Genomic DNA, 115,343 nt, shown 5'->3' with positions numbered 1-115,343 from the left:
CCTGCTTGAACGGCTGCCTCGTCCGATCCCTGATGATCTGCGACCGCCAAGAACGCACTTCTTCGGCGTCACGTTCCCATGGTTTCCAGAGAACCACGACGTCGCCGTCGCCTATTGAATGGGCCTCTCCTCCGATTCCCACAAGATCCCAGCTATCGGCCTCATCATTCTGCCGGGGGTAACCGGAGAATTCTTGTCCGTGGGACCTGATGGTCCATAGCAAGGCGCACGCGGTGGTTCGCACTATGGGATGTTCAAGATATCGAGTACGGAAATCGGATCCGGACCACATCCGGTCGGAGGCCATAAGCCGTTCAATTCGGCCGCGTTGGCTTATCAGCGCTTTCCGCGTTTCGCTGACTGCCCGTTTGACTACTGCAAGTTGCGGCGTTTTCTTCAGCTCGGACGGGATGTCAACTGCCGTTCCTGTGACTTTGAACCATAGGTCTTCCACGGCAAACCCTGTGGGTCCGTGGCTAAGGACCAACTGTACTGTGTACCCACCGACGGCGATGGTCTTCTTGCCGTCCCGGTCAAATCCCAGATCTGGAATGGCCGTTTCTAGCAGTTCCGAGGGGGAAACCCCCCGCTCAACGGAAAGTTGATCGACGACGTTGACCAGGCGCTTATGCAAGTTCTTGTTTTTCACCACATCGCGGAGCCTAGTCAGGGCACCAACGACTTCTGTCGTGGCGGCTGGGTGACTCTTTGCGATCTCCAACAGCACCTCCACACCGGCATTGGCTCCGGCTGAGGACCGACAGACTCCGTTGCGGCCGTTGTGGCCGGCTCCCAGATACGTGGCCGCATCGCGAAGGAGGGTGATATCTCCGGTCGCGTCGGGCTGGAGGGCGAGCAACCAGAAGGAAGCACGAAGGAGACTCCCTGTGTGCGGGGTCAGACATGAGACTTCGCCACGGTCGGTGGTGGCTGTCCTCTCCGCGGCAATACCAAGCAAAGCCTTGGCCACCATCAGTGCGGCAGGATCCTCGGCAACACGGATGGCCGCCTCACGTTTCCACTTCGCTGTGGGTTTTGGTCCGGTCAATTCGCTCATGAAGAGAAACAGGCGAGCGGATCGGTGGTCGGGCATGAGAGGCCGGACCGCCTCCCCTACCTGAGGTCCGATGTCATCAGCATCCATCACATACTGCAGCGGGATGCGGCCTTGTTCTCCGTCGTCGTCGAGCAACAGTTCTCCGAATTCTCGAACTTCAGGATGCAGTCCCGCGCCACCACGGAAATCGACAAGTAATTGCTCTTCCATTCGCCTGGTTGCCGATGGAAGTCTCCTGCGCTCCACAGGTTTCAAGGCCATCAGGGGACCGTGAAAAGCACGGCGCCAAGAAGGGTAGATGAACCTGGAGTAGGGCACATGTGTGAGCATCCAACCGAGTTCCTCGGCATCCCAGTCCAAAGGAGCCAATTCCGAGAGCGCGTGCAGGGCTTGCTCAACAGGCGGATACATGTGGACGCGACCTTCAGGAATGCCGTCTGGTTCGTAGTACCTGTCAGCAATGCCGTATCGATGCTCGTCGACGTGCCTGAAAGCGAAACCGAAGGCGCCCTTTCGGCCGGCCGGATCGAGCCGCTCAAGGTAGGCAGTGAACCTCTCCCGGTACTCCTCTGCGTCCTGGGGTGCAAGCTTCGTCTTGAAGAACTTCAGTAACGGTCGCCGCTGCTTATCGGCAAGTCGTCGCAGGCTTTCGGGCATTTCAACGAACTCGATGGTTTCCATAGCACTCACCCTCCGACCAACGGTACGAGCCTAATGAAGGTGGCATCGGTCGCTTTCAGGACGTCTACCTCATCAGTCAGTTCGCAAACCTGTTGATTGTCTACCATCACGAAAAAGGCATTCCTTTGAAATCCTTTTACCGCAATGTCCGCCTGCTGTTTCCAATTCAAAGGCACACGAACCTTATTACCGCGCCCCTGTACATTCAATTCACGTTCCCGGGCGGATGGTTCCACCAGCCCCGCAATCTTGGCATCACCGTGAGCGTTATAACGAGCGACCTCTTCGCGCACGCGCCACCGGATCAGATCCTCCACGGTAATGACGTCTGGCAGCCCTGCCAGCTCAAATTGATCCACCGCCCCAGTTCCTGGCAACCTCTCGTCACTGATCCGCAATGTAGCCACAGTCACCCCTCTGTTTTGACATGTCCGCATCTTATGGGCCGGGGCCGACAATACCGCGCCTACTTCCCCAGCCCTGCCCGGCGCAGGGCCTCGGCCATTGCCGTATTCGCGGGGGCGGTTTGTGACTGTGTGGGTTTGCCATGGCGCTGACCGCCTTGCTGCGGACGCCCCTGGTTTCCCCGACGATCTCCCCGACCAGGTTGACCGCTCCGGCCGCCGGAGCCACGTCCACCCGCGGCACCAGGCTCGTCGTCGAGCCGCAGCGTGAGTGAGATGCGCTTCCGCTCGGGATCGGCTTCGAGGACCTTGACCCGGACCACTTGCCCTGACTTCACGATCTCCCGCGGATCCGAGACAAACTTGTTGGACAGGGCGGACACGTGGACCAGCCCGTCCTGGTGCACTCCAACGTCCACAAAGGCACCGAACGCGGCCACATTGGTGACTGTGCCCTCCAGGATCATGCCGGGCTTGAGGTCGGAGATCTTCTCGATGCCTTCGGAGAACGAGGCAGCCTTGAAGGCCGGACGGGGGTCGCGGCCGGGCTTCTCCAACTCGGACATGATGTCCTTGACCGTGGGCAAACCGAACGTGCCGTCAACGAAGGCCTGCGGGTCCAGGGCCGTGGCCGGTCCACCGCCGGCGGCTACCAGGATCTTGCGGGCCACGGAGTAGGCCTCGGGGTGCACGCTGGAAGCATCCAGGGGCTCGGCTCCGCCCGTGATCCGGAGGAAGCCCGCACACTGTTCGAACGCCTTGGCGCCCAGGCGCGGCACCTTCTTCAAGTCGCTGCGCTTGCCGAACGGGCCATTCTCGTTCCGGTAGGCCACAATATTCTCGCTCAGCAGCGGGCCAACACCGGCCACGCGGCTCAGCAACGCGGGTGAGGCCGTGTTCACGTCAACGCCCACGGCGTTCACGCAGTCTTCCACCACGGCATCCAGCGATCGGTCCAGCTTCGCGGCGGTGACATCGTGCTGGTACTGCCCGACACCGATCGACTTTGGCTCGATCTTCACCAACTCGGCAAGGGGATCCTGCAATCGTCTGGCAATCGAGACAGCACCGCGAAGTGAGACGTCCATGCCGGGCAGCTCGGACGCGGCCAAGGCGGAGGCGGAATACACAGAAGCTCCCGCCTCGGAGACCACCAGCTTCTGGACTCCCGTCACACCAATGGCTTCCAGCGATTTGATGAGTTCAGTGGCCAGCTTGTCCGTTTCCCGCGACGCCGTGCCGTTGCCGATGGCCACCAGTTCAATACTGTGCTGCTTGGCAAGGCGACCGAGCGTGGCCAACGCTTCGTCCCACTTCCTGGCAGGAGCGTGCGGGTAGATAGTGTCAGTCGCCACCACCTTGCCGGTGCCATCCACCACAGCAACCTTCACGCCCGTCCGGAGTCCCGGATCCAGGCCAAGGGTGGCGCGGTTTCCGGCCGGGGCCGCGAGCAGGACGTCACGCAAGTTGGCTGCAAAGACCCGAACGGCTTCGTCCTCGGCGTCAGCGAACATGCGGCCGCGAAGGTCCGTGGTGAGCCGGTCCAGGATGCGTCCCCGCCAGGCGAGCTGGGCAGTCTGGGTAAGCCAAAGGTCGGCGGGCCGGCCCTGGTTGGCGACCCCGAGTGACTTGGCCACAGCGTTCTCGTAGCGACCGCGGGCGGCGGCCAGGGCGTCGTCGTCGGCTGGATCTGCTTCGGCGAGGTCCAGCTCCAGGACGCCGTCCTTCTCACCACGCAGCAGCGCGAGCACACGGTGTGAGGGCATACCGGAAGGGACTTGGGTGAACTCGAAATAGTCCTTGAACTTCTGCCCTTCGGCCTCCATGCCCTTCTTCACGCGGGAGACCATGCTGCCTTGCTTCCAGAGGCGTTCGCGAAGATCCTCGGCAAGATCCGGATCCTGGGCCACCCGCTCCACCAAGATGGCGCGGGCTCCGGCGAGCGCGGCGGCAGCATCCCCGATGGAGTGCTCGGCGTTCAAGTACTTGGCAGCTTCCGTCTCCGGGTTGAGCTGCGGGTTCGCCAGCAGGACGTCGGCCAGCGGTTCAAGGCCGGCCTCGCGGGCGATCTGGGCCTTGGTGCGGCGCTTGGATTTGAAGGGGAGGTAGATGTCTTCCAGCCGCGCCTTGGTATCGGCACCGACGACGGCGGCCTCCAGTTCCGGGGTCAGCTTGCCTTGCGCTGCGATCGCCTCGAGGACGGTCTTGCGGCGTTCCTCCAGTTCTCGCAGGTACCTCAGCCGTTCCTCGAGGTCGCGCAGCTGGGTGTCATCGAGCGTCCCGGTGGCTTCCTTACGGTACCGGGCGATGAAGGGAACGGTGGATCCGCCGTCGAGCAGTTCCACCGCGGCTTTGACCTGCCAGGCCTGGACGCCAAGTTCCTTGGCGATGAGTTGGTGGATGGCAGAGTCGGCTGACTGGTGTTGGAGATTTTGGGTCACCCTGACAGTTTGCCCCAGATGGCTGACAGTTTTCAGGTCCGGCCCTATGCCGAGGGCGCTGTTAGTGCTGTAGTTGGACCATGCAGGAACTGCTGATCATCCTCCAGGACGGATTCGCTTCCGATGACGTGACGGTGACCGTCAACGGCAAGGAAGCTGTGTCCGAGAGGGACGTGTCCACCAAGATGTTGCTGGGCATGGCGGACGAGGTCACTGTGGAACTTCCCGCCAAGGGTGCCACGGTGGGGGTTGAAGTCAGCAGCCGGAAACTCAGCGCAACCAGGAAGCTGGCTGGAAAACCGAAGAGCCTGATCGTCTCGATCGAGGACGGCGAACTGGTGTTGCGCGAAGGGACGGGCCGCGAGGCGTTCCTCTAGGGAGCGCTTCGCGGCGGCTGGATTACGTGCGGTTCGTGGCCCGGGCTAGTGGGCCATGTGTTCCCTGGCGGAAATGTGCTCCACCATCTCGCCTACACGTTCCTCGGCATAATTCCGGGCAATATCACCCTGGCTGATGATGCCGACGAATTTGTGGTCGCTGATGACGGGCAAGCGGCGTACCTGGTGTTCCTCCATCATCCGGATACATTCATCGATGCTGGCATCCGCATCAATCCAGTAGGGCTTGCCTTGGGCGAGTTCGCTGGCGCGCACTTCGCGGGCGTCCCTTCCTTCGGCCAGGCACTTGACCACGATGTCGCGGTCGGTGATGAAGCCGGAGAGCTTGCCATCATTTCCGCAAATAGGAAGCGAACCACAGTCCAATTCCTTCATCTTGCGGGCAGCTTCCTCAAGAGTCTGGTCTTCAGGAATGCACCAGGCATTGGTTGTCATGAATTCACGTACGACACTCACGGGATCCTCCTTCATCGATTGGGGTCATCGACGCAGGGTCCTGAGGGGCGGGGTCCTTGTGGGGCTGGGTCCTTCGGCTCCGACGCCGATGGAGCCAGCCTACGCCCGGCGGTGTGCAGTGACCAGCCGACAGCGCTTCTCGACGAGCGAAAATTCCCCAACAATCCTCTGGATATAATCCATTCGTTGGAGTATCCTCGTTTTGGGTTATTCACGGCTTCTGGGCATTGGCCAAACACCCCTTCGGGACTCCCCAACTCGCACCGCCCCGCCCTGAACCGTCATGCCGCCGATCCGCCCGGAGCAGGCCGACTCACAAGGTCCTGCTGCCCTCGGCACGGCATCGGCGAACGCATTGTTGTTTGCTTGCAGCGCGAGAAAGATCCTCCCATGGACATCCCCAACGTCCCCAGCACCCTCCTTGACCCCGTCCCCCATCACCCAACAGCCATCCCCTCTCCCCCTCTGCCCGCTCCATCGCCCGCTTCGTGGTCCTGGCCTACCGAAGATTGGTGGCGGTGCTGGCGATCGGCCGCCGTGAGCGGCCGCTACGAAGGAAACCAAGCCGTCACCGGTCCCGTCGGCAGCGCGCTTGAGTTGAGGCTCGACGTCGATCCCCGCCAAGGCGTCGAATCTCCCGTCCTTAACAAGGTCAGCGGTGATTTCTTCAGCACCCGCCAAGTGAAAGTCGGCGGCCTGACACAGACCGTGAAAACCTATGTGGAGTCGTGGATCGTTGACGCTCCCGTGGTGACCATGACCCGCTCTGATGCACACATCACCGGAACGGTCCGGTATTGGAAAGGCACCCACCCCACCACCACGGTGGACATTGTGGTCACGTGGCAGCACGGCGCCATCTCGGGAGCCGTGGCAACGTTCACCGGCGGCGGCGTGGCCGGGCAACCCTTCGCCTGCAAGTACCGCTCCGACAGCTTCAGGGACGTCAACCTCGAGCTGGATTATTGCCAGTCCGTGGACATTGAACCCAAAGTCCCCGTCTACAACAACCACGCCCACAACAACCGTCCGGCGGATCTCGCCGAGCGGACCCTGAGCATCGAGTCCTCCTATAAAGACGCCGGAGTTTCGGTCACCATCGACCCCGCGCACACCGTGATCGATGACAGCGCTGCGGGCTTCGCTTCGTGGAGTGTCGGTGAACTCCACGACGCCATGGAAACCTCGTTCGGCAAGTACAACTCGGGCTGGCCCGCGTGGAATCTTTGGGGTGTCCAAGCGGGCCTCTTCGATTCTGCCGGCGTGGGTGGCATCATGTTCGACGCCGCTGCGGGCTTTGGCGGTGCCGGTCGCGGACCCGACCGCCAGGGTTTTGCGGTCTTCCGCAACCACACGTGGTTCACCAACCTCGTCAGCAACCCCTCCACGCAGGACCAGGCCTGGGCCATGCGGCACTTCCTGTACACCTGGGTCCACGAGGCCGGGCACGCCTTCAACTTCCTGCATGCCTGGGACAAGGCCCGTCCGGATTCGTTGTCCTGGATGAACTACGACTGGAAGTACGATCAGCGCAACGGCGCCGATACTTTTTGGGCCAACTTCCGCTTCCGTTTCGACGACGACGAGTTGCTCCATATGCGCCACGGCGACCGTGCTTCCGTGATCATGGGTGGCGATCCCTGGGCCTCGGGCGGCCACCTCGAATCTCCTCCCGGTGCCATGACGGTCTCCGGGCCGGGCAGCGACGTGGAACTGGCGCTTTCCGCCAAGAGCTACTTCGACTACATGGAGCCGGTGGCCATCGAGTTCAGGTTGCGGAACACCAGCGATGCACCCGTCCTGGTGGATGGCCGCTTGGATCCGCGGTACGGGAACACCACCGTGTATGTCCAGAAACCCGATGGAACCGTGGTGTTGCACGAATCCGTGGTGTGCTTCTACGGCCTTCCTGAGCTGGTGACGCTGGCGCCCGCGGGAACCACGGACGGCAGTGACCGCTACAGCGAATTGGTCCAGCTGGCGTATGGGACCGTGGGCTTCGCCTTCGACCAACCAGGCCAGTACCTGGTCAGGGCTGTCTACAGCACGGACGGCGTCGTCCAAGCGTCCAATACCTTGCCTTTGCGGGTTGGTTTCCCGGTCACCAAGGAAGAGGACCGCTTCGCTCCGGAGTTCTTCACCCGCGAAGTAGGTCTGACCCTGGCCTTCGAAGGCTCCATGTCCCCGCACTTGAGCAAAGGCCTGGACACCCTGACCGAAGCTGCCGAGCGGTTCAGCGGTGAGCCTTTGGGCGTCAAGGCGGCCACCGCCGTCGCGCAATCCGTGGGAGATGACTTCTACCGGCGCAAAGACGACAAGATGGTCAAGCACCACAGTGCCGATCCGCAGCGGGCACTCGCGCTGACCGACGCAGGACTGACCACGTTCCAGCAATCAGGGGCGCCCACGAGCAACCTGGCCTACCGGAACCTGGTGGAGCTGCGGACGGCTCTGCATGTGAAGGCCGACGATTCGGCGGCCGCGAAGTCCGAGGTGGAAACGCTCGCCAAGGACCTTGGAACCCGGGGCGCCAATCCCTCCGTGGTAGCACAGGTCAAGGAACTCAGTCCCTCAGCTCCGGCGGCCCGTTCCCGCCGGTCGGCTCCGAGGAAGCCCGCCAAATAGTCGTCGGTTGACTGTTTGACACGTGGCTCCCCAGCAGCCGGTGACGGCGGCACCCGCCCTTGGTGCCGCCGTCGCTCCTTGTTTGCGCCCTACTCGGCAATGTCCTCGGCCCACAACTCCGGATGCTCGGCTTGGAACGTGCGCATCATGTCCACGCAACGCGGATCATTGAGGACCTCCACTTCCACGCCGCGTGAACGGAGGAGGTCGAATTCGCCCGGGAAGGTCTCGGCTTCGCCCACCACCACGCGCGGGATCTTGAACTGGATGATGGTCCCCGTGCACATCGCACAGGGAGCCAGCGTGGTGTAGAGCGTTGTGTCCCGGTAGCTTTTCTGCCGGCCTGCCGCCCTCAGCGCTGACATCTCTCCGTGGGCGATCGGATCGCCGTGCTGCACACGTTCGTTGTGGCCGCTGGCGACGACTTCTCCTCCACGGGCCAGCGCGGCGCCGATCGGAATGCCACCTTCGCTGAGGCTCTTCTGTGCTGCCTGGTAGGCGGCTTCGAAACCTGGGTCCGCGGTGCGGGCTGATTCAGTCATGGGGGCAGTCTAAAGTGCAAGGCCTCCTAAAATGTCGGGGCCCGCTGATAGCTTGGCAGCAAGGGTTCAGCTTTGCTTGGCGATTGTTTGGCGATAGGAGTAGGTCACCGTGTTCTTTCTCGATCCGGAGGCAGCACGCGCGCCGAAAGACCTGGTTTTCTCCGCGAGCGACCTCGTCATTGCGGCAACCTGCGAGTACCAGGTGCTGCGCAAACTGGACGAGAAACTTGGCCGCTCCCCGGTTCCCGATTTCGCCGCCGACGCCATGCTGGAACGCACGGCCAAGCTGGGCGACGTCCACGAGCACAAGGTCCTGGACGAGTTCCTGGCGGAATTCGGGCCTTGGGATGCGGCTACTGGAAGAGGCGTGTACGACGTCGTTCCCGCCACCGCGATGGACCGCGCCAGCCTTTCGGCCAAGCACGCGGAATCCATCGACGCTTTGCGGTCCGGGGCGGACATCGTGTTCCAGGCTGCCTTCTTTGACGGTGTTTTCCATGGGCGGTCAGACTTCCTGGTCAAGAAACCGGGCGGCAGTTACGCCGTGTTCGACACCAAGCTGGCACGGCATGCCAAGGTGACTGCGCTTCTGCAATTGGCGGCCTATGGGGATCAGCTACTGAAGGCCGGGATCACCCCGGATCCGGTGGTCACGCTGGTCCTGGGCAACCGCGTCCACTCAGACCATCCCTTGGTCGAAATCCTCCCGGTCTTCAAGGAACGCCGTGATCGGTTCCTGGCGATGACGGCCACCCACATCGCAGAGCCTGACCCCGTTGGGTGGGGCGACTCCCGGTATTCCGCGTGCGGACGTTGTGATTACTGCGCCGAGCAGGTGGTACTGCACCGCGACCTCCTGATGGTTGCCGGCATGCGCATCAGCCGGCGCAAGAAGTTGATCGAGGCCGGGGTCTCCACCATTGATCAGCTCGCCTCACTGCCGGCCGAGGGCGACCACACTCTGCTGCGGCTACGCGAGCAGGCACGGCTTCAGACTGGCACTGGAACTCCGGACGGAACGGTCAACTACACGGACAAGACCGGCGTGGCCAAGAGCGTCTCATATACCGTCCTCCCGGACAACACGCTCGGCAGGCTGCCTGCACCTGATCCCGGGGATATCTTCTTCGACTTCGAGGGCGATCCGTTGTGGCAGGATCCCGCCACGGGCAAGTGGGGCATCGAATACCTTTTCGGCGTCATCGAGGACCCCGCAGAATCTGGTGGGAAGCCGGTGTTCCGCCCTTTCTGGGCGCACTCGCGCGAGCAGGAACGGCAGGCTCTTGTCGACTTCCTGGAGTACGTGGCCCAGCGGCGCAACCAGTATCCCGGCATGCACATCTACCACTACGCCGCGTACGAGAAAACGGCACTCCGCAACTTGTCGTTGACGCACGTGGTGGGCGAAACCGCCGTCGACGATTTGTTGCGGCAAGGCGTGCTGGTGGACCTCTACGATACGGTCCGCCACAGCATCCGCGTTTCCGAGAATTCCTACAGCATCAAGAAACTGGAGCCCCTCTACATGGGCCAGCACTTGCGCTCTGGGGAAGTGACCGACGCCGGGGCCTCCGTGGTTGCCTACGCGGACTACTGCACGGCCCGGGACACCGGGGAGGTTGAACAGGCCGCCACGATCCTGGAGAGCATCCGGGACTACAACGAGTACGACTGCCTGTCCACGCTGGAACTGCGGAACTGGTTGCTGGCCCGGGCTGCGGAGCGGTCCATTTCGCCCGGTCTCATTGTGGCGGACGAGGTCCAGGCGGAACCAGAGAAGTACGAGGCTCCTCCGGAAGAGAGGGCACTGTTCGGCTACCTTGAAGGACTGCCTGATGCCGAGCGTGCCACCGTGGATTCCCGTGCGATCGGCATTGTCGCTGCCGGTGTTGGCTACCACCGCCGGGAGGACAAACAGCATTGGTGGGGGCATTTCGACCGGCTCGAAAAACCCACCTCGCAGTGGGATGACGGCCGCGACATCTTCGTGGCGGACCACGCGGAGTTGCTCCGGGACTGGGCCAAGCCCGGGCCGCGCAAGAACCCTGTCCGGATAGTGAAGTTGCTGGGCCGCTCGGGTGATGGGGCGGGCTTGGAGCCCGGCAAGAAGTACTTCCGCATGTACGATCCCCCGTTGCCGGATGCTTTGGCGGCCAAGGAGTCGTCAGTCCTGGGCCGTGCCGGTTGGAGCGGAACTGAAGTTATTGAAGCCGGCGAGGGCGGGGACCTTGAATCCGTGACCATCGTTGAAGGGCTCCGCAAGGACTCCACGGAATTCAGCCAGCTGCCCATGGCCCTGACCCCGGACAGCCCGATAGCCACCACTGGCCAGAGGGCGGCGTTGGCGGCGTTGGCTACGAAACTCCGGGCGTCATTGCCGTCCTGGCCGAAGGATCCGGCACTGGACTTGGTCCGCCGGAAGCCACCGAGGCTGGCAACGCTCACCTCATTGCCGGAGGTAACGGCGGGATCCGAAGGATACATCGACGCCATCGCCGAAGCGGTGAAGGACCTGGACAACTCTTACTTGGCCGTCCAGGGTCCTCCCGGCAGCGGCAAGACCTACGTCGGAGCCCACGTTTTGGCCCAGTTGGTGGCTGAGGGGTGGAAGGTAGGAGTCGTGGCCCAGTCCCACGCCGTGGTGGAACACATGTTGTGCGCCGCCGTAGAGAAGGCCGGGGTGGATCCTCTTCGCGTGGCCAAGGAAGTCAAGCACAACGATCCTGTGCCCTGGGACGGTTGCGGAAAGGCCGACGTGCAGGACATCCTGTCCAAGCCGGGCGGTGCCCTGGTTGGCGGGACGGCCTGGACCATGGTGGGAAGCACTGTGCCGCCGGGTTCGCTTGACCTCCTGGTCATAGACGAAGCCGGCCAGTTCTCGCTGGCCAACACCATGGCCGTCAGCCGGGCCACCAAACGGCTACTGCTTCTTGGGGATCCGCAGCAATTGCCGCAGGTCACCCAGGGAACCCACCCCGAACCCGTGGACGAGTCTGCGCTGGGCTGGCTTTCAGATGGCTACAACACCCTCCCATCGGAGCTGGGTTACTTCCTTGCCCACTCCTGGCGTATGCATCCGGCCCTGTGCGAGGCTGTGTCCGATCTGTCCTACGACGGGCGCCTCGAAGCAGCACCCGTCTCCTCAAAGCGGCACCTCGAGGGAGTGGAGCCCGGGGTTGCGTGCGTCTACGTTGACCACACGGGCAATTCCACGTCCTCCGCCGAGGAAGCCGCAATGGTGGTGCAGCAGGTCCAGGCGCATCTGGGCTTGTCCTGGCTGGATCCATCCGAGGAGGGCGACGGTCCCCGTCAACTCTCCGAGTCGGACATCCTGGTGGTCGCGGCCTATAACGCCCAGGTCCAACTGATCAAGCACCAGCTCCGCTCAGCAGGGCTCGGCAAGGTCCGGGTGGGCACAGTAGACAAGTTCCAAGGCCAGGAAGCACCCGTAGTCATTGTCTCCATGGCGGCATCGGCGGCTGGCGAAGTCCCCCGGGGCATGGAATTCCTCCTCTCACGCAACCGGATCAACGTGGCGGTGTCGCGCGGGAAGTGGCGTGCCGTCGTCGTACGTTCGCCCGAACTGACCAACTACCTCCCGACGCATCCGGAGGGACTGGAGAACCTGGGTGGATTCATCGCCCTCTGCCAGCGCGCCCAAGCACCCATCTGACTAGCATTTGTTGTTGTTCTGAGCCCTGAGAACAACCACAAATGCTAGTCAGTTGGGCAGGGCGAGGGCTTCGTCCAGCACCCGGCCGAAGTTCACGGGATCGTGCGCGAACCGGCCCAGGAACAGCCCGGACACTCCGGCAAGCTGCGGCAACAGTCCTGGCTTGGCCGAACCGCCGTAGATGACGGGCAGGCGCGCCAAACCGTACGGAGCCAGCTGGGCGTGGACAGCAGCTACAACGTCCGAAACGTAGGCAGCAGAGGCAGGCTCAGCAGCCCCGATGGCCCAAATCGGCTCGTACGCGAGCACGATGCGGCCGGCAAGCGACCAGTCCCCGGCAACGGCTGCCTCGACGCTCGCGAACACCAGCGCTGCAGCCTCGGCGGGCTCGCAGCGAAGGTCCTCCCCGACGCACAGCAGCGGCGTCAGGCCATGCTCGACGGCGGCACGTACCTTGAGTGCCACGATCGCGTCGGTCTCGGCAAAGTGTTCGCGCCGCTCGGCATGCCCGATTTCCACGAGCTCCACGCCGAGCTCCGCCAGTATTGACGGCGAGACTTCACCAGTCCACGGCCCGTCTGCCCACCCGCAGTTCTGTGCACCAAGCACCAACGGAGAGTCGGCCAGGAGATCGGCAGCAGCAGGCAGCACCGGGAAGGACGGAATGACAAACGGGACCACCCGCCCGGCCGCGAGGGCCGGACGGGCGTCCACTTCTTTCACCAGCTGTTCCAGCCACGCCAGGGATTGCGCGTAGCCGAGGTACATCTTGGTACTGACCCCGATGTAGAGGGCCTCAGGCAACTTCACTTGCCCAACAACTCGTCAGCCTTATTGGTGAAGGCCCGGGTTCCGAACATCATGATCGCGGCCAGGAACGGTAACACCCCGAGGGCGTAGACGCCCATGGTTCCGGTGTCCGATGCCGTGACCTCATTGACTGTGGTGCGGAGGATCGGAGCGACGAAGCCACCCAGGTTGCCCAGGGAGTTGATGAGGCCAATACCTGCGGCCGCGGCCGTGCCCGTGAGGAACGCGGTCGGGTAGGACCACGCGATCGGTCCGATGGCGAGGAAGCTGCACACTGCCAGGGTGATGAAGATGATGCCGAGCGTCGGCTGGTGGTTGGCGCCGGCCCACGCGGATCCGAAGATGCACAAACCGGTGGAGACGAAGAGGGCCGTGCCCCAGCGACGGCGGCGGAGGACCGTGTTGGCTGCCTTGCCGATGAAGAAGCAGGCGAAGATGCCGAAGAACCACGGGATGGCGGTCAGGAGTCCGACGGCGAGGCCCACCTTCTGGCCGGTCAGCTGCGCCACCTGCTGCGGCAGGTAGAACGTCACGCCATAGACGGCGATCTGCAGGCAGAAGTAGATGATGGTGAAGTACCAGACCTTGCCGTTCCGCATGGAAGCGAGCACGCCACGGGGACCGGATTCTTCCTTGACGGTATCCTCGAGCGCCATGACATCAGTCAGTGCGGTCTTCTCATCCTTGCTCAGGAATTTGGCTTCCTGCGGGCTGTTGATCAGGAAGAAGAACGCTGCGATGCCTGCCAGCACGGCCAGCATGCCCTCCACGAAGAACATGACCTGCCAGCCGGCCACGCCGGGAACCTGGTCGCCGATGTTGATGAGCCACCCGGAGAGCGGAGCGCCGATCATCTGCGAGAACGGCTGGGCCAGGTAGAAGATGGCAAACATCTTCACACGGACCTTGTTGGGGAACCAGGCGGCCAGGAACATGATGACGCCCGGGAACAGGCCTGCTTCGGTGACACCCAGCAGGAAGCGCAGGATCACGAAGGACGTTTCGCCCTGCACAAACGCGAAGCACGCGGACACGATGCCCCACGTCACGGCGATGCGTGCCAGCCACACCTTCGCGCCGAACTTGGTGAGCAGCAGGTTGCTGGGGATCTCGAACAGTGCGTAGCCAATGAAGAAGATACCGGCACCCAGTGCATAGGCACCGGCCGTGATGCCCTTGTCCACACCGAGGGCGGCTTCTGCAAAGCCAACGTTGGTGCGGTCCAGGAAGGCAACAACATACAGGATGACCAACATGGGCATCAGTCGGAAGGAAGCCTTGGATATAGCCGACTTCAAGACCGGCGAATCCAGCAACTCCTTGGTGGAAGTTGAGGCAACGGACATTGAAACTCCTCTTTGAGTAGTCAGTTGGGGGAGATGGCTTGTGAGGGCGCGCGCCATCCACGCGGCAACCCTGCGCGGAGACGATCCGTCAGCGCGGGATGAAGATGAGCACCAGGCCCACTGCGCAGGCGAGGATGCCTATGGCGAGGTAGATCTTGCGTTCTCGGGTCCAGGTCCGCATGGACGTTCCTAGTGCATGTACAGCCCGCCATCCACATTCAGCGTCTGGCCGGAGATGTATCCGGCGTCCTCGCTGATGAGGAAGGCGATGGCTGCTGCGATGTCGCGGGTGGATCCGACGCGGTTGACCACGAGGTCCTTGACCAACTCGTCCTTGCGCTCGTCACTGAGTGTTCCGCCCATGATGTCGGTATCGATCGGGCCCGGCGAGATCGCGTTGACAGTGATGTCGTACTCACCCAGCTCGCGGGCCGTGGCGCGGGTCAGGCCAATGACGCCTGCCTTGGCCACGGAGTACGGGGTCTTGGAGAACGTGCCGCCGCCACGCTGGGCGGAGACGGACGAGATGTTCACGATGCGGCCAATCCGGTTCTTCACCATGGACTCGGCCACGCGGCGGGTTGCGAAGTGCACGCCGTTGAGGTTGATGCTGAGCACGCGGTCCCATTCGGCGGGCTCGAGTTCCAGGTAGCCGATGGGCGAGCTGACGCCTGCCACGTTGGCCAGAGCCACGATCTGCGGCAGTTCGGCCTCGAGTTCATTGACGGCGGCACGGACTTCGGCTTCGCTGGAGACGTTGGCTCCGACGCCGTGGGCTTGGACACCGTATTCAGCGGCGATTTCCTTGGCGGCGGCCTTGCAGGCGGCGTCGTCAAGGTCGATGATGCCGATGTTCCACCCCTGTGCTGCGAGGTAGTTGACGGTGGCGCGGCCAATGCCACGCTCGGAGACTGCACCGGTAACCACTGCGGTGCGTGATGCGGGGAAAGTCATGTCTTTTCTCCTAAAAGTGTCAGTTGATGGGTGCCGGGCCAAGCTCTTCAATGAGCTTCTGCATGGCCACATAGGCCTTGTTGCGGTAGGCGATGAGTTCCGGGGTCCGTTCGGCGGGAACGTTGAGGAAACCAGCTCCGGTCTTGGTGCCGAGCTTGCCTGCTTCCACCAGGTCGGAGAGGATCTTCGGCGTCGCGAAGCGCTCCGGGAATCCTGTCTGCAGGGACTTGTAGCAGAAGTTGTAGACGTCCAGGCCGGCCATGTCCGCGATGGCAAATGGCCCAAAGAACGGCAGGCGGAAGCCGAAGGTCGTACGGACCAGGGTGTCGACGTCGTCCGCCGTTGCGATCCCCTGCTCCACCAGCTGTGCCGCCTCGTGGAACAGCGCGTACTGCAGCCGATTGAGCACGAAGCCGGTAACGTCCTTCACGACGGCGGTCTGCTTGCCTGCCGCGTGGACGAGGTCACGCGATGCGGACACAGTTTCCACGGACGTTCCTGCGTGCGGGATGACCTCGACGCCCGGGATGAACGGCGACGGGTTGGAGAAGTGCACGCCAAGGAAGCGTTCAGGGTTGGTGACGGCCTCGGCCAGAGCCGCAATGGAGATGGTGGACGTGTTGGAGCCGATGAGTGCGTCCGGCTTGGCTGCGGCGCTGATGCGGGCCAAGGTCTGGTGCTTGATCTCCAGGACCTCGGGCACGGCTTCCTCAATGAAATCGGCACCAGCAACGGCTTCTTCGATGTCCTTGGCTGCCCACAGGTTCTGCTTGAGGATCTCCGTGGAGCCTTCCGGGAACAGGCCGTCTGCGATGAACTGATCCGACTCTTCGAGCAGGCGGTCGTAGTTCTTTTGGGCAACTTCGGCGGACACGTCCGCCAAGGCCACACGGGCACCGCCTAGGGCCAGCACCTGGGCGATGCCGCCGCCCATATAACCGGAACCTACGACGGCGATCTTGCGGGCTTGGGTTTGCGTTGAGGTCATGATCAGACCGCCTTCGTGTAGTCGGGTTCGTAGGAGCAGATAGCGTCCACCTTGGCAGCGGAGGCGGAGTTCTCGTCGAAGCGGTGGCCGAGCCATTCGGCCACAAGCTTCTTGGCCAGTTCCAAGCCAATCACCCGCTGGCCGAGAGTGAGGACTTGGGCGTTATTGCTCAGCACGGAACGTTCCACGGAGTATGCGTCATGTGCCGTCACAGCGCGGATTCCGGGGACCTTGTTGGCCGCGATGGCTACTCCGAGGCCTGTTCCGCAGATCAACAAGGCGCGGTCCGCTTCGCCTTCAGCAACCTTGCGGGCTGCGTCCACGGCGACGTGCGGGTAGGCGGTGGAATCGTTGGCGCCAACGCCGACGTCGGTCACGGCAGCCACGCGTGGGTCGGCTTCGAGCAGGGCTTTGAGAGCGTTCTTATACTCAACGCCTGCTTCATCGTTGCCGACGACGATTCGCCAGCCTTGGGTGTTGGTCATGCTCATGCTCCGTCTCCGGCCGGCACAGAGGCAGCGGCCAGTTGTGAATCGAGGAATTGCGAGATGCGTGCTGCGATCAGTCCGAACGAGACCGCTCCGGGGTCCGGATGGCCGAGGCTCTTTTCCGCCAAGGGACGTGCCCGGCCCTTCAACGGGCGCAGTTCAGCGGTTGCCGCGGCAGCGGACTCGGCTGCCGCAGCGGCCAGTGCCAGTGCCCGGTCCACGGGTGCTCCGCCGTCGAGCTCTGCCAGGAACGCATCCCGGAACGGCAGGAGGGCGTCCACCATGGTCTTGTCCCCGGCGTCTGCCTTGCCGAGTTCGGTGATGGCGTTGGCGAAAGCGGCCACGACGCCACGTGCGTCAACCGACCTGTACGAATCCCGGTTGCCGAGTGCCTGCCCTGCGGCAATGACAGCCGAGCCCCAGAGGGCGCCCGAGGTACCGCCGGCCTTTTCGCTCCAGGCCTCGCCGGCCGCGAGGAGGACGCAGGCTACCGAGGAACCGGAGGCAGCCTCGCTGGCTGCAGCGGCCGCCTCCACGCCACGGCGCATGCCGATCCCGTGGTCGCCGTCGCCGGCGATCGCGTCCAGCTTGCCGAGTGCCTCTTCATGCTCGACGACGACGTCCCTCACCTGGGCTATGACGGCGGTGGCCTGCCGCCCGAGTTCAGCCGCCGCAGGGGTGGGCTGCTCACTTTCGGCGGTTTCGGCGTCGTCCGTCAGCGCTGAGGTGCGGAGGGCGCGCGGCGCCATACTTCCCTTGCGGAAGGCGGGAGTGTCGGCAGGGGCCGACCAATACTGTTCCAGTTCCTCGTCCAGCCACAGGAGCGTCAGGGACAGGCCGGACATGTCCAGGCTGGTTACGAGCTCGCCGCATTCGGGCTCAACGATGGTGAGACCCGCGGCAGTCAGGAGCTTCTCGATCTTGCCGAAGAGCAGGAAAAGTTCGTCGTATTTCACCGTGCCCAGGCCGTTGACGATCGCAACCACCCGGTCCCCTGAGTCCTCGGGCTTGTCCGCGAGGAGCCTGGTCACCAGGAGTTCGGCAAGCTCGGAGGCCGTGGGCATGGGGTGCTCGGAGATCCCGGGTTCGCCGTGGATTCCTAGCCCGAGGGACATCTGCCCTGCGGGGACGTGGAACAACGGATCCTTGGCACCGGGCAGGGTGCAACCGTTGAAGGCCACGCCGAGCGAACGCGTGCGGTAGTTGGTCTTGATGGCCAAACGCTCGACGTTGTCAAGGTCCAGTCCCGCCTCGGCAGCGGCTCCTGCGATCTTGAAAACGGTGAGGTCACCGGCGATGCCCCGGCGCTTCCCGATTTCATCGATGGGTGCGCTGGCGATGTCATCCGTGACGAGGACGGTGCGGGTCTCGATGCCTTCGGCGTTGAGCCGCAGCTGGGCCTGTCCAAAGTGGAGGACGTCTCCGGCGTAGTTGCCGTAGCTGAGCAGCACACCGCCACCGGCATTTGCGGCCTTGGCCACCCGGTACACCTGGCCGGCAGCCGGGGAAGCAAACATGTTGCCGCAGGCCGAGCCTGCCGCGAGCCCCGGCCCAACCAGGCCGGCAAAGGCCGGGTAGTGTCCTGAACCGCCACCGATCACGAGCGATACCTGTCCTGCGGGAACCTCGGTGGAGCGGACCACGCCGCCGTCAACGCGGGCCACGTAATTCCGGTTTGCGGCGACGAAGCCGTCCAACGCCTCGTCGGCGAAATCCGCGGGGTTGTCAAAGATCTGCGTCATGGTTTCCTAGACCCCGGCGAACTGGGTGGACGCGGGCTGGCGACCTTGGGCAACCTTGCTCTGGCCCAGTGCGTAGCCGTCCTTCTTGGGCAGGACGTGGCGGCGCAGGTAGTCCTGGTTGCTCGCGGTGACGCTGAGACCGTCTCCCCCGTAGTGCTCTACACAGAGGATGCCTTGGAACCCAACGGAAAGGGCGTATTTGAAGGCCTCGCGGTAGTTGATCAGGCCGCTCTCCATCGGCGCGGGCATGGCGATGTAGCTGTCGCGGGCTACATCCTCGTCGCGCATGTAGTTCTTCATGTGCCAGTAGTTGGAGTACGGCAGGGTCTTGTGGACCAGTTCGCGCCAGTCCTCGATGGGGCGGTGCAAGCGGATCAGGTTGCCAAGGTCCGGGTTGAGGCCAACGTTGTCCAGTCCGATGTCCTGCACCAGCTGGACGGAGGAATCGCCGGTGCCGAGGAAGGTGTCCTCGTACATCTCCAGGGAGACCAGGATGCCTGCCTCAGCGGCATGCTGTCCGAGTTCGCGGATGCGGGACACTGCATTGTTCCAGGCTTCCTTGTCACCGAACGGGTCCTTGTAACCCTCCACGGTCCAGAACCACAGCTGCTTCTGCTGTTCGGGGGTGATGGCCTGGTGCAGGCCGAAGGAGACAACTTCGCAGCCGAGTTCCGCCGCGGCGTCAATGGTGCGGTGGCTGTAGGCCAGGTTCTCGGCCCAGTCCTGCTGGTGGATGACGCTGCGGCGAATGGCGGAGATGACGGGAACGCCGATGCCAACCTCATCGGCCGTCTGCTTGAACTCGGCGAGTCGCTCCTTGCTGAGGTCGCCGGGACGGATCCAGCTATCGGTGAGGTCTGCGTTGGCGAAACCTGCATCCTTCACTTCCTTGAATACCTCGGCCCACACGGAAGCATCGGCGTCATTGACCTGCAAGCCCGAGGCGTCAGTGCCCGGGAACTGCAGGAGAGCCGCGGTGATGGGCCAGTTTTCGGCGGTATACGCCATGTGTGATCACTCCTTCGTGGAATCCTGTTTCCTATAGGATTTACGAATCAGGCAAAGCTGTCAACCCCTTGCTGGAAACTTCCTAGATCCTATATGTCTTACATATAGTTGTGAAGGGGATCACGGGAGGGCTAACAGGCGGGGCGCACCACTTGCCGCCAGTCGCACCCGTAATCACAGGCGCACCAGGCGCGAACGGGTGCGCCGGCTCCGCACAATGGGTGCGTAAAGCGCAAACGGGTGCGCCGCAAGGGCTAAGGGGCCGGGCGCACCACTTGCCGCCAATCGCACCCGTAATCACAGGCGCGCTAGGCGCGAACGGGTGCGCTACCCATGCAAAACTGGTGCGGACGGCGCGAACGGCCGCGCCACACGTGTTCTTCCGGCGCGGGTCAGCCCTTGGGAGCGTCGGCGATGGCCCGACCGCGGACCTGCTCAACGTGGTGAACCATTGCCTGGGCAGCTTGCTCTGGATCGCCGCCCAGCATGGCATCGAGGACGGCCTGATGTTCTGCGATGGCCTGCTCGGCGTCCGTGATGCCCACTCCCCCGAACAGACGGAAGCGTTGAATCTGCCCACCCAGGGTGTTGTAGGCGGCGAGAAGGAACTGGTTGTTGGCCTGAGCCGCGATGAGTTGGTGGAAGCGCTCGTCGGCTTCGAGGTAGCTCCGGTACTCCGCGAACGTGCCACCCCGAGGCGCCGTCTTCAAATCCTCCACGGCCTGCTTCAGCGCATCCAGCCCTTCCGGCGTCATCCTTGTACACGCCAACCGCGCATTGACGGGCTCGATCGACAGCCGGGCCTCCATCAGCTCAGCAAAATCCTCGCGGGTAAAAACCGGCGCCACGCGGTAACCCTTGAGCGCCACGCGCCTGACCATGCCGGTGTGCTCCAACCTGGCCAGCGCCTCGCGCACCGGAGTGGGCGAGACCTCAAGTTCCCGGGCCATTCCGTCGATGCTCACGGCCGCGCCGGGCTCCAGCCGACCGTCCATGAGCCACTCAAGTAGGGCTTCATAAACATGGTCGGCAAGGACTTGGCGGCTTACGGGAAAGCCGGTACGGACGGAGCTCGGGGAAGCTTCAGGCATGCCCAAATCCTATAGGAACGCCCTGCCTAACCCTCCAACTTCCCAACAAGCGCCCTCCTTTTCGGCGTCACATTCCGCCCCCGCTCCCCCAACTGCGTCGCAGATCAAGTCGTTCCCAGGGCTGGGAACGGCCTGATCTGCGATCCAGTTGGGTTCGCACCGGTTAACGTGCGACGCCGGCACTCGGGTAAGTGCCGGCGTCGAGGTCCTGCTGGGGTGCTTCGCGCTTAGTTGGCGTAGAACGGGTAGTCCGTGTAGCCCTCTGCGCCGTCCGCGTAGAACGTGGCTGCGTTCGGTTGGTTGACCGGAAGGCCTTCGCGCCAGCGGCGGGCGAGGTCAGGATTGGCGATGGCGGGACGGCCAACAACCACGCCATCGGCAAGACCGTCCGCAACCAAGGCGATCGCCTCATCGCGCGTGGTGATTTCAGTGAAGCCGGTGTTCACCAGGAACGTGCCGTTGAATCGCTCGCGGAGGTCCTGCACCAAGGACCCCTTGGGATCATGGTGAAGGATGCTGAGGTACGCGAGGTTCAGCGGAGCGATGGTGTCCACCAGGACCTCGTACGTGGCGCGCACGTCTGCTGCGTCCACCTCCGCGATGCCCTGCACGTTGTGTTCCGGAGAAATCCGGATGCCGACGCGGTTGGCTCCCAGGGCTTCCACCACTGCGTTGACGGTTTCGATGACGAACCTTGCACGGTTTTCCGGCGAGCCACCGTAGCTGTCAGTGCGGACGTTCGAGTTGGGAGCAAGGAACTCGTGGAGCAGGTAGCCGTTGGCGGAGTGCAGTTCCACGCCGTCGAACCCTGCCTCGATGGCGTTGCGGGAAGCTGTGACGATTTCCTGGATCACGGCAGGGAGCTCGTCGGTACGGAGTTCGCGCGGAACCGGGTACGGCTGCTTGCCCTTCGGAGTGCGGAGTTCACCTTCGATGGCAACGGCGCTGGGTCCGACGATCTCGTGTCCACCGGTGATGTCAGCGTGCGAAACGCGGCCACCGTGCATCACCTGGGCGAAGATCCTGCCACCGTCGGCGTGGACGGCGTCCGTGACCTTCTTCCAGCCGGCGATCTGCTCAGCGGTGACCAACCCGGGCTGCCCCGTGTACGACTGGCCGGCCGGGGTCGGGTAGGTTCCTTCGCTGACAATCAGCCCAAGGGACGCACGCTGGCGGTAGTGCTCCACAATGAGGTCGTTGGGCACGCCTTCGAGCCCGGCGCGGAGACGGGTCAGGGGCGCCATGACCAAGCGGTTGGGAAGTTCAAGCTCACCGAGTGCCAGGGGAGAAAACAGCATGCGCAGTTCCTTTCAGAATGAATCAGGTTCACTCTGGGCAACTGTGCGGCGTCTGCAACTATTCCAGATGAGGCGCAGATCACAACCCACGCTCGGCCATGGCCGGACGTTCCAAGAGTGCACTGATCTCACCGAAATATTTGTCCCAATACCGACGACAGATGTCTTCCTTATTTTGTTAGCTCCCGCATCGATTCGTCGAAGCACTCGCAGAGGGTCAGCACCGCGACAAGGTGTGCTTCTTCGGCGTGGGGTGGGTCGGTGTTGATCCAGATAGCCTCGCTCACGGACTGGGACAGCTCCCTGGACTCCTTTCCGGTCAAGGCCCAGACCTTGGCACCGGCAGACTTGGCGGCAGCAGCGGCTTCGCGGAGATCATCGGCAATTCCACGGGAGGCAAACAGGACCACGATGTCTCCACGACGAACCTGCTTGGCAATCTGCCCGGCGATGCTGCCTCCTTCTTGGTCAGATTGGGCCGAAATGGTGGTGAAAGACTTTCCGTCGCCGCCATTGCGGGCGTCGTGGTACGCGAGTTCAGCGGTGAAGCGGTCGGCTTCATGTGACGAACCTTCGCTGCCCGCCGCGATGATCCTGCCGCCGCGAAGCTTCACTCGGGCCAGCTCTTCGCCCCACTCAGCGAGCCTCGACGATTCACGCCGCAGCGCTGCCACCGCCGGACCGATTTCCCCCAAGTGGCCAAGAACCACGTCCACTGAGTGCCTTTTGGGCTTGATCTCCGTTGCGCGCATGTCCTGACCTGTTCGCCGTACCACGATGCTCACTTCCTGCCTCCGTCTCTTTCTGGAAACTATGCGTTCCAGTCGCCGTCGCGTAAAGCCCTTTCGGGCGGCGAATCATCCTGGGTAGCAGCGGTCCTGGCCGTACGGTCCCGCGTCAGGCGCTTGCCGTCGTCTTCGGTGTTGCGAACGCCGTCCCCATTGTCGGTACGATCGCGATTCGAGTCGCCGGAACGCGTGTTGACGTCAGGGTCGATCTTGTCTGCATGGCGCAAGTGTTCCTCTACGCGCCCGCTGGCTTCCTTTGCCTGGGCTGAGCGGCGTTCGGCTTCGCGACGCAGCCGGTTGGCTTCCGCTTCGGCCTGGACGGCGGCTGCCTCGGCCTGTGCAGACTTTGCTTTAGCTTGGTGTGCGCCAACGGCTTCCTGGTCGGCCTTTTCGCGCAAGTCTGCTGCCCGATGTCGGTTGGCTTCGGTCTTTCGCCGCCGTCCAACCACCACTGCGATGATCACGGCGGCTATGACGACGACGGCCACCACGATGATCAGAACCAAAAGCCCGGTATCCATGCGGATTGCCTCCTTGGTAAGCGGCTTTCTGGGGCGCCGCTCCTGGCCCACGTACCTTCCACCAATCTTATCATCAGGCTACTTACTAATACCTGGGCGCAGGCCGACGCCGACATCCCGCCCAAGGTGGGTGCCGCCGTCGTGAATCAGCTGCCGTAAATCAGCTGCCGGTCGCCTCGGGATGCTCCCGCGCACGCTTCTCTTCCGGCGTTTCGCCGGAGTCATCGGGGATAAAGGTGGGATCGACTTCGGTCGTAAAGCCGCCCTTGCCTGGTGTACTTTCCTGGGGTTCGACGTCGGCAGGAACCGCCGGTTCCGAAACCTCGCCGGGCTCTTTTTGCTGTTCGTTCGGTTCGTCGCTCATGGGCCCAATGTAGGGCCGGCACTGGAAGCTGTCGAGGAGTCCGGGTCCTTGTGCCGGGCAACGGACTCTGATTCGCTGGGAGGGTCTCCTGCAGCGCGGGACGCCTCCAGGCAAGAGCAGGGAGATCGACAATGAAAGCAGTGACATGGCAGGGACGACGCTCTGTGGGCGTCGTTGACGTACCGGATCCGATCATCCAGGAACCCACGGATGTGATCGTTCGGATTACCTCAACAGCGATTTGCGGCTCGGACCTGCACCTCTACGAGGTCCTCGGGCCTTTCATGCACAAGGGCGACGTCATAGGGCACGAGCCCATGGGCATTGTGGAAGAAGTGGGATCCGAAGTCCACAGGCTGAAGAAGGGCGACCGCGTGGTCGTCCCGTTCAATATCTCCTGCGGCCGCTGCTACATGTGCAACCAGGGCCTGCAGTCGCAGTGTGAAACCACCCAGGTCAAGGAAAAGCATTCCGGTGCGGCACTCTTTGGCTACTCCGAGCTGTATGGTTCCGTTCCCGGCGGACAGGCACAGTACCTCCGGGTTCCGTTCGGCGACTACGGCCCCGTCAAAGTGGACTCCGACCTGCCCGACGAGCGGTACCTGTTCCTTTCAGACATCCTGCCCACCGCTTGGCAGGCGGTCGAGTACGCCAACGTCCCCGACGGCGGTACGCTGGCCGTGCTGGGGTTGGGACCTGTTGGACAGTTCGCTGCCAGGATAGGCAAACACAAAGGCTTCCGGGTCATTGGCGTGGACCCGGTCCCTGAACGTCGGGCGATGGCCGAAGAACATGGCGTGGAGACGATGGACTACAGCCCTGACATCTCGGAAATGATCCGGGACACGACGCTCGGCCGAGGACCTGATTCCGTCGTGGACGCAGTGGGCATGGAAGCGCACGGCTCCCCTGTGGCGTCGTTCCTCCATAAAGCCGTTTCGCTGCTTCCGGACAAGCCGGCGCAAGTTGCCATGGAGACCATCAGCGTGGACCGGCTGGCCGCCTTGCATACCGCCGTCGATCTGGTCCGCCGCGGCGGGACCATCTCCCTCAGCGGCGTGTACGGCGGGCAGGCGGACCCCATGCCGATGATGACGATGTTCGACAAGCAAATACAACTCCGCATGGGGCAGTGCAATGTGCGCCGCTGGACTGACCAGCTGCTCCCCTTGGTTGAGGACGACGCCGATCCGCTGGGAGTCATGCACTTGGTCACCCACACCGGTGGTCTGGAGGAGGCCCCGGAGCTCTACGAGAAGTTCCAGAGGAAAGAGGACGGCTGCATCAAGGTGGTCCTCAAGCCCTGATGCCAACGCTCGGGAAGACCGCAGCGGGTACTCAGCAAACTTACAGAATTGCTAGGTAATCTAGCGATTGTCAGCGTTCGACTATCCGGAAGGGGGCCCGCATGGGACTCGGAGACAAGATCAGCAACAAGGCCCAGGAAGTCACCGGCAAGGCAAAGGAAGCCCTGGGTGACGCTACCAACAACGAGGAACTGCAGGCTGAGGGTGTTGCCGACCAGGCCGCCGCGAAGGCCAAGCAGGCCGGCGAAAACGTCAAGGACGCCGCGAAGGACGCCTTCGACAAGTAACCTGCATCAGCGAAAAGGACGCTTTGGCTCACCGGCCAAGGCGTCCTTTTTCGTGCGCGCAACCAGGAAGTCCACCACCTAGATGATTTTTTCTTCCACCTAATTTTTGGATATCAGCACCTAATTTCCCCCGTTTCGGTCTAGGGAGGCCATATTTTGCCACCTAGACCGATTTTCGTGTGCTCACAATGACCCCGGCCGTGTGACCAATTCCGGTCTGCGCCACCCATCTGGTTCTTGGTGGGTGAACTTCGAGGCTGTTGGGGGCCCTTGATGGGTGTTTGGGATATCGACTTGGCTGCTGCAACCACTACGCTCACTGCCACTGCGTCACAGATTGAGACGACGCAGCCGTCAGTTGCCGGGATGGGTAAGGCACTGCAGAAAGCATCAGAGGCAATCCCACCGGAGGCGGCGGCGGTCCTGAATGCACTCAATGACGTGGTGGAACTCAAGCTCACGCCTGCTGCCACCGAGGTGGCCAGCCGGTCAGAGACCATCATCACCTCCACGGCGAAGGCCCTGGCCTTCTACCGGCAAGGTGACCTGGACATGGCCGCCATTGCCCAGCGCAGCGCCGCCCAGGTGGAGGCTCCCGACCCGTCACCAGTCCATGGCGGCCCCGCCCTGCCCCTGCGGGGTTAGAGATGAGTGCCTTCCCTGAGACATCGTCCGGATTGAATCCTTCGGGTGGTTTTGCCTTGCCCGACGTTGACGACCTGGATGCCGGAGCACGTTCGTTGCGGCAGCACGCTGATGATTTCCTGACGGATTTCTGCACCACCACCGCACTGTGGCGGCAGCTCTCCACCTCGTACAAGACCGACGAGTCGGCGAGCGTACTGGTGGCCTTTGATCATCTGACCCCCACCGCGCAGCGCGTCCAAAGCACAGCGACGGCCTCGGCAACGGCGCTTGAGACGTTCTCCACCACCTGCCGGGACTTGAAGCTTCGTTTGGCGGCGTACAGCCGGGCTGTACACACCTTGGATGCGGACATCTCGGTCTATCCCACCAGCGTTGAGGTCACCCACCGGCTCAAGGATGACGAGATCACCATCACCGAGCACCGGACATGGAACGGCGACGCCGACCTCAGCGACAGGCGCGCCCGGCTCGCCGCTGATATCAAGGCAATCCATGAGGAATACCTGTCAGCGCAAAATACCTGCGCCGCGTCCCTGGCGGAGGTCTCCGGCGGCACGGTCTACACCGCCAGGGAACTGCCACGGGTCGATCTGCGGTCGGGCAGCGTGGTGGATGAGATTCTGTACGACGCCGGTACCACACTTGGCGTGGACCACCCTGAGCCGGAACCGCCGTGGGGCCGGGCGACGGTGCCTTACCGGCCACACGACGCCCTGGGGTTCATTCAGGGCTTTGGCGCAGGCGCGATTGAGCTGGTGGACGGCGTGTGGTCATTCGTGGGGACCGGAAACGACACCAAATTCGAGCTGGCTTGGGGCGGGGTCGGCGCCCTGGCCAGTGCTGCTCTAACTGTTAATTGGGCCAAAGTAAACGAGGGCTTCCGGAAGGAGCACGCCGAGGAGGTGGCCCAGGCCGAGGAACTGCTCGGATCCCTCGGACCCGCCCTGATCCACACCAACGAGCACGCCACCAATCCGAACTGGGCCGCAGGCCAAAACATGTTCACGGTGGCCAGTGCTTTCGTGGGCTACGGCGCCGGGGCAGCCATCAAATCAGGGACGGTCTTCAGCAAAGCGGGGGCAGTCGCCGGACGGATGTCCATAGCCGCCATGGAGAGTGCCAAGTACGAGGCGTTCGCCGCCAGGCTCGCCGCGAGCTCCCATATCCTTCTCACCGCCGGGGACTTCCTTGCCAAGCCGGGCTCCCTGGCGTTGAAAGTTTCGGACATCCTCGCCCCCGCCACCACCGCGAAGGTCCAAGCCGCGTTGACCAAAGCCAGCGTCGGTGCCTGGAAGTTTGCTGGAGCTGTTCCGACAGCGGCAGGCGAACTTGTCACCGGCGCCAAGCATGCCACAGCCGAGGCCCTCACCAAGCTCGCCGACGGAGTACGGGCCGCAGACGCAGTCCTGCCCAAGGCCGCTTTTCCCGACGCCCACGGTACCCTCACCCACACCCACACCGGTCTCGCCGACGGGCTCGAGGCCAAAGCCGCAAAGATCCGGGAGGACAACCCGACCGCTTTCACGCCGTCCCACCGCGCAGAACCGGACACCCCGCGGTCGTCATTTGCCTCGACGATGGAGACCAGGTTCCCCAAACCCGGGCACGTGACCGACACTGTGACGCTGCGGCACGGCGATCCCAGCTTCCCGATCCACCGCAAGGAAAACTTCGCCGCCCGAACCAACCTCAAGCCCAACACCGAGTACATCGTCGAGAACCGGCGCGTCATGAAAGGCAGCGACGGAAACGTCGATGTGCCCTCCCTTGAGAAGTACTACACCGACGAAACCGGGCACGTCACTCGCGTGGACACTTACGCAGGTGTAAGGGGTGCGTGGTCGCCGGAGCTGAACAAACCCACGCCCAACGTGACCTACAACGTCATAGCCGAAGTGGACGGCGGCCTGCGGAACACGTTCACCCTCGTCATGGACCAGTACGCCCACCTCGCCTCCGCCAAGGGCCACGTAGTCTCCACCCTCGTAGGGAATTCGAACCGGAACGGCTACCAACAATGGAAGGCCGGCAGACTCGGCGGACCCGGCTACGACGGCGGCCACGCCAGCCCATCCGCCCTGGGTTTCATCGGGGAGAAAGCCGGTCTCTTCCCGCAGCATCAGTGGCAGAACCGCGGAGCGGGCTTACCCAATGATGAACAAAATTTCCACGACGTCGAGATGAAAGTGATCAATAATGTTAAAACTAAATTGACTGCCGGAGATCCAGTGGATCTCACATGGGAAATGGAACTAGTGGGCGGAGACACGGCAGGCGTCCCGGCCTCAACCCGGCTAACCTATGCCTTTGGGGCAGATGAACGGATCTCCCGCGTCTTCAACAATTTGCCAGCAGATGATCAGGACTTCCAGTGACTACTTTTTCCGATGCCACAGATCAGCTTGTTAGTGACGGGCTCGAGGCACTGAGAGTCGAGGCGTTCGGCCCCAAGGGTTTCGCGGCAGGAGACCTTGCGGTGTTCCGGCGGCTCTTGTTCCGAGGACGTGACACATTCGGATGGGGAAGGATCACAACTACCGAGGGTTCACGATCATACGGGTTCGAGGGCAACCGGTTTTCTCACGAGGCCCTGGAAGTATGGCTCACCGAAGTTAGAAATCGGTCTTACGTTCGTGGAGCGGGTGTCTGGACCACAGCCGAGGTTCAGGTGTTTCCCACTGCCCCGGGACGTTTGGAAGTCTTTGACGAAGAGCACCTTCAAAAAATGAGTGATGGGCACTGGTATCCAGGCGGCGAACCGGCCGTCGCCAAGCACTGGGCCCAACACCTGCTTTACTATCCCCGAACCGTCGACAACATCCCGCCCTGGATGTGGGACATCTTCCGCGCCGAAGGCATCACCCCGCCCGTCTACAACCCCCAGTTCCACTCGGTCGACTGGAAGAACCGACGCCGCCCGGTCACGGAGCGCGGAACCGACCTGACAGCGGAACCCACCATCATCGACCCCTCGAAAGAACCCGGCCGCTTCGCGAAGTTCACCAAAAAGCTCTTCAGCCGCTAACTCAAAAACAGCAGGGCGCGCTGTGATGCCCCAACGCGCTCCGCCGCATCTTGGCCGGGTGCGGACAGTTACCGCTCCGAAGCCGGCAGCACCAATGCCCCTGACTTGTCCGTGGACAAGGTGAGGGAGGAGATGTACTGGGGTTCGCCGTCGGGCCCGTCCTGGGCCGACCGCAGCATGTCCGGGCGGCGCTCGAACTCAAGGCCGGTGACGTGGCACAGGAGTTTGGCGTCGCTGGGGTTGCCGTCAGCGTTGAACATGGGAAACCAGCCACAGGCATGCTTCACGGCTGTAACTTCTGCACCAGCCGTACCATCCACGCAGGAGCCTCAACGTTCCAAAATCGCAGCAACCGCTTTGTACGCACCCCACAAAATCGCTGCTCCGTGGCGTGGGTACCGTCTTGTTCATGACCACGGAAGCGCCCCACGAAACCACCGGATACGCCATTCTTGACCTCGCAAGGGAGCAGGTCATGGAACGCGGCGAAGGCCTCACCGAAGCCCAGCTTGTAGAGATCCTCCAACTCCCGGACAAAGCGATTCCTGCCGCGCTGCAACTGGCACACGAGGTCCGGCTCAGGCATTGCGGCGAGGACGTAGAGGTGGAGGGCATCATCTCCATCAAGACCGGCGGCTGCCCCGAAGACTGCCACTTCTGCAGCCAGTCCGGCCTGTTCGACTCCCCCGTCCGCGGCGTCTGGCTGGATATCCCGGAATTGGTCAAGGCTGCGAAAGAGACCGCTGCGACTGGAGCCACCGAGTTCTGCATCGTGGCCGCCGTCCGCGGTCCGGACATCAAGCTCATGAACCAGATCAAGTTCGCCATCGACCGCATCAACGAGGAAGTGGACATCAACATCGCCTGCTCGCTGGGCATGCTCACCCAGCGCCAGGTGGACCAGCTCAAGGAGTGGGGCGTGCATCGCTACAACCACAACCTCGAAACGGCCCGGAGCTACTTCCCGCAGGTGGTGACCACGCACAGCTATGAAGAACGCCTGGAAACCTGCGCCATGGTCAAGGCTGCCGGGATGGAGCTGTGCTGCGGTGCCCTGATCGGTATGGGCGAGACGCTCCACCAAAGAGCCGAACTCGCAGCCCAGCTCGCCGCACTCGAGCCGCATGAGGTCCCTCTGAACTTCCTCAATCCCCGCCCCGGAACCCCACTGGAAAACCAGGGAATCATGGACGGCAAGGACGCCCTGCGCGCCATCGCGGCATTCCGGCTCGCGATGCCCCGGACCGTGCTGCGCTACGCCGGCGGGCGGGAACTGACCCTCGGCGACCTTGGCACCAAGGAGGGCCTGCTGGGTGGGATCAATGCCGTGATCGTCGGGAACTACCTCACCACCCTGGGCCGCCCCGCCACCGCGGACCTCAACCTTCTGGTGGAGCTCAACATGCCCATCAAGGAACTCCAGAAGTCGCTGTGACCACGGAAGCCCGCTACTGCGGACACTGCCGCGGCGACGCCCCACGCGAGACGGGCACCCAAGGCGGGAGTCCGACGTCGGGCGCCCACCACAGCTGCCAACAGCAGTTGGCGATGGAACCGCCCAGGTACTGCGCCCGGTGCAGGCGCCGCATGAAGGTCCAGGTCACTCCGCTGGGTTGGACTGCCGAATGTTCCCGTCACGGAAGCCTCCAGGCGTAGGCGCGTAGGCTGGCCCCATGGGCCCAAGCCGTGACCTGCTGACGCCCGAACAGCGCAGCCGCAACATGTCCAGGATCCGGGGCAAGGACACCCAACCGGAACTGCTGGTCCGCAGCCTCCTGCATGCCAAGGGGTACCGTTACCGGCTCCACGGACGGGCCGGCGCGGGCAAGCTGCCGGGCCGTCCGGACCTGGTATTCGCAGGGCGCCGCAAGGTTATTTTCGTGAATGGGTGCTTTTGGCACTTCCACGACTGCAAAGTGGGCCTCCATGCGCCTGCGGCCAACGCCGAGTTCTGGGAAGCCAAGCGCAGCCGAACACGGGAACGCGACTCCGCACAACGGGAGCAGTTGCATGCCGCCGGCTGGGCAGTCCTGACGGTGTGGGAATGCGAACTCAAGGACCGCTCAGTGCTCGAAGAGAGGCTGACGGAATTCCTTGAGAAGGGCTAGGGGGCCGAGGACGCGGAGCCGCTCTGATCCGTTTGGGCGTGGGATGACTGTTCCCACAATGCGTAGGCCGAGGTTCCACCAATCCCCAGCAACACGGCCATGCAAAAGACGATGATGACCATGAGGCCCGCTGGGGGCCGAACACCGCCGTCCATGCTGTTTGCGTTCCAAAATTTCATGCCCGGATTCCCCCTGCTCCGCGATCACTCAACTGGTCAGTATTACTTTCAGGCAGTCCTCTCAAGACTTCCTCTGGGTCCGCTCAAGATTGGATCAAGCTTTGATTTTGCGGCACTTGCGCCGTTCGGGCGGTCCTACTGTTGAATCGTAAATCCATTGTCTGGAGGCGGGAGGAGTTTGGTGTCCGAGTTCGACGAATGTACAGACTCGCTGGTGGACCACACCGTCCTCACCGAACTCCAGGCAGAGTTGGGCGGGGACCACGCCATTGTGAGTTCTTTTGTCCGGAACTACGTGGCGATGTTGCCCTGGAGGGTGGCCCGACTCCACCACGCCCTGGACAATCTGGACTTGGAAGACGCCATGGATGCGGTGCTGAGCCTGAAGACGTCCAGCGAGATGGTGGGAGCCATCTGCCTGCGAAGGCTGGCCACGGAACTCGAAATCAACTTGAAGCTGCTGCCCAACGGCGAGCATCTGGTACAACTGAACCCCTTGGTGGACGAGATCGATGCCTTCGTCTTCGGCACGATCTGCCAGCTGGAATCACCACTTTCCTAAAAAAATTCACGTTAGTGAAGAGAAAATCGTTGACTGGCTAAAAATCTTCACTATAGTTGTGTGAGTTAGCTCACCAACGAAGGATGCGGCAATGACCACCGAGACTCCTGCTCCACCGGCCACCAGCGAATTGCTGGCGACTGTAGGGAACAAGGTGCGCACCATGCGCAAGGCAAAGGGCATGACCCTCGCCCAACTCTCGGACATCACCGGCCTCAGCCAAGCAATCGTCAGCCAGATCGAACGCGGCATGGCGAACCCGTCCTTCACCACCCTGGCCCAACTGGCACATGGACTGGACATCCCCGTAGGGAGGTTCTTCATTGGCCAGGACGAATCCCGGTCCCCCGTGGTCCGCAGGTCCGAACGGCGTAACTTGAAAAACGTCACCCGGGAATCGGTGGGCGAGGCAGTCCATGAACTGCTCACCCCCAACCGGGACGGAAGCATCGAAGCGCAATGGATCAGCACGCCCCCAGGGCATGACACCAGCGCAACCCCTTTTACCCATAGCGGTGAAGAGTTCTGCTACATCATCTCCGGCCGTAAGGACGTCTATTTGGACGGCGTCTGCTACAGCCTTGAAGAGGGCGACTCGATCACCTACTCCTCCGAAATCCCCCACTGGTACAAGAACAGCTACGAAGAGGTATGCGTAGCCATCTGGGTCAACGCACCACACGCGTGGTAAAGCCGTCGCTCCCGAGCGGCCCGAGCGTTTTCCCTTAACTGTCCGGACACGATCCCGTGGCCGCTGACACTCCTTGCCACTTTCGCATCAGGCGCCTCCTTCAACGGGCGTTCCTGCGTCATACCCTTTTACGCCCTCCCGGGCGTGAGCGTAAGGAAACCTCCATGCTCGACATCCAAACGGACAACGCCGTCCCCTCACCAAAACCCAGTACAACTGCCCCCGTCAAGAAGGCCAAGTTCTCCCCCGAAGTCCGCAAAGGCCTCCTGGGCCTGGGCCTCGGCAACGCCTTGGAATGGTACGACTGGATGGTCTTCGGCCTCCTGTCCGCCTTCATCGGACCCAACTTCTTCCCGAACACCGATCCCCTGTCCGCAACATTGAACGCTTTGGCCGTGTTCGCGGTCGGATTCGCGTTCCGGCCGCTCGGCGGCATCCTGCTGGGAACCCTGGCGGACCGCATTGGCCGGCGCCGGGTGATGCTCCTGTCCATCATGCTCATGGCCGGAACAACGCTGGTCATCGCCATCACCCCGAGCTACGCCACCATCGGCGCCTGGGCCGGCATCATCCTGTTGGCCTGCCGCGTCCTGCAGGGCATCTCCACCGGCATCGAGGCTCCACTCTCCACCTCCCACGCCGTGGAACTGGCACCCGAAGGCCGCGAAGGCTACGTGGCCGGCATCATGTCCTTCTACGTCAACATCGGCATCCTCATGGCCTCCCTGGTCAGCTTCCTTTGCAGCCTCGTGATCGGCGGCGCTGCCATGGGCGAATGGGGGATGGCGCGTCCCGTTCATCATCGGCGCACTCTTCGGCTTCGTGGTCCTCTACCTGCGGCGCTCCCTCCCGGAGACCCTCAAGGCCGAGGAAATGGCCACCAACACTCCCCGTGCCGTCTGGAAGGGCGTGGGCAAGCACTGGCTCTCCGTCCTGGCCATCATCTTCGTGGTGGGCGCCGCACAGGCCTACAACTACGCCTGGAACGTCGGCCTTCCCAGCGCAGCACGCAGCGGATTCAAGGAAGACCCCACCGCGGTGTTCGCCCTCACCACCATCCTGGGCGCCATCCTCGTCGTCGGATCCTGGGTGATCGGCAAGCTCGCCGACGGCAAGGCCATGTCCAAGTGGTTCCTGGTGACCCGCGTCCTGGCCATTCCCTCAGTGTTCCTCATGCTGCTCTACGTCCAACCGGGCATCGGCGGGTTCGCAGCAGTCCTCCTGGGCGGCTCGATTGTCCTGGTGCTCAACATGACCCTCTACAACGTGGTCAGCTCCTCCCTGATGCCCAAGAACATCCGCGGCACAGGCGTCGCCCTTGGTTACGGCATCGGCGTGGCAGTCTTCGGCGGCACCGCTTCCTACCTTCTGGTTTGGTTCCAGTCCCTGAACCTCACCTGGATCTTCCCGGTCTACGTGGCCGTCCTGTCCATCCTCAGCATCGTTTTCTACCTCGTCGCACGCCGCACCAACGGCATTTTCGTCGGCAAGTAAGGACCTCACCATGAACTCCCTCGAACTCAGCACCACGACGGCGGATCTCACCGCCCCGGTCATCTCCCGTTCCGATGTACTCGTCGTCGGCGGCGGCCCCGCAGGTGTGGCAGCAGCAGTCACCGCGGCCCGCTCCGGCGCCAAGGTCACCCTCTTGGAGCGCTACTCCTCCCTTGGCGGGCTCGCTTCCGGCGGCATGGTACTGGTGCTGGACGACATGATCAACGGTCAGGAAATCACCGTCACCGGCATCGTTTCCGAATACGTTGAGCGCCTCCAGAAGCTCGGCCTGGCGATCGTCCCGCCTGCGGATGACCGCAAGACCTCCGAGGAACTCTGGAACAAGTGGGGCCGCTACGGCACTTTCGACTTCCACTCCCACACCAACCCGAAGCCCATCTGCTACGCGGCAGCCTTCGATCCCGACGGCTGGAAGCGCGTCTCCAACGACCTCGTCCGCGAAGCCGGCGTGGACCTTCGCCTGCACTCCTGGTTCTCCCGCCCGATCGTGGACAACGGCGTGATCAAGGGCGTCATCTGCGAAACGAAGTCCGGACCGCAGGCCTTTACGGCCGACGTCGTCATCGACACCACCGGCGACATCGACGTCGCTTCCCGTGCCGGCGCCAGCTACGCCAAGGACAACTACCTCACCACGCTGGTCTTCCGGCTGGGCAATGTGGACACCAACGCGGCAGAAGCCTTCGAACAGGCCAACCCCAAGGAAGCCCGCGCCATCAACCGCAAGATCAAGCGGATCCTCGGCGGCGCTTGGGAACTGTGGTGGCTCAAGACCCCCATCGAAGGCGTGGTGTGGTGCAACGCCCCGCACATGACCGGCTTCGACGGCGTGGACCCGGCCGACATGACCGCCGCCGAATTCGCCGCCCGGGACAGGATCTCCGAGGCCGTGGACTACGTCCGCGCCAACCTGCCCGGCTTCGAGAACTGCTACATGCTTGACGTCGCCTCCCAGATGGGCGTCCGCCAGACCCGGCTCCTGCAGGGCGAATACGTCATGACCAAGGACGACGTTACCCAGCGCCGCCACTTCGAAGACACCGTGGCCCGCGGCCGCGACTACTACTACCCGTACCGCTCCCTCCTGCCCAAGGAAGTGGACCAGCTCTTGGTCGCCGGGCGCCACTACTCCGCCTCCCCTGAAGCACAGAAGATGTCCCGCGAGATCCCGCCCTGCATGGCCATGGGCCAGGCCGTGGGCGTCGCAGCAGCCCTCGCCGTCGAAAACAACATCCTGGTCCGCGATGTCGCGGCAGCGGACATCCAGCTGGGTATGCGCCGGCACGGTGCCGACCCTGGTGACGTCCCGTCGTCGAACGCCACCATCGACTCCGACGCAGTGGTGCCGGCATGAGCCTCATGACTGCAGAAAAGACTGAAAGCACGACGGCGGCCCGCACCGCAGCGGCCCCGGCACCCGTGCCGCTCCCGTTGGACGGCATCAAGATCGTGGACTTCACGCAGGTGTTCATGGGACCGTCGGCCACCCAGCTCCTGGGCGACTACGGCGCCGACATCATCAAGGTGGAACGCCCCGTCGCCGGTGACATCTCGCGCAACTCCTTCCCGGACCAGGACGGCCAGGACAACCCCATCTTCCTGTCCATCAACCGGAACAAGCGCAGCGTCTCCGTGGACACCCGCACCGTCGAAGGCCGCGAAGTGCTGCACCGGCTCATGGCCGACGCGGACGTGGTGGTCAGCAACTTCCGTTCAGGTGTCATGGAGCGGATGGGCTTCGGCTACGAGGACCTAAAAGCCAAGAACCCGGGCATCATCTGGGCTTCGGGCACCGGCTTCGGCCCCGAAGGTCCCTACTCGCACAAGGGCGGACAGGACGCGATTGCCCAGGCCTACTCGGGCGTGATGTGGCGGCGCGAGTCCGAGGACACCAAGCCCGCCATCTACCCCACCACCCTGTGCGACTACATCACGGGCATGCACCTCATGCAGGGCATCCTGCTGGCCCTGCGCACGCGCGAAGCCACCGGTGTGGGACAAAAGGTGGAAGTGACCATGTACGACTCCATGCTGCACCTGCAAATGCAGGAAGCGTGCATGCAGCTCAACCGCGGCTATGAGGTCAACTGGGGAGCCATGCCGCTGAGCGGCGTCTTTGAAACCACCGATGGTGCCGTGTGCATGGTGGGCGGGTTCACCCCCGATCCACTGGCCCGCATCTCCGAGGCCCTGGAACTCGACGAAGACCTCACCGAGCGGCCAGGCTTCGCCACGCTGGAGCAGCAGTTCAAGAACAAGCCCGCGCTGCAGGCAATCTTCCGCGAGCAGTTCGCCACCAACAGCACCGAATACTGGACTGCAAAGCTTGAGGACCAGGGACTGCTCAACGCTCCGGTCCACACTTTGGAGCAGGCTCTTGCCGATGCCCAGACCGAGGCCAACGGCATGATCGTCGAGGCCGAACACCCCTCGGTGGGAACCGTACGGATGCTCAACGCACCCATCCGGCTCTCGGCAACTCCCCCGTCCATCCGCCGCGCTGCACCCCGCTTGGGCGAGCACAACGTGGAGGTCCTGTTGGAGAACGGCTTCGACGCAGCGACAATCGAGCGGCTCCGGCAGTTGGGGGTCCTGCGATGAGCGTGGCTGTTGACGCACCCGTGGACACCGTCACCCTGGCCATCAACGACGGCGTCGCGACAGTAACCATCGACCGGCAGCACGTCCTCAACGCCGTGGACGGGACCACCCACGCCAGGCTCAACGAGATCTGGGACCGGCTGGAGGCAGATCCCTCCGTGCGGGCCGTGGTGGTGACCGGCGCCGGTACGCGGGCCTTCTGTGTTGGTGCTGACATGTCGGCCGACGCCGTGGATAAAACCGGCCTTGAATACTGGGCCGGCCTGGACCCCAACGGCTTCGGCGGAATGAGCCTCCGCACCACCCTGGACGTCCCCGTCATTGCCCGCGTCAACGGCTACGCCCTGGGCGGCGGCATGGAAATCGTCCTCGGCGCGGACATCGTGGTGGCTGCCTCCAGCGCGAAGTTCGGCTTGACGGAGCCGCGCGTCGGGCGGTTGGCGCTCGACGGCGGTATCCACCAATTGGTCAGGCGGGTCCCGTACACGCAGGCCATGGGGATGTTGTTGACCGGCCGCAAAGCCGACGCCGCCGAGATGCAGTCCATGGGCCTGGTCAACGAGGTAGTCCCCGCTGAAGAACTCGACCAGGCCGTGCAGCGCTGGGTGGAACAGATCGTCGCCTGTGCACCCACGTCGGTCCGTGCAGTGAAGCAGATGGTGACCCGGACCTCCCATCTCACCGCCCCGGAGGCCCGCGGACTCCGGTTGCCGGCCCTCATGGCAGCCCTGGACAGCGAAGATTCCGCTGAAGGGGTCAGGGCGTTCCAGGAGAAGCGTCCGCCGGTGTGGCCTGGACGCTAGACCGTCCCTCCACCTCCCCCACCCCCGTCCCGCACTGAAAGGAACCAACCATGCCGCAGTCCCCTGCGCCCAAAAACAGCCTCCGGACCAGTCTTCCCGGCGGGGTTTGGGGCGTCGTCGCCACGCCCTTCCAGGGCAGCACCCTCGACGTGGACCTGGACAGCCTGGCCGAACTCGTGGAGCACTACCAGGCTATCGGGGCCACCGGGCTAACCGTGCTCGGGGTCTTCGGCGAAGCAGCAGCGCTGACCCCGGAGGAACGCCGCCACGTCCTGGAAACCGTCGTCGAAAGCACCACTCTTCCTTTGGTGGTCGGCGTGACCGCGCTCGCCACCAGGCCCGCCATCGAGGAAGTCCTCGCCGCCCAGGACGCCGCCAGCAACCGCCTCGCGGCCGTCATGGTCCAGGCCAACTCGGCACGCCCCGAAACCGTCATTGCCCACCTGGACGCCATCCACCGGGCCACAGGCGCCCAGGTTGTCCTGCAGGATTATCCGCTGGCCAGCGGGGTCAGCATCTCCGCCACGGCGTTGGCCGCGGTGGTCAACGCCTGCAGCTACGTCATCGCCGTCAAAGCCGAGGCCCCGCCTACGAGTGTTGCGATCGCTGAGCTAAGTGCCGCCGTCGAGGTTTCCATCTTTGGTGGGCTCGGCGGGCAAGGACTCCTGGACGAACTCGTGTCCGGTGCCGCAGGTGCCATGACCGGGTTCTCCTACCCCGAGGCACTCGTCGCGTGCGTCCGGGCGTGGCAAACGGACGGCTACGAGGCAGCACAGCGCGAATTGCTGCCCTATCTGCCGTTGATCAACTTTGAACAGCAAGCCAAGGTGGCGCTGGCCATGCGCAAGGAATGCTTCCGCGAGCGCGGACTCATCAAGGACTCCGGCGTCCGCGCACCATCGGCCGCCTTCCCGGAAGTGCTTCGCTCCTCCATGCGTATGCATCTGGAGGAAGCCGCTGCCGCGCTGGACTCCCGGGCAACTGTGGGGAGCATCTGATGGACCTCGGAATCGCAGGAAAGACCGCGCTGGTTGCAGCGTCCACGGGAGGCCTCGGCCTGGCCGTGGCCCGCGCACTCGCCTCCGAGGGGGTCCGGGTGGCAGTGGTTGGACGCAGGCGGGACCGGGCCAAGGAGATCGTTGCCGAACTCCAGGCCGCCTACGGCACGGGGGTCCTGGGCAGTGCAGGCTTCGACGCCGTTGCCGTCGAGGCGGATCTGGCCACGGATGAGGGCATCGAGTCAGCGGTGGACCAGACCGTAGCGAACCTTGGGCCGATCGACATCCTGGTGCTCAACGGCCCCGGTCCCAAGCCCGGCGCGGCTGCCACCCTCAGTTCCGAGGAGATGGCCGCGGCCTTCGATCTTCTGGTCAAACCGCACCACGCCCTGGTCTCGCGGGTCCTGCCCGGGATGCGGGAGCGCCGCTGGGGCCGCATCCTCGCGATTGGTTCCAGTGGAGTGACCGCTCCCCTTCCTAACCTCGCGGTCTCCAACACGGGACGGGCCGCCTTGGCCGGCTACCTCAAAACCCTTGCAGCAGAAGTGGCTTTGGACGAGGTCACGGTCAATCTGCTCCTGCCAGGCCGGATCGCAACGGACCGCGTCACCCAACTGGACCAGGCCGCCGCGAAGCGTCGCGCCACCACGCTGGAGGACATCCAACTCGAGTCCCGGAAAACCATCCCGGCCCGCCGTTATGGAGAACCCGCCGAGTTCGGTGCCGCAGCCGCCTTCCTGTGCAGCGCACCGGCGTCGTACATCACCGGCGTGGCACTCCGGTGCGACGGCGGCCTGATCCGCAGCCTCTGAACCCACACACTTTAAGGACTTGCCATGACTTCAACAGCGTTCGAAACCACCCTGACGGCTGAGGCAACCACCACTGCCCAGCACCTCATCAACGGCCAATGGCTCGGCGAAGCCACCACGGAACGGATGAACCCGGCACGGCCGGGCGAACTCGCGGCCCTCTCCCCGAGCGGCACGGCCGAGGACGTGGACGCCGCCATCACCGCCGCAACCGCCGCACAGCCCGCGTGGGCGGCACTGCCCGCGCCCTCCCGCGGCGCCATCCTCATCGCCGCCGGCAACCTGCTCATCGAGCGGCAGGCCGCCATCGCCGAGGACCTGGTCCGGGAAGAGGGCAAGACCCTCGCCGAGGCCAAAGGCGAGGTGAAGCGCGCTTCGGACGTGTTGCGCTTCTTCGGCTCCCTGGGCTGGGCCGCCACCGGCGAAGTGCTTCCGAGCGGACTTCCGGACACCACCATCACCACCCGCCGCGAAGCATTGGGAGTAGTTGGCCTGATTACTCCATGGAACTTCCCCATCGCCATCCCGGCATGGAAGACCGCCCCTGCCATGATCAGCGGCAACACCGTGGTGATCAAGCCCGCTGAGCTCACCCCGTTGTCCGCAACGCACCTGGCCCGGGCGCTCCAGGACGCCGGGCTCCCGGATGGTGTGTTCAACGTGGTCCACGGCAAGGGCCGCGTGGTGGGCGATGCCCTGGCCCGTGATCCCCGCATCGCCGGACTCTCCTTCACTGGCTCCACCAACGTGGGCCTCGCGCTGCAGGAAATCCTCAACGCCCGTCGAGCCCGCGTGCAGCTGGAGATGGGTGGCAAGAACGGCGTCCTGGTGCTGGACGACGCCGATCCCCGCAAGGCGGCCCAGGTGGTCGCCGCCGGTGCGTTCGGACTCACGGGCCAGGCCTGCACGGCAACCTCGCGGGTGTACGTGACCCCCGGGATCCGGGAGGCGTTCCTTGAAGAGCTCGTCAGGGAGGCCGCGGCGTACACCGCCGGCGACGGGCTCGGCAAAGCTGATTCGGGCGGTGCCCGGATGGGTGCCGTGGTGAGCCGGCAGCAGTTCGAGCAGGACCAGGCAGCGGTGCGTACCGCCGTCGAACGCGGCGCGACGCTCCTGCACGGACAGTACGACGGCGACGCCTCCGGCGCGTTGTTCTTCCCGGCGGCGATCCTCACCGACCTTCCGTTCGACGATGCCGCGGTGACCGAGGAAATCTTTGGCCCTGTAGTCGCCGTGCTGGAAGTCCCCGATTACGAGGCCGGGTTGGCAGCCATCAACGACTCCCGCTACGGACTGACCGCAGGTATCTGCACCGATTCCCTGGCGTTGGCCACGGACTTCGCTGCCCGCGCACAAGCCGGTGTGGTCAAGGTCAACCGTCCCACGGCCGGCCTGGACCTCAACGTGCCGTTCGGCGGCGTCAAGGACTCCTCCACCAACACGTTCCGCGAACAAGGCCGGTCCGCCCTGGAGTTCTTCACGTGGGGCAAGACCGTCTACACGGGCGTGTAGCAAAACATGAGCTATGTGATCGCGCAGCCCTGCGTGGATGTGAAAGACAAGGCCTGCATCAACGAGTGCCCTGTGGATTGCATCTACGAGGGCGCGCGTTCCCTCTACATCCATCCGTCCGAATGCGTGGATTGCGGTGCGTGCGACCCCGTCTGCCCGGTCGAAGCCATTTACTTCTCCGAGGATGTCCCGGACGAGTGGGCCGACTACGTGAGGGCCAACGCGGAGTTCTTCGACGACGGTCCGGGTTTAAGCCGGCCGGACGCGGACCACCCCGTGATCTCCGCGGAACCCCTCCCGCTACCCTAGTTCGTCGAGGCAGGCGCCAGACGGTAGCCCACGCCGCGGACTGTTTCCAGCCAGCGGGGGCTCTGAATGCTGTCGCCCAACTTCTTGCGCAGGTTGCCCATGTGTACTTCCACGGCGCGCTCGTCCGCGTCACTGACGTAGGAGCCGACGTCGTAAGGCTCGTTCCGCAGGCGCCGGGCGAGGTCCGCCTTGGTCCGCACGATCCGCCCGGTTTCCAGCAGGGCAACCAGGAGGTCGAATTCCGTACGGGTCAGCTTCAACTCCGTGCCGTTCAAGACGGCGGTACGGGAACCCGCGGAAACGGCCAGTCCGTTGTGGGTCACCTCGGGATCCGCCTCTTCCGCAGCGGCCTTGGAGTCCGACGACGACCGTGGCCTGCGCATCATGGCCTCCACCCGGGCGCGCAGCTCGCGGGGCCGGAACGGCTTGGTGAGGTAATCGTCGCCACCGGCCTCGAGCCCCATGAGGGTATCAAGCTCCTCGGCGCGGGCCGTCAGCATGATGATGTACGCATCGGAGGTTTTCCGGATCTGCCGGGCAACCTCGAACCCATCGATGTCCGGGAGGCCCAGGTCAAGGGTAATAACGTCGGGGTTTAGTTCCCGGGCAGAGGAGACACCGGCCGATCCCGTGGAGGCAACGTGGACATCAAACCCGGCCTGCGAAAGAACCACACGTACCAATTCGCGTATATCCTGGTCGTCCTCAATAACCAGCCCCACACGTACTTCACTCATCGTTGCCCCTCAGCCCCCTTAGATAACCCTTCGAAGTATAACCATTATGGTTAGGCTGATCTCATGAACAGACTTTCTTCCGCCTCCCCGCGGGTTGCGCCATGACCAACCCGACCATCTGGGATTTGGGCGAAAAGAAGAATCTGCTGGTCTTTCGGCGGTCGTTTCACGAGCACACCCTGCGCATGCGCGTCATCCTGAGCCAACTGCCTCTCTCGGTATGCGTCTGTCTCTCCGCGATCCTTGTGTGGCTGTTCTTCCCCGCCACCCTGGACAACCCGCTCTTTTTGGTGTTCCTGCTCAGCCAGGCACTGCTGTTGGGTCTCTGCATCGCCGTTCCGTGGCACAAACTGCCCTTCCCGAGTTTCCTGGCCATCCCTATCCTTGACATAGTTTCCATTGGTTTCGGACGCGAAGGTGGCCAGGATGCGCTCACCGGCCTCAGCGTCCTGGTGGTCCTGCCGGTCATCTGGCTGTGTGCCTCCGGTCTGTACCCGAGGCTGGCCATCGCCTTGTCCTTCCTGGGCCCCTTGGCCATCGTGTGGGTGCCGCTTTTCCTGCGGGACGCCGTTACAGAGCAGAGCCTCACCAAGCCGCTCCTCTTCCCCATCCTGATCGTGGGCATCGGGGTGTCTGTCAGCGTTCTCACGCTGAGCATGATGCGGCAGCAGCGGGCCATGGAGGAGAAGGACCAGGCGCTGAAGGAAGCGCTGGACGCCAGTACCAAGCAGGAGCGGCTCCTGAACACCGTCATGGAAGCCCTCCCCTTGGGAGTCGTTGCCGTCGACGGTGAGGGCCACGACATCCTCATGAACCGCCGCCAGCGCCAAAGCCACAGCCTCGCAACGCCGCCGGACAACCCGGATCCCAACGAGGCCGAACTGCTGGTCTTCGACACGGACCGGACCACTCCCCTGCCGGCAGACCAGCGTCCCGTACGCCGTGCCGTCTTGGGCGAACGGTTCACGGACCAGCTGGTGTGGCTCGGCAGCGGGCAGGAGCAGCGCGCCTTCACCGCGAGCGCCAGGCCCATGGTGGATCACGACGGAAAGTTCGCCGGCTCCGTGGTGGTGTTCAACGACGTCACCGAACTGGTCAACGCCCTGGCAGCCAAGGACGACTTCGTAGCCAACGTCTCCCACGAGTTCCGGACGCCTTTGACGTCCATCCTTGGCTACGTGGAATTGATCCTGGACGATCCCCACGGCCTTGATCCGAAGTACCGGATGCAATTGGACATCGTCCGCCGCAACGCCGAGCGGCTTCTCACCCTGGTCTCGGACCTGCTGTCCGTGCGGTCCGGCCAGATTGCCATCCAACCCCACACCGTGGACGTGGTTGAACTGGTCCGCAGCAGCGTCACTTCCGCCGAGCCCCGCGCCGCAAAGGCGGGCATCCGGCTGTCCGTGGACGTGCCTCCTGTTCTGGAAGCCCGCGTGGATTCCTCCCGGATGTCCCAGGTGCTGGACAACCTGGTCTCCAACGCCATCAAATATTCCCCCGACGGCGGCGACGTGGTGGTGGCCGCCTGGGAGGACCAGGAGTACGTCTTCTGCCGGGTTTCGGACACGGGCATGGGCATGACAGAAGAAGAAGCGTCCGAGGTCTTCACCAAGTTCTTCCGGGCAGGCGGAGTCCGCAACAGTGCCATTCCGGGCGTGGGGTTGGGCCTTCCCATCAGCAAGGCAATCGTGGAAGCCCACGGGGGCAGCATAGAACTGGAAAGCGAACCGGGACGCGGAACCACCTTTACGGTCAGGGTTCCCGCGTAGCCGCGGCGTCCGGCCTTAGCGCTTGGCCGTCACCGCACCGGAATCACGACGGCGGCCAAAGAGGAAGTAGCTCACGGGACCAAAGAAGTTGATGAAGGACGCCGCACGCCACAACACCTTCTTGCCCCTGATCTGCGCATCCGGGGTCTTGGCCAAACTGCGCTGCGCGGCGATCAACAATGTCAGGTTCACCGCACCGCTGATCATCAACATCACGCGTTGGCCTGTGCTCATGTCTCGCCAAGATTTCTTGCGGGCCATCATGCCTCCATCCGGGAACGTGTACTTCTCAGGCTAGTCTTCGCTTCCGCGACCCGCCACAGCCTGCCGCACTACTTCACCCCACGACTGTTCGGCGAGGTCCGTGATGGCGGCCAGGATGTCCTGCGGTGGCAGGGAGAGGTCCAGCGGGTACTCCACGATATCGATGTCCGTATTGAGGATCCGCCGCAATTTCATCTCCCCCTGCCCGGCATACACGAGCCACGCCGTGGGAACCCGCAGGGCCGTGCAGTAGGCCAGCAGTTGGTAGTGATCGGCGTTGAGCGAGGCGCCTGCGTCACCGGCCGCCGTGTATTTGGAGTCGTAAACCACCACGGGACGTCCGCCCAGGAAATGTGCAGCATCCGGCCTGACGGTCAACCGATCGGTGTCCCGGACGGCTTCATTGAGCAAGGCACCGTATTGCAGGCGCATCTCTCCCGGGTGGTAACTCATGGCCTGGCGCAGGGCCGTGCCCACGAAGTTCTCGAACACCTCGGCCATGTCCACCACGAAGGACGCTGTTTGCTGCTTGCCCTCTCCTGCCTCGGCGGAAGCGTTGCGCAGGATTACTTCGGCCAGGCGGAGCACCGCGTGGTACCGCAGGTTCATCCTGCTGGCCTTCCACGGCGGCAGGGGCGCGCCGCTCTGGAGGCGGGTGACGGCGTCGAGCTTTCCCTTGAGCTGCCGCAGGCGGCTCTGGACGTCCGCGCGGACGCCGGGCACCTGCGTCATGCGTTCCAGCGCGGCGCGGAGGATCCGGTTCTCGGCGATGTCCTCGGTGAATTCGTCGTAGGAGACTTCCAACGGGACCAGCATGCCGGGCCGGCGCGAGATCTGGTCCGAAATCCGGATCCGCCCCTTCACGGTCCGCAATGATTCGTCCACGGTGAGGTATCCCTGCAGGACCCCGCGGCTCAGGGCTCGATCGGCCAACTGTGCCAGGGACTCGGCGAGCGCGCTCCAGAGGTCCGGGTGCTCCACCGCTTCGACGGAATGATCGCCAAAGCCTTGGTCGCCGGCGTAGCTCAGCAGGAACAGGAGCCGGTTCAGGCCCAGTCGGTCTTTGGGGCGCACCTCCAGCTGGACGGTGGCGGTGCGCACGGAGCCCACCTTGCCGGCCGGTTCGATCCGGTAAAGCCCCATGCCCATGGGCGACGTCTTGGCCAGGCCGCTGGCGTTGATGAACGCCGCCGACTCGGGGTCCAGTTTGTCCACCACGCCGCGGGACAGTTCGTCCATGACGATGTGCCGTGGTCCGGTCGGCTTGCCCTGACCCCGTTTCGCCACGGCATTCGCGGCGCTGGAGGGCGGCCGCCCCGGGCGGGGCGGGATGGCCTTAGCGGGCTGCAAGTCGTCCCAGCAACTGGTCCAGGCCGAAGCGTTCTTCCAGCTGCGCGCGGTTCAGTTGGCCGTGGTAGTGCTCCTCAAGGAGGGGCATGAGCTCGTACTTCCAGATCCTGCGCAGGCCCGTGGGGTTCTGGGCAGCGTTCTTCATGAAGTACGACGGCCCGATCATGAGGTCCCGGTCCCAGTCGTCGATAGCCTCGTTGAGAGCGTCCAGGAGGTCCGCGTTGAGGGTGTCCAGCCCGCGGGCTTCGAGGAAACGGCGCAGGGAGCCCTTCACCGGCTCCACGTTGGGGTGGAGCTCAATGAACGCAAAACGGCGTCGGATGGCCGCATCCATCATGGCGATGGAGCGGTCCGCGGTGTTCATGGTGCCGATGATGTACAGGTTGTCCGGCAAGCTGAAGGGCTCGTTGGGGCTGTACTGCAGGTAGATGCGGTCGTCCCGGTACTCGAGCAGGAAGTACAGCTCACCGAACACTTTGGCCAGGTTGGCCCGGTTCATTTCATCGATGATGAGGAAGTACGGTTTGTGGGAGTTCTCCGGCTTGGCGGCTTCCTCTGCTAGCCGGCGCAAGGGACCGGCCACGAGTTTGAAGGAAACCTGGCCGTCGTCGGTCTTGTCCGGGCGGTAGCCCTCAAAGAAATCCTCATATGCGTACGACGGGTGGAACTGCACCAGCTTCACGCGTTCGTCCGTGCTGTCTCCGGCGAGTTCGGCCGCAAGGTGCTTGGCCAGGTACGTCTTGCCGGTGCCGGGCGGGCCGTAGAGGACCAACTGGCGGTTCTCCTCGAGGAGTTCGGCAATTTCCTCGAGCGGCTCGAGATCCATGTGCAGCGAAGCAGCGAACTCTTCGGTCAGTGGACGGAAGCCCTGCTGGACAACGTCGACGGCGACAGTCGGGGGCGCTTCATCCTCGCCATCGGTTTCGGCTTCCACAGGGAGCAGTTCCTGGAGTGCCTGGATGACCCGGGTGACGTCCACAATGATGCCTGGGGTGGACAGCTGCCGCTGGGCGTGGCGCGGCAGTTCGGTGATGGCGTAGCTGTCGTCGAACCAGCGGACCTTGCGGCGGATCCGGCGGTTGTCCTCATCCGGTTCGCCAAGGACGACGCCGACGCGCACGCGGCCACCGTTCTGGTAGAGGGTAAGGTCGCCGGGCTTCATGACGGTGAGGAAGGCGAAGACGGCAGTCTTGGTGTCCTCGCGCTCCACGTAGCCAAGGTGCTTGCAATCCTCGTCAACGGCATGCTGGACCACGCCGGCGGTGACTCCGGCGTCCAAGGAACGGAGGTGCTCCACATCCAGCGTGGCTTTTTCTTCTCCAAGCCATCCTGCGAGCAGGTCGGCATTGTCGTGGTGCGTGCGCAGCAGCCACGACCGGCGGCCCGGGTCGCCCACCTTGCGCCACTGGCTCACGAGCTGGCGGGAGTACCAGTCGATCCGCTGCCCCGCCTGCTCATCCAGGTGGAGCCGGATCCGGTGGATGTCCGCGGTGATGTCTTCCTCAGTGTCGCCGCCGGCCCCGCCCACCAAGGAAGCGAAGGCGTCACGGATTTCGCGGCGCTCCACGTCAGCCACCACTGGTTCGAAGTAGCTGGGCCACACGAGGTACTCGATGCTGCGCCGGAGGGCGGGCTGGTCCTCGGGCGTACCGACGGCCAGCTCGTGGAACTTCAGGGGATCGGACAGGGCCCCGCTGATGGTCTCCGTGCTCTGGCTGTCCACGTGCTCCACGAAGCGGCACAGCCACACCAGGTGGTCCCAAATGGTCCAGTTGAACTCAGCCGTGCGGTCCCGGATCACGCCGTGGTCCGTCATGCCCTCATAGAGCTCTTCGGGCAGCTCGATGGCTGGCTCCACCCATGAGGCGGCCTCGGCAACACGCGCGCGCTTGACCCGGAGCGACTTGACCTCGTGGGCCAACGGCAACGACTGCAGGAACAGCAGCTCAACCGCCAGCAGCTTGGCCTCGCGGGAAGCGCCCTCAAGGTTCTGCCGCAGGTTGGTCATCATCGGAGCCTTGGAATCCGCCACTCCCCGTTCGAGCCGCTCCAGCAGTTCCCGGGATGCGTCCGCCGTCCACGTCAGCGTCCTTCCATCCAGGGCTGACGGTTTGCCTTGGAGGGCCGGACTGAGCACATACCACGCCGCGTCCTCGATCTCCTTGGAGATTCCGGGGGCACGGTCAATGGCAGGCATCACGGAGGGGGTCACCATGCCAACTTACCTTGTTTGCTTTAAGTCGGCATCTGGATTTCCACAGGGTTCATTCAGCTTTTAATGCATCCCAAACCGGTAGGCCGCCGGTACCGGTTCGCCAGGACATACCTCCTCCCACAGGTCCGCAATGGCGTCCTCGCCCTCACGCAAATCAGGGATCTCGACGCCGGCACGGAGGATCGCTGCGGCTTCGGCTCCGTGCCCTCCGCGGGCGAGCGCCAGCGCCCTGAGGAACGTCAAACGTCCGACGGCGGCACCCTCCTTGGGTGCCGAGTCCGCCAGGTCCAGCGCCATGACCGGGTCGCCGTGCCGGATGCTCAGGGTGACGGCTTCCACGAGCAAGGCGATGGCGGTTGAGTCGGCCTCGATGCCGTTCCGCAACTCAGCGAGGCCTTCTTCGTCTTCTCCCGCAGCGAGCAAGGCCAAGCCCAATCCACGGTGTGCCAGGGCCTTCGTCCGCCGGTGGGCATGCTTGGCGGCAACTGTCCGTTTGTACCATTCCTTGGCGCCCTTGAGGTCCTGCCGGGCATGCCGCATGGTAGCCACGTGGAAGTCCGCTTCCGGGTTCCCCTGCGCTTCAAGAAGCTCCTCCCAGTCCGCGCCGGCAACGAAGGAGAGGGCGCCGTCGAACGGTTCCCCTTTCAGCAGCCCAAGCCACGGTTCCTGCTCCGCAGTGACGCTTTCCGTGACGAACGGCGTGCCGCTTTCATCGATCCACCGTTTACCGGCGCGCCGGCGCCGGGCGCGTTCGGCCACTCCCCAGCCGCTGCCGGTCAGCAGCATTTTCGACGGCGGCACATCGGCGTTGCTGATCGCGCCGGGAAGCATGGCCTCCAGTTCCTCGTGCGGCAGCAGTGTCTCCAGCTTCCGACCCGCGTGTTCCACGGCCGAGTCCCAGTCCTGGCCGTGTGAAATGTCCGGGTCAAGGTGCCCGTTGCCATAAGCCTCCACCCAGGACCACCCCGCTCCGGCGGGCATTACCAGGTGTTCGAACTGGGTCTGTGCCAGTCCCGCCTGGATTTCGGCGTAGGGTCCGGCCCCGGGGCTCAGCCACTCCTGCCATCGCTTGCCACCCTGCCCCTGGCCCCAGACGAAAAGCTTCTTCCCCCGCAACAGGCTTGTGGAAAGCATCGCCAGCCCATCGCCGTCGTCGTCCGCTGCCACCACCCAACGGCGCTCGGCCGGATCGATGTCGAAGAAGAAGTCAGCCGCGTGCGGGCTGTTGACCAGCCAGGTGCCGTCGTAGCCTTCGTGGGCCGTGGGCCGGACACGGGTGATGTCCGTGGCGTAGTCGCTGCCGAACGCCTCGTCCGCGGGCGCGATCACGCGGGTCCGTGCCGTCTCCGGAATCGCCGCGTTGCTCCACCAGTACATGGGAACGTCGTGGTCATTGGGGTTGCGGATCCGCACGGCGGCGAGCAACACGGCCGAATCCTCCGGCAACCAGATGTCCACTTGGAACACCACTTCGCGGAGCCGTTCGAACTCCCACATCCGCAGGACGTGTTTGCCATCCGGGGTGTGGACGATCGCCGTGTGCAGCGGATCGCAACTGGTGGGCGAATGTCCGCGCGTTCCGATGTTCCACTCCAAACCACCGGCGAACCACGCTTTGCGGAGCGCGATGTTGGCCAATTGCGGCGCCCCGTGGGTATGGAGGAGCTGCTTGCCCGTGGCCTTGTCGAACAACTCCCAGATCCTGCCGCCCAGCGACGGCAGCACCGTGGCGCGCAGCCTGCTGTTTTCCAGCACGACGGCGGGAAACTCCCTCGGTACCGCTGCCCGGCTGTAGCCGTCCTGCATGAGATAGGGATAAACGTTGGGCACCAGGCCGTACCGCGCGGACGCTTGGAGCTCCTCGGGGATGCCCTCGCCCACGGTGTAGGGCTGGTCGAGTTCGGAGGCCACCACGGGCAAGGGGTTCAGTGGGCCAAGGTCCGCCATGGCCAGCGTCAGCGTGGTCACTGTGAGGTTGGATGGTGTTGCCACGTCAGTATCCAATCGTGAGGAGGAGCCCGCGGTTCGGCTCGATGGTGATGGAGGCTCCGGGCTCGTATCGCGCGGCATGCTGGAAGCCGTCAATGGCAGGGGCTTTCATGTCGACGGACGCAAGCTGGGCCGAACCGGCGTCGAAATTCAACTGCACGTCCACAGTCTCCTCGGCCCAGGAGGCCAGCGCTACTACGGCCCTTTCGCCGTCCGTCCACGTGGTGGCGAGGATCCCGGGATGGCTGGTTGTGACGGGCGCCTGCGGATCCCAATGGCCCACCATCTCCATTTGCTCCAGCCCGGTCTTTGCCCAGAAGTCCCACAGGGGCCGGTTGTCCACCCGGGGCGCCCTGCCCGTCATGCCGAACACCATGCCTCGCCAGGGATTGCCGCCGTTTTCGAGCATCTCGCCCATGAGGCCGAACGGTATTCCGGACAACTCCACCAGCCAGTAGTCCGGATCGGTCCCTTCGTAGTCGAAGTACTCCCCGAGCCAGAGCCGGTCCACATAGGGCAACTGCTCCATGTACAAATTGGCCGAGGACGCATAACCGTCGTGGGCCGTAAATTGGTTGGCCGAATGCAGGTCGATCTCCGGGCCGTCAGTGGCTCTCTCCCGGCAGGCTCTTTCGAGCACTTTCCTGACCCGCAGCATGGTGTGCCGGTCGTAGGCGATGTCATCCAGGTAGATCCCGTCGATGCCGTCCTCGCCCTTGGACAACTCGGCGAGGCTGCGGACGTAGAAGTTCTCCAGCCGCGAGCCACCAGTGGTGACCACCGCAATATCATCCACGTTGGGCGCAAACCACGCGGAGACATAACCATCCCCGGCGTGCTCTTGCAGCCAGATGTGCCCCTTGCCCGGCCCGTCGCTGAACACTTCATGGTCCAGTTGGAGCATGGGCAACAGCTCAGGACTATGGAAAGTGAGCTCCCGGACGGTGTTGTAGACCTTGGCCTTGAGACCATACTTGCGGCACTCGGCGATATAGCTGCGGAGCTTGTCCCCATTGAGCAGTGGATCGTTGATGTACGGAGCGGGCGCCGTCGCGTGATGGACATTCACCACTGTGGCCCCGGCGTTTGCTATGCGTGCAGGGTCCGCCGGCTCGTGGAAGTACCGCTTGGCCAGGTGTTCGCCAGGTTCGATCGGTTTGAACGGGGTCAGGAGAAGCCGGCAATCGAAGTCCAGTGCTTGCCCGGGGTCCAGGGTGCGTGGCCCGCTGGTGGCTTTCACGGTGACGGTGTTGTCCTGCGTACGGATCGTGACTCCACCGGTTCCCCAGGACTTCGGCTTCAGCAACGGCTTCTCAAGGTAGAAATTGGTGTTCAGAGGCCGTTCATAGCTCTTATCACGGAGGGCGAGTTGCAGCCCGGCGTTAACCCCGCCCAGCCACAGCGCATCTTGGTTCTTGCTTGCCACGTCCCACACCCAGTCCAGTTCCGCGGGTCGCCGTCCGCCAGGGATTCCCAAGCCCATGGCGAGCGGTACCGCAGCCTCACGCAACCCAAGCCGCAGCCCGACGTCGGGCACGTCCACAGTCTCCTGTGCGCCCAACCGCAGCTCGATGTGAACGGCACCATCCGCGTCGAGCGTGCCAGTCAGTTCCAGCGATGCCATTGTCTTGCCGCCCTGCAGGCCTGTCCATTGGCAGGTCCACGAGACGCGCGCCGGTCCCGCCACGGTGTAATCGATGGGCCCGTAGGCCCAGTCGATGGCTCCCGTTTCCAACGTCATCGGCTCGGCGAAAAGCCCGACGGCGGGACCATCCGTTGCCGTCACGCCCGCGGTGAAGGTAGACGTCACCTGCTGTGGCAGGCCCGAGGCTCCCAGCGTCAGGGTCCTGCCCAGGATTCCCAACGTCCGGCTTTCTTCATCCAGCGTGACAGGGGTAAACGGGGCCACGAGCTCGGCGTCCTGGGCGATGGTCGAGTCGAGCCACGCGAGCCGCCTGAGCAGCCGGGGATCGCTGGTTGCTTCAGTGGGTTCTTTGATATCCAGGGCCACGGCCAGCCGCTGCGCTTGACCGCCGCCGTTTCGGACCGTGATGTCCGCTGTGACCACGCCGTCGGCATCATCCGGGATGTGGACGATGACGAACAAGGCCTTCACTGTTCCCGCGGGGATGCTGAGGGAGTTCTTCAGTGGCTTGCCGAGTCGGTCTGTTCCGTCGGTGTTGATGCAGTGGCCGTTTGTCACCTCTACCGTGACGCCGTCGAGGTCCTTCTGCGCATACACGCCGAGTTGGACCACGTAATCCTCCCCCGGCTCGGCCGTGCCCCGGAAGTGGTTGGCGGGTCCGTTGATGGCCCAATGCGCCGGTAACCTCCGCATGGAGATCGGGTTGAGCCGGTCCTCGGCGCAGAGGAGAAAAGCTTCGTCGGCATACTGCTGATGGAGTAGCTCCAGTTCCCCCGCCGTTGCAGTGAAGTTCATGGGCGCAAACGAGTCTCGCTCGCTGGCGGCTTCGTAACGCACTGCGTGCGCTTGTGCGAGCTGGGTTTCGTTGCTGTCCGCCCACAGTGAACCCACGACGGCGACCGCCCAGTCCGGCTCTGCTGCCGGCCTGCGTGGGAGGTACTGCGCCTGGGGATAGTGCGCCTTGCCGAGCATCGCGTACGGCAGGTAATAAACGAAGTAGGTGCCGGGGCCATCGACGGCTTGGAAAACCAGCGTGCCGGACTCCCGCGCGGCTTCTTCCACTATGACGTTCCGGACCCTCGTCCCGGAGTGGGCGGCCACGACGATGATCTCCACACCGGCAGGGTCCTGGTCTTGTCGCCGCCAAGGAATAACCACCCTCCTGTTTTCGCCCAAGCCATCGTCCGGGACCTCCACCACGAAGCGGTGGTTGCCGTAGAGGAGCTTGTCCCAGTGACCCACGCCGCACTCCACCTCCGGGTGGCCGGTAACGCGTTGGGGTACGTGGTGCTGGGTGGAGCCGATGTGCGGGGATTTGACGGCTTGGGCTGGCTCGGAGGGGCGTGTTGTGGCCGGTGTGAGCGGCTCGGGCAGCGGCATCGCTGGGACTCCTGAAGGTAGCTTCCGGGGTGGCTTCACCGAGTTGGTGAATCCTTACATCATTCCCGTGTTCCGCGAAGGCTGTAAAGGGCATTGCGATGCGCGATGAGTGCGATCAACTGGACTCCGCTATGGACAAAACCAGCCGCGATCAGATCGTCACATCTATGCGCGATCCACCACTGAGAGAGATATAGGCAGGACGCCTAACCCGTCCATCCTTGATGGGCACCGGACCTCTCCACGGAGGCGAGCACAGAAAAGAAGTCTTTAGGCCGGGCGGTCGCAAAAGAATGCCTTCGCACACTGCTGCAATGTGAAGACATTGGTGTGGGTGCTGTTTACCGTCGGACCACGGCTACCGGACGCGCTTACTTCCAGGAACGCGGAGCTGTTTACCAGAAGCTCCTTGGGATGTGGAATGACGCCCAGGCGGAAGCCGGGACCTACGCCTTCGTCAGCATGGATGGCAACGGCAGCGACCCCAGTTACGTAGAGGCACACAGAAGCCTCCCACTGGAGAGTCGGCACGTCATTGAAGACCCAATGTTTCATGACTCCCGACGCTCCCAGTGGATCCAAATGGCGGATTTGGTGGCGTATTCAGCCTTCACTCATCTCAACCGTCACGCCGGAAATGAGTTCGGCTGGGACTGGTACACGCACTACCTATCCCGGAAAGCTCCTCACAATGCACCTTGGGCAATCTAGTCGTTAAACAGCAAGACCCGCCGATCCACGTGTGTGGGGCAGGTCCGCATCTCCATAATACCGGAGGCCCACTGCGTCGGTCCAATAGCAGGCTGAAAAGACTCACGCCCGCGACTGCAGATTGACGGCATTCACGGCCGCCCTCGCTGCTCGCACTGTCTCGCGGTCTGTCACGGAATAGGCCGTGGGATCAGCGCCGTCCTGGCTGCCAAGGGAAACGGCGGAGTCGGTGAGCGTCGATACGGTCCTCTTGGCGGATAGGTGCACGGCGGAGAGGCCTGCCGCATGCATGGCAGGGATGTCGGAGATCTTGAGTCCTCCCCCAGCCATGATGTCAATGGCACCAGCAGAGCGCTCAACCAGTTGGGACAGGGTGGCTAAGCCTTCCCCGGCCGTTTCAGCATGACCCGATGTGAGGACACGCGTAAACCCGAGCTCCAGGAGTTGCTCGAGGGCGCGCAGCGGATCGCGGGACTGATCAATGGCACGGTGGAAGGTCAAGTGGGCATCTGCCCGCGCCTGCCGTGCGGCGTCCACCAGCTTCCTCGCCACGGGGACATCCACTTCGCCGTCGCGGGTCAGCGCCCCCACTACAACACCGTCAGCTCCCAGTGCCAGCAGGTGCCTGACTTCGTGAATCATGGTGTCCACGTCTGAGGCGGAATAGTGGAAATCGCCTGGGCGGCACCGGACCAAGGCATGGATCCCCAAGCGGCCCCCCACATGCTCCATGCTTGACTCCAGAAGGCCTTGGCTCGGAGTTATGCCGCCGAGTTCCAGGCCGCTGCAGAGTTCGATCCTGTCGGCGCCTTCCGCTGCGGACGTTCCTGCGCCCGCAGCGCTTGTCACGGCAATCTCAAGTTTCATGCTGAAACTCTACGTGGACCCGGGTTTGGGCACAGCTAAGGCCCCCAAGAAGGCACTTCCTAGGGGCCTTAGGTACAAAGCACGGAGGGCTCAGGCCTGGTAGGCCTGGAGCTTCTCCTTTTGCTCCGGAGTGAGCCGCAGGACCCGTCCGGTGTCCTCAGCGACAAACGCAAGGTGCGTGCTCGCTTTGACACATTCCTCCCGGGTCACGGGATCCTTGATGACGTAGTGGAGATCGAAACTGGCGCCCTTCACGGCGCCCACCCAGATTTCCACGACGGCCGGGATGTTGCGGTACTCCAAGGTTCGGACGTAGCGGACCTTGTGCTCCACGACGAGGGTCATAACGCCTTCGCCAACATCGTTGAATAAGGCGGCAGGCGGCTCCGTGCCCGGCAAACCGGCGCCTGCGGGCGGACCGAAAGCCGCGATGCGGGCTTCCTCCAGCATGCGCACGATCTGCACGTTGTTGATGTGGCCGTAGGCATCCATGTCACCCCAGCGCATGGGCACCAAGACCTCTATGCGCTGGGGTGCCACCGACGATTCCGCGGACGCGGCTGCCGTTTGCGTGCTCAGCTGTGCACCGCCGTCGAATCGTCCACCGCGGCTTCGCCTGCATCCTCACCAGCAAACTGGGACATGTAGAGGCGGTAGTATGCGCCCTGCAGTGCCAGCAGCTGGCTGTGGTTGCCCTGCTCCACGATCTGGCCGTTCTCCATCACCAGGATGGTGTCGGCATCGCGGATGGTGGAAAGGCGGTGGGCGATCACGAAGCTGGTCCGGTCCGTGCGGAGGGCAGCCATGGCCTTCTGCAGCAACAGTTCGGTACGGGTGTCAACGGAGCTCGTCGCTTCGTCGAGGATCAGCAAGGATGGATTGGAAACGAACGCACGTGCGATGGTGATGAGCTGTTTCTCACCGGCGCTGACGTTGTTGCCCTCTTCGTCGATGATTGTCTGGTACCCATCCGGAAGCGCGCGAACAAAGCGGTCCACGTAGGTGGCCTTCGCGGCCTCCATGACCTGTTCCTCCGTCGCATCCAGGTTGCCGTACTTGATGTTGTCGTAGATGGTGCCTCCGAAGAGCCATGCATCCTGCAGAACCATGCCCACCTTGGAGCGGAGTTCGGCCCGGCTGAGGTCCTTGACGTCCACGCCGTCCAAGGTGATCCGCCCAGCGTTGAGCTCGTAGAAACGCATCACCAGGTTCACCAACGTGGTCTTGCCAGCACCGGTCGGTCCCACGATTGCCACCGTATGGCCCGGCTCGGCGCTGAAGGACAGATCCTCGATCAGTGGTTTGTCCTCGACGTAGCTGAAGTACACCTTCTCGAACTCCACGTGTCCGTCCGTCTTGGGCGGCAAGTGCTTGGTGCCGGTTTCCTGGACTTCCTCATCGGCATCCAGGAACTCGAAGACACGCTCCGCTGAAGCCACGCCGGACTGCAGCATGTTGGCCATGCCGGCGATTTGGCCCAGCGGCTGGGTGAATTCGCGCGAGTACTGGATGAATGCCGTGGCGTCGCCGAGGCTCATGGAGCCCGAAGCTACACGCAGGCCGCCGACGACGGCGATGCCCACGTAGGACAGGTACGAAACGAAGTTCATGGCCGGGAAGATGATGCCGGAAACGAACTGTGCACCAAATGAGGCCTTGTACAGTTCCTCGTTCTTTTCATCGAAGCGGACCAGCATGTCTGCATCGCGGCCGAACACCTTCACCAGGTCATGGCCGGAGAAGGATTCCTCAATCTGGCCGTTCAAGGCACCGGTGTTCTTCCACTGCGCTGCGAAGAGCTTCTGGCTCCTGGCACCGATCACGCCGGCCATGACGCCGGAGAGCGGCAGTGCGATCAGTGCAATCAGCGCAAGTTCCCAGGACACGATGAACATCATCACGATGATGCCCAACACGGTGAGCACCGAACTGACCAGCTGCGCAAATGCCTGTTGGAGGCCCTGCTGGACGTTGTCCACATCGTTGGTGACGCGGGACAGGATGTCACCCCGTTGGCGGGTGTCAAAGTAGTTCAGCGGCAGGCGGTTGAGCTTGGCCTGGACTTCGTCCCGGAGGTTCCTGATGACGCGCATGACGATCCGGTTCAACAACCAGCCCTGTGCCCACAGGAAGATGTTGGCCACGAAGTACATGAGCAGGACGATCGAAATCAGGAACGTCAGTTTCGAGAAGTCGATGCCGTTGGTCAGGGTCATCTTGGAGACCATGTCCGCGAAATTGTCCTGGCCTTGCTGGCGCATGAGGTCCGCGAACTGCTCCGGGGTCACGCCGGGCGGTATCTGCTTGCCAATGACGCCACCGAAGATGACGTCCATGGCGCTGCCGAGGACCTTGGGAGCGATGACGTTGAGGACCACGGAAACCACCACGAGTCCGATGACGATCAACACACCGACCCGTTCGGGCTTGAGCAGGCCCATCAGCCGCTTGGCGGAAGGCCAGAAAGCCTTGGCCTTCTTGGCCGGCACATCGCCGAACATGCCGCCGTCGGCTTCGGTGGGGACGTACTCCTCTTCGACGAAGTCCTCGTCTTCAAGGGCCTCTGCGGCTACATCGGCCGTAGCCTCTGCCTTGGCGGCTTTCGCGGCTTCTGCCTTGGCAGCCCAGCCACGCTTCTTTTGCTGGTTCTGCTCGGTCATGCCACTTCCTCCACGCTCAGCTGGGATTCAACGATTTCCTGGTAGGTGGGTGAGGTTTCCAGGAGTTCATCGTGGGTTCCCCTGTCAACGATCCGCCCGTTGTCGAGGACCAGGATCTCGTCGGCGTCGCGGATGGTGGAGACGCGCTGGGCAACAATGATCACCGTGGAGTCGCGGGTCTTGGCCTTCAGCGCCTTGCGCAGCCGGGCGTCGGTGGCGACGTCCAGTGCCGAGAACGAGTCATCGAAGACATAGACGCTGGGCTTGGTCACGAGTGCACGGGCGATGCAAAGGCGCTGGCGCTGTCCACCGGAGACGTTGGTGCCACCCTGAGCGATCCGACGGTTCAAGCCAGCCGACTTGTCCTCAACGAAGCCCCTGGCCTGCGCGGTTTCCAGGGCATCCCAGAGTTCCTCGTCCGTAGCATCTGTCTTGCCGAAGCGCAGGTTGTGCTCGATGGTGCCAGAGAACAAGTACGGCTTCTGCGGAACGGCGGCGACGCGGCTGCTGATCTCCGACGAATCCAATTGGGTGACCGGAACGCCGTCGAGCATAACCTCGCCGGAAGCGACGTCGTAAAGCCGCGGAAGCAGCGAAACCAGGGTGGTCTTGCCCGCCCCCGTGGAACCGATGATGGCGAGCGTCTTGCCGGGTTCGGCAGTAAAGGAGATATTGCTCAGCACGGGAGCCTCGGCGCCCGGGTATTTGAAGGTGACGTCACGGAACTCGACGCGGCCCTTCTTCTCGGCCGGAACCACGGGATTGGCCGGGTTGTGGATGGAAGGTTCGACGTCGAGAACCTCGCCGATGCGGTCAGCACACACCGAAGCGCGGGGAATCATCATGGCCATGAAGGTGCCCATCATGACGGCGATGAGGATCTGGAGCAGGTATTGCAGGAACGCGGTCAGAGCTCCGACCTGCATGTCGCCGGAGTCGACGCGCTGGCCGCCGAACCACAGCACAGCCGCTGTGGACAGGTGCAGGATCATGCCGATGGCAGGGAACATAAGGACGAACAGGTTGCCGATCTTCACGGACACGGCAGTAAGGTCCTGGTTGGCTTCGCCGAAGCGCTTGGCCTCGTACGGCTCGCGGACGAACGCGCGGACAACGCGGATGCCGATGATCTGTTCGCGAAGGACGCCGTTGATGGCATCGATCTTGGCCTGCATCGAGCGGAAGAGCGGCATGAGCCGGACCACGAGGTACCCAACTACGGCCACAAGGACGGGAACCGAGACCCAGACCAGCCAAGAGAGGCTGAGGTCTTCGCGGAGGGCCATGATGATGCCGCCAACACACATGATGGGCGTGGAGACCATGAAGTTCAGGCCCATCAGCACCAGCATCTGGACTTGCTGGACGTCATTGGTGCCGCGGGTGATCAGGGTTGGCGCACCAAACTTGTTGACGTCCTGGGCGGAGAAGCTGCTGACCTGGCGGAAAACGCTGCGGCGCAGGTCGCGGCCAATGGCCATGGCCGTCCGGGCTCCGAAGTAGACGGCCGCGATGGCAGTGAGCACCTGGGCGAGGGCGACGGCGAGCATGAGCGCGCCGGTCCGCCAGATGAAGTCGGTATCGCCGCGGGAAACTCCCTCGTCAATGATTTTGGCGTTGAGGCTGGGAAGGTAGAGCGTTGCGATGGTGGACGCCAACTGGAATATGAGGACGGCCACGATTTGCGGCAAATACGGCTTGGAATAGCGCCGTATAAGGGTGACAAGCATGCCCACGGATCCTTAAGGAGAGAGTGCGTGAATGAGTTAAGTAAGTTCTAGCAGCAGCCGCTGACAGTATTAGCCTCCCCACTCTACGAGTTCGGTTGCCTATGCGAAACAACCTCCGGAAAAGATCATCCCAGCGGAGTAGTTTCAGCGCCGTAAATGCTCCCTTAAGAGCAGAGGGCGCCGGCTGGATCTTCCAACCGGCGCCCTGCAGTCACGTGCTTAGCCTGCGTGCTTGCCGTGGTCCGTCTTGGCTTCGACGCCCTGCAGGAGCATCAGTGCCATGCGTTCCTGCTGCCGGCGTTCATGCTTGAGCTCCTTGCGCAAGGCTTTCAGCTGCTCGGCCGTCCGGGCCTGCTGCTCGGCGACGCCCTGCTGCTCGCGCAGCCGGGCCTGGAGTTCCACGTTCGCCCGGCTGAGCTGGAGTTGCTGTTCCGCCAGGACGTACTGGGTCCGGGACAACTGTTCCTGGAGTTCCTTGACATCGGTGGCGGCGTGGGGCCGTTCCTGGGTCAGGATCCTGGCGAACTCAAGGTCAAGGTCCTCCGAGGAACGGTCGCCCGGAGCCGAACGCCGCGCGCTTACCCCGGACCCCGCGCCCTGCCGGGAACCGGAATCCTGAACCGAGCCGGAAGCAAGGTGCCGTTCGGCATCAAGGCGGGCGCCGGCGTCGTGCGCTTTATCGGCGCCGGACGGCACGCTGTCCAGGGACGTCGTGTCCAAGGACATCGCTGCCTCGCCGGAGGCGGTGGCGATGAGTTCCTTTTCCGGGGCTGCGTCCACGGTCCGGCGGAGCGGGCGTTCCTTGATCAGGAGGACGGCCAGGAGGGCTACCACGCTGATGACGGCGGAGATCATGAAGATCTGGGCAGTGGCATCACCGTAGGCGGCACGCATGATGTCGCGGATCGGGGCTGGCATGTCGGCCAGGTCCATGCTGGCGCCGGAGGAACCACCTTGCACGGGGATTCCTGCAGCGGCCAGCCCTTCGACTGCCAGGTCCTTCACATGGTTGGACATGATGGCACCGAGGACGGAGACACCGATCGCGCCACCCACCGAGCGGAAGAATGCCACCGAAGCGCTGGCAGTTCCAATGTCCTTGGCCTGCACGGTGTTCTGCACGGCAAGTACCAGGTTCTGCATGAGCATGCCCAGGCCAAGGCCGAACACGCCGGTGTAGATGGCCACGACCCACAGTTCAGTCGTGTGGTCGATGGTTCCGGCGAAAGCGAGCCCGCCGATCAACAGGACCGAACCGGCGATCAGGAACCTCTTCCACTTGCCGAAACGGCTGATCAGGATACCCGAAGCCACAGAACCAACGAGGTTGCCGGCGATCATCGGCAGGGTCAGGAGGCCGGCCTCCGTAGGAGTGGCGCCACGGGAAACCTGGAAGTACTGGCCAAGGAACGTGGATGAGCCGAACATCGCGATGCCAACGGCGACCGAAGCCAGAATGGCCAGGGCCGTGGTGCGCTCCGAGATGATCTTCAAGGGAATGATCGGCTGGGACACCTTGGTCTCAACGAACACCAGCAGCGCCAGGAGGGCCACACCGCCGCCAACCATAAGGGCGGACTGCCAGGAGACCCAGTCGTAGTACTCCGGGTTGCCGGCGAAGGAAACCCAGATGAGGAGGAGGCTCACGCCGGTGGTCAGCAGGATGGCACCCAGCCAGTCGATCTTGGCCGGACGCTTGATGTGCTCGATCTTGAGGGTGATCTGGAGCAGGATGAGCGCTATCACGGCCAGCGGAACGCAAACGAAGAACGTCCAGCGCCAGCCGAGGGGGCTGTCCACGATGAAGCCACCAAGCAGCGGGCCACCTGCGGTGCCAACAGCCATGACAGCACCCATGTAGCCCGAGTACTTGCCACGGTCGCGCGGCGGAATCATGGAACCGATGATGGCCTGGGCCAGTGCCGTGAGGCCACCCATTGCCACGCCCTGGATCACGCGGGCGGTCAGCAGCAGCGGAATCGTTTCGGACAGGCCTGCCATGACCGAGCCCGCAACGAAGATGATGATGCTGAGCTGGACCAGGAGCTTCTTGTTAAAGAGGTCCGCAAGCTTGCCCCAGATGGGTGTGGTGGCCGCGTTGGCGAGCAGGGCCGCGGTGATCACCCAGGCGAAGTCGGTCTGCGTGCCCTTGAGCTCGGACATGATGGTGGGAAGGGCGTTCGCCACGATGGTGCTGCTCAGGATCGCAGTAAAGAATGCTGCCAGGAGACCCGTCAAAGCCTCCATGATTTGGCGGTGGGTCATGGGCGCTGCGGCGCCCCCCTGCCCTGCCGCTGCCGTTTGGACTGCTGGTTTGGCCATGCGTGGCTCCTAAACTGTGAGTTTCGTCGTTGTGGAACCGGCCGCCGTTGCCCGGATTGAGTCTTTGAGGGACGTGCTGAGTTTCTGCAGCACCTTGGATGCTTCAAGGGCGTCTTCTTCGCTCCAGTCCGCGAGGTAGTCCCGCAACCGGACGCTCCGCTGCTCTTCGAATTCGCGGAGTTTGGCCATGCCGCTCTCCGTCAGCGCGAGGAGCTGCGCCCTGCCGTCTGCCGGATCAGGCCGCCTCATCACGAAGCCCAGCTCTTCCAACTCCGCGATGTGGCGGCTCAGGACAGGCGCGCTGACGCCCAGTTTGGCCGCCAGATGGGTGGCGCGGGTCTCCCCCTCGCCAATGAACCGCATGACACCTTGGACAGCCATTCCGACGTCGGGAACGCGGGCCAAGTGGGCGGTCACCACACAGCGCAGAGTCCGCTGCAGGTCGAAAATTTGATGCACAAGATCGGTTGCCGTGGCTGAACCAACGGACATGGAAAACACCCCTTTTTTGTTTGCCTAAAGCAACTATACACAAGAATGATTGCTTTGGGAAACTAAAGAAGGGTCAGGAGGCGTCTTCGGTGAGCTCCCGCGCCACGGAAATGACTTCCTCAACCCGCCTGGGTCTGTGCACACCTGGCGGGACCACGGCAACGAGCTTGTTCTCCGGCAGCTTGTCCTCGATGGGGACCAACGCCACCCGGGCGCCTGTATAGAGGGACTCGATCCCGGGCCACACATTCGTCACCGAATACGCCCGGCCACTGGCCACAATGCCGCGGATGGTCTGTGCCACCACGCTCCGCCACCGCACTTTAGGCTCTATGCCGGCCGAATGGAACATGGCAATAACACGCTCCGCACTGGGCGGGACGTCAAAGAGGACGACGTCTTCCTGCGCCAGATCGGCGAAGCTGAGGGATTTCCGCCTTGCCATCGGGTGGTCCGCGGACAGCATGAATTGCGGACGGGAGGCTGCCACGGTGAGGATTTCGACGCCGGGAACGGCCTGGAGCGAATAGATGAAGGCAACGTCCAACTCGCCCTCGCCCACGGCACGCTGCAACTCTTCTGCGTTGCCTTCCACAAAGTCGAGCTCAACATCCGGCCACCGTGCGGCGAAGACGCGGATGAGTTCGGGAATCAACCGCGGGGAGATCGCGATCATGCAGCCGATGGACACCCGCCCACGCATGTCGTCATGGGATCCGTGGAGCGCGCCGTGCAGTTCCGCCGTTTCCCGCAGTATGCGCCGTGCACGAACCCCCAGTTCCACCCCCGCCGGCGTTGGTTCCACCCGCTTGGCGCGGGTACGGATCAGCAGATCCAAGCCCAGGCTCTTCTCCAACTGGGCGATGGCCATGGATGCCGCGGCCTGGGAAATGTTGGATTCGCTGGCCGCCTTGGTCAGTGACCCGTGGTCCAGGACGGCCACGAAATACTCCAACTGCCGCAGCGTAAACTCACCCATCAATTCTCCTTATGAACTTCTTAGAATTGATTGATTATACAAGTGACGTGGTGCGGACCACACTGGAAGAAAGCCATTCCGACCAAGGAGAACCATGACGCCGACGTCATCCCTCAAACCGCACATCGTCACTCTGGGAACAGCTGGTGGACCACGATGGTGGGCCGCCGCCGATTCCGGCGAGCGCACGGGAATCGCCACGGCCGTGGTGGTTGGGGATGCCTTCTACCTGGTGGATTTCGGGCAGGGCGCGGGACGACGGCTCAGCCAGTCCGGACTGCAGCTGAAGGACCTGCGTGCCCTGTTCATCACGCACCTCCACTCGGACCATGTCTATGACCTCGCTGGGCTCGGCATCTTCGGGCTCTACGCACTCACCGAGCGCACGGAGAACCCTGTGCGCATCATTGGACCCGGCAACCGGGGCGAGCTTCCCGCGGTGTCGCCGCGCGCCGTCGTCGCTCCTGAACCGTTGGCGCCGGAGAATCCGACGCCGGGCACCCGCCAAATGTTCGAACAGCTCATGAAGGCGCACGCAACGGACCTCAACGACCGCATTCTGGACAGCCTCCGGCCCAGCCCGCTGGACATCTTCCACGCCGAAGACATCCAGATTCCTACCGAATCCGGCTACCACCCCAACAACAACCCGACGCCGAACATGGAACCGTTCGAGGTGTACCGCGACGAACTGGTCACGGTGACGGCCATCCTGGTGGAGCACCCGCCGGTGGCTCCCGCGTTCGCGTTCCGCTTCGATACAGCCGAGGGCTCGGTGACCATCTCCGGCGACACTGCCTACACGCAGAACATGATCACCCTCGCCCGGGACACCGATCTGCTGTTGCACGAAGCCATCGATTTCGCGTGGGTGGAGTCCCTCTACGGGGACAAGACGGACGAGTCCAGCCGGGCTTCCCGCGACCACCACTACAAGTCCCACACCAGCGTCCGCGAGGCGGCCAAACTGGCCGAAATTGCCGGCGCCGGCCACCTTGCCCTGCACCACCTCGTCCCCGGTTCCGCCTCGGAGTCTGTTTGGCAGGAAGCGGGAGAGCACTTCACCGGGACCTTCACTGTCCCGAACGACCTCGACAACATCCCGTTCGCCCGTCAGCGCTGACGCGGCCCGAAAACACCAGAGGAAACCCATGAGCTCAGCCCCAACAGCCCCGGAAACCGGAGTTGTCACCACCGCGGAATCGTCCATGAATTCCAAGGACATGCGCCGCATCCTGTCCTCCAGCTTTATTGGAAGCGCGATCGAGTACTACGACTTTGTCCTCTATGCGACGGCAGCGAGCCTGGTCTTCAACAAAGTCTTCTTCGCCAACCTCGGCCCGGGCTTCGACCTGTTTGCCTCTTTCGTGACCCTTGCGGTGGGCTACATCGCCCGCCCGTTGGGTGGCCTGATCTTCGGCCACTTCGGCGACCGCCTGGGCCGCAAGAAAATGCTGGTGCTGTCCATGTTGATCATGGGTCTTGGCACCACGGCCATCGGCCTTCTCCCCACCACTGCGCAGATCGGCATGGCCGCACCTTTGGCCCTGGTGATCCTCCGGCTGGTCCAAGGTGTGGCCGTGGGTGGCGAGTGGGGCGGAGCGGCGCTCATGGCGATCGAACATGCGCCCAAGGAACACCGTGGTTTCGCGGCAGCGTTTGCCAATGCCGGCGGGCCGGCCGGGGCCATCCTCGGCACGCTTGCGCTGTCCCTGTTCGCCGCAGTGTCCGGCAAGGATTTCCTCGTGTGGGGTTGGCGTGTTCCGTTCCTGCTGAGCGCCTTGCTCATTGTGGTGGGCATGGTGATCCGCCTGAAGGTGGCCGAAACTCCGGCCTTTCAGCGCCTCGAGGCAGCCGGCGAAAAGCGCCGGGTTCCCCTGCTGGATGTCCTGAAGAACAACCCCAGGGCAGTGGTCCTGGGCTTGCTCGCCACCACCTCGTTCTACGTATGCCAGTCGATGACCACCGTTTGGGGCGTTTCCGTAGCTGTTGACAGCGGCGCGGACAAGAACGGCGTCTTGAACATCAAGGCGTTTGCCGCACTCCTCACCCTGGTGATCTGCTTCTACTCCGCCCGCCTCAGCGACCGTGTGGGCCGCCGTCGGGTGCTCATTGGTGCGTCCCTCCTGGGCGCGGTGCTGGTGTATCCCATCCTGATGCTGCTGACCAACGGCGAGCTGTGGGGCTTTGCAGTGGCCATCATCCTCGGCAACGGCCTGGTCCAAGGGTTCCTGTACGGGCCGATCGCAGCCTACGTCGCCGAGCAGTTCCCCACCCGCAACCGGTACACGGGCGCTTCGCTCGCCTACCAAGGCGCTTCGATGATCGGCGCAGGTTTCACCCCGATGATCGTCGCCGGCCTGAGCCTCGCTGCCGGAGGCGGGATCTGGCTCATCGCAGTGTTCTGGATCGTCGCCATGCTCGCCTCGGCCGTAGCAGTCAAGGCGACGCCGGAAGGCACACGCCGCGACCTCGACTAGCTTGTGAAGTGTGCACCGAAAAACCCCCGCGCTTTCTGCGCGGGGGTTTTTCAGTCCTGCTAGTCCAGGTGCGTGGGGCCGAACATCTTCAGCAGCGTTTCAACCACGACGACGTTCGGTCCGTCCGCGGAGAACGACGCCTTGAGCGCGTCCCCCACCTGGTCCGGGGATACCCGAACGGCCGGAACGCCAAAGGACTCGGCCAGCTTGACGAAGTCCGGACGGGCAAGTTCGGTGGCCGTGGCCTTGCCGAAGGCACCCACCATGTATTCGCGCAGGATGCCGTAGCCGCCGTCGTCCACAATCAACCAGGTGACCGGGATGTTGTGCTGCTTGGCGGTGGCGAGCTCGGAGATGGAGTACATTGAGGAACCGTCACCGGACACAGCGAGCACCCTGCCCGGTTTGCCCGTCGTTTCCAAGCCCACGGCACCGCCGATCGCGGCCGGGAAGCCATAGCCCAGGCCGCCTGCGCCCTGTGCGGAATGGAACTGGCCTTCGCGCGAATCCCAGCAGGACCAGCCCCAGTACGCGGAAATGGTCATGTCCCAGAAGGTCTGCATGTCCGCCGGGACAGCTTCGCGGATATCGGCCATGAACTTCAGTTCCTTGGCCAGGTCCTGAGATTCCAGCCGTGCCTTGACCTTGGCCAAGGAGTCCTTGACCACGTCCTCCGGGCTGGTGCCGTGCCAGTCGCGTCGTGTTGCGTCCGCGGCTCCGGCGTCCATCAGGGCCTCATCCAGTGCCTTGAGGGCCTGCCCCGCGTCTGCACGGATGCCCAGGCCGGGACGGTTGGATTCCAGGACACGGGGTTCGGCGTCGATCTGGATGATCCGGCCGCGAGGTTCGAACGTGAAGTAGTTCGACGTCACTTCGCCCAGGGACGAGCCGATGACGATCAGTACATCGGCATCCTCGAGGACGTCAGTCATGTACCGGTCCTCGATCCAGGACTGCAGGGACAGCTCGTGGTTCCACGGGAACGCGCCATTGCCGCCAGGGGTGCAGATCACCGGTGCCCGCAACTGCTCGGCAATGGAGAGCAGCGACTTCTCGGCCCGGCCACGGCGCGTACCGCCGCCTGCGATGATCGCCGGTCGTTCCGCCGTCGTAAGCCACTTCACGGCCTCGCGGACCAGTTCCACGCGCGGCGGGTTGTCGAAGGCCTCAGCGAGGGCATCTTCCACGGGCGGAACCACGATCGGATCCAGCAGCACGTTCTGCGGGATTTCGATCCACACAGGGCCTTGCGGCGAGGAAATCGCTTCCGTCCAGGCGTCCTGGATGGCAGAGGGGATACCCGAGGCGTGCTGGATCAGGCGCTGGCTCTTGGTGACATTCGCCGCCGAGGCCTTCTGGTCATCGAGCTGGTGGAGCATGCCCTTGCGGCGGGCGCCCAGGCCCTCCAGGGGGATCTGGCTGGCCACAACCACCATCGGAACGCCGGTGGCGTAGGCTTCCTGCAAACCGGCCAGGGACGTCAACGCCCCGGGACCAGTGCTCAGGAAAAGAACACCGACCTCGCCGGTAGCGCGCGAGTACCCGTCAGCGGCGAAGGCTGAGTTGTTCTCCACGCGTGAAGAAACGAAGTGCAGGTTGCCGCGACCCATCGCATCGAACAAGCCCAACGCGTGCTGGCCCGGAATACCGAAAACCGTCTTCGCGCCGAGCGCCTCGAGGGTCTCGACGACGAGGTCCCCGCCATTGCGCTGGCCGGTCTCCTTGGTGGGAGCCGCCGTCCCCGGATCAAAGTCGATCATCGCCGGGTAGCTTTCGCGAGTTCTTCGATGCGTGCACCCAGGGCCTGCTGCGCGTAGCCGTTCGGAGCGCCGTGCCGGTCGCCCTCCACGGCGTTGTCAGCCATGAGGGTCACCAGTTCGTAGGCAACGTGGCTGCCGGCCACACCGGTGATTTCTGCGTGGTCGTAGGCCGGAGCAACTTCCACAACATCTGCCCCCACGAGGTTCATGCCGCGGAAGCCGCGGATGATCTCCAGGAGTTCCCGGCTGGTGATGCCGCCGGCTTCCGGCGTGCCCGTGCCCGGCGCGTGGGCCGGGTCCAGCACGTCGATGTCCACGGAGATGTACAGCGGGCGGGTGCCGATCCGGTCCCGGATCTTGGCCACCGTCTCGGCGACGCCCTGGTAGTAGACGTCTGCCGAAGTGACGATGCCGAAGCCAAAGCGGTGGTCGTCGTCGAGGTCCTTCTTGCCGTACAGCGGACCGCGGGTTCCAACGTGGCTGATGGCCTCGGTGTCCAGGATGCCTTCTTCCACGGCGCGGCGGAACGGGGTGCCGTGGGTGTACTCCGCGCCGAAGTAGGTGTCCCAGGTGTCCAGGTGGGCGTCGAAGTGCAGCATGGCGATGGGCTCGCCGGCCCGTTCGGCCGCCGCCCTCAGGAGCGGCAGGGCAATGGTGTGGTCTCCACCGAGAGTGACCAGCTTGCTGCCCGTGGCGGTGAGGTCCAGAGCGTTTTGCTGGATGGTTTCGATGGCCTCGTTGATGTTGAACGGGTTTACGGCCATGTCGCCGGCGTCGGCAACCTGTATGTTCTCGAACGGGCTGACGTCCCATGCGGGGTTGTACGGGCGCAGCAAGCGGCTGGCCTCACGCACGTGGTTGGCGCCGAAGCGCGCGCCGGGACGGTAGGAAACACCGGAGTCGAAAGGCACGCCGACAACGGTGACGTCGGCCTTGGACACCTGGTCCAGGCGGGGCAGGCGGGCGTAGGTGGCTGCCCCGGCGTAGCGCGGGATGCGGGAGGAATCGATGGGGCCGAGGTTTCCGTTGGCCTCGATGCGGAGCTCTTCCAAAGTTGCGCAACTCCTTAAGTAGATGGCTGCTGTGACACCCATCATACACTCAAAGTTGTCTAATAAGCATCACCTGTTTACAAGACGGCTTCCGCGGATCCGAATGTTTGAGACGCCGCTCACATGAGGCGTAAAGATTCCATAAAAACCGGTCCTAACAGGCAATTCCCAGCAATACGCTCCAATCCGGGAGCAGCACCGTGCTGCGCGAAAGGACATCGTGACGACGCTGACCAGGCCACCGGCCGACCCTGCCGACCGGCGCAAGGAAGCCTCCAACCTCAAGGCATGGCTGCTGGAAGGCATGCCGGACACGTCGGGCAAACGGCAAGGACCCCACGGGAAGCCGTCCGAGTCGCACAAGCCCCAAGCCTGGTGGAAGGTCATGTGCCTCACGGGCCTCGACTACTTCTCCACCCTCGGTTACCAACCCGCCATCGCGGCCCTTGCCGCAGGCCTGCTCTCGCCACTGGCTACCCTGCTTCTGGTCTTCGCCACCCTGGCCGGGGCGCTGCCCGTCTACCGTCGCGTGGCCAAGGAGAGCCCCCGCGGCGAAGGCTCCATCGCCATGCTGGAACGCCTCCTCCCCCGCTGGGGAGGCAAGCTCTTTGTCCTTGCGCTCCTCGGCTTTGCGGCAACGGACTTCATGATCACCATTACGTTGTCCGCTGCCGACGCCACGGCCCACCTCATCGAGAACCCGTTCGCCCCGGAATTCCTTGAAGGCCAGCACGTGGTGATCACCCTGGCGCTGATCGCCGGGCTGGGCATCGTCTTCCTCAGGGGATTCCGGGAAGCCATCAACGTTGCCGTGGTACTCGTCGCAGCCTTCCTGGCTCTGAACCTCGTGGTGGTCTTCGTGGCCATCAGCCACCTCTTCACCGAATCCCACGTGATCACCGACTGGTGGGGTGCGCTGACCACCTCCCACGGCGATCCGTTGATGATGATCGGGCTTGCCCTCCTCGTGTTCCCCCGACTGGCCTTGGGGCTCTCCGGGTTCGAAACCGGCGTGGCCGTGATGCCGCAGATCAAGGGGCGCGCCACGGACACCGATGCCAACCCCGCGGGCCGGATCAAAGGTGCGCACCGCCTGCTGACAACGGCCGCGATCATCATGAGCTCCTTCCTGATCACTTCAAGCTTCACCACGGTCATGCTGATCCCTGCCGCCGAGTTCGAATCCGGCGGCAAGGCAGAGGGGCGCGCACTGGCGTACCTCGCCCACAAGTTCCTTGGCGATGGCTTCGGCACCGTATACGACATCAGCACCATTGCCATCCTGTGGTTTGCCGGCGCCTCCGCCATGGCCGGCCTGCTGAATCTGGTCCCCCGCTACCTTCCGCGCTACGGCATGGCTCCCGCGTGGGCCCGGGCACTCCGTCCGCTGGTTCTCGTGTTCACCGTCATCGCCTTCGCCGTGACCATCATTTTCCAGGCAGACGTCAACGCCCAGGGCGGCGCCTATGCCACGGGTGTACTGGTGCTCATTACGTCGGCATCCATCGCCGTGACGCTGTCCGCACGGCGCAAGAAGCAGCGGGCCCAGTTCACCGGCTTCGGCATCGTCTCGCTCGTCTTCATTTACACCACGGTGGTCAATTCAATCGAGCGTCCGGACGGCCTCAAGATTGCTGCCTTATTCATCCTGGGCATCATGGTGGTCAGCTTCATTTCCCGGATCCGGCGCGCCTTCGAGTTGCGGGCCACCCACATCAAAATGGACGAGAAAGCCCTCGAATTCACCGCGAACAACACCGATGGTCCAGTCCGAATCATTGCGCACGAGCCCAAGCACCTCAGCGCGGACCGGTACCAGGAGAAGCTGGAACACGCCCAGCAGGCCAACCACCTGCCCAAGGACTGCGGCACGCTGTTTATCGAGATCATCGTGGACGACAGCTCGGACTTCGAACAGGAACTCCAGGTAGTGGGCAAGGAACGCCACGGCTTCAAGATCCTGGAAGTCCACAGCAACAACGTCCCCAATACCCTGGCAGCGGTACTGCTCCACATCCGCGACGTCACGGGCTTTATGCCGCACATCTACTTCCGCTGGACCGAGGGCAACCCGATCTCCAACCTCAGCAAGTTCCTCTTCTTCGGCGAAGGCGAGATCGCACCGGTCACCCGGGAAGTGCTGAGGGAAGCCGAACCGGACATCACCCGCCGCCCCTGGGTCCACGTGGGCTAACCACACCCCGAGATGACAGTTAATGCCAATGTTTCCCCAAAACATTGGCATTAACTGTCATCTCGCGCAGTCTTAGCGGCTCGCCGCGGGCACCAGGACCCAGAGCACCTCCACCGTCTCATCCGTGGGGTTGATCCAGGTGTGGGGCTCGCGGCCCGGGAAGGAAAGGGTATCCCCTTCCTCGAGGTCATATTCCTCGTTGGTCAGGATCAGCTTGATCCTGCCTTTGACGACGTGCAGCACGTCAACATCGCAGTCCACGGCATAGAGTTCGTTTTCGCCACGCCCCCGCGGCTCGATGGTCGCCTGCAGGATCTGGAGCCTGCGCTCGGAACGCGCCGTGAGCAGCCGCTCCACAATGCCCTGGCCGCCCAGGGAAATCCGTGGACCATCGTCGCGCCGGGTCAGGTGTGTTTCGGGGGCGGCGAAGAGGTCGCCAACAGACACGGACAGCACCTGGCACAGCGTCACCAGTGAGGCCACTGACGGTGAAGTAAGGTCCCGCTCCACCCTGCTGAGGAAGCCTTTGGTCAGACCCGTGGCGTCTGCAACCTGCTCGATGGTAAGCCGCTGCGCCTGCCGGGCTGCACGGATTCTGGAACCGATGGCAACAGGAACATTGCTGGGTTCAACGGGTAGAGCCTTCATTCACAAACCTTTCAGGCCCGTCCGGGAGGCCCTGTCATTGGAGCCAATAGTAGCCGGACAGCCACGGCAAAGAGTCAGAATCCGCGGAACCATGACCAAACCACCTTGACTGTTACTCCCATCACAACATATCCTCATAGGCAACAAGTGTTGTCTGTGAGGCACACAACACAAGTCCAACCTCCGTTCGTCAGCACAGAGACTTCGACGCCCTGCAGGAGTATCGTCGAATACCCCAACCTCCGTGCATCAGCTCCAAGGAGCCACTCATGGACTCTTCGTTCATCAACATCGCCATCGTGGTGGTGTATTTGCTTGCCATGCTGGCGTTCGGTTGGTGGGGCAAGTCCCGCACCAAGAACAACAGCGACTTCCTGGTGGCCGGCCGCCGCCTGGGACCGTTCCTCTACACCGGCACCATGGCCGCGGTTGTCCTGGGTGGCGCATCCACCGTTGGCGGCGTTGGCCTGGGCTACAAGTTCGGTATCTCCGGCATGTGGCTGGTGGTGGCCATCGGCGCAGGCGTCCTCTTGTTGAGCCTGCTGTTCGCCGGCACCATCCAGCGCCTGAAGATCTACACCGTCTCGCAGATGCTCAGCCTCCGCTATGGAAGCAAGGCCACCCAGACCTCCGGCATCGTCATGCTTGCCTACACACTTATGCTCTGCGCAACCTCCACCGGCGCCTACGCCACTATCTTCGTGGTCCTTTTCGACTGGGAACGCTGGCTGGCCATCGCTGTGGGCGGCGCCATCGTGCTGGTCTACTCCACCATCGGTGGCATGTGGTCCATCACCCTTGCGGACCAGGTGCAGTTCATCATCAAGACCGTTGGCATCTTCCTGCTGATGCTGCCGTTCGTCATGAACGCCGCAGGAGGCCTGGACGGCATCCGCCAGCGCGTTGACGAGAGCTTCTTCCAGATCGACGGCATCGGCCTGCAGACCATCATCACGTACTTCGTGGTGTACACGCTGGGCCTCCTGATCGGCCAGGACATCTGGCAGCGCGTCTTCACGGCAAAGACCCCCAAGGTTGCACGCTGGGGCGGCGCAACCGCCGGCGTCTACTGCATCCTCTACGGTGTGGCCGGCGCCCTGATCGGCCTCGCCGCACGCGTTGCCCTGCCTGACATCGACGTGGCAAACCTCGGCAAGGACGTTGTCTACGCCGAGGTGGCAACCCACATCCTGCCCATCGGCATCGGTGGCCTGGTCATGGCAGCAGCCGTCGCCGCAATGATGTCCACCGCGTCCGGTGCACTCATTGCCGCAGCCACGGTGGCCCGCGCGGACGTTGTCCCCTTCGTCGCCAGCTGGTTCGGCAAGACCATCAACACCGACGACACGGAAAACCCCGAGCATGACGTCAAGGCGAACCGGTACTGGGTCCTGGGCCTCGGTGTCCTGGCAGTCCTGATCTCCATGGCGGCCCAGGACGTGGTTGTGGCTCTCACCATCGCCTACGACATCCTCGTAGGCGGCCTCCTCGTCGCCATCCTTGGCGGCCTGGTCTGGAAGCGCGGTACGGGAATTGCGGCGGCCTGGTCCATGGCCGTCGGCTCGGTCCTGACCCTGGTCCTGCTGATCCTCTTCGCAACGGGTGTGATCGAGAGCGCCGACGGCGTCTACGCGAACGATCCCATCTACTGGGGCCTCGGAGCTTCCTTCGTGACCTTCGTGGTGATCTCACTGCTCACTCCGCCCACCGATGCCGCGGTCCGCGCAGCATGGGACAAGCGGGTTGCAGGAGCCATCTCGGATGAACTCCCGCTGGACGCCCACCCGGTCAGCAGCAACAAGGCCTGAAGTCCGGCCACACAGTGGCCACCTCGGCAAAGTACGACGGCGGCGCCACCCTTCGCGGGGTGGCGTCGCCGTTTGCGTAGTCCCCGGCTTCCACGCAGACGCTGACGGTGACCGTTGCCGCCGTCGGACGTGCCGCCGGGCGCGAGCGGCACTTCAGCCTGGTGCCGGCTGCCTAGGATTCGTCGCCGTCGCCGCGGAATTCTTCCTCGGCCTCATCGAGCGGAACAATCCGCTCGTCGTCGTCGGCCACCTCGCCTTCCTCTGCCCAGGCCTCATCCACTTCCTGGTCCTCGTTGTAGTCGTAGGCCGGATCCGATTCGATGGTTGCCCGTTCCGGGTGGTGGGGATGTGATTCGGCGCTCATGCTGCAACCTCCGTCCGACGGACCGCACCAGGCGGTCCACTGACCGATGTGCGGGGAATCCCCCGCCCCTGTCTATCCATCTGAGCACCGCCTCAAGAAGGGGTCAAGGGAGGGCTGCCGACGGCCGCAGCGCCGCTGCGGCAGCGAACGGAATTAAGGCATGCCGAACATTCCCGTTAAGGAATACCAGCCAAAATTCCCCGGAAATAAGCGGTACAGTGGGCGGTGCAAAGGGGCCGTAACCGTCCCATCAAGCCCAGGAGAAACAGTGCAACAGCACCAGGAATCCCACGGTCCGTCGAGCCCCGCTCCGGACTCCCGGCCCGAAGAAGAACCCTCGCGAACACCCACGCAGTCGGACATCCGGCGCTGGCGGCAGTATCTGGCCGACGAACGGGCCGAGGCCGCCGTCTACCGCGAACTCGCCCAACGCCGCGACGGCGAGGAGCGCCAGATCCTCCTGGCCCTGGCAGAAGCCGAAGGCCGGCACGAGGCCCACTGGCTCAAGCTGCTCGGGGAACACGCCGGAATGCCCAAGGCGGCGTCGGCACGCAGCCGGCTCCTTGGTTTCCTTGCGCGGCACTTCGGCTCCGTCTTCGTCCTCGCCCTGGCGCAACGTGCCGAGGGGCGTTCCCCCTACGGCACCGACCCGTACGCCACCCCCGCAATGGTGGCCGACGAGCAAATCCACGAGGAAGTTGTCCGCGGCCTCGCAACCCGTGGCCGCAACAGGTTGTCCGGCACGTTCCGCGCAGCGGTCTTCGGCGCCAACGACGGGCTGGTCAGCAACCTTTCCCTGGTGATGGGCATGGCCGCGACGGGCGTTTCCAGTGCCGTGGTGCTGATGAGTGGCGTTGCCGGCCTGCTGGCGGGTGCACTGTCCATGGGTGCCGGCGAGTACGTCTCCGTCCGCTCGCAGCGGGAACTGCTCAACGCCACCCTGCCTACCCAGGCCACGTTGGCCGCCGCACCATCCTTGGACGTGGAGCACAACGAACTCGTCCTGGTGTACCTGGCGCGCGGCATGACGCGGGAGGCCGCTGAACACCGCGCCGCTGAGCGGCTGGGGCTCTTCAGCTGCGACTGCGATCCGAGCCTGTCCTTGCAACCTGAAAAGGAAGAAGTCGAGGACGAGCACCAAACGGTTGGTTCTGCATGGGGCGCGGCCCTTTCCAGCTTCTGCTTCTTCGCTTCCGGCGCCATCGTGCCCATCCTGCCGTTCGTGTTCGGCATGGTGGGCTGGAACGCGCTGATCCTGTCCGGCGTCTTGGTGGGCATCGCGCTGCTGGCGACGGGCGCCGTCGTCGGGCTGCTCTCCGGAACGTCCCCGCTGAGCCGCGGCCTCCGCCAGCTGGCCATCGGCCTCGGCGCCGCAGCTGCCACCTACGGTTTGGGCCTTCTCTTCGGAGCGGTGATCGTCTAGGCCTTGCCGGCATGAATAGACGGGAACACCCCGGTCCCGTAATGTTGGTTCGTCCTCTGCGCTGCCTGCGTGAACGGGGCGTGAGGAATGGAGAACCGTGGACACCGAGCATGGGGAGTCGCATGCGCACGAACCCCGCCGTGCGGGCATGGCGCTGCGTTTGTTCCTCGGCCTGGTCATGGCGGTGGTTGCCGCTGTAGTGGCAGTCCTGGTCAGCGGTTTCCTGCACGGCGATCCACGCATCACCGCCCTGATCCCGGGTTCCACCCTGCCCAACTCCCAACAAGGCGGACAAGGCACGCACACCCCGGCGCGCGCCCTCAACGCTCCCCCGCCCGGGCTGGAAGAGGCCGATGCTCCGCTCGCCTCACCTTCCGCGCCGGCCTTCACGAGCGATTCATACAAGTTCCTGGCGACGAACGACGACGGCACGCCGGTTGGTTATTCGCCGTGCCGGCCGCTGCACTACGTGGTCAATGATGCCTCGGCGCCGGCGGGCACGAATGGGCTGCTCCAGACGGCCCTGGCCAACGTCTCTGCCGCGACGGGCATCCAGTTCGTCAGTGACGGCACCACGGACGAACTGCCTACTGCGAAGCGGGAACCCTACCAGCCGGCGAAGTACGGCGAGCGCTGGGCACCGCTGCTGATTTCCTGGACCACGCCGGAGGCCGCGCCGGCGCTGGAGGACAAGGTCATTGGCACTGGCGGGAGCACCATGTATTCGCTGAACAAGGGACCCAAGAGTTACATCACGGGAAGCCTGGAACTCGACACGCCCCAGATCGCCGAACTCCTCGCCGAGGAAGGCGGCTCGGATTACGTCCTGGCCGTCATGCAGCACGAGCTGAGCCATGTGATGGGGTTGGACCACGTGGATGACCCGGTGCAGCTGATGTATCCGGAGATCGGTGCACCGGATGGTTTGGCTGACGGTGACCTGACCGGCCTGCACCTCCTGGCGTCTGCTCCCTGCCGCAAGGACATCTAGGCCCGTTCCTGGCTGGAGCCGGACCATGGACTTCCGGGCGGGCGCGGTCCTATGCTGTCCCCAACGGCCGACGGCGGCGCCCCAACCGCGGTTTCTGGCCGTCGCGTCAGGGGGTTCGATGGAACCTGATGGGTCGCCACAAGGGCCGGACCCCTATCCCCCGCCGCGTCAGCTCCCTCCTGTACAGGGACCGCTCCAGCAACCCACTCCACAGATCAAGCACCGAACCGTAGCCGCGGTTTTCTTCTTCTTTGGCGTGCTGGGATTGGTCTGCGCAGGAGCCTATTTCGGCGGCGACCTGCAGCCGCTGTGGGGTTCAGCCGCCCCGCAAACCCAGTCCCCACGCCCGGGGGTGCTCCCGTTCGGACAGCGGGAGGACCCTGTGCCAGGGCGGGAGGAAGCCGACGCTCCACTGGGCACGCCCGCGCCCCTGCAGCGGAGCAGTACGGCCTACAAATTCCTGGCCGTCAAGACGGACGGCACACCCGTGGCCTACTCCCCCTGCCGCCCCATCCACTACGTGGTGAACTCGACGCTGGCTCCTGCGTCCTGGCAACCCCTGGTGGAGGAGGCCGTACGGCAGGCCAGCCTTGCGACGGGCCTCCACTTCATCTACGACGGCCCTACCTCGGAGCTTCCCACCACCAACCGGGCCGGCTACCAGCCTGAAATGTACGGCGACCGCTGGGCGCCCGTCCTTATCGCCTGGACCACGCCGGAGCAGGTCCCGCGGCTCACGGGCCAGACGGTCGGACTGGGTGGCAGTTCGTCGATCGGACTGAGCAACGGCTACAAGGCCTACGTCACCGGCACAGTGTCCCTTGATGCGCCGCAGTTCGCCGGAATCATGGGGTCCTCCCAGGGCCGGGAAATCGGCGTGGCAGTGATCATGCACGAGTTGGGGCATGTCCTGGGCCTGGACCACGTGGATGATCCCCGCCAGCTCATGTACGACCAAGCCTCGTGGGTGCGCCAATACGCCGCAGGCGACCTGACGGGCCTGGCCAAGCTCGGCTCCGGCCCGTGCAGCAAGGACTTCTAGGGCTCCTGCTCAGGACGCCCGGTCCGTCCGGCCACAATGTCCACCGCTTCCTCCACGGTGTCCACCAGGAAGATCCGCTCAGCCATGGGCCTTCCCGCGGCCAGGCTTTGCAGCATGGGCCACGCGGGGAAGCTCCGTTCCCAGTGCTCGCGTCCCACCAGCACCATGGGCGTGACTGTTTCCGGGGCACCGTAGTAGTTCTCGCACGCGTCCTGGAAGATCTCCTGCACGGTCCCGGCCGAGCCGGGGAGGAACACGATTCCGCCGTTGCACAGTTCCAAGAGGATGGCCTCCCTGATGGCGTTCGCGAAGTACTTGGCGATGTGCGTCGCAAACAGGTTGGGTGGCTCATGACCGTAAAACCACGTGGGAATGCCCAGCGTGGCGGTGCCTTCCGGATAATGTTCGACGACGGCGGCGGCCTCGCGCGCCCAAGCCGTCACCGACGGCCTGAACCCCGGAACGCCGGCGAGCGCCTGCAGCGCCGCGCGGAAGTCGTCGTCGTGCGTTCCGCTCAGGTACGCACCCAGGTTGGCCGCTTCCATGGCACCGGGACCGCCGCCCGTGGCGACCGTGAGACCAGCCTGGGCCAGGAGGCGTCCCAGTCGGGCGGCGTCGGCAAACTCCCGGGTGCCGCGTTGGGCTGCGTGGCCGCCCATGACTCCCACCAGTTTGGAACCCGGGAAGGCCCCGTTCTGGAGTGCCTCGCCCAAGGCGTCGCCGATCGCGTGGTCATGGAGAGCTGCGGCGAGGGTCGCATCGAGGCTTGAGCGTTGGCCCGGAAGGATGCTCCACTCGTAGACCTTGGCGTCCAGCGTGGCCTCGTACTCCGTGGCGGAAATGTCCTCGTAGAGCTCCTGTGCGGTGTAGAGGCTGCCGCGGTAGGGGTTGAACGGCACTCCGCGCAGCTTGGGGAAGATCAGGGCGCCGCGGCCCCGGAGGGTGTCTTCCACGCCGTCGTCGAAAGTGCATCCCAGGAAGATGGCACCCTGCGGGCTGAGGGAGAGCAGCTCCCGTGAGCGTCCGCGGAGGTCCAGGGACTGCGCGTGCCAGCCGTGCATGGAAGCAGCTCCGGCCCCAACCAAACGGTCGAAGTGAACCACGCTTTCGACGTCGAGCGTCCGGGGGCTGGGGTTCAAGGCACCGGAGGGATTCATGGTTTCAGCGTAGTGCGCCGGAACGTTACACCGCCGTTTGGGGCCCGGGACACCGCCCGTGCATCATGAAGCATGACCAACGCTTCCGGCGCTCCCACGCGCATCGGTGTCCCCGTCCGCCTCAGCAGCTCCGACGCCCCGGACGCCCGGGTGGGCGAGGCCAATGAACTGTTCGTGTTCATTGTGGAGTTGCTCCGCGAGGCCGGTGCCGAGCCGGTGCTGCTGACTCCGGAATCTGTGTTGGAATCTGAACTGGGCGCGCTGGACGGGGTGCTCCTGCCGGGCGGCGGCGACCTCGACCCCAGGCTGTACGGCCAGGAGTCGGTGGAAGCCGTGTACGACGTCAACCCCGAACAGGACACGCTGGACCTGGCCGTTGCGCGCGCAACGCTCGACGCCGGGCTGCCGCTCCTTGGCATTTGCCGCGGACACCAGCTCCTCAACGTGCTCTACGGGGGAACGCTCATCCAGGACATGCTTCCGTCCACCGTTGTGCACAGCGGTCTGGATCCGGATGATGCCGCCGCGAGCGAGTGGGCGTGGCATGACGTGGTGCTGGCCCCCGGCTCCCGGACCGCCGCCCTCTACGGCTCCACGGACGGCACCACTGTCAAGATCGCCTCCGGCCACCACCAGGCCGTGGCTACCGTTGGTGGGGGCCTGACAGTCACAGCCATTGCCGACGACGGCACCATCGAAGCGCTGGAAGACCCCACGCGGTGGGTGACGTCCGTGCAGTGGCACCCCGAAGCGGCCCAGCTTCCGTCCGCCGAGCGCCTGTTGCCGTTCGCCGCTTTCGTGGAAGTGTGCCGAAAAGCTTTCCAGCTTCGGTCCCGAGGAGTACAGTAACGCTCACTGCATCAGTTTCCTTAAACGGACAACGGTGAAGTGCGTCATTTCATTCGATAAGTTTGCCGGCTGGGGGGCCCAACGTCTGCTCAAAGGAGCATGGTTGTGGTCCGTCCAAGAATCTTCAGTCGACCAAGTAATCCGAATACCCCGTCCGTGGCCCGCAGGGTCCTCGGCCTTCTTTTAAGTCCTGCTCTGGCCCTCGGGGGCCTGACGCTTGCCGCTGCCCCTCCTGCAGCCGCCGCAGTCCCACCCTGCGCCGGAACCGGCGGGGCCATGCAGGTTGTTGCCCACACGGACGACGACTTGTTGTTCCTCAGCCCGGACTTCATGCGTGATATCCAGGCCAAACGCTGTGTCCAGACGGTCTACACCACTGCTGGAGAAGCCGGGGAGGGTGCCTCGTACTGGCGGGGCCTCGAGGCAGGCATCCGTGCCAGCTACTCCAAGATGGCCGGAGTCGCCGACTCGTGGACCACCTCCGACGCCGGTGTTCCCAACAGGCCGCTGACCATGCAGACGCTCAACGGGGCACCCAACATCTCCGTGGTGTTCATGCGGCTCCCCGACGGCTTCCCGGACGGAGACGGAAGCGCGGCCTACAACGATCAAAGCATCCTCAAGCTCTGGGATGGGCGGCTGTCGTCCATCCGGCCGGTGGACAACGCGGCAACCTTCACCAAGACACAGTTCCAGAACGCCCTGAACCGGCTGGTGGCCAATTTCCAGCCCACAACGTTCCGCACCCAGGACTGGACCGGAAACTTCAACAACCCCTATGACCACAGCGACCACTGGACCACGGCAAAGTTTGCCCAGCTCGCCACCCGCAGCTACACGGGCCCCCACACGTCCATCGCCTATGACGCCTATGTGATTGACGAGTACCCCCAAAACGTGACAGGTGCCGAGCTCACGGCCAAAGAGGACACGTTCGTGCGGTTCGCTGATTTTGACATGTATATCTGCAGCAGTCCGGGCGAAGGATGCCCGGACTCCCCCTACGACGGATGGCTCAAACGCCAATATGTGACGGCGATCGAATGGGTAGGCAACGCGGCCAAGTCCACCGGTGCCACGGTCACGGCATCGTCGCAGAAAGCTGCAGCCCAAAGCCCCGAGAAGGCCCGTGACGGGTACTTCTGGGGAGCCCCCATGGACGCCTCCCGGGAGTGGGTCACCGCCGGTGAGAAGGCCGGCAGCTGGATCCAATACAACTTCAACCCCACCCGGACCATCAATTCCGTGACGCTCTCGGACAGGCCGTTGCTCACCGACCAAGTAACGGGCGGCAACCTGCAGTTCTCTGACGGAAGCACCGTCGCCGTACCGGCCCTGCCCAACAACGGCTCGGGGCTGACCATCAAGTTCCCCGCAAAGACCGTGAGTTCGGTGCGTTTCAACATCACCTCGGTCAGCGCGAACACTACCAATGCCGGACTGGCCGAGTTTGAGGCCTACCTGGCCGCGGACACCGTGGCACCCGTGGTCACGGCTACACCGCCCGGCGGAACCTACGCGACCGGCCAGGCCATTTCCCTGGCAGCCAACGAGACTGCGACCATCTACTACACCGTGAATGGCAGCACGCCAACGACGGCCAGCCCCAAGTACACCGCGCCGATCACCCTCAACGGAGCCCTGACCCTGAAGTACTTCGCCGTGGATACCGCGAACAACTCCTCCGCAGTGGCCACGCAGACGTACTCAACGGGCCCTGACGTCACAAAGCCCGTGGTGACGGCCAACCCTGCCAGTGGAGCCTACGCGGCCGGAACCAAGATCGCGCTGACCGCCAACGAACCGGCCGAGATCCGGTACACCACGGACGGGACGGATCCCCTGACCGCGGGGGTTGTGTACAGCGCTCCGATCACCTTCAACGGGCCGGGACCCATGACGCTGAAGTACTTCGCCAAGGACACGGCAGGGAATACGTCCGACGTCGCGACCCAGACGTACACAGTGCCCCCGGACACCACGGCACCGGTGGTCACCGCCAACCCCACGGGGCGCGCATTGGCCAGCGGAGCAACCATCAGCCTCAGCGCCAATGAGCCAGCCACGATCTACTACACCACCAATGGCAGCACCCCCACCGCTACCGAATCGGCGACCAACCTCAAGTACACGGCTCCGATCGTCATGGGCAACTCCACGCTGACGCTCAAGTACATCGGTGTGGACACGGCAGGAAATACCTCAGCCGTTGGAACCCAGACGTACACCGTTCCCGCAGCAGGACCGCCGTCGGCCCATGACTTCAACGGCGACGGCCGCGCGGACGTCCTGGCGGCGGACTCCGCGGGCAACCTGTACCTGTACCCGGGCAACGGTTCCGGCGGGCTCCTCACCCGGCAGCTGGCCCTGCCCGCTCCCGCATGGTCCTCGATCACGGACACCATCACGCCCGGCGACTTCAACAGGGACGGCAAGAACGATCTCCTGGCCCGAGCCGGCGACATCCTGTACTTCTACCCCGGTGACGGCGCAGGCAGCTTCGGCGCCAGGACCCAGGTGAGCACGGGCTGGACCACCATGACCCAGCTCTTCTCCCCCGGCGACTTCAGCGGCGACGGAATCCCGGACTTCATGGGCCGGCGCAGCAACGGCGAGCTCCGGCTGTACGAGGGCAACGGAAACGGCGGCCAGCGCACCCCGTACACAGTCGGTACCGGCTGGGGCATCATGAACGCCATCTTCAGCACCGGCGATTTCAACGGAGATGGCAAAGCCGATGTACTGGCGCGACGCACGGATACGGGAGCATTATGGCTGTATCCGGGCAATGGCTCCGGAGGTTGGCTGCAGTGGAACCAGATCGCAACGGGCTGGAACACCCGCACTGCGCTCGCCGGCCCCCGGGACCTTGATGGCGACGGCAAGAACGACGTCCTGGGCCGCATTGGAGACAATTTGTGGCTCTATCCCGGATCGGGAGGCGGAACTCTGGGAAATGTGCCGCCGATCAGCCTGGGCGCGGGTTGGCAGGGGATGAAGGTCATCGCCTGAGCAACCCCCATTGAACCTGGCGCGGGTCGGAGTTTTCCCCCAGACTCTTCCGGCCCGCGTCAGCCACGTCCGACCCTCTCTCACCAAACCGCCCCTTCCTGCCGACCCTCTCTCACCAAACCGCCCCTTCCGGGCGACGCTCTCTCACCAAACCGCCCCTTCCGGGCGACGCTCTCTCACCAAACCGCCCTTTCCGGGCGACGCTCGCTCACTTGCGTCAAGAAAGCCAACCGCGGGAAGGCCCGACGGCGGCACTCACCCGAGTGCCGCCGTCGACCCTTCCGGTGCGCGTGGTGAAAGAGGAATCGGGAAATTAGGGGCATTCGGTGAGAGAGGATCGGGGAATTAGGGGCATTCGGTGAGAGAGCGTTTAGGGGCGCACTTTGACGGGGAGGCCGGTTTCCAGTGACTCTTGGGCGGCGTCGGCCACGCGGGAGGCGGCCACGGCGTCCTCCGGTGTGCAGGGGTTCTTGCGGACTCCGAGGATCACTTCCACGAACGCAGCCATCTCCGAGCGGTAGGCCTGGTGGAAACGCTCCGCAAAAGTCTTGTGCGCTTCGCCGGCCGGGAACGCGATCCCCAGCTCGGCTGACCGTACCGCCATCTGGTGGTCCATCCCCACCAGCACAGAGCCTTCGGACCCCTGGAGCTCCAGCCGGACATCGTGGCCAGCCCCGTTGTAGCGGCTCGCCGAGACCGTTCCTACGGTGCCGTCGTCGAACGTCACCACCGCCAAAGCGGTGTCGACGTCGCCCACCTCACCGATTGCGGGGTCGCCGTTGTTGGAACCCTTGGCGTAGACCTCCACGATCTCCCGGCCTGTGAGCCAGCGCAGGATGTCGAAGTCGTGGACCGAGCAGTCCCGGAACAGTCCGCCGGAGGTGGCAAGGAACTCAACAGGTGGCGGCGTCATATCGCATGTGACGGCCCGGACGGAGTGGATCCAGCCGAGTTCGCCGGCGTCGTAAGCCCGCTTCGCCTCAAGGTAGCCCGTGTCGAAACGTCGCTGGTGCCCGATCTGGACGGTGCCGCCCTTTTCACGGATGTAATCCAGCACCGGGAGGGATTCGGCAACGTTGACGGCCACAGGTTTCTCGCAGAAAACCGGGATGCCCGCGTCCACGCCCGCCCGGATGAGGTCCGGGTGGGTGGCCGTACCGGTGGCGATCACCAAACCGTCGATGCCGGAGGCGATCAGTTCCTCCACCGAGGGCAGGAACTCCGCCCCGAAGTCCGCGGCCACGGACCGGGCGTGTTCCTGCGCGACGTCCGTCAGCTTGAGCCGCACGTGAGTCCCTTCAGGGTTGAGGACCTCGTTCAGCGCGACAATGTTCCTGGCGTGCATCACGCCGATCCTGCCCACGCCCACCAGGCCGAGCGCTACTTCTTTCATGCTGTCTCACTTCCTTTCCGGACATTCGCCGGACAATCAAGGGAAACCACGGAAGGGCCCCGGCGGACGTGCATCAGCCGGGGCCCGTACGCGGGCGAACTAGTGCCGTTTGGTGGTGCTTTCGGGCGCGGCATCGGCGACGTCGGCTACCTCGGCTTTGACTTCTTCCAAGGCGTCCGGGTGTCCGCCGAGTTGTTCGAGTTCGTGCGCAAGCTCCGCGAGTTCGGCGCCGCCGGCCATTTGGGCGGTCAGCTCTTCGAGGGTGATGTCCTTCTTCTCGTAGTAGCCGATCGAGCGCCCGCGCTTGAGCAGGAGGAAGCGGTCTCCGACGGGGAAGGCGTGGTGCGGGTTGTGGGTAATGAAGATGACGCCCAGGCCCCGGTCGCGGGCCTGCAGGATGTAGCGGAGTACGACGCCGGACTGCTTGACTCCCAGCGCGGCCGTCGGTTCGTCGAGGATCAGGACCTTGGCGCCGAAATACACAGCGCGGGCGATCGCCACACATTGGCGCTCACCGCCGGAGAGCTGGCCGATGGGCTGTTCCACGTCGCGCAGGTCGATGCCCATGTCCGCGAGTTCCTTCTTGGTGATGTCCTTCATCTTCTGGACATCCATGCGGCGGAACGGGCCTACGCCGGTGGTCAGTTCAGAGCCGAGGAAGAAGTTCCGCCAAATCGGCATGAGGGAGACGACGGCGAGGTCCTGGTACACGGCTGCGATGCCGGCGTCGAGCGCTTCACGGGGTGAACCGAGCTTGCGGTCCTCGCCCATGATCTTGAAGCTGCCTTCGTCGTGCTGGTGCAGCCCGGCGATGATCTTGATCAGCGTGGACTTACCGGCACCGTTGTCGCCCAGGACGCAGGTGACGCGGCCGTTGTCCACGGCCATGGTCACGTCCCGCAGGGCGATGATGTTGCCGTAGTGCTTGCCCACGGCTTCGAGGGAGAGCAGGTGCACGGGCGTGTGGGTCAAGGGGTCCTTCTCGTCTTTCAGCAGGGTCTGCTGGTCGATCTGGTGTGCATTCATTGGTCCGGCCCCTTACTTCAGTTCTGCCCGGCGTTTGACGATGAGGTTGACGATGGTAGCCAGCAGCAGCATCAAGCCCAGGAAGAACTTGAACCAGTCCGGATTCCATTGTGCGTAGACAATGCCCTTGTTGGCCATGCCAAAGATGAACGCACCGATCGCGCCACCGACGGCGGAGCCGTAGCCGCCGGTCAAGAGGCAGCCACCGATCACGGCGGCGATGATGTAGAGGAACTCGTTGCCCACGCCTTCGCCGGACTGCACGGCGTCGAAGGCGAACAGGTTGTGCATGCCCAGGACCCAGCCGCAAAAACCGACAGCCATGAATAAACCGATCTTGGTCTTGGTCACCGGAACACCCACGGCGCGGGCAGCATTCGCATCACCGCCGACAGCGAAGATCCAGTTGCCGATGCGTGTCCTCAGGAGGATCCAGGAAGCAATCAGCACTAGAACGATCCAGAAGAAAACGGTGATCTTCACTTCCACGCCGCCGATGCTGATGGAGGAGGCGAAGACGGCGCGGGCGGAGTCGAAGCCGTCAAGCTTGGAAATCGAAGGGGAAGAAACGGAACCACCGATGAGGCGGGTCAGGGCCAGGTTCAAGCCGGTCAGCATGAGGAAGGTGGCCAGGGTGACGATGAAGCTGGGCAGCTTGGTCTTGACCAGGATCCACCCGTTGATGAAGCCGATACCCAGGGAAACCACCAGCGCCAGGAGGACGCCAACCCAGGCGTTCATGGAGAAGTACCAGCTGAACAGCGAGGCGGTCAGGGCCGAGGAAATCACGGCCACACCCGTGGAGAGGTCGAACTCACCGCCGATCATCAGCAGGGACACTCCCACTGCCATGATCCCGATGGTGGAGGAACCGTAGAGCACGGTAGCCAGTGCATTCGGCTGGGTAAACGTCTGCGAGACGGACGCGAAGAAGATGAAGAGGACAACGGCACCGACGAGTGCGCCAACCTCAGGCCGTGCGAGGAACTTCTGGAACGGGTTCCGGCGCCCGACCCGCTCGTCACCGGGCGATGTCGCCGGCGGCAGGGTTGCTGTGTTTGCCATAGGAATGACTCCTTGTTGGTCAGGCTGCGCGGCGGGCGAACGCCGCGCAGCCGGATTCCTGGATCTAGCGGACGCCCTGCTGGGCGAACTTGAGGACGTCGGAAGCGTTGGACTTGTCCACGATGGTGGGGCCGGTCAGGACGGGCTGGCCGCCGCCGATCTTGAAGCCGCCGCGCTTGGCCTGCCACAGGGCATCAACGGACATGTAGCCCTGGAGCCACGGCTGCTGGTCAACCGTGAAGATGACGTTACCGTCCACGATCTTCTGGGCGAGTTCGGCGTTGAGGTCGAAGCTGGCCACTTTGGCCGAGCTGCCGGCGTCGGTGACGGACTTCAGCAGGGTGAGGGTGATGGGAGCGCCGAGGCCGATAATCACGTCAGCGTCCTTGGAGGCCTGCAGCTTTGCCGTGGCCGTGGACTGGACCGCGGTCATGTCCTTGCCATCCACGTAGAGGATTTCAGTTCCAGGAACCTTGGCCTTCACACCTGCGCAGCGCGCCTCAAGGCCCACGTGGCCCTGCTGCTGGATGACGCACACAGGGTGCTTGTAGCCTTCGGCAGCGAGCCTGGTGCCTACTGCTTCGCCGGCGAGCTGCTCGTTGGAACCGAAGTGGGTGAAGGCGCCGAGCTTTGCCGAAACGGATTCACCGGCATTGAGGCTGACCACGGGGATGCCTGCGTCGGCGGCCTTCTTGAGGACGTCCTTCAGCGCATCGGGCGTTGCGATGGTGACGGCAATGCCGTCCACTTTCTGGTCGATTGCCTGCTGAACCAGCTGCGCCTGGCGCCCGGCTTCGGGGTCGCTCGTGTAAAGGAGTTCAACGTTGTCCTTGGAGGAAGCTTCTTCCGCACCCTTCCGGACGATGTCCCAGAACGTGTCGCCGGCTGCGGCGTGGGTGATCAGGGCGACCTTGATGCGGTCGGTGGAAGCTGCCTGGCCTGCTGCAGCACCACCCCCGTTGTCTGCGGGCTTTCCGCCCTGGCTCGAACAGGCGCTCAGTGCTATCAGGGGAACCACTGCTGCGGCGAGTGCCGCTTTGCGCCACGAGAATTTTGCCACCGTTATCTCCTTTGATTTCAGCTTGGGTGTCCGGAGACTCGTATCCGGATCAGCCACTACTCAGATCATGGTGACTGGCCTCACACTTTGTCAAGACTTTGTCCTGACATTAGGATGTTTTTACGTAAATGCTTCTCCCTGAAGGCGCCCATCGTTCCGGTCGAGCTAATTCCTTGACGGCCTGACCGCGGCTGCTATGATCAGAAAAAGGCAGTATGTCCTATCAAGCGAACATGAGCGGACAAACTCATCCATCCGGCAGAGGAGCCGCGACCCTGCTCCCCGGCCGGCTTTCCGCAGCCGTCCAGGAGGAACCAGTGACGAACCAACTCAGCCTCAGCATCGACCGTTCGTCCCCGGTGCCGCTGTACCACCAAGTGGTGCAAGGCATCGAAGCCGCAATCCACAGCGGACTCCTGGAACCGGGCAGCCGCCTGGACAACGAAATCGACCTCGCGGCGCAACTGAATCTCTCCCGCCCCACCATGCGCAAAGCCATGGACGAACTGGTCCGGGCCGGCCTCTTGGTCCGCAAGCGGGGCGTGGGCACGCAGGTGGTCGCCAGCCAGGTCCGGCGGCCTCTGGAACTCTCCAGCCTGTTCGATGACCTCAGCAACAACGGCAAGAAACCCACCACGGATGTGCTGAGCTTCTCGCACGTGGAGGCCGATGCCGCCACCTTGGCCGCACTCCAACTCCCTGCCGGGTCCAAGGTCTACCACTTCACGCGCCTGCGCAAAGTGGGTGGCAAGCCCTTGGCCCTCATGGAGAACTGGGTCCGCGACGATATCACCAGCATGGACGAAGCCCAACTCGCCAGCGAAGGCCTCTACGCCATCCTGCGTCGTGGCGGCGTGAACTTCCGCCTCGCGTCGCAGCGCATCGGCGCCATGATCGCCAACGACTACCAGGCCCCCCTCCTCGAAGCAGAAGTGGGATCGGCCCTGGTCACCATGGAACGCACCGCGGTGGACGACACCGGACGCATGGTGGAAACCGGCCACCACGTCTACCGCGCCGATTCCTACAGCTTTGAAATGACCCTCGTACAGCGCTAACGCAAGGACTTAACTTATGGCCAACTGGGTATACCCGCTGGGTACCGCAACCGATGGCAAGTGGGACGTTTCCCTCGGCACCTCCGATTCCAGCCTCGCCGTCGATGGCTGGGCCCATACGGGACTGAAGGTCGCGACGCTCGCCGCCGGTGCCGCCGTCGAACTTCCCGCATCTGCGGAAGAGCGCATCGTGGTGCCGCTGAGCGGCTCGTTCACGGTAATGGTCGACGGCGGGTCGTACAGTCTCGCCGGCCGGGAGTCGGTTTTCCACGGGCCAAGCGACGTCCTCTATACCGGTATCGATAAAGCCGTCACCATCAGTTCGAACGACGGCGGCCGCGTCGCCGTCGCTACTGCACCGGCTAAGGCCGGGTACCCCACCCGCCTGATCACCGCCGCCGAAACCCCCGTGGAACTGCGAGGCGCGGGCAACTGCTCCCGCCAGGTCCACAACTTCGGCACACCGGCCGCACTCGAAGCCGACCGCTTCATCGTCTGCGAAGTCATCACCCCCGCCGGCAACTGGTCCTCCTACCCTCCGCACAAGCACGATGAGGAGAAGGACGGCGAAACCAGCCTCGAGGAGATCTACTACTTCGAAACCCGCGTCGCTCCCGGATCCCCCGCCCCTGAAGACACGGACGCCATTGGCTATGCCCGGGTGTACGCCTCGGATGAGCGTCCCATCGACGTCTCCGCCGAGGTCCGCACCGGCGATGTGGTCCTGGTCCCCTACGGCTGGCACGGCCCCGCCATGGCGGCACCCGGCTACGACCTCTACTATCTCAACGTCATGGCCGGCCCCGGACGCGTCCGGGACTGGCTCATCAGCGACGACCCCCACCACGGCTGGATCCGCCAGACCTGGGCAGGCCAGGATGTGGACCCAAGGCTCCCGTTCACGGCCTGATCCCGAAAACCCAGAAAGCCCCTGTGACTCGACGAGTCACAGGGGCTTTCTTCGCGTCAGGTGCTACTTCGCTTGGGCGATGTAGTCCGTCATCGTCTTGAGCTGGTAGCGCGAAACGTCCTCGGCATTCTCGTCCTCGGCGAAGACGCTGGAGACCATGACGGTGTTCTCCTTGTCCAGGAAGCCGATTTCCTTCAGGCCGCCGAAGAATTCGTTCCAGTTGACGTCGCCGTCACCGATCTTCAGGTGCTGGTGCACGCGCACGGCGTTGCCCGGCGGATTGGTGATGTAGCGCAGGCCGTGGGAGGCGTGGTGGTTCATGGTGTCTGAAATGTGCACCAGGCGCAGCTTGTCACCGGCGGCGCGCATGATCTCCAGCGGCTTGTTGCCCATGTGGAAAGTATGCGAGGCAACGTAGACCATTCCGATGTTCGGGGAGTTGATGCCACGGATGACGCGCAGCGCGGCCAGGCCGTCCTCCACGAAGTCATCGGGGTGCGGATCGATCAGCACGTCCAGGCCCTCGCGCTCGATGATCGGCACCAGCTCCTCCATGGACCGGTAGAAAGCCCGCTCGGATTCCTCGGCCTTCTCCGGGCGTCCACTGAACTCGGTGTTCATGGTCTGCACGCCCAGGTCCACGGCGATCTGGATGGCTCGCTTCCAGTAGCGGACCGCCGCTTCGCGGGCGTCTTCGTCCGGGCCGGACCAGCGCAGGACTGGAAGGATCGAGGCAATCTCGACTCCGGCGTCCTTGCACGCTGCCTTCAGCTTGCCAACCAGCTCATCGTCCGCCTTGGGGTGGTTGTAGAACGGGATGAGGTCCGCATGCGGGGTCATTTGCAGGTACTTGTAGCCGAGGTCTGCAGCAACGCGCGGGAACTCGAGCAGGCTGTGGCTGTGATGGAACGGTGTGGGATCGAGGGCGATCTTCACTGGGCACTCCTTTGTGGTCTCTGGGGAAAGAAAACGGTGGCCGGCCGCGGTACTGCCGGCCAGCCACCGCTGTGATGGTGGGGCTGCGTTAGTTGTACAGGTCCGGCTTGGTGTTGAGCTGCACCTTGACCTTCTCGCCGGACTTCTGGGCCTCGACGCCGGCCTCGCAGCACGCTGCCGTGGCGTAGCCGTCCCAAGCCGTGGGTCCGCCGATTTCCCCGCGAAGTGCCGCGTCCACCCAAGCCTGGACCTCGACGTCGTAAGCGGCACCAAAACGGTCCTCGAAGCCGGGGGTGACGTTGCCGCCCCACTTGCCGGCGGTCTGGACGTACGGGCCGTTGTCGCCGCCGATGCTTACGATGCCATCTTCGAAGGACGCCTGCGTGGCCACCTGGTAGCCGAACTTCGCATTGACGTAGATTTCGACGTCGGCCAGCACACCGGATTCGGTTTCGATCAGGACGTGCTGCGGATCGTGCTGGCCGCTGGGTGCGTTGCGGGTGGGCTTGCCCAAGCGAACCTGCACGGACGTGATTTCCTCACCTGTGAAGTAGCGGATCGCGTCGAACTCGTGGACCACTGAGTCGTTGATCAGCATCTCGTTGGTGAAGCCCTCGGGCGTGGTGGGGTTCCGGTGCTGGTGGTGCAGCATCAACAGCTCCCCCAATTCGCTGTTGCGGATGATGGAACCCAAAGCCGAGTACTCGGCGTCGAAGCGGCGCATGAAGCCAACCTGGATGCGCTTGTGCCCCAAAGCCTGCTCGGCCTGGACAACCTTCCAGGCGCTCTCGGCGTCCGGGGTCAGCGGCTTCTCGCACAGGATCGGGAAGTCGTTCTCCAATGCCTTGTAGAGGATTTCCTCGTGCAGGAAGCCCGGGGTGGCGATCAGCACGGCGTTGACGTCGCCGTTGTTGAGCGCCTCATCGGCGCTGGCCAGGGCAACCGCCCCGTCAATACCTTCAATGGCGGCTTGCGCGCGGGTGAGGTCGACGTCGACGACGGCGGCCACTTCGGCGCCGTGGATGCGGGTGCTGAGGCGCTTGATGTGGTCCGCACCCATGCGGCCTGCGCCGATGACGGCAACGCGGAGAGACTTTGTCACTTTCTTATCCTTCGTGAGGTTCGGTTGGCTACTGGACCCGTGTGCGGGATCCGCAGGACAGGAGGTAGTTGCGGGTTCGCTTGGCAATGGGCATCGGTACGTCGAACGCTACCGGGTACATGTCCTGCTCCACGATGCCGAAGATCGGCCGGTTCAGGCCCTCGACTGCTTCGATGACTGCACGGAGATCCGGGAGGCCGTTCGGCGGCTCGGTCATGACGCCGGCCAGGTTCGCGGCAGCCCAAGTCATGTTCTTTTCGTTGACCTCGGCCAGAACCTCCGGGTTGATCTGCTTCAAGTGCAGGTAGCCGATGCGGTCCGGGTAGTTCTTGATGAGTTCCAGGCTGGAGGCGCCGCAGTACTCGGCGTGGCCCGTGTCCAGGCACAGGTTCAGGTACTCCGGGTCCGTGGCTGCCAGGAGGGTTTCGATGTCCTTCTGGGCGCCCACGTGGGAGTCGGCGTGGGAGTGGAACTGCTGGTGCAGGCCAAAGTCCTCCAGCAGGACCTTGCCCATGCGGTTGTGGCCGGCGAACAGATCAGCCCACTGCTCGTCCGTGAGTTCGCCGTTCTCCACAGCCTCACCCGTGACGTCGTCCCGCCACATGGCCGGGATGACCACAATATGCTCCCCACCCATAGCGGCCGTCAGTTCGGCCACCTTGCGGGCCGGCTCCCACGCTTCGTCGTACTGCTTGGCACCGCGGTGGAAGGCCGTGAAGACCGTTCCTGCGGTGACCTTCAGGTCGCGCTGTTTCAGTTCTTCCGCGAGTCGCGTGGGATCGTTCGGCAGGTAGCCGTAAGGGCCAAGTTCAATCCACTTGTAACCGGATTCGGCAACTTCATCCAGGAACCGTTCCCACGGGGTCTGCTTGGGGTCATCCGGGAACCAGACACCCCAGGAATCGGGGGCGGTGCCAATGATGAGTTTGTTCTCGACGTCGGTCATGACCACGGTGTCTTTCTTTCGAGGCTGCGCATCCCTGGCTGTGCTGACAGGGATGCGCAGGTGGGGCTAGTTGGAGGGGAAGTTGTAGGAGGCGCCGGAGGCGTGGTGGGTTTCGGGCCAGCGGGAGGTGATGACTTTGCCGCGGGTGTAGAAGGAGACGCCTTCGGGTCCGTAGATGTGCTTGTCGCCGAAGAGGGAGGCTTTCCAGCCGCCGAAGGAGTGGTAGGCCACCGGAACGGGCAGGGGTACGTTGATGCCGATCATGCCCACGGTCACCGAGCGCTGGAACTTCCGGGCTGCGGCGCCGGAGGAGGTGAAGATCGCGGTGCCGTTGCCGTACGGGTTGGAGTTGATGAGCTTGATGCCGTCCTCGAGGGTGTCCACCCGGACGACTACCAGGACGGGGCCGAAGATCTCCTCGGTGTACGCGGACATTTCGGTCTTGACGTGGTCGATCACGGTGGGGCCCACCCAGAAGCCCTCTTCGTGGCCCGGGACGATGAGGTCGCGGCCGTCCACCACCATCGCGGCACCGGCCTGCTCTGCTTCGGTGACGATCTTGACGATGCGTTCCTTCGAGGCCGGGGTGATCACCGGGCCCATTTCCGCGCCGGGTTCGGTGCCGTTGTTGACCTTCACGGCCAGGGCCCGCTCTTCCACCTTCTTCACCAGCAGGTCAGCGGCGTCACCGACGGCGACGGCCACGGAGATCGCCATGCACCGCTCCCCTGCCGAGCCGAACGCTGCGGCGGCGAGGTGGTCCGCGGCGTTGTCCAGGTCAGCGTCCGGGAGCACGATCGCGTGGTTCTTCGCCCCACCCAATGCCTGGACGCGCTTGCCGTGCTTGGTGGCGGTTTCGTGGACGTACTGCGCGATCGGGGTGGACCCCACGAAGGAGATGCCGTCCACGTCCGGGTGCGTCAGCAAACCATCGACTGTTTCCTTGCCGCCGTGCAGGACCTGGAACACACCATCAGGCAGCCCAGCGTCCTTCCAGAGCTTGGCCAGCAGCAGCGACGGGGACGGGTCACGCTCGGAGGGCTTGAGGATGAACGCGTTACCGGTCGCTATGGCCATCGGGGCCATCCACAACGGCACCATGACCGGGAAGTTGAACGGGGTAATACCGGCAACCACACCCAGGGGCTCACGGAAGGAGAACACGTCAATGCCGGTGGACACCTGGTCCGAGTAGTCACCCTTCAAAAGGGAAGGGATACCGCAGGCGAACTCGATCACTTCCAGGCCACGGCCGATCTCGCCCTTCGCGTCGGAGAGGACCTTGCCGTGCTCGGCCGTGATCAGTGCCGCGAGTTCGTCCACGTGCGCTGCGACGAGCTCACGGAACTTGAACAACACCGCGGTGCGCTTGGCCAGGGAAATATCACCCCAGGAATCAGCGGCTTTCCGGGCAGCGGCGACCGTGGTGTTCAAATCGTTCTCGTTGGCCAGGCGCAGTTCCGCGGTGACCTGGCCGGTAGCAGGGTTGTACACGGGCTGGGTGCGGTCACCTTCACCGGCGGACTCGGCACCGTTGATGAAGTGGTTGATAGTGGTCAAAGTGGTCGTCGTCGACATGTGTGTGGACTTCCTTGTCTGTGGTGCGCGGGTAGTGGCTGGGAAACTCAGCCGAGCAGTTTGCGCTGGCGGTTCTTGTGGTCGGTGTAGGTTTTGTAGGCCTGCTGGGTGGATTCGAGCTCGGACACTGCCGAGACGGGCACGTCCCACCAGGATTCCGAGGACGGGGCGTCCAGCAGTGGATCGGATTCGACGTGGATCACGATCGGGCCGGTCTCCTCGGGCGCTGCCTTGGCGTCGCGGATGGCTTGTTCGAGTTCGGCGATGACTTTCTCGCCGGGTTCGATCCGGATGACCTTCGCACCCAAGGATTCCGCGTTCGTGGCGAGGTCGATGGGCAGGTTGTCGCCGGCGTCGAAGGAGTGCTGTTCCTTGTCCAGGACCCGGTATTGGGTTCCGAAGCGCTGCGACCCGAGGGATTCGGACAGGGAGCCGATGGACGCGTAGCCATGGTTCTGGATCAGGACCACGATCAGTTTGATGCGCTCAGCGACGGCGGTGACCAGCTCCGTGTGCATCATCAGGTAGGAGCCGTCCCCCACCATCACCACCACATCCCGCTCCGGCCCGCCGTTCGCGGCCTCGGCCAGGGCTGCGCGCTTCACACCCAGGCCGCCGGGGATTTCGTAGCCCATGCAGGAGTACGCGTACTCCACGTGGTAGCCGAACGGGTCCCGGACCCGCCACATCTTGTGCAGGTCACCCGGCAGCGAGCCCGCTGCGCAGATCACCACGTCCTGGGCGTCCATGGCCTTGTTCGTGGCACCGATGATCTCGTTCTGCGCCGGCAACGTCGTGTAACGGGTCTCGAAGGCCTGGTCCACGGTCGCGTCCCAGCGCTTCTTTTCGGCGGCGACCTTCTCTTCAAGGTCGGCGCCGACGCGGTAGCCGCCAAGGGCCTGGTTCAGCTTCACCAACGCCTTGCGGGCATCAGCGACGATCGGCAGGTGCGTGCCGTGCTTGTAAGCATCGATCGCGGCGACGTTGATGTTGACGAAGCGCACGTCCGGGTTCTGGAACGCCGTGCGGGACGCGGTGGTGAAGTCCTCGTAACGGGTGCCGATACCGATGATCAGGTCCGCCTCGGCAGCGATCGCGTTCGCCGCCGTCGTGCCGGTGGACCCAATGGCACCGAGGGAGTGCTTGTGGTCCCACGGCAGCACACCAACACCGGCCTGCGTGTTGCCCACCGGGATGCCGGTGAGTTCGGCGAACTTGGCCAGTTCGTCGTTGGCGTAGGCGTAGAGGACACCGCCGCCGGCAATGATCAGCGGACGCTTGGCGGCGCGGATCGCTTCCACGGCGCGGCGGATGTCATCGTCCTCAGCCTCGGGGCGGCGGATCCGCCACTCCCGCTCGGCCAGGAACTCCTCCGGCACCTCGAACGCCTCGGCCTGGACGTCCTGCGGCAACGAAATAGTCACCGCGCCGGTCTCGGCCGGGTCCGTCAGCACCCGGAGGCCGTGGTGGAATGCGGAGAACAACTGCTCCGGCCGGGACACCCGGTCGAAGAACTTCGATAACGGCCGGAACGCGTCATTGACCGTGATGTCATACGCATGCGGCAACTCAAGCTGCTGCAACACAGGGTCAGCGGCGCGGGTCGCGAACGTGTCAGAAGGCAGCAGCAGCACCGGCAGGCGGTTGGTGGTAGCCAACGCAGCGCCCGTGAGCAGGTTCGAGGACCCCGGGCCAATCGAGGTGCTGATCGCGAACGTTTGGCGGCGGCGCGTGTGCCGGGCATACCCGACGGCCTGGTGGACCTGGGCCTGCTCATTGCGGCCCTGGTAATACGGCATGATGGACGGGTCAGCAGCCTGGTACTGCTTCAACGCCTGGCCCACACCGGCCACGTTGCCGTGCCCGAAAATACCGAACGTCCCCGGAATCAAACGCTCACGGAATTCCACACCAGCAACAGAATCAACGGTGTACTGCTTGGACAAGAACTCGACCACGGCCTGGGCCACGGTCATCCGGCGGGTTGCTGTTCCCATGAGTAGCTACTCCGATACTTTGACGGGGATACGGTCTGACGAGGTGAGCCCTGCAGCGTCAAGTGCCGCGGGCGCAGTGTTGTTGAGCAGCGAGGCTGCCGTCGCGACGGCACCTGCTACGTCGCCGTCGTGCGGGTAAAGCAGCGTCCGACCCACGGTGAGGCCCTGCACGCCGGGCAAAGCCAACGCAGCCTGCCAGGAGGCGAAGACTTCGTCCTGGGACCCATCCGGGTCACCACCCAACAGCACAGTTGGCAGCGTGGTGGAGGCCATGACGCGCTCCATCTCGGCCACCACGGGCAGCTTCATCCAGGTGTAGGCGCTGGTGGAACCCAGGCCCTCTGCAATGCCGACCGACTTGATCACGGCATCGGCGCGGAGGTCGTTACGGACCTTGCCGTTGGCGTCACGGACGGAAAGGAAGGGCTCCACCATGGCGATGAGCTTCCGCTCTGCCAACGAATCGATGGCCTTCGCGGTAGCTTCCAGGGTGGCAACCGTGTCCGGGTCGCCCAGGCAAATACGGGTGAGCATCTTCCCGCCATCGGCGCCCAAGGCCTCAAGGGCTGCGGCCGTATGCCCGGTGAAGCGGTCATCGAATTCATTGACCAGACCGGCCAAGCCTCCGCGGTTCATGGAACCGAACACGAGCTTCCCCTCAAGCGCACCGAGCAACAGCAGGTCGTCCATGATGTCCGGCGAAGCCAGGATGCCGTCCACGGCAGGGTTCCCCAAGGCAATCTGCAACCGGTCCAGCAAATCGCGGCGATCGGCCATGGCCATCGGCTCCGAACCGACGGACAGGGCACCGCGGGCCGGGTGGTCGGCCGCGACGATGAAGTTCTGCACACCGTGCTTCAAGCCAGGATGACGACGGCGGGTCGCAGCAGCGCGGGCCACGGCCTCCGGATCCTCCAAACGGATACGGCTCAAGTGTTCATAGCGGCGGGGATCATCGTTGAGGCTCAACGCACGGCTCCTTCTTCGACGGGGGCGGCTGCGAGGGTGGTGGAAGCGCCGGGGACCGGGCGGCCGCGTTCGGCCAGCAGCGACGTGACCTCATCCGGCGTCGGCATCGCATCCGCGCAGGAGAGGCGGGAGGCGACAATCGCACCAGCGGCGTTCGCGTAGTCCAGGACCTCGGACAGCGGCCAACCGGACAACAGCCCGTGGACGAACGCACCACCGAAGGAGTCACCGGCGCCCAGGCCGTTAACCGTCTCAACCGGAACCGGAGCCGAAACCACGCGCTCCGTGCGGGTCTTGGCCATGACGCCTTCCGGGCCCAGCTTCACCACGGCGATCTCGACGCCGGCGTCCAGGAGCCGGTCCGCCTGCTCATCAGGTGTCCCCTCCCCTACTGCCACGGCACATTCCTTGTCATTGCCGATCGCGACCGTCACCTGCGGGAGGATCTTGGCCACCTCGGCACGGGCCTCATCTTCCGAAGCCCAGAACATGGGCCGGTAGTCCAGGTCCAGGATGGTGAACTGGCCATCTTTGAGGCCGGTCCTGGGGCGGGCTTCATGCGCGGCTATGTGGGCGCTGCGTGAGGGCTCCTGGCACAGGCCCGTCACTGTGGACCAGAAAATGACGGCGTCCCGGATCGCGTCCAGATCCAACTCTTCAGCTTTGATCTGCAGGTCCGGCGCGGTGGGGAACCGTCCGTAGAAGTAGAGCGGGAATTCATCGGTTGCGGGCTTGATCGCACAGAAGGTGGCGGGAGTCTGCCCTGCGGCGGGGGTGACAAAGGAATCATCCACGTTGAACTTGTGCAGTTCGCGGTGCAGGAAGCTGCCAAAAGGGTCATCGCCGGTGCGGGTAATGACCCCGGTGCGGCGGCCGTGGCGGGCGGCGGCAACAGCCACGTTGGAGGGCGAGCCTCCCAAGTACTTGCCGAAGGACGTCACATCCTCCAGTCCGACTCCGATGTCGTTCGGGTAGATATCTACGCTGATGCGCCCGATCGTGAGCAGTTCGTGGGTCACGGTACTCGTGGACCTTTCTCTTAGAACTCTGAACCTTTGAGCGCTGGGCCCCAATGCCTTGCTACCCCTCAGTGAGCGGGGCCACATGACTACTTTGCACCAGATTTAATGTCCTGTCAAAGGTTTGTACTGACATATTTACAACATGACACGAGGTGCGCCTACTTACGGGGAACTGCCAGCTCTCCGGTGACATACTGACTGCGACCAAAGCCGAAAGACCAGTCGCCGGGAGTGTTCTCCACGTAGCCCACGAATACGTCTTCCCCGGCAATTCCCACCTCGGAGAGGCCGGATGCGATGGCCTCGAAGAGTGAACTCTTGGCCATCTGGCTACGGCCACCCTGGGTGAAGATTTGGATCATGACAACCCCGGAACTGCGCTCAAAACCAAGCCCGGCATCCTGGGCGACGATCTGACCCTGCGGATGCTCCGTGAGGATGTGGAAGTAGTCCCGCTCGGGAATTCCATATTCAGTCAGGATGGCGTCGTGGATAGCCCGGCTGAGGGCGGTCAACCCTTCGGGCGTGCGGCCCTGATTGACGTCGATACGAACAAGCGGCATTGCAGATCCTCTCAATTAGTTTGTCCTAACATACTAACAAACTACATCGATTCTGGATACAGCAAAGGCCCGCCCAATACCTGGACGGACCCAGCAGGACGCAAAGCAGGCCCCCAACGCTTAAAGCGCGACGGCGGCCCGTCACTTTTCGTTCGAAAGGTGACGGGCCGCCGTCGTAAGGCTGTGTGAGCCTAGAGTGCTGCGAAAACCTCGCGGAGCAGGGTAGCGGTCTCGGACGGCGTCTTGCCGACCTTCACGCCTGCTGCTTCGAGGGCTTCCTTCTTGGCCTGTGCGGTACCAGCGGAGCCGGACACGATGGCGCCGGCGTGGCCCATGGTCTTGCCCTCAGGAGCCGTGAAGCCTGCCACGTAGCCGACAACCGGCTTGGTGACGTTGGCCTTGATGAAGTCGGCTGCGCGCTCTTCAGCGTCGCCACCGATTTCACCGATCATGACGATCGCCTTGGTCTCCGGGTCGGCTTCGAAGGCAGCAAGGGCGTCGATGTGCGTGGTGCCGATGATGGGGTCGCCACCGATGCCGATCGCGGTGGAGAAGCCGAGGTCGCGGAGTTCGTACATCATCTGGTAGGTCAAGGTACCGGACTTGGACACGAGGCCGATGGGGCCCTTGCCCGTGATGTTTGCCGGGGTGATGCCAACCAGGGCCTCGCCCGGGGTGATGATGCCGGGGCAGTTCGGTCCGATGATGCGGGTGATCTGCTTGCCATCGGCGTCCACCTTGGACTGGGCAAGTGCCCAGAACTCGGCGGAGTCCTGAACCGGAACACCTTCGGTGATAACCACAACGAGGCCGATGCCGGCTTCGATGGCTTCAACCACGGCGTCCTTGGTGAATGCCGGCGGAACGAAGACGATGGAAACGTCGGCGCCGGTTTCAGCGATGGCTTCCTTGACGGTGCCGAAGACGTTGATTTCCTTGTCTCCGTGCAGGACCGTGGTGCCCGCCTTGCGTGCGTTGACGCCACCAACAATGTTGGTGCCGGCCTTGAGCATCAGGGCGGTGTGCTTGGTGCCCTCGCCGCCGGTGATGCCCTGGACGATGACCTTGGAGTCCTTGTTGAGGTAGATAGACATTGTCGCGTCCCTTTACTTAGCTGCGTTGGCGAGCTCGGCGGCCTTGTCGGCGCCCTCGTCCATGGTGGCGGCCAGGGTAACCAGCGGGTGGTTGGCCTCGGTCAGGATGCGGCGGCCCTCTTCGACGTTGTTGCCGTCGAGGCGAACAACCAGCGGCTTGTTCGCCGAGGAACCCAGCTCTGCCAGTGCACCGACGATGCCCTTGGCGACTGCGTCACAGGCGGTGATGCCACCGAAGACGTTCACGAAGACGCTCTTGACCTGGGAGTCGCCCAGGATGACGTCCAGACCGTTGGCCATGACCTCGGCGGAAGCTCCACCGCCGATGTCCAGGAAGTTGGCGGGCTTCACGTTGCCGTGGTTCTCGCCTGCGTAAGCAACGACGTCGAGGGTGGACATTACAAGACCGGCGCCATTGCCGATGATGCCAACTTCGCCGTCCAGCTTGACGTAGTTGAGGTCCTGCGCCTTGGCCTTGGCCTCGAGCGGGTCGGCCGCATCCTTGTCTTCCAGCGCGCCATGGTGCACGTGGCGGAAGTCAGCATTCTCGTCCAGGGAAACCTTGCCGTCGAGGGCAACAATGTCGCCTGCGCCCGTGCGGACCAGCGGGTTGACCTCAACCAGGGTTGCGTCTTCCTTCTTGAAGACATCCCAGAGCTTCAGAATGACGTCGGCGACCTTGCCGCGCAGTTCTTCAGCGAAGCCGGCAGCTGCGACGATCTCGTCAGCCTTGGCCTGGTCGATTCCAACAGCAGGATCGATGGCGATCTTGGCGAGAGCCTCGGGGCGCTCGACAGCAAGCTGCTCGATCTCCATGCCGCCCTCAACCGAGCACATGGCCAGGTAGTTGCGGTTGGCACGGTCCAGGAGGACCGAGAAGTAGAATTCTTCGGCGATGTCAGCGCCCTGGGCAATCATCACCTTGTTGACGGTGTGGCCCTTGATGTCCATGCCCAGGATGTTGGTGGAGTGCTCAAGTGCCTCGTCGGCAGACTTGGCAACCTTGACGCCGCCAGCCTTGCCGCGGCCACCAACCTTAACCTGTGCCTTTACGACAGTAACGCCGCCGATCTTCTCAGCAGCTGCCTTCGCTTCTTCAGGAGTGTGCGCCACGATGCCGGCGAGCACGGGTACACCGTGCGCTTCGAACATATCGCGCGCCTGATATTCAAACAGGTCCACGGTTTAGTGTCCTTCTACGTCGAAGTAGTTTCTGTCCAGCCGGAACCGCGATGACCGCGATAAGCCAGCTGCGGAAAGTACGCGGTCATAACCAGGAATCATGCCCGGTCACATTGCGTAAGGTCCTCTCGGAACTTTAGCCCTTTGAGGCGTCCCGCCACTCCCACACTACCGGTTAAGTGAGTAAGCTTACACTTCTATCGAGCGTAGAAAAACCGCGTGATGGCGGGGTTTTTGGGCTCACACGAACCCTCCACAGTGGTCAGGAATCTTCCTTCAGGTTCCCGCGGACCGTCTTGCCGCCGTCGGAAATCAGCTGGTAACCCTCGCGGCTGACGAAGAACGCTACGCCACCTGAGACGTTTCCGCAGGCAACGCCGTCGTTGTACGCGGAGCACCGCAGGCCGTTGCGTTCGATGTTCTGCCCGTCAGCCAACTCCCGGAGCTTGGAAATGGTGCCGTTCCGCGTTCCCTTGGGACCATACTCGGACTCCATTTGTGTTACGCCCGAGCGACACGAGCCGTACACGGCCTTGTCCGGCGAGAGCAGCACGGTCCCGCCCAAGTAGCCCAAGCCGGTAGCGCCGCAATCGTCGGAGATGTCTTCCGCTTCAGGCTTGGCATAAGCCGCCAATTCACACTGCACCACCGGTACCACGGCGAACTTGTTGTTGGCAGCGTCCGAGTAGGTGTTGGGCTCATAGGGCAGGTTGAGGTGGCCGCCCCGCGAGGACGTCATGGCGCAGACAACATTGTGGTCAGGGGTTACGAACGCAGTGACATCGTCGCCCGCGGCGAGGGATGTCTGTTCCGTCACCGGCACCTGCTTGAGCTGTTCCAGAGGAGGGAGCGGCTCCGGCGGAACGTAGTTGGGGTCCTTGGTGGAGAAGGAACAAGCCGTGCTGGCAAGCAGGAGCAAGGCGGCAAGAATCCCCAATACAGTCCGTCGCATGGCTCCAATTATGCCTTTTGGATTCAGGCGCCGTTGTCTCGCCGCCACCGCCGTCGCGCCGACGCCGCCAACAACGCGCCGCCCGCCAGTGCTCCCGCAGCGGCCCACAGCATTGCGTTGAGGGTTCCGGAGCGCAGCCCCGTCGCCGCCAGTTCAGCGGACGACGCCGGCTCTACCGCGCCTGCCGGAAGCACCGTTGTTTGAGGTGCTTCAGCCGCGGCCGGCGGTTGCGCGGCGGGCGGCTGCTCGACCGCGGGTGGCCGGGTTTCGAGGACGGTGACGGTGGTCCAGAAAATCTCGCGCTCAATGAGGCCGGCGTCGCGGAATTTCACGTAGACGCTGAACGTTCCAGCCCTGGTAGGCGTGCCCATGAGGAATCCGTTGCCATCAATGATGAGCCCGTCCGGACCGGGATCGTGCCAATGCAGGCTGCCGGCCATGTGCTGCGGCGTTCCCCACCACATGGAGTAGGGGCCGACGCCGCCGGTCACCGAGGCGATCTTGGCCGAGTAGGGCTCCCCCAGGACGGCAGGCGGCACTACGTAGCCCACGGCGTACGGTGCACTTGCCCGCACCGTGATGCTGAACGAGGCGTCAGTGGAGCTGTATTGATCGCTTGCCCGGACTGTGAAGGCGTATGTTCCGGGCGATGTCGGGATTCCAGACACGGTTTTTCCAGTAAGGAACAGTCCCGGCGGGATGACTCCCGATGCCAGTTCCAACATAAAGGGCAAGGACCCTGAAGTGTATATCTGGAATTCAGATGTGTAGTCCAGGCCGACGATTGCGTCCTGGAATTCCCCGGTATTACTCGCAACCGAGATCACGGGAGGCTGGTAGTCCCAGATTGTGACACTTACGCTTTTTGTGACCACTTGCTGCGGTAAGGAAGAGTCCCTGACAGTAACCGTCGATTCGGCGAAGTTTGCGGTAGTGGGCGTCCCCACAAACCTCAAATTTGCTTCATCAAACGTCAGCCCCTGCGGCACGTTCGTGGCTGTTGCCATGTAGGGTCCGGTTCCGCCAGTGATGACCAACGGAGCGTCAAAGGGCTTTCCAACGTATCCCCAATCCACATAACCCTGCACCATGAGAGGGTCCGGGTCAGCTGCGGGAGTCTGATCCGGGCCTGCTGAACCTGTCGCAGGCACCTCGGCTGGTGAAGCTGTGGTGATGGCCGGGCTGGGGGTCAGCAGCGCCGGAACTCCCGGCCCCGGGCCTGCCGGCACGCTTGCTGTCGGTTCAGGCCCCGGGCTTTCGGCCGCACCCTCAGTGGGAATTGGCGCGGGCGATGCCACGGATTCTGTCGGTTGGGATGTTGGCAAAGGCTCTACGGCGGCGCGTGCGGTTTGCGTGGCAACGCCGACGCTGGGTACGGGAGCCTCCGCAACACCAGGAGGAGCGAACTGGAGGGCGAGGCCGCCGGCGACAGCCGCAGCCAGGACCAATCCCATGGCCTTCCGAAAATATCCACGTTCCCCCAGCATGGCGCCCATGCGCGTCCTTCCCCCAAGAATGCGAACCGCTGAAGCGCCGCACCTTACGGGGTCGTGCCGACCGCATGCGCAAACGCCCGGCCAGTCTAAGACGTCCCAAAGTTGCTGACAATGGGCAGGCCGGACGTCTGCGGGCACCATCGATGCGCCGGGTCTGCTTCGAGCGCATTACGCGCGACCATCAGGACCGGCCAAGGCTATGTGGTCTTCTTCCGCGCCGCAGGGTCCAAGGTGCACTCACCTTCGACCATAATGAAACTGCCGAACTTGGTCGCCGTGAAGATCAAGGTCATCCCCCGCGGACTTGACGCGCCAATCTCAAGACCGGAATTGTCCGCACCCATTCCGTCGAAGATGTTCCCAATGGTGTAGCCCTTCGATTCCCAGTGCGCTTTCATCACATTAATTGCTTCTTGTGGATCGGCGATGGCACCACCCTTGATTTGCCGCTGGTACAGCCTGCCGTCCGCTCGAGCGTGTATACCACAGGGTTCTGCGACGTAGTCCGCCGTATCCTGGCGGTCCCATCCCGGCCACGTGGTGCCGGAATGTTGAACCGTGTCCTCCATGGCATCCAGGAAGTCGGTGAACACCTCCGATGCACTCCGCTCGCCAGGTCCGGGCTCGCCAAGCTGCCTATCGTTTGTTGTATCCGCGCCGCATCCGGTCATCAGTAAACATCCCATCATCATCAAGACCAACCACGCCCTGCGCGCAGGCTTTAGCGTCATCATTTACCAAGCTCTTCTCTTAGTTCTTGCGGTGTAAGGTCGCGCTCTACGGACGGTCCCAGCGGAGTTATCTCGCCGCGAATTTCCACCAACTCTCGTCGGAGCGGAATCAGTTTCTTAATCTGGTCTCCCTTGCCCGTGGACGCCAGGGCGATGTTGTGGGCGGATTCGGTGCTGGGGTCGAGGTAGCCATGATCGCGAGTCGCAGCAAACAGGGTATTGCCACTGCCCTTCACTGCCCAACCATTGGCATCGTGGCCCGTCGTCCTCCAATAGACGACACCAGTGTCCGGGTCGTAGCCACCCTCAGAAGAGAAGTTCTTCCCGCCAAACCAGGAATCGAGAGGATCTAGCCGACCCTCACGACCACGAATTCCGCTGCCAAGAATTCCGAACGGCGCGACCCGATCCTCGCTGGACGCCGTCACAAACACCTCTGGCCTGCCCTCGGCGTCCTTTGCCACGTGCAGGTCCATTGCCGAACCGACGTCCCGCCAAGCAATTCCCGCCGAGCCGAGGAACGTCACAGTATCGACGGAGTGGGTGGTAGAGATCAGCGCATACGAGGCAGTGGTGGTCCCATAGGAGTGGGCCACCACGTTTAGGTGAGGCCTGTCTCCACCGTCCGCCACGCTTTCCCGGGTCTCAACAAATCCGTCCAAAGCATGTGCCAGTTTGGCCCCTCCCGCGCTAGCCAGCTCCGTGGACAAAACCTCAGAGCTAGGCGGCTCCTCCGGACTGTCGTAACCGACCCATGAAACAACCGCTACACCCGAAAAGGCGCTGCTCCCTACCAGCGCCCGACTTTGCCCCCTGTACAAATCCTGCGCCGACTTCGTCCATGACTCCAGCCCGTCGGCCACGGTGGTTTTCATGCCCGGGACGTTCCACGTCACATTCGATGCCGTGTCTAAGTCACCAATCGCAACAGCCACGAGAGGTTTTCCATTCTCGTCCGGGGTGAATGAGACGATGCTCCGGGGAGCGGCAGGGTCTTCATCGTTATCTTTTCGGGGCTCCAGCGCATCATATATTTCCTGCAACACAGCCTTGTGCTCATCGGTAGTCCGCGGATCCTTGTACACGGCATCCACGTTTGCTTTGTTGGCCTTGGCACGCGCGGCGTACGGAATCCCGTTCAGGTTTCCGATGACTCCCGGCGCCGCCACGACGAGCGCGGCCTGTTGTTCGGTGGATAGACCAGCCCACCACTCCTTCACCTGCGCGACCGGTGGCGGCGAACGGAATCCGGACCGAAGGTAGTCGGACTCAGCCATCCCGTATTCGAGCAGTTGCCCCGGCGTCAGGGTCTTCCACAACGCCAACATTGCCATGGGATCCCCTCCCCCGGACTCCATGCGCCGCAATTCCGCACGAGTATGCTCCAGCGCGAGATTGGCGGCGGTCCCACCCGGGTAATACGGAGGAACCGTTGACTCCCAGCGGTGCACCCCACGGACAGCGAACTCGCACAAACGCTGCGCTTCCTCGTGTTCCGACACCAACACCGAAACTCTGCGCAGTAGGTCGGAATGTTCCATAAGCGGAGCCTGTCCAGTGTGCTGGCTGCCGAAACTTTCTTGGCTGGAGTGGGGATCCCAAGTAGGAGCTTGCCCCAGGTGGATCTCCATCCTCCGGTGGAAATCGGCGATGTCGTCCAAGAGGAGCTGACGCTTCCGCCGCAACTCCCGGACGGTTTCGGCGTAACGCATCAACGCGGAGAACACCGTGACCATGCCGGATCGAATGTTGTCACTCGTCTGGGTCACGGGTTTGAACAGCGCCAAGACTACCGGCGCCTCAGGAGCTACGTAGGCATCAGCCAAAGCGGACCATTCCGATGACGCAGCCTGAACTGCATTGATCATCCCCTGTGCATGCCGCACCAACGGAGACACTGCGGTTTCCAGCGCATCCGGATCAGGGAGGTCGAACAAGCCTGACGTATCAATCTGGTACTCGTTCACGCGCCCTACCCCACCGGCTTAGCGCGGAACTTGTCCATGCGGAACCCGAACGTGGGGGCATCCACAATGCTTCGAGCGTTCCTGAGCACGTCTGCGGCCAACTGCTCGTCACCGGCCACATAAGCAGCAACCGCAGCTTGGGTCCCGCCTAACACGTTGGCTATCCGCTGTGATAGCGCGAGGAGGTCCAGCAGCAGCACGTCGTCGCCGTAGAACTGGAGGGCACCGAAGACCGGCCCCTCACGTAAGGACCCGCCCACTTCATCAACGGTATGCCGCACGGCTGCGCGTATCGGCTCAAGTTCGCTGCAATGCGCCTTCGCTGCAGCGACCACACCCAGAGACTTGGCCACATCGATGTCAAACGTCATTGCTTGCCCCCAACGATTCAGTAAGGATTCTGATTAATCAATCGAAATGATTAATCCAAGCAAGAGTGTATACCGACAGAGAACTATCGAATCAAGGTGCCTCAGGCATCAAGTTTCGTCAGCGGCGCGTACCGCAGCAGCAGGCGCTTCTCGCCGACGTCGAACTTCACCTTGGCCACCGTCTTGTCTCCCGCGCCCTCGACGCCCAGCACAATGCCATTGCCAAAGCTGGTGTGGTTGACCTTGTCCCCCACAGAAACGGCGATGACTTCCTTCTGCGGCTGGACCCTGGTGCGGGCGACGGCGGCGGGAACGTCGGCGTCGAACCCTGCGGTGGGGCTGGAGGCAGCTCCGCGCGACGTTCCGGCTCCCCAGAAGGATCCGCCGTAACGGTTCGAACCGATGGGCGCGCTGCCCCAGCCGCCAGTGGCCTGACGTGACGTTCCTTCGCGTTTCCAGTCCACAAGTTCGGACGGGATTTCCTGCAGGAACTGGCTGGCCGGGTTGTACTGGCTCTGGCCCCACATGTTGCGGACCTCTGAGCGGGTGACATAGAGGCGCTTCCGGGCACGGGTAAGGCCTACGTAGGCTAGGCGGCGTTCCTCGGCCAGCTCCTTGGGATCCGTGGCGGAGCGTTGGTGCGGGAAGATCCCGTGCTCCATGCCGGTGAGGAACACCACGGGGAACTCCAGGCCTTTCGCCGTGTGCAGCGTCATCAGCGTCACCACGCCCAAGCGCTTGGCTTCGGCGACTGCGGCGTCGATGTCGGCCCCCGGCGCGTCCGGGATCTGGTCGGCGTCCGCCACCAGGGAGACCTGTTCCAGGAACTCGCCCAGAGAACCTTCGGGGTTGTCACGCTCGTACTCCCGCACCACGGCCACAAGCTCTGCGAGGTTCTCCACGCGGGATTCGTCCTGGGGGTCGTTGCTCGCGCGGAGGCCGGCGAGGTAGCCGGTCTGCTCCAGGACGGCTTCCAAGGCCGCGGACGCGCCGGACCCCGAAGCCACCTCGGCGAGGTCGTCCAACAGCTTCACGAATCCTGAGACGGCATTCACCGAGCGCGTGGCCATCCCGGGTGCTTGATCTGCCCGACGCGCTGCGTCCATGAAGGAGGTCCGGTCCCGCTCCGCCAGTGCCGCAATGGCACCTTCGGCACGGTCACCGATGCCGCGCTTGGGCTCATTCAGCACGCGGCGGAGGTTCACGTCGTCGTCCGGGTTCACCAGGACGCGCAGGTAAGCCAGTGCGTCCTTGATTTCCTTGCGCTCGTAGAAGCGGGTGCCGCCAACCACCTTGTACGGCAGGCCCACGCGGACCAGCACGTCTTCGATGGAACGCGATTGTGCGTTGGTGCGGTAGAAAATGGCGACGTCGCCGGGACGCAGCCCCTCCTCGTCCTGCAGCCGGTCGATTTCCTTGGCGATGAACTGGGCTTCATCGTGCTCGTTCTCGCCCACGTAGCCAACGATCTTCTCGCCATCGCCCTCGGCCGTCCACAACCGCTTTTCCTGCCGGTTGGGGTTCCGGGAAATTACCGAGTTGGCGGCGCTGAGGATGTTCTGCGTGGAGCGGTAGTTCTGTTCCAGCTTGATGGTCCGTGCGTTCGGGTAGTCGTGCTCGAATTCCACGATGTTGCGGATGTCGGCGCCGCGGAACGCGTAGATGGACTGGTCCGAATCGCCAACCACCGTAAGCTCGCTGGGCTGGACCTCGGTATCCGTGCCAAGGCCCACGATTTCCCTGACCAGCGCGTACTGGGCATGGTTGGTGTCCTGGTATTCGTCCACCAGAACGTGCCGGAACCGGCGTCGGTACGATTCCGCGAGCGCCGGGAACGCCCGGAACATGTAGACGGTCTGCGCAATGAGGTCGTCGAAGTCCATGGCGTTGGCCTGGCGCAGGCGCTGGGTGTAGCCCTTGAAAACCTCGGCTACCGCGGTTTCGAAAGCATCGTTGTAGTTGGCCGAGGATGCGAAGGAATCGTCGTCCACCAACTCGTTCTTGAGCGCGGAAATCTTGTGCTGGATGGCCTTGGGCGGGAACTTCTTGGGATCCAGGTCCAGGTTCTTCGCCACGAGCGTGATGAGGCGCAGCGAGTCAGCGGAGTCGTAGATGGAGAAGTTGGAGTTCAGCCCCACGTTGGACGCCTCGCGGCGAAGGATGCGCACGCAGGACGAGTGGAAGGTGGAGATCCACATGGCCTTGGCACGTCCGCCAACCAGCGCTTCGATACGTTCCCGCATTTCGGCCGCGGCCTTGTTGGTGAAGGTGATGGCCAGGATTTCACCGTGGTGCGCCCGCTTGGTGGCGATCAGGTACGCGATCCGGTTACTGAGCACACGGGTCTTGCCCGAGCCGGCGCCAGCGACAATGAGCAGCGGGCTGCCGGAGTGTTTGACGGCCTCTTCCTGTTGGGGGTTGAGCCCCTGCAGCAAGGCGTCAGCGGACGGCATCCCTTGCGATCCATGGTGGCCCCAGCCGCCCGAGCCGGGAGCCCCATCATCCTCGCCTGTGCGGGCACGGCCTGCACCGCCGCCTGCGTGCGAAAGCTCCGGGGCAGCCTTGACTGCGGCTCGCGGGCCTGCGTTGAAGGGTCCGTCTGCGTAGGGGTCAAACAACATATCCATGGTGCCTACCAGTCTAGGCGGTGGGTCTGACACTCCTTCGACCGGCGCCCGGGATGCGGACCAAGCCCGCCCAAGGCGGCCCGGAGCTAAGCGAACTGGGGCACCGAGGTGAGGGCTGCGCTCAACTCGCGAACCGCCGTCGTGCCTCCTGCGACGAACCAGTTGAGTCCATTGACCTGAACGACGGCGGTGTCCCCACCGGCCGCGCGGACGATCGCCTTGCCGGGGAGCCAATCCCATTCGGGGCAACTGTGCTGGAACCAGCACCCCAGTTCGCCGTCAGCCACGCGTCCGAGGTCGCACGAGCCCGAGCCGAACATCCGAAGGGACGCGGCCGTTATCGCCGCGGCGTGCCACGGCATGGCCGCGCGGGGGTCGGCCAACCACGTGGGATGGATGTAGGTCGCGGCACTCAGTTGGCCCACCGCCACATCCCCTGAACCGGATATCCGTTCCCCGTTAAGCGTCGCGGGCCGTCCTTCGCCGCCGAGCCACAGCTTGTCCGTTTCCGGCTGGTAGATAGCGCCAAGCACCACGGAGGGATCCGCTACCGGGCTGCCGCCGCGGTCCGAGTCGTCGCGTTTCAGGGCGATAGCCGAGCACCAATATGTGGAGCCATGCAGGAAGTTGTAGGTGCCATCCACGGGGTCGATCACCCACGTCCGTCCGCTGGTCCCTGCCACCGATGCCCCTTCTTCGCCGAGGATGCCATCCTCCGGGCGGCAGCGGCGCAACTGTTCCAGCACGTAGGCCTCGGCGGCGCGGTCAGCGGCTGTCACAACGTCCGATACCGAAGTCTTCCGCTCCCCCTGCAGGCCCCCCATCCGCATGAGCAGGGCCAACTGACCCGCCTCACGGACCAAGGCGCTGCCCAGTTGGTAATCGTCGAGTGATGGGTCCAGTTCAGTTGCTGTGTGCCTGCCGATGGTCATGGGTCCAGCTTATGTGGCGGGATAATGAATCACATGGCCAAGACCCCAGCGCAGCGCATCAAGAAGCACGGAGCCAAAGCGGCAGTCCCGGAACACTCGCTGCCGCCCGTGATCAATCCCACCACCCAGCGCACCCCGCAGAAGGCGCAGAGCAACTCCAGGCTCATTGTGATTGCAGGCGTGGTGGCCAGCGTCTTCCTGTTCTGGTATCTGCACCTGCTGACCCTCAACCAAATGACGCAGCTCTCCGGCGGCCTGGCCATGCCGGACTCCCTCATTGGCGGTTTCTCCACGGACTACATCGCCCAGCTTCGTAACGCCATGGACGATGCCGCCCGGGGCCAGCTCAATTACGTGCACAAGACTGCCGGCACGCTGTTCCCCCTAATTTTCGGCTTCAGTTGGCTGCTTCTCATCGGCACCAACGTGGCCCGCAAATCGTGGCGCTGGGCCATGTGGGCGGCGCCGTTGCTGTTTGCCGTGGCCCACTTGTGGTCGAACGTCGCCATCGATTCGGTGCTGGCCGCAGAAACGCCCGACGCCGGTTCGGTCGCCCTGGCTTCGGCTGTGACGGTTGCGTCGTGGGTGCTGTTCCTGCTCAGCCTGGTGTGCGGCGTCGTGGCAGTGTTCCTTGGACGGAAGGGGGCTACTGCCCGGAAGGGCGCTGAGCCAACGTCCTGACCGCTTTCCGTTCCTTGGTGATCCGGTGGGCCACGATGAGGCCAACCAGGGACAGGCCGAGGATGATCGGATACGCCATGGTCCGTTCGATGGCGCCGGCTTCGTCCACCCGGAGCTGCGCAGCCAGGACATAGATGGTGGTTCCCAGCGATACCACGCCGAAAAGCAGCACCATCCAGGACATTTGCGTGTGGCCGCGCCATACCAGGCCCAGGACCACCAAAGCGATGGGCCCGGCGATGAAGTACATTCCGGCGCCCGTCAGATGCAGTACCAAGTCCGTGTCTTCAGGTACCAGCCCCACCATGGCCTGTCCGATCCCCGCAACCAAAATGAGCGCCCGAACCGCTCCCGCCGCGATCCACGGAAAGGCCTCTGCAGATTTCGATGCCATGCTCGGCCTGATTCCGCGCTGGCCCGGCTCTGCAGCAACGGACAGCACGGCGGAACTGACCAACACCGCCCCCATGACCATGGCGACGCCTTGCAGCACGAATGAGGCGTTCATCAGCCAATTCAATGGCGAACACACCTCGTAGCCATTGAAAGGTCCGCAGTGCGCGGCTCCGAGGTCGCTGATCACGTGCTCCCGGCGGTCATAGGGCGGGTTTCCCCGCCACGCCGCCATCGCGATGGCTTCCACCACGAAGTAGTGGATCAGCGTGATCGCGGCCCAACCCCCAACAAGTTCGCGTCGCCCTGCGAGGTCAGGCAGAAGCCCGCGGTCCCCGCCACGCGGACCAGCCGCCGTCGTCATAGCGCCAGAATAGACCCGCCGCAGCAGGCAGCGCAGCCCTTGTTTGAATCCAACGCTACCCTTCCCGCCGGGCGCACCCCTTATGAGCCTGCGCCGCTGCCGGTTCCGCCCAGCGCGCCCCTTGTGAACCTGCGCCGCTATCGTTCCCGCCGGAAGCACCCGTTCTTACGGGAGCCCATGGCGCAAACGGGTGCGACCAGGCCATCACACACCACTCTGGGCCGCCGCCGCTGCCGATCCCGCCCAGCGCAGCCCTTGTGAACCTGCGGCGCTGCCGATCCCGCCCAGCGCACCCGTTCTTACGGGAGCCCATGGCGCAAACGGGTGCGCCCCGGGAGCAGTGGGCACTCCGGGCTTAGCGTGAGCGCACCCTCGAACGCCGTTCGCGGTGCACGCGCTGGGCGATCACCAAGCCCGCGGCCGCCAAACCGATCGTCACGGGGTAGCCCATGAGCCGTTCAAGGATCCCCGGATCGGGAACGTCCATGCGGGTCAGCCCGCCAACCACCAGCGCGCCGATGCAGAGCGCCCCGCTGGCGGCCAGGAACCAGCTCACAGGGGTTTGCCGCAGCCAAAGGATTCCCAACAGGATCAGGGCGAAGCCGCCACCAATGAAGAACATCAGGGCGCCCGCAAAATGCCACGGCGAGCCAAGGTCCTCCGGCACCAGGCCCACAAGGACCGTGCCGACGCCGGCAACCCCGGTCAGGATGCGGATAGCCACCGCAAGGATCCAGTGCTGGGCGATTACCCGCGGCGCCTCGCCGTGGAACCGCCGGGCCGGCACCCCCGGCCTCGCTGCAACGCACAACAAACCGGCCGTCAGGAACATGGCACCCAGGATCAAGGCGACCCCTTGGACAACAAACGAGGCATTCATCAACACGTGCAACGGAGAGCACACGTTGCGGTCCTCGTAGATTCCACAGGACACTGCGCCAAGGTCGCTGATGTAGCCAGTGGCGCGGCTGTACGGTTCGGGTCCCGCCCACGCGTCGATCACGGCAGCCTCGGCCACGAAATACTGCACCACGCTCAGCTGTGCCCAGCCGCCGATGGCCGCACGGATGCTGCGGACGTTGGGAAGGAACGTGCCTGCCGATGCCGGTACTGTCGCGTGGCCACTCATGTCCGCCAGCCTAACCGTGTTCGGGCACCGCCTTCGCAGCTTGTATGCTTATAGTCGTGTTCGGCCGGAGGCTCCCGCCAGGGACCCTGCAACCCATGAACATGCGCCCTCGTAGCTCAGTGGATAGAGCACGGCTCTCCTAAAGCCGGTGTCGTTGGTTCGATTCCAATCGAGGGCACTTGAATGACCAGCAGCCACGGATGGACTTGCGGGCCTACCTGGCCGGCGAATGGAACGTGGAGCGGACCCTCCTTGATCGCGCCACCGGCACCCGCGGAACCTTTTCCGGCGTCGTACGCTACGTCAAGAAGCCCGACGGCGGCCTGGACTACCGCGAAGACGGAACCATGCACTGGCCAACCCACTCAGGCCCGGCCTTCCGCGAGTACGTCCTGAAACCCGGTGCCACCGAGCTAAGCATGGATGTGTTCTTCCCCGATGGCCGGCCCTTCCACGTGATGAGCTTTGCCACGGACGCCAACCAGGACAAGCACTGGTGCGATCCCGACGACTACTACGTCAACTACGCCTGGGAAGGTCCTGACGCTTTCAGCTTCACGTGGGACATCCATGGGCCGGCGAAGGACCTGCGGCTGGAATCGCATCTGAGGAGGAACACATGAACGTGATCGTGGTCAGCGCCGTGTGCGTCTATAACGGGGCAGGCCGGCTCCTCACCGTCCGGAAGCGTGGAACGGACAAGTTCATGCACCCCGGCGGCAAGCCCGAGCCCGGCGAAACCGCTGCCCAGGCTGCGTCACGGGAACTGTCCGAGGAAGTCGGCATCAGCGTGGCTCCGGACCAGCTTGAGCCCATGGGCGTGTGGCAAGCTGTCGCCGCAAACGAGGAAGCCACCACCATCGAGGCCACGGTGTTCACAGCACCGGGCACGTGGGACGCGCACCCCTCTGCCGAGATCGCGGAGATCCGCTGGCTGGACCTGCACGCGCCACTGCCCGACGACCTAGCCCCGCTGCTCACGGACCACGTCCTCCCGGCCCTCGCCTCCCCCAAGTAGCTGGCAGTTGGGTCAGAGTTCGGGGACTGCTTGCTGGGCTACGGCAGCGGCCTCCGCGAATTGGGTCCGGTACAGCTCGGCATAGCGGCCGTCGGCAGCGAGCAGCTCCGTGTGCGTGCCCCGCTCCACGATCCGGCCGTCTTCCACCACCAGGATCGCGTCGGCCGCGCGGATGGTGGACAGGCGGTGGGCAATCACGACGGCGGTACGCCCCTCGAGCGCTTCGCCCAAGGCTGCCTGGACGGCGGCTTCGTTGGTGGAGTCCAGCGCCGCCGTGGCCTCGTCCAGGATCACGACCCTGGGCTGCTTGATGAGGAGCCGGGCGATGGTGAGGCGCTGGCGTTCGCCCCCGGAAAGCCGGTAGCCCCGCTCCCCCACTACTGTCTCCAGGCCATCAGGCAGTGAACGGATCATGGGCTCCAACCTTGCCCTGCGCAGCACGTCCCACATCTGCTCCTCTGTGGCATCCGGCCGGGCAAGGCGAAGGTTGGAGGCGATGGTCTCGTGGAACAGGTGGCCGTCCTGGGTGACCATGCCCAGCGTGTCCCGGAGGGCATCGAAGCGGAGGTCACGCACATCCGTTCCGGTTCCAACCCCGTGGCCGCCCAGGCGCACCGCTCCGGAGTCGACGTCGTACAACCGGGAGAGCAGTTGGGCTACCGTGGACTTCCCTGCGCCCGAGGATCCCACCAGGGCCACCGTCTGGCCGGGCTCCACCCGGAAGCTGACACCGTGCAGGACTTCCTCGCCGCCGCGCGTGTCCAGCGTGGCCACGTCCTCAAGGGAGGCCAGGGAAACCTTGTCGGCAGACGGGTATGAGAAGCGGACGTCGTCGAACTCCACGGCCACAGGTCCCGCCGGAACCGCGGCCGCGTCCGGCTTCTCGGTGATAAGGGGCTTGAGGTCCAGGATTTCGAAGACGCGCTCGAAGCTGACCAGCGCGCTCATGACCTCCACCCTCGCGTTGGACAGCGCGGTCAGCGGGGCGTAGAGACGAGTGAGCAGGAGCGCCAGCACCACGACGTCGCCCGGTGCCAACTGTCCCCCGATGGCCAGCCAACCGCCCAGCCCGTACACCAGCGCCAACGCCAAAGCCGAGACCAGGGTCAACGCGGTCACGAACGTGAACTGCAGCATGGCCGTCCGGATCCCGATGTCGCGGACACGGCCTGCACGGGCAGCGAACTCCCGCGATTCCTCATCCGGGCGGCCGAACAGCTTCACGAGCGTGGCTCCCGGAGCGGAAAACCGTTCGGTCATTTGGGTGCCCATAGCGGCGTTGTGCGCGGCGGCTTCGCGGCGCAGGTCGGCCAGTTTGGAGCCCATTCGCCGTGCCGGAATGAGGAAGATCGGCAGCAGCACCATGGCGAGCACGGTCACCAGCCACGAGGTATTGAGCATGACGGCCAGGGTCAGCGCCAGGGCCACCACATTGCTGACCACACCGGACAGCGTCCCCGCAAACGCCGACTGGGCACCGATGACGTCGTTGTTCAGGCGGCTGACCAGCGCGCCCGTACGGGTTCGGGTGAAGAATGCGATCGGCATCCGCTGCACGTGATCGAACACCCGGGTGCGAAGGTCCACAATGACCCCCTCGCCGATGGTCGAGGACAGCCAGCGGGTCATCAGGCCCACGCCCGCCTCGCCCACCGCCACCAGCGCGATCAACACCGCAAGCCAGATGATGGTTCCGGCACCCGATTTGCCGATGATCGCATCAACCACCTGGCCGGCCAGCACCGGGGTGGCAACGGCCAGCACGGCCCCGGCGATCGAGGCGATCACGAAGGCGATGAGCTTGCCCTTGTGCGGGGCAGCGAAGCCAAGGACGCGCTTCAGGGTCTCCTTGGAGAACGGCTGCGAACCGCTCTGCGCACGGGTGATCTTGTACAGCGAGCTCCAGGCCACGCCATCCATGCTCATGGTTACTTCTCCTGGCCCGGTATGTGGTGCAGCTCCTGGACACGGCCATTTTCCAGGTGCCATCGGGAATCGAGCCGGACGTTCTCCAGCAGCCTGCGGTCGTGGGTGACCAACAGCAGAGCACCCTCATAGCTTTCCAGAGCTTCTTCAAGCTGTTCGATCGCGGGAAGGTCAAGGTGGTTGGTGGGTTCGTCCAACACCAGCAGGTTTACACCGCGGGCCTGCAGGAGCGCCAGGGCGGCGCGGGTCCGCTCCCCCGGGGAGAGGGAATCCACGGCACGGGATGTGTGGTCTGCCTTGAGTCCGAACTTCGCCAGGAGCGTGCGGACATCGGCGCTGTTCCAATCAACCAGCACCGCCTCCACGGCGTCACCGAGGGGCTTGCCGCCGTCGAGCATTCCGCGGGCCTGGTCAATCTCGCCAATGGCCACGGAGGCACCCATGGAGGCATCGCCGTCGTCCGGGCTCCTGGTGCCTAGCAACAATCGCAGGAGAGTGGACTTGCCGGCCCCGTTGGGTCCGGTGATGCCGATGCGTTCACCGCCGTTGAGTTGCAGGTTGACCGGTCCCAGCGTGAAGTCGCCCTGGCGTACGACGGCGTCACGCAAGGTAGCGACGACGGCGCTGGACCGCGGCGCCTGGCCGATGCTGAACTGCAGCTGCCATTCCTTCCGGGGTTCCTCCACCTCCGTGAGCCGGGCGATGCGCGACTCCATTTGGCGGACCTTCTGCGCCTGCTTCTCGGAGGACTCGGTGCTGGCGGCCCGGCGGATTTTGTCATTGTCCGGGTTCTTCTTCATCGCGTTCCGGACGCCCTGGGAACTCCATTCCCGCTGCGTCCGTGCACGCGCCACGAGGTCTGCTTTGGTGTTGGCGTACTCTTCGTAGCGTTCCCGGGCGTGGCGCTTGGCAACGGCCCGCTCTTCAAGGAACGACTCGTAACCGCCGTCGTACACGGCTACGGAGTTCTGGGCGAGGTCCAGTTCCACCACGGTGGTGACGCAGCGGGCCAGGAACTCGCGGTCGTGGGACACCAGCACCACGCCGCCCCGCAGCCCCTGGACGAACGCCTCGAGGCGGGCCAAGCCATCCAGGTCCAGATCGTTGGTTGGTTCGTCGAGAAGGACTACGTCGAAGCGGCTCAGCAACAAGGCCGCGAGCGCCACACGTGCGGCCTGCCCGCCGGAGAGACCGGTCATGAGGGCTTCGGCTCCGAGGTCCAGTCCAAGGTCCGCGAGTACGGCGGGAACGCGCTCTTCGAGGTCCGCAGCGCCGGAGGCCATCCAGCGGTCGAAAGCCAGGGAATAAGCATCGTCAGCGCCGGGTGCACCTGATCCGAGGGCCTCCGCCGTGGCTTCCATTTCTGCCGTCGCCTGGGCGCACCCGGTTCGGCGGGCAATGTAGGCGGCGATGGTTTCACCCCCCGTCCTCTCGTGCTCCTGCGGCAACCAGCCCACGAACGCATCGGACGGCGCCAGGCTCACTGTGCCTTCCTGCGGCTGGTCAACGCCGGCGAGGATGCGCAGCAGCGTCGATTTGCCCGCACCGTTCGCGCCCACCACACCCACCACATCGCCGGGAGCCACCGTCAGGGACAGCTTCGAAAAGAGCGTGCGGTGGCCATGGCCACCGGCAAGGTCCTTGGCCACCAAGGTTGCAGTCATGGGTTCAATCCTCTCGCTGCCTGCCTAATTTTCTGCAGGCATGGAAAAACCCGCCGGTCCGGACTTGGGGGGTGTACGGACCAGCGGGTTCAAGAATCAAGCATAATTCAATGTGGCGTCCGCGTAAAATCGATTCGTACTACCACTTACAGCAAACTTTCCAGAGAGTCCTCCATGCCCTTACAGTCCAAGGCGTTCCAGCGCTGGCTCCACGGCGTTGCGCCGGACGCCAGCATCGCCGATGTCTGCAGGGTCTCGGGAATCAA

General features: G+C 63.8%; 97 protein-coding genes, 1 tRNA gene and 2 pseudogenes (2 of these 100 cut by a window edge). 38 read left to right on the top strand and 62 right to left on the bottom strand.

Going from position 1 to position 115,343, the window contains the following annotated elements; genetic code table 11:
* From ACIPV6_RS14570 to ACIPV6_RS14560, 3 genes are all read right to left on the bottom strand, one after another.
* On the bottom strand, nucleotides 1–1,738 hold the 5' portion of the coding sequence (locus ACIPV6_RS14570; protein ID WP_400271555.1) for a DUF4132 domain-containing protein. It extends 818 nt beyond the left edge of the window; 1,738 of the gene's 2,556 nt are visible here — the first part of the coding sequence; it begins with the start codon at nucleotides 1,736–1,738; the stop codon falls past the left edge of the window.
* Between the two features lie 5 nt (nucleotides 1,739–1,743).
* Nucleotides 1,744–2,097 (bottom strand): hypothetical protein, encoded by a 354-nt coding sequence (locus tag ACIPV6_RS14565; protein ID WP_400271554.1) that lies wholly within the window; start codon nucleotides 2,095–2,097, stop codon nucleotides 1,744–1,746.
* 107 nt (nucleotides 2,098–2,204) lie between these two features.
* A complete protein-coding gene (locus ACIPV6_RS14560; RefSeq protein WP_400271553.1) occupies nucleotides 2,205–4,583 on the bottom strand; it encodes a Tex family protein in 2,379 nt (792 codons plus the stop codon).
* 80 nt (nucleotides 4,584–4,663) lie between these two features.
* On the opposite strand from ACIPV6_RS14560, the gene ACIPV6_RS14555 reads away from it, so the two are divergent.
* The gene (locus ACIPV6_RS14555; protein WP_400271552.1) at nucleotides 4,664–4,960 is read left to right on the top strand and encodes a hypothetical protein; all 297 of its coding nucleotides are present in this window, start codon (nucleotides 4,664–4,666) and stop codon (nucleotides 4,958–4,960) included.
* A gap of 45 nt (nucleotides 4,961–5,005) precedes the next feature.
* Here the strand turns inward: ACIPV6_RS14555 and ACIPV6_RS14550 are convergent, their stop codons facing one another.
* Entirely contained in the window at nucleotides 5,006–5,437 is a 432-nt protein-coding gene (locus tag ACIPV6_RS14550; RefSeq protein WP_400271551.1) for a CBS domain-containing protein, read from the bottom strand.
* Nucleotides 5,438–5,827: 390 nt separating this feature from the next.
* Between ACIPV6_RS14550 and ACIPV6_RS14545 the strand changes: the two genes are divergently transcribed.
* Nucleotides 5,828–8,062: a hypothetical protein gene (locus ACIPV6_RS14545; protein ID WP_400271550.1), complete on the top strand. Its 2,235-nt coding sequence runs from the start codon at nucleotides 5,828–5,830 to the stop codon at nucleotides 8,060–8,062.
* 89 nt (nucleotides 8,063–8,151) lie between these two features.
* Here ACIPV6_RS14545 and ACIPV6_RS14540 read toward each other — a convergent pair whose 3' ends face one another.
* Nucleotides 8,152–8,604: a nucleoside deaminase gene (locus ACIPV6_RS14540; RefSeq protein WP_400271549.1), complete on the bottom strand. Its 453-nt coding sequence runs from the start codon at nucleotides 8,602–8,604 to the stop codon at nucleotides 8,152–8,154.
* Nucleotides 8,605–8,713: 109 nt separating this feature from the next.
* On the opposite strand from ACIPV6_RS14540, the gene ACIPV6_RS14535 reads away from it, so the two are divergent.
* A complete protein-coding gene (locus ACIPV6_RS14535; RefSeq protein ID WP_400271548.1) occupies nucleotides 8,714–12,277 on the top strand; it encodes a TM0106 family RecB-like putative nuclease in 3,564 nt (1,187 codons plus the stop codon).
* A 48-nt stretch (nucleotides 12,278–12,325) separates the two neighbouring features.
* Here the strand turns inward: ACIPV6_RS14535 and ACIPV6_RS14530 are convergent, their stop codons facing one another.
* The 12 genes from ACIPV6_RS14530 to ACIPV6_RS14475 all read right to left on the bottom strand — a co-directional run bounded on the left by ACIPV6_RS14530 (nucleotide 12,326) and on the right by ACIPV6_RS14475 (nucleotide 23,675).
* Nucleotides 12,326–13,045, bottom strand: coding sequence for a triose-phosphate isomerase family protein (locus ACIPV6_RS14530; protein ID WP_400271574.1), 720 nt, complete (start codon nucleotides 13,043–13,045; stop codon nucleotides 12,326–12,328).
* 38 nt (nucleotides 13,046–13,083) lie between these two features.
* Nucleotides 13,084–14,433, bottom strand: coding sequence for an MFS transporter (locus tag ACIPV6_RS14525; RefSeq protein ID WP_400271547.1), 1,350 nt, complete (start codon nucleotides 14,431–14,433; stop codon nucleotides 13,084–13,086).
* 189 nt (nucleotides 14,434–14,622) lie between these two features.
* Nucleotides 14,623–15,387: an SDR family NAD(P)-dependent oxidoreductase gene (locus tag ACIPV6_RS14520; RefSeq protein WP_400271546.1), complete on the bottom strand. Its 765-nt coding sequence runs from the start codon at nucleotides 15,385–15,387 to the stop codon at nucleotides 14,623–14,625.
* 19 nt (nucleotides 15,388–15,406) lie between these two features.
* On the bottom strand, nucleotides 15,407–16,375 hold the full coding sequence (locus ACIPV6_RS14515; protein ID WP_400271545.1) for a 3-hydroxyacyl-CoA dehydrogenase family protein: 969 nt from the start codon (nucleotides 16,373–16,375) through the stop codon (nucleotides 15,407–15,409).
* A gap of 2 nt (nucleotides 16,376–16,377) precedes the next feature.
* A complete protein-coding gene (locus tag ACIPV6_RS14510) occupies nucleotides 16,378–16,860 on the bottom strand; it encodes a ribose-5-phosphate isomerase (RefSeq protein WP_400271544.1) in 483 nt (160 codons plus the stop codon).
* 2 nt (nucleotides 16,861–16,862) lie between these two features.
* The gene (locus ACIPV6_RS14505; RefSeq protein ID WP_400271543.1) at nucleotides 16,863–18,605 is read right to left on the bottom strand and encodes a dihydroxyacetone kinase family protein; all 1,743 of its coding nucleotides are present in this window, start codon (nucleotides 18,603–18,605) and stop codon (nucleotides 16,863–16,865) included.
* A 6-nt stretch (nucleotides 18,606–18,611) separates the two neighbouring features.
* Nucleotides 18,612–19,613, bottom strand: a complete 1,002-nt coding sequence (locus tag ACIPV6_RS14500) for a sugar phosphate isomerase/epimerase family protein (protein WP_400271542.1) — start codon at nucleotides 19,611–19,613, stop codon at nucleotides 18,612–18,614.
* A 392-nt stretch (nucleotides 19,614–20,005) separates the two neighbouring features.
* Complete coding sequence (locus ACIPV6_RS14495) at nucleotides 20,006–20,704, bottom strand: GntR family transcriptional regulator (protein WP_400271541.1); 699 nt, start codon at nucleotides 20,702–20,704, stop codon at nucleotides 20,006–20,008.
* Between the two features lie 227 nt (nucleotides 20,705–20,931).
* Entirely contained in the window at nucleotides 20,932–22,002 is a 1,071-nt protein-coding gene (locus tag ACIPV6_RS14490; RefSeq protein WP_400271540.1) for an alkene reductase, read from the bottom strand.
* A 170-nt stretch (nucleotides 22,003–22,172) separates the two neighbouring features.
* Nucleotides 22,173–22,787: an SIS domain-containing protein gene (locus ACIPV6_RS14485; RefSeq protein WP_400271539.1), complete on the bottom strand. Its 615-nt coding sequence runs from the start codon at nucleotides 22,785–22,787 to the stop codon at nucleotides 22,173–22,175.
* Between the two features lie 26 nt (nucleotides 22,788–22,813).
* Nucleotides 22,814–23,311: a hypothetical protein gene (locus ACIPV6_RS14480; RefSeq protein ID WP_400271538.1), complete on the bottom strand. Its 498-nt coding sequence runs from the start codon at nucleotides 23,309–23,311 to the stop codon at nucleotides 22,814–22,816.
* Nucleotides 23,312–23,471: 160 nt separating this feature from the next.
* On the bottom strand, nucleotides 23,472–23,675 hold the full coding sequence (locus ACIPV6_RS14475) for a hypothetical protein (protein WP_400271537.1): 204 nt from the start codon (nucleotides 23,673–23,675) through the stop codon (nucleotides 23,472–23,474).
* 131 nt (nucleotides 23,676–23,806) lie between these two features.
* Between ACIPV6_RS14475 and ACIPV6_RS14470 the strand changes: the two genes are divergently transcribed.
* The 5 genes from ACIPV6_RS14470 (at nucleotide 23,807) to ACIPV6_RS14450 (ending at nucleotide 28,942) form a co-directional block, all read left to right on the top strand.
* Nucleotides 23,807–24,982, top strand: a complete 1,176-nt coding sequence (locus ACIPV6_RS14470) for a zinc-dependent alcohol dehydrogenase (RefSeq protein WP_400271536.1) — start codon at nucleotides 23,807–23,809, stop codon at nucleotides 24,980–24,982.
* Nucleotides 24,983–25,083: 101 nt separating this feature from the next.
* On the top strand, nucleotides 25,084–25,269 hold the full coding sequence (locus ACIPV6_RS14465) for a CsbD family protein (RefSeq protein WP_400271535.1): 186 nt from the start codon (nucleotides 25,084–25,086) through the stop codon (nucleotides 25,267–25,269).
* A gap of 273 nt (nucleotides 25,270–25,542) precedes the next feature.
* Entirely contained in the window at nucleotides 25,543–25,914 is a 372-nt protein-coding gene (locus ACIPV6_RS14460; RefSeq protein ID WP_400271534.1) for a DUF6507 family protein, read from the top strand.
* A gap of 2 nt (nucleotides 25,915–25,916) precedes the next feature.
* A complete protein-coding gene (locus tag ACIPV6_RS14455; protein WP_400271533.1) occupies nucleotides 25,917–28,292 on the top strand; it encodes a hypothetical protein in 2,376 nt (791 codons plus the stop codon).
* A gap of 350 nt (nucleotides 28,293–28,642) precedes the next feature.
* The gene (locus tag ACIPV6_RS14450) at nucleotides 28,643–28,942 is read left to right on the top strand and encodes a hypothetical protein (RefSeq protein ID WP_400271532.1); all 300 of its coding nucleotides are present in this window, start codon (nucleotides 28,643–28,645) and stop codon (nucleotides 28,940–28,942) included.
* 68 nt (nucleotides 28,943–29,010) lie between these two features.
* On the opposite strand, the pseudogene ACIPV6_RS14445 reads toward ACIPV6_RS14450, so the two are convergent.
* A pseudogene (locus ACIPV6_RS14445) lies at nucleotides 29,011–29,205 on the bottom strand (hypothetical protein); the annotation flags it as partial.
* A gap of 146 nt (nucleotides 29,206–29,351) precedes the next feature.
* Here ACIPV6_RS14445 and bioB point away from each other — a divergent pair.
* Nucleotides 29,352–30,377 carry a biotin synthase BioB gene (bioB, locus tag ACIPV6_RS14440; RefSeq protein WP_400271531.1) on the top strand — a complete coding sequence of 342 codons (1,026 nt, stop codon included), beginning with the start codon at nucleotides 29,352–29,354 and terminating at the stop codon, nucleotides 30,375–30,377.
* A gap of 238 nt (nucleotides 30,378–30,615) precedes the next feature.
* On the top strand, nucleotides 30,616–31,050 hold the full coding sequence (locus tag ACIPV6_RS14435) for a very short patch repair endonuclease (protein WP_400271530.1): 435 nt from the start codon (nucleotides 30,616–30,618) through the stop codon (nucleotides 31,048–31,050).
* Here ACIPV6_RS14435 and ACIPV6_RS14430 read toward each other — a convergent pair.
* Nucleotides 31,047–31,229 (bottom strand): hypothetical protein, encoded by a 183-nt coding sequence (locus tag ACIPV6_RS14430; protein WP_400271529.1) that lies wholly within the window; start codon nucleotides 31,227–31,229, stop codon nucleotides 31,047–31,049. The genes ACIPV6_RS14435 and ACIPV6_RS14430 overlap by 4 nt on opposite strands.
* A 181-nt stretch (nucleotides 31,230–31,410) precedes the next feature.
* Here ACIPV6_RS14430 and ACIPV6_RS14425 point away from each other — a divergent pair, with 181 nt between their 5' ends.
* From ACIPV6_RS14425 to fdxA, 10 genes and pseudogenes are all read left to right on the top strand, one after another.
* Nucleotides 31,411–31,791, top strand: coding sequence for an Hpt domain-containing protein (locus tag ACIPV6_RS14425; protein WP_400271528.1), 381 nt, complete (start codon nucleotides 31,411–31,413; stop codon nucleotides 31,789–31,791).
* A 91-nt stretch (nucleotides 31,792–31,882) separates the two neighbouring features.
* Complete coding sequence (locus ACIPV6_RS14420; protein WP_387437916.1) at nucleotides 31,883–32,482, top strand: helix-turn-helix domain-containing protein; 600 nt, start codon at nucleotides 31,883–31,885, stop codon at nucleotides 32,480–32,482.
* Between the two features lie 164 nt (nucleotides 32,483–32,646).
* Nucleotides 32,647–33,976 (top strand): annotated as a pseudogene (locus ACIPV6_RS14415) (MFS transporter).
* Between the two features lie 10 nt (nucleotides 33,977–33,986).
* Nucleotides 33,987–35,351, top strand: a complete 1,365-nt coding sequence (locus ACIPV6_RS14410; RefSeq protein ID WP_400271527.1) for an FAD-dependent oxidoreductase — start codon at nucleotides 33,987–33,989, stop codon at nucleotides 35,349–35,351.
* Between the two features lie 5 nt (nucleotides 35,352–35,356).
* On the top strand, nucleotides 35,357–36,598 hold the full coding sequence (locus ACIPV6_RS14405; protein ID WP_400271573.1) for a CaiB/BaiF CoA transferase family protein: 1,242 nt from the start codon (nucleotides 35,357–35,359) through the stop codon (nucleotides 36,596–36,598).
* Complete coding sequence (locus ACIPV6_RS14400; protein ID WP_400271526.1) at nucleotides 36,595–37,401, top strand: enoyl-CoA hydratase-related protein; 807 nt, start codon at nucleotides 36,595–36,597, stop codon at nucleotides 37,399–37,401. Before ACIPV6_RS14405 ends, ACIPV6_RS14400 begins: the two co-directional genes overlap by 4 nt.
* Before the next feature lie 50 nt (nucleotides 37,402–37,451).
* A complete protein-coding gene (locus tag ACIPV6_RS14395) occupies nucleotides 37,452–38,399 on the top strand; it encodes a dihydrodipicolinate synthase family protein (protein WP_400271525.1) in 948 nt (315 codons plus the stop codon).
* Entirely contained in the window at nucleotides 38,399–39,211 is an 813-nt protein-coding gene (locus ACIPV6_RS14390; protein WP_400271524.1) for an SDR family oxidoreductase, read from the top strand. Before ACIPV6_RS14395 ends, ACIPV6_RS14390 begins: the two co-directional genes overlap by 1 nt.
* A gap of 24 nt (nucleotides 39,212–39,235) precedes the next feature.
* Nucleotides 39,236–40,723, top strand: coding sequence for an aldehyde dehydrogenase family protein (locus tag ACIPV6_RS14385; RefSeq protein WP_400271523.1), 1,488 nt, complete (start codon nucleotides 39,236–39,238; stop codon nucleotides 40,721–40,723).
* A 6-nt stretch (nucleotides 40,724–40,729) separates the two neighbouring features.
* A complete protein-coding gene (fdxA, locus tag ACIPV6_RS14380; RefSeq protein WP_400271522.1) occupies nucleotides 40,730–41,032 on the top strand; it encodes a ferredoxin in 303 nt (100 codons plus the stop codon).
* Here fdxA and ACIPV6_RS14375 read toward each other — a convergent pair.
* Nucleotides 41,029–41,769: a response regulator transcription factor gene (locus tag ACIPV6_RS14375; RefSeq protein WP_400271521.1), complete on the bottom strand. Its 741-nt coding sequence runs from the start codon at nucleotides 41,767–41,769 to the stop codon at nucleotides 41,029–41,031. The genes fdxA and ACIPV6_RS14375 overlap by 4 nt on opposite strands.
* 101 nt (nucleotides 41,770–41,870) lie before the next feature.
* Between ACIPV6_RS14375 and ACIPV6_RS14370 the strand changes: the two genes are divergently transcribed.
* Entirely contained in the window at nucleotides 41,871–43,541 is a 1,671-nt protein-coding gene (locus ACIPV6_RS14370) for a sensor histidine kinase (RefSeq protein WP_400271520.1), read from the top strand.
* A 15-nt stretch (nucleotides 43,542–43,556) separates the two neighbouring features.
* Here ACIPV6_RS14370 and ACIPV6_RS14365 read toward each other — a convergent pair whose 3' ends face one another.
* The 5 genes from ACIPV6_RS14365 to ACIPV6_RS14345 form a co-directional block, all read right to left on the bottom strand.
* Nucleotides 43,557–43,802, bottom strand: coding sequence for a PLDc N-terminal domain-containing protein (locus ACIPV6_RS14365; RefSeq protein ID WP_397323031.1), 246 nt, complete (start codon nucleotides 43,800–43,802; stop codon nucleotides 43,557–43,559).
* A 33-nt stretch (nucleotides 43,803–43,835) separates the two neighbouring features.
* Nucleotides 43,836–45,044 carry a restriction endonuclease gene (locus ACIPV6_RS14360; RefSeq protein WP_400271519.1) on the bottom strand — a complete coding sequence of 403 codons (1,209 nt, stop codon included), beginning with the start codon at nucleotides 45,042–45,044 and terminating at the stop codon, nucleotides 43,836–43,838.
* A gap of 97 nt (nucleotides 45,045–45,141) precedes the next feature.
* Entirely contained in the window at nucleotides 45,142–47,370 is a 2,229-nt protein-coding gene (locus ACIPV6_RS14355) for an McrB family protein (RefSeq protein ID WP_400271518.1), read from the bottom strand.
* A 60-nt stretch (nucleotides 47,371–47,430) separates the two neighbouring features.
* Nucleotides 47,431–49,362, bottom strand: coding sequence for a DUF5107 domain-containing protein (locus ACIPV6_RS14350; protein ID WP_400271517.1), 1,932 nt, complete (start codon nucleotides 49,360–49,362; stop codon nucleotides 47,431–47,433).
* Between the two features lies 1 nt (nucleotide 49,363).
* Nucleotides 49,364–52,384, bottom strand: a complete 3,021-nt coding sequence (locus ACIPV6_RS14345; RefSeq protein ID WP_400271516.1) for a glycoside hydrolase domain-containing protein — start codon at nucleotides 52,382–52,384, stop codon at nucleotides 49,364–49,366.
* A 414-nt stretch (nucleotides 52,385–52,798) separates the two neighbouring features.
* On the opposite strand from ACIPV6_RS14345, the gene ACIPV6_RS14340 reads away from it, so the two are divergent.
* The gene (locus ACIPV6_RS14340) at nucleotides 52,799–53,095 is read left to right on the top strand and encodes a DUF3800 domain-containing protein (protein WP_400271515.1); all 297 of its coding nucleotides are present in this window, start codon (nucleotides 52,799–52,801) and stop codon (nucleotides 53,093–53,095) included.
* A 102-nt stretch (nucleotides 53,096–53,197) separates the two neighbouring features.
* On the opposite strand, the gene ACIPV6_RS14335 is transcribed toward ACIPV6_RS14340, so the two are convergent.
* From ACIPV6_RS14335 to ACIPV6_RS14305, 7 genes are all read right to left on the bottom strand, one after another.
* Nucleotides 53,198–53,962 (bottom strand): copper homeostasis protein CutC, encoded by a 765-nt coding sequence (locus ACIPV6_RS14335; RefSeq protein WP_400271514.1) that lies wholly within the window; start codon nucleotides 53,960–53,962, stop codon nucleotides 53,198–53,200.
* Between the two features lie 90 nt (nucleotides 53,963–54,052).
* Entirely contained in the window at nucleotides 54,053–54,469 is a 417-nt protein-coding gene (locus tag ACIPV6_RS14330; protein WP_400271572.1) for an acyl-CoA thioesterase, read from the bottom strand.
* Between the two features lie 68 nt (nucleotides 54,470–54,537).
* Entirely contained in the window at nucleotides 54,538–56,622 is a 2,085-nt protein-coding gene (locus ACIPV6_RS14325; RefSeq protein ID WP_400271513.1) for an ABC transporter ATP-binding protein, read from the bottom strand.
* Complete coding sequence (locus tag ACIPV6_RS14320) at nucleotides 56,619–58,352, bottom strand: ABC transporter ATP-binding protein (protein WP_400271512.1); 1,734 nt, start codon at nucleotides 58,350–58,352, stop codon at nucleotides 56,619–56,621. The genes ACIPV6_RS14325 and ACIPV6_RS14320 overlap by 4 nt, the downstream gene beginning before the upstream one ends.
* A gap of 219 nt (nucleotides 58,353–58,571) precedes the next feature.
* Nucleotides 58,572–60,674, bottom strand: a complete 2,103-nt coding sequence (locus ACIPV6_RS14315) for an MFS transporter (protein WP_400271511.1) — start codon at nucleotides 60,672–60,674, stop codon at nucleotides 58,572–58,574.
* 9 nt (nucleotides 60,675–60,683) lie between these two features.
* Nucleotides 60,684–61,166 carry a MarR family winged helix-turn-helix transcriptional regulator gene (locus ACIPV6_RS14310; RefSeq protein ID WP_400271510.1) on the bottom strand — a complete coding sequence of 161 codons (483 nt, stop codon included), beginning with the start codon at nucleotides 61,164–61,166 and terminating at the stop codon, nucleotides 60,684–60,686.
* Nucleotides 61,167–61,239: 73 nt separating this feature from the next.
* Nucleotides 61,240–62,145, bottom strand: a complete 906-nt coding sequence (locus tag ACIPV6_RS14305) for a LysR family transcriptional regulator (protein ID WP_400271509.1) — start codon at nucleotides 62,143–62,145, stop codon at nucleotides 61,240–61,242.
* A 94-nt stretch (nucleotides 62,146–62,239) separates the two neighbouring features.
* Here ACIPV6_RS14305 and ACIPV6_RS14300 point away from each other — a divergent pair, with 94 nt between their 5' ends.
* The gene (locus tag ACIPV6_RS14300) at nucleotides 62,240–63,268 is read left to right on the top strand and encodes an MBL fold metallo-hydrolase (protein ID WP_400271508.1); all 1,029 of its coding nucleotides are present in this window, start codon (nucleotides 62,240–62,242) and stop codon (nucleotides 63,266–63,268) included.
* Nucleotides 63,269–63,296: 28 nt separating this feature from the next.
* Nucleotides 63,297–64,625, top strand: coding sequence for an MFS transporter (locus ACIPV6_RS14295; protein ID WP_400271507.1), 1,329 nt, complete (start codon nucleotides 63,297–63,299; stop codon nucleotides 64,623–64,625).
* 59 nt (nucleotides 64,626–64,684) lie between these two features.
* Here ACIPV6_RS14295 and ACIPV6_RS14290 read toward each other — a convergent pair whose 3' ends face one another.
* A complete protein-coding gene (locus ACIPV6_RS14290; RefSeq protein ID WP_400271506.1) occupies nucleotides 64,685–66,385 on the bottom strand; it encodes a thiamine pyrophosphate-binding protein in 1,701 nt (566 codons plus the stop codon).
* The gene (gene speB, locus ACIPV6_RS14285) at nucleotides 66,382–67,437 is read right to left on the bottom strand and encodes an agmatinase (protein ID WP_400271505.1); all 1,056 of its coding nucleotides are present in this window, start codon (nucleotides 67,435–67,437) and stop codon (nucleotides 66,382–66,384) included. The genes ACIPV6_RS14290 and speB overlap by 4 nt, the downstream gene beginning before the upstream one ends.
* 220 nt (nucleotides 67,438–67,657) lie before the next feature.
* On the opposite strand from speB, the gene ACIPV6_RS14280 reads away from it, so the two are divergent.
* Nucleotides 67,658–69,631 (top strand): APC family permease, encoded by a 1,974-nt coding sequence (locus ACIPV6_RS14280; protein ID WP_400271504.1) that lies wholly within the window; start codon nucleotides 67,658–67,660, stop codon nucleotides 69,629–69,631.
* Nucleotides 69,632–69,703: 72 nt separating this feature from the next.
* On the opposite strand, the gene ACIPV6_RS14275 is transcribed toward ACIPV6_RS14280, so the two are convergent.
* Entirely contained in the window at nucleotides 69,704–70,279 is a 576-nt protein-coding gene (locus ACIPV6_RS14275; RefSeq protein WP_018777077.1) for a helix-turn-helix domain-containing protein, read from the bottom strand.
* Between the two features lie 269 nt (nucleotides 70,280–70,548).
* Here ACIPV6_RS14275 and ACIPV6_RS14270 point away from each other — a divergent pair, with 269 nt between their 5' ends.
* On the top strand, nucleotides 70,549–72,087 hold the full coding sequence (locus ACIPV6_RS14270) for a sodium:solute symporter (protein ID WP_400271503.1): 1,539 nt from the start codon (nucleotides 70,549–70,551) through the stop codon (nucleotides 72,085–72,087).
* A 172-nt stretch (nucleotides 72,088–72,259) separates the two neighbouring features.
* Here the strand turns inward: ACIPV6_RS14270 and ACIPV6_RS14265 are convergent, their stop codons facing one another.
* Nucleotides 72,260–72,451 (bottom strand): hypothetical protein, encoded by a 192-nt coding sequence (locus ACIPV6_RS14265; RefSeq protein ID WP_400271502.1) that lies wholly within the window; start codon nucleotides 72,449–72,451, stop codon nucleotides 72,260–72,262.
* A 268-nt stretch (nucleotides 72,452–72,719) separates the two neighbouring features.
* On the opposite strand from ACIPV6_RS14265, the gene ACIPV6_RS14260 reads away from it, so the two are divergent.
* The 3 genes from ACIPV6_RS14260 (at nucleotide 72,720) to ACIPV6_RS14250 (ending at nucleotide 75,907) form a co-directional block, all read left to right on the top strand.
* Nucleotides 72,720–73,874, top strand: a complete 1,155-nt coding sequence (locus ACIPV6_RS14260) for a VIT1/CCC1 transporter family protein (protein WP_400271501.1) — start codon at nucleotides 72,720–72,722, stop codon at nucleotides 73,872–73,874.
* Nucleotides 73,875–74,022: 148 nt separating this feature from the next.
* Nucleotides 74,023–74,865, top strand: a complete 843-nt coding sequence (locus ACIPV6_RS14255) for a matrixin family metalloprotease (RefSeq protein WP_400271571.1) — start codon at nucleotides 74,023–74,025, stop codon at nucleotides 74,863–74,865.
* Nucleotides 74,866–74,983: 118 nt separating this feature from the next.
* Complete coding sequence (locus tag ACIPV6_RS14250; RefSeq protein ID WP_400271500.1) at nucleotides 74,984–75,907, top strand: matrixin family metalloprotease; 924 nt, start codon at nucleotides 74,984–74,986, stop codon at nucleotides 75,905–75,907.
* On the opposite strand, the gene ACIPV6_RS14245 is transcribed toward ACIPV6_RS14250, so the two are convergent.
* Complete coding sequence (locus tag ACIPV6_RS14245; protein WP_400271499.1) at nucleotides 75,904–77,064, bottom strand: LOG family protein; 1,161 nt, start codon at nucleotides 77,062–77,064, stop codon at nucleotides 75,904–75,906. The two genes, ACIPV6_RS14250 and ACIPV6_RS14245, sit on opposite strands and share 4 nt — an antisense overlap.
* A gap of 72 nt (nucleotides 77,065–77,136) precedes the next feature.
* On the opposite strand from ACIPV6_RS14245, the gene ACIPV6_RS14240 reads away from it, so the two are divergent.
* Together ACIPV6_RS14240 and ACIPV6_RS14235 are read left to right on the top strand one after the other, a co-directional pair.
* Nucleotides 77,137–77,913, top strand: a complete 777-nt coding sequence (locus tag ACIPV6_RS14240; RefSeq protein ID WP_400271498.1) for a gamma-glutamyl-gamma-aminobutyrate hydrolase family protein — start codon at nucleotides 77,137–77,139, stop codon at nucleotides 77,911–77,913.
* A gap of 156 nt (nucleotides 77,914–78,069) precedes the next feature.
* A complete protein-coding gene (locus ACIPV6_RS14235; protein WP_400271497.1) occupies nucleotides 78,070–80,925 on the top strand; it encodes a chitobiase/beta-hexosaminidase C-terminal domain-containing protein in 2,856 nt (951 codons plus the stop codon).
* A 370-nt stretch (nucleotides 80,926–81,295) separates the two neighbouring features.
* On the opposite strand, the gene ACIPV6_RS14230 is transcribed toward ACIPV6_RS14235, so the two are convergent.
* From ACIPV6_RS14230 to ACIPV6_RS14215, 4 genes are all read right to left on the bottom strand, one after another.
* Nucleotides 81,296–82,318, bottom strand: coding sequence for a Gfo/Idh/MocA family oxidoreductase (locus ACIPV6_RS14230; protein WP_400271496.1), 1,023 nt, complete (start codon nucleotides 82,316–82,318; stop codon nucleotides 81,296–81,298).
* A 99-nt stretch (nucleotides 82,319–82,417) separates the two neighbouring features.
* Entirely contained in the window at nucleotides 82,418–83,344 is a 927-nt protein-coding gene (locus tag ACIPV6_RS14225; RefSeq protein ID WP_400271495.1) for an ATP-binding cassette domain-containing protein, read from the bottom strand.
* 12 nt (nucleotides 83,345–83,356) lie between these two features.
* A complete protein-coding gene (locus tag ACIPV6_RS14220; protein ID WP_400271494.1) occupies nucleotides 83,357–84,409 on the bottom strand; it encodes an ABC transporter permease in 1,053 nt (350 codons plus the stop codon).
* Between the two features lie 64 nt (nucleotides 84,410–84,473).
* Nucleotides 84,474–85,469: a substrate-binding domain-containing protein gene (locus tag ACIPV6_RS14215; protein ID WP_400271493.1), complete on the bottom strand. Its 996-nt coding sequence runs from the start codon at nucleotides 85,467–85,469 to the stop codon at nucleotides 84,474–84,476.
* A gap of 317 nt (nucleotides 85,470–85,786) precedes the next feature.
* Here ACIPV6_RS14215 and ACIPV6_RS14210 point away from each other — a divergent pair, with 317 nt between their 5' ends.
* A complete protein-coding gene (locus tag ACIPV6_RS14210; RefSeq protein ID WP_397323310.1) occupies nucleotides 85,787–86,527 on the top strand; it encodes a GntR family transcriptional regulator in 741 nt (246 codons plus the stop codon).
* A 16-nt stretch (nucleotides 86,528–86,543) separates the two neighbouring features.
* Entirely contained in the window at nucleotides 86,544–87,437 is an 894-nt protein-coding gene (gene iolB / locus ACIPV6_RS14205; RefSeq protein ID WP_400271492.1) for a 5-deoxy-glucuronate isomerase, read from the top strand.
* Nucleotides 87,438–87,500: 63 nt separating this feature from the next.
* Here the strand turns inward: iolB and ACIPV6_RS14200 are convergent, their stop codons facing one another.
* The 17 genes from ACIPV6_RS14200 to ACIPV6_RS14120 form a co-directional block, all read right to left on the bottom strand.
* A complete protein-coding gene (locus ACIPV6_RS14200) occupies nucleotides 87,501–88,373 on the bottom strand; it encodes a sugar phosphate isomerase/epimerase family protein (protein WP_400271491.1) in 873 nt (290 codons plus the stop codon).
* An 88-nt stretch (nucleotides 88,374–88,461) separates the two neighbouring features.
* Nucleotides 88,462–89,475 (bottom strand): Gfo/Idh/MocA family protein, encoded by a 1,014-nt coding sequence (locus ACIPV6_RS14195; RefSeq protein WP_400271490.1) that lies wholly within the window; start codon nucleotides 89,473–89,475, stop codon nucleotides 88,462–88,464.
* Between the two features lie 28 nt (nucleotides 89,476–89,503).
* Nucleotides 89,504–90,421, bottom strand: coding sequence for a sugar phosphate isomerase/epimerase family protein (locus tag ACIPV6_RS14190; RefSeq protein ID WP_400271489.1), 918 nt, complete (start codon nucleotides 90,419–90,421; stop codon nucleotides 89,504–89,506).
* Nucleotides 90,422–90,487: 66 nt separating this feature from the next.
* The gene (locus ACIPV6_RS14185) at nucleotides 90,488–91,999 is read right to left on the bottom strand and encodes a CoA-acylating methylmalonate-semialdehyde dehydrogenase (RefSeq protein WP_400271488.1); all 1,512 of its coding nucleotides are present in this window, start codon (nucleotides 91,997–91,999) and stop codon (nucleotides 90,488–90,490) included.
* Between the two features lie 47 nt (nucleotides 92,000–92,046).
* On the bottom strand, nucleotides 92,047–93,996 hold the full coding sequence (gene iolD / locus ACIPV6_RS14180; RefSeq protein WP_400271487.1) for a 3D-(3,5/4)-trihydroxycyclohexane-1,2-dione acylhydrolase (decyclizing): 1,950 nt from the start codon (nucleotides 93,994–93,996) through the stop codon (nucleotides 92,047–92,049).
* Nucleotides 93,997–94,002: 6 nt separating this feature from the next.
* Complete coding sequence (locus ACIPV6_RS14175; RefSeq protein ID WP_400271486.1) at nucleotides 94,003–94,965, bottom strand: deoxyribose-phosphate aldolase; 963 nt, start codon at nucleotides 94,963–94,965, stop codon at nucleotides 94,003–94,005.
* Entirely contained in the window at nucleotides 94,962–95,984 is a 1,023-nt protein-coding gene (gene iolC / locus ACIPV6_RS14170; RefSeq protein WP_400271485.1) for a 5-dehydro-2-deoxygluconokinase, read from the bottom strand. Before iolC ends, ACIPV6_RS14175 begins: the two co-directional genes overlap by 4 nt.
* Before the next feature lie 161 nt (nucleotides 95,985–96,145).
* The gene (locus ACIPV6_RS14165) at nucleotides 96,146–96,550 is read right to left on the bottom strand and encodes a tautomerase family protein (protein WP_400271484.1); all 405 of its coding nucleotides are present in this window, start codon (nucleotides 96,548–96,550) and stop codon (nucleotides 96,146–96,148) included.
* A 191-nt stretch (nucleotides 96,551–96,741) separates the two neighbouring features.
* Entirely contained in the window at nucleotides 96,742–97,644 is a 903-nt protein-coding gene (gene sucD / locus ACIPV6_RS14160; protein WP_377546201.1) for a succinate--CoA ligase subunit alpha, read from the bottom strand.
* Nucleotides 97,645–97,656: 12 nt separating this feature from the next.
* Nucleotides 97,657–98,826: an ADP-forming succinate--CoA ligase subunit beta gene (gene sucC, locus ACIPV6_RS14155; RefSeq protein WP_400271483.1), complete on the bottom strand. Its 1,170-nt coding sequence runs from the start codon at nucleotides 98,824–98,826 to the stop codon at nucleotides 97,657–97,659.
* 262 nt (nucleotides 98,827–99,088) lie between these two features.
* The gene (locus tag ACIPV6_RS14150; protein ID WP_400271482.1) at nucleotides 99,089–99,778 is read right to left on the bottom strand and encodes a hypothetical protein; all 690 of its coding nucleotides are present in this window, start codon (nucleotides 99,776–99,778) and stop codon (nucleotides 99,089–99,091) included.
* Between the two features lie 23 nt (nucleotides 99,779–99,801).
* Complete coding sequence (locus ACIPV6_RS14145; protein ID WP_400271481.1) at nucleotides 99,802–101,274, bottom strand: putative Ig domain-containing protein; 1,473 nt, start codon at nucleotides 101,272–101,274, stop codon at nucleotides 99,802–99,804.
* A 197-nt stretch (nucleotides 101,275–101,471) separates the two neighbouring features.
* Entirely contained in the window at nucleotides 101,472–102,008 is a 537-nt protein-coding gene (locus tag ACIPV6_RS14140) for a hypothetical protein (protein ID WP_400271480.1), read from the bottom strand.
* Nucleotides 102,005–103,972, bottom strand: coding sequence for an alpha/beta hydrolase (locus ACIPV6_RS14135; RefSeq protein ID WP_400271479.1), 1,968 nt, complete (start codon nucleotides 103,970–103,972; stop codon nucleotides 102,005–102,007). Before ACIPV6_RS14135 ends, ACIPV6_RS14140 begins: the two co-directional genes overlap by 4 nt.
* Nucleotides 103,973–103,977: 5 nt before the next feature.
* The gene (locus tag ACIPV6_RS14130; protein WP_400271478.1) at nucleotides 103,978–104,343 is read right to left on the bottom strand and encodes a DUF6507 family protein; all 366 of its coding nucleotides are present in this window, start codon (nucleotides 104,341–104,343) and stop codon (nucleotides 103,978–103,980) included.
* A 101-nt stretch (nucleotides 104,344–104,444) separates the two neighbouring features.
* Nucleotides 104,445–106,970: a DNA helicase PcrA gene (pcrA, locus tag ACIPV6_RS14125; RefSeq protein ID WP_400271477.1), complete on the bottom strand. Its 2,526-nt coding sequence runs from the start codon at nucleotides 106,968–106,970 to the stop codon at nucleotides 104,445–104,447.
* An 86-nt stretch (nucleotides 106,971–107,056) separates the two neighbouring features.
* Nucleotides 107,057–107,902 carry an inositol monophosphatase family protein gene (locus ACIPV6_RS14120; RefSeq protein WP_400271476.1) on the bottom strand — a complete coding sequence of 282 codons (846 nt, stop codon included), beginning with the start codon at nucleotides 107,900–107,902 and terminating at the stop codon, nucleotides 107,057–107,059.
* 33 nt (nucleotides 107,903–107,935) lie between these two features.
* Between ACIPV6_RS14120 and ACIPV6_RS14115 the strand changes: the two genes are divergently transcribed.
* Nucleotides 107,936–108,583: a hypothetical protein gene (locus ACIPV6_RS14115; protein WP_400271475.1), complete on the top strand. Its 648-nt coding sequence runs from the start codon at nucleotides 107,936–107,938 to the stop codon at nucleotides 108,581–108,583.
* Here the strand turns inward: ACIPV6_RS14115 and ACIPV6_RS14110 are convergent.
* Entirely contained in the window at nucleotides 108,549–109,340 is a 792-nt protein-coding gene (locus ACIPV6_RS14110) for a DUF998 domain-containing protein (protein WP_400271474.1), read from the bottom strand. The genes ACIPV6_RS14115 and ACIPV6_RS14110 overlap by 35 nt on opposite strands.
* A gap of 355 nt (nucleotides 109,341–109,695) precedes the next feature.
* Nucleotides 109,696–110,469 (bottom strand): DUF998 domain-containing protein, encoded by a 774-nt coding sequence (locus ACIPV6_RS14105; RefSeq protein WP_400271473.1) that lies wholly within the window; start codon nucleotides 110,467–110,469, stop codon nucleotides 109,696–109,698.
* Nucleotides 110,470–110,574: 105 nt separating this feature from the next.
* Between ACIPV6_RS14105 and ACIPV6_RS14100 the strand changes: the two genes are divergently transcribed.
* The 3 genes from ACIPV6_RS14100 to ACIPV6_RS14090 all read left to right on the top strand — a co-directional run bounded on the left by ACIPV6_RS14100 (nucleotide 110,575) and on the right by ACIPV6_RS14090 (nucleotide 111,487).
* Nucleotides 110,575–110,647: transfer RNA gene (locus ACIPV6_RS14100), tRNA-Arg, on the top strand.
* Between the two features lies 1 nt (nucleotide 110,648).
* Nucleotides 110,649–111,092, top strand: a complete 444-nt coding sequence (locus tag ACIPV6_RS14095; protein WP_400271472.1) for a DUF6314 family protein — start codon at nucleotides 110,649–110,651, stop codon at nucleotides 111,090–111,092.
* A complete protein-coding gene (locus tag ACIPV6_RS14090) occupies nucleotides 111,089–111,487 on the top strand; it encodes an NUDIX domain-containing protein (RefSeq protein ID WP_400271471.1) in 399 nt (132 codons plus the stop codon). Before ACIPV6_RS14095 ends, ACIPV6_RS14090 begins: the two co-directional genes overlap by 4 nt.
* A gap of 12 nt (nucleotides 111,488–111,499) precedes the next feature.
* Here ACIPV6_RS14090 and ACIPV6_RS14085 read toward each other — a convergent pair whose 3' ends face one another.
* Together ACIPV6_RS14085 and ACIPV6_RS14080 are read right to left on the bottom strand one after the other, a co-directional pair.
* Nucleotides 111,500–113,413 carry an ABC transporter ATP-binding protein gene (locus ACIPV6_RS14085; protein ID WP_400271470.1) on the bottom strand — a complete coding sequence of 638 codons (1,914 nt, stop codon included), beginning with the start codon at nucleotides 113,411–113,413 and terminating at the stop codon, nucleotides 111,500–111,502.
* A 2-nt stretch (nucleotides 113,414–113,415) separates the two neighbouring features.
* On the bottom strand, nucleotides 113,416–115,077 hold the full coding sequence (locus tag ACIPV6_RS14080) for an ABC-F family ATP-binding cassette domain-containing protein (RefSeq protein WP_400271469.1): 1,662 nt from the start codon (nucleotides 115,075–115,077) through the stop codon (nucleotides 113,416–113,418).
* Nucleotides 115,078–115,251: 174 nt separating this feature from the next.
* On the opposite strand from ACIPV6_RS14080, the gene ACIPV6_RS14075 reads away from it, so the two are divergent.
* A protein-coding gene (locus ACIPV6_RS14075; RefSeq protein ID WP_400271468.1) for a hypothetical protein crosses the window boundary here: on the top strand, nucleotides 115,252–115,343 show its 5' end (the start). 631 nt of this gene lie beyond the right edge of the window; only the first 92 of its 723 coding nucleotides appear in the window; the start codon lies at nucleotides 115,252–115,254; the stop codon falls past the right edge of the window.

This window comes from Paenarthrobacter sp. NPDC089988, from assembly GCF_044748465.1.
Lineage (GTDB): Bacteria > Actinomycetota > Actinomycetes > Actinomycetales > Micrococcaceae > Arthrobacter.
The sequence above is the reverse complement of the archived record's forward strand: the minus strand, read 5'-3'. Positions and strand labels throughout refer to the sequence as shown.

Excerpts from the sequence above, each read along its gene's own strand:
- ACIPV6_RS14555 (WP_400271552.1), top strand. The coding sequence starts at position 4,664 with ATGCAGGAACTGCTGATCATCCTCCAGGACGGATTCGCTTCCGATGAC.
- ACIPV6_RS14545 (WP_400271550.1), top strand. The coding sequence starts at position 5,828 with ATGGACATCCCCAACGTCCCCAGCACCCTCCTTGACCCCGTCCCCCAT.
- ACIPV6_RS14540 (WP_400271549.1), bottom strand. The coding sequence starts at position 8,604 with ATGACTGAATCAGCCCGCACCGCGGACCCAGGTTTCGAAGCCGCCTAC.
- ACIPV6_RS14530 (WP_400271574.1), bottom strand. The coding sequence starts at position 13,045 with ATGTACCTCGGCTACGCGCAATCCCTGGCGTGGCTGGAACAGCTGGTG.
- ACIPV6_RS14525 (WP_400271547.1), bottom strand. The coding sequence starts at position 14,433 with ATGTCCGTTGCCTCAACTTCCACCAAGGAGTTGCTGGATTCGCCGGTC.
- ACIPV6_RS14520 (WP_400271546.1), bottom strand. The coding sequence starts at position 15,387 with ATGACTTTCCCCGCATCACGCACCGCAGTGGTTACCGGTGCAGTCTCC.
- ACIPV6_RS14515 (WP_400271545.1), bottom strand. The coding sequence starts at position 16,375 with ATGACCTCAACGCAAACCCAAGCCCGCAAGATCGCCGTCGTAGGTTCC.
- ACIPV6_RS14510 (WP_400271544.1), bottom strand. The coding sequence starts at position 16,860 with ATGACCAACACCCAAGGCTGGCGAATCGTCGTCGGCAACGATGAAGCA.
- ACIPV6_RS14505 (WP_400271543.1), bottom strand. The coding sequence starts at position 18,605 with ATGACGCAGATCTTTGACAACCCCGCGGATTTCGCCGACGAGGCGTTG.
- ACIPV6_RS14500 (WP_400271542.1), bottom strand. The coding sequence starts at position 19,613 with ATGGCGTATACCGCCGAAAACTGGCCCATCACCGCGGCTCTCCTGCAG.
- ACIPV6_RS14495 (WP_400271541.1), bottom strand. The coding sequence starts at position 20,704 with ATGCCTGAAGCTTCCCCGAGCTCCGTCCGTACCGGCTTTCCCGTAAGC.
- ACIPV6_RS14490 (WP_400271540.1), bottom strand. The coding sequence starts at position 22,002 with ATGCTGTTTTCTCCCCTGGCACTCGGTGAGCTTGAACTTCCCAACCGC.
- ACIPV6_RS14480 (WP_400271538.1), bottom strand. The coding sequence starts at position 23,311 with ATGGATACCGGGCTTTTGGTTCTGATCATCGTGGTGGCCGTCGTCGTC.
- ACIPV6_RS14475 (WP_400271537.1), bottom strand. The coding sequence starts at position 23,675 with ATGAGCGACGAACCGAACGAACAGCAAAAAGAGCCCGGCGAGGTTTCG.
- ACIPV6_RS14470 (WP_400271536.1), top strand. The coding sequence starts at position 23,807 with ATGAAAGCAGTGACATGGCAGGGACGACGCTCTGTGGGCGTCGTTGAC.
- ACIPV6_RS14465 (WP_400271535.1), top strand. The coding sequence starts at position 25,084 with ATGGGACTCGGAGACAAGATCAGCAACAAGGCCCAGGAAGTCACCGGC.
- ACIPV6_RS14460 (WP_400271534.1), top strand. The coding sequence starts at position 25,543 with ATGGGTGTTTGGGATATCGACTTGGCTGCTGCAACCACTACGCTCACT.
- ACIPV6_RS14455 (WP_400271533.1), top strand. The coding sequence starts at position 25,917 with ATGAGTGCCTTCCCTGAGACATCGTCCGGATTGAATCCTTCGGGTGGT.
- ACIPV6_RS14450 (WP_400271532.1), top strand. The coding sequence starts at position 28,643 with ATGAGTGATGGGCACTGGTATCCAGGCGGCGAACCGGCCGTCGCCAAG.
- bioB (WP_400271531.1), top strand. The coding sequence starts at position 29,352 with ATGACCACGGAAGCGCCCCACGAAACCACCGGATACGCCATTCTTGAC.
- ACIPV6_RS14435 (WP_400271530.1), top strand. The coding sequence starts at position 30,616 with ATGGGCCCAAGCCGTGACCTGCTGACGCCCGAACAGCGCAGCCGCAAC.
- ACIPV6_RS14430 (WP_400271529.1), bottom strand. The coding sequence starts at position 31,229 with ATGAAATTTTGGAACGCAAACAGCATGGACGGCGGTGTTCGGCCCCCA.
- ACIPV6_RS14420 (WP_387437916.1), top strand. The coding sequence starts at position 31,883 with ATGACCACCGAGACTCCTGCTCCACCGGCCACCAGCGAATTGCTGGCG.
- ACIPV6_RS14410 (WP_400271527.1), top strand. The coding sequence starts at position 33,987 with ATGAACTCCCTCGAACTCAGCACCACGACGGCGGATCTCACCGCCCCG.
- ACIPV6_RS14405 (WP_400271573.1), top strand. The coding sequence starts at position 35,357 with ATGACTGCAGAAAAGACTGAAAGCACGACGGCGGCCCGCACCGCAGCG.
- ACIPV6_RS14400 (WP_400271526.1), top strand. The coding sequence starts at position 36,595 with ATGAGCGTGGCTGTTGACGCACCCGTGGACACCGTCACCCTGGCCATC.
- ACIPV6_RS14395 (WP_400271525.1), top strand. The coding sequence starts at position 37,452 with ATGCCGCAGTCCCCTGCGCCCAAAAACAGCCTCCGGACCAGTCTTCCC.
- ACIPV6_RS14390 (WP_400271524.1), top strand. The coding sequence starts at position 38,399 with ATGGACCTCGGAATCGCAGGAAAGACCGCGCTGGTTGCAGCGTCCACG.
- ACIPV6_RS14385 (WP_400271523.1), top strand. The coding sequence starts at position 39,236 with ATGACTTCAACAGCGTTCGAAACCACCCTGACGGCTGAGGCAACCACC.
- fdxA (WP_400271522.1), top strand. The coding sequence starts at position 40,730 with ATGAGCTATGTGATCGCGCAGCCCTGCGTGGATGTGAAAGACAAGGCC.
- ACIPV6_RS14375 (WP_400271521.1), bottom strand. The coding sequence starts at position 41,769 with ATGAGTGAAGTACGTGTGGGGCTGGTTATTGAGGACGACCAGGATATA.
- ACIPV6_RS14370 (WP_400271520.1), top strand. The coding sequence starts at position 41,871 with ATGACCAACCCGACCATCTGGGATTTGGGCGAAAAGAAGAATCTGCTG.
- ACIPV6_RS14365 (WP_397323031.1), bottom strand. The coding sequence starts at position 43,802 with ATGGCCCGCAAGAAATCTTGGCGAGACATGAGCACAGGCCAACGCGTG.
- ACIPV6_RS14360 (WP_400271519.1), bottom strand. The coding sequence starts at position 45,044 with ATGGACGAACTGTCCCGCGGCGTGGTGGACAAACTGGACCCCGAGTCG.
- ACIPV6_RS14355 (WP_400271518.1), bottom strand. The coding sequence starts at position 47,370 with ATGGTGACCCCCTCCGTGATGCCTGCCATTGACCGTGCCCCCGGAATC.
- ACIPV6_RS14345 (WP_400271516.1), bottom strand. The coding sequence starts at position 52,384 with ATGCCGCTGCCCGAGCCGCTCACACCGGCCACAACACGCCCCTCCGAG.
- ACIPV6_RS14340 (WP_400271515.1), top strand. The coding sequence starts at position 52,799 with ATGTGGAATGACGCCCAGGCGGAAGCCGGGACCTACGCCTTCGTCAGC.
- ACIPV6_RS14335 (WP_400271514.1), bottom strand. The coding sequence starts at position 53,962 with ATGAAACTTGAGATTGCCGTGACAAGCGCTGCGGGCGCAGGAACGTCC.
- ACIPV6_RS14330 (WP_400271572.1), bottom strand. The coding sequence starts at position 54,469 with ATGCGCTGGGGTGACATGGATGCCTACGGCCACATCAACAACGTGCAG.
- ACIPV6_RS14325 (WP_400271513.1), bottom strand. The coding sequence starts at position 56,622 with ATGACCGAGCAGAACCAGCAAAAGAAGCGTGGCTGGGCTGCCAAGGCA.
- ACIPV6_RS14320 (WP_400271512.1), bottom strand. The coding sequence starts at position 58,352 with ATGCTTGTCACCCTTATACGGCGCTATTCCAAGCCGTATTTGCCGCAA.
- ACIPV6_RS14315 (WP_400271511.1), bottom strand. The coding sequence starts at position 60,674 with ATGGCCAAACCAGCAGTCCAAACGGCAGCGGCAGGGCAGGGGGGCGCC.
- ACIPV6_RS14310 (WP_400271510.1), bottom strand. The coding sequence starts at position 61,166 with ATGTCCGTTGGTTCAGCCACGGCAACCGATCTTGTGCATCAAATTTTC.
- ACIPV6_RS14305 (WP_400271509.1), bottom strand. The coding sequence starts at position 62,145 with ATGGGTGAGTTTACGCTGCGGCAGTTGGAGTATTTCGTGGCCGTCCTG.
- ACIPV6_RS14300 (WP_400271508.1), top strand. The coding sequence starts at position 62,240 with ATGACGCCGACGTCATCCCTCAAACCGCACATCGTCACTCTGGGAACA.
- ACIPV6_RS14295 (WP_400271507.1), top strand. The coding sequence starts at position 63,297 with ATGAGCTCAGCCCCAACAGCCCCGGAAACCGGAGTTGTCACCACCGCG.
- ACIPV6_RS14290 (WP_400271506.1), bottom strand. The coding sequence starts at position 66,385 with ATGATCGACTTTGATCCGGGGACGGCGGCTCCCACCAAGGAGACCGGC.
- ACIPV6_RS14275 (WP_018777077.1), bottom strand. The coding sequence starts at position 70,279 with ATGAAGGCTCTACCCGTTGAACCCAGCAATGTTCCTGTTGCCATCGGT.
- ACIPV6_RS14270 (WP_400271503.1), top strand. The coding sequence starts at position 70,549 with ATGGACTCTTCGTTCATCAACATCGCCATCGTGGTGGTGTATTTGCTT.
- ACIPV6_RS14265 (WP_400271502.1), bottom strand. The coding sequence starts at position 72,451 with ATGAGCGCCGAATCACATCCCCACCACCCGGAACGGGCAACCATCGAA.
- ACIPV6_RS14255 (WP_400271571.1), top strand. The coding sequence starts at position 74,023 with ATGGCGCTGCGTTTGTTCCTCGGCCTGGTCATGGCGGTGGTTGCCGCT.
- ACIPV6_RS14250 (WP_400271500.1), top strand. The coding sequence starts at position 74,984 with ATGGAACCTGATGGGTCGCCACAAGGGCCGGACCCCTATCCCCCGCCG.
- ACIPV6_RS14245 (WP_400271499.1), bottom strand. The coding sequence starts at position 77,064 with ATGAATCCCTCCGGTGCCTTGAACCCCAGCCCCCGGACGCTCGACGTC.
- ACIPV6_RS14240 (WP_400271498.1), top strand. The coding sequence starts at position 77,137 with ATGACCAACGCTTCCGGCGCTCCCACGCGCATCGGTGTCCCCGTCCGC.
- ACIPV6_RS14230 (WP_400271496.1), bottom strand. The coding sequence starts at position 82,318 with ATGAAAGAAGTAGCGCTCGGCCTGGTGGGCGTGGGCAGGATCGGCGTG.
- ACIPV6_RS14225 (WP_400271495.1), bottom strand. The coding sequence starts at position 83,344 with ATGAATGCACACCAGATCGACCAGCAGACCCTGCTGAAAGACGAGAAG.
- ACIPV6_RS14220 (WP_400271494.1), bottom strand. The coding sequence starts at position 84,409 with ATGGCAAACACAGCAACCCTGCCGCCGGCGACATCGCCCGGTGACGAG.
- iolB (WP_400271492.1), top strand. The coding sequence starts at position 86,544 with ATGGCCAACTGGGTATACCCGCTGGGTACCGCAACCGATGGCAAGTGG.
- ACIPV6_RS14190 (WP_400271489.1), bottom strand. The coding sequence starts at position 90,421 with ATGACCGACGTCGAGAACAAACTCATCATTGGCACCGCCCCCGATTCC.
- ACIPV6_RS14185 (WP_400271488.1), bottom strand. The coding sequence starts at position 91,999 with ATGTCGACGACGACCACTTTGACCACTATCAACCACTTCATCAACGGT.
- iolD (WP_400271487.1), bottom strand. The coding sequence starts at position 93,996 with ATGGGAACAGCAACCCGCCGGATGACCGTGGCCCAGGCCGTGGTCGAG.
- ACIPV6_RS14165 (WP_400271484.1), bottom strand. The coding sequence starts at position 96,550 with ATGCCGCTTGTTCGTATCGACGTCAATCAGGGCCGCACGCCCGAAGGG.
- sucD (WP_377546201.1), bottom strand. The coding sequence starts at position 97,644 with ATGTCTATCTACCTCAACAAGGACTCCAAGGTCATCGTCCAGGGCATC.
- ACIPV6_RS14150 (WP_400271482.1), bottom strand. The coding sequence starts at position 99,778 with ATGCGACGGACTGTATTGGGGATTCTTGCCGCCTTGCTCCTGCTTGCC.
- ACIPV6_RS14145 (WP_400271481.1), bottom strand. The coding sequence starts at position 101,274 with ATGGGCGCCATGCTGGGGGAACGTGGATATTTTCGGAAGGCCATGGGA.
- ACIPV6_RS14140 (WP_400271480.1), bottom strand. The coding sequence starts at position 102,008 with ATGATGACGCTAAAGCCTGCGCGCAGGGCGTGGTTGGTCTTGATGATG.
- ACIPV6_RS14130 (WP_400271478.1), bottom strand. The coding sequence starts at position 104,343 with ATGACGTTTGACATCGATGTGGCCAAGTCTCTGGGTGTGGTCGCTGCA.
- pcrA (WP_400271477.1), bottom strand. The coding sequence starts at position 106,970 with ATGGATATGTTGTTTGACCCCTACGCAGACGGACCCTTCAACGCAGGC.
- ACIPV6_RS14120 (WP_400271476.1), bottom strand. The coding sequence starts at position 107,902 with ATGACCATCGGCAGGCACACAGCAACTGAACTGGACCCATCACTCGAC.
- ACIPV6_RS14115 (WP_400271475.1), top strand. The coding sequence starts at position 107,936 with ATGGCCAAGACCCCAGCGCAGCGCATCAAGAAGCACGGAGCCAAAGCG.
- ACIPV6_RS14110 (WP_400271474.1), bottom strand. The coding sequence starts at position 109,340 with ATGACGACGGCGGCTGGTCCGCGTGGCGGGGACCGCGGGCTTCTGCCT.
- ACIPV6_RS14105 (WP_400271473.1), bottom strand. The coding sequence starts at position 110,469 with ATGAGTGGCCACGCGACAGTACCGGCATCGGCAGGCACGTTCCTTCCC.
- ACIPV6_RS14090 (WP_400271471.1), top strand. The coding sequence starts at position 111,089 with ATGAACGTGATCGTGGTCAGCGCCGTGTGCGTCTATAACGGGGCAGGC.
- ACIPV6_RS14085 (WP_400271470.1), bottom strand. The coding sequence starts at position 113,413 with ATGAGCATGGATGGCGTGGCCTGGAGCTCGCTGTACAAGATCACCCGT.
- ACIPV6_RS14080 (WP_400271469.1), bottom strand. The coding sequence starts at position 115,077 with ATGACTGCAACCTTGGTGGCCAAGGACCTTGCCGGTGGCCATGGCCAC.